This window comes from Actinopolymorpha sp. B11F2, assembly GCF_040195635.1.
Taxonomy (GTDB): domain Bacteria; phylum Actinomycetota; class Actinomycetes; order Propionibacteriales; family Actinopolymorphaceae; genus Thermasporomyces.
This window is the reverse complement of sequence record NZ_JBEFTX010000009.1, coordinates 57,439-171,301: the sequence shown is the minus strand read 5'-3', so window position 1 is coordinate 171,301 and position 113,863 is coordinate 57,439. Positions and strand designations below refer to the sequence as shown.

The window sequence follows — 113,863 nt, the reverse complement described above, 5'->3', positions numbered from 1 at the left end:
CAGGACCTGCTCGACATCCGCAACTTCGGCGCCAAGTCGATCGACGAGGTGAAGCAGAAGCTGTCCGGCATGGGCCTCGCGCTCAAGGACAGCGCGCCTGGATTCGACCCGAGTGCCGCGGTCGACAACTTCGACGAGGAAGAAGAAAGCTTCGCCGAGACCGAGCAGTACTGATACGGCCGTACGTAGGGCGGTCGTTCACGCAGGATCGCTTTCGTAGGAAGGGGCCCCTCATCCCAGCGGTTGCTACGAGGGGTCCCTTCATCGGGGAACGTCCCCACCACTGACTCCGGTACCTCATACGGCCGGTGCAGGAAGGAGAACCAGCAATGCCCAAGCCCTCCAAGGGCCCTCGCCTCGGCGCCGGCCCCGCACATGAGCGGCTGATGTTGGCCAATCTCGCGACGTCGCTGTTCCGGCACGCCCGGATCACGACGACGGAGACGAAGGCGCGCAGGCTGCGGCCGTATGCGGAGAAGCTGATCACCAAGGCGCGGCGCGGCGATCTGCACGCCCGCCGGCAGGTGCATGCGGTCATCCGTGACAAGGAGATCGTGCACACCCTGTTCGCGGAGATCGGTCCCTACTACGCCGATCGGCCGGGCGGCTACACCCGGATCACGAAGATCGGTCCGCGCAAGGGTGACAACGCGCCGATGGCCGTGATCGAGCTGGTCCAGGGCCAGGTGGGTGGCGGCGACACCGGCGGTGCCGGCGCTGGCACGGCGGCAAAGAAGGCCGCATCCGCGCCCGCTGCGGCGGAGAGTGAGTCTGCTCCGGCCGAGAGCGCGTCGGCGGAGGCTGCCGAAGCGTCCGCGACAGACGCCGGGAACGAACCGGCGGAGGCCGCGGAGGACAGTGCTGACAGCGGTGACAGCAAGGACGACAAGTCCTGACGGCTGTCCCATCCGACCACGAGCCAGAGCCCGCTGAGCCTTCCATGCAGGAGGACAGCGGGCTCTCGCGCATCCAGCCGGCGGCAGAGCTGGTGCGTCTCCGGCTGGATGTGGCGTACGACGGAACCGACTTCGCCGGCTGGGCGGCTCAGCGTGGACAGCGCACCGTCCAGGGCGAGCTGGAGCGCGCTCTCGCCACGGTCCTGCGGCTCGCCGAGCCGGCGCCGACGACGTGTGCCGGGCGTACGGACGCCGGCGTCCACGCTCGCGGCCAGGTGTGCCACGTCGACGTCCCACGTCCGGCGTACTCCGCGGTGCCCGGCCGGGATTCCACCCACCCACCCGCCGTCTCCCTCCTCCGCCGGCTCGCTGGCGCCCTGCCTGCCGACGTCCGCGTCCGGGGCGTCCGTGAGGCGCCGGCCGGGTTCGACGCGCGGTTCTCCGCGGTCTGGCGGCGCTATGCGTACCGCGTGTGCGATGACCTGGCCGCGGCGGATCCGCTCCGCCGGCGCGAGGTGCTCCTCCACGCGCGCCCGCTCGACGTGGCGGCGATGAACGCGGCGTCACACCGCCTGCTCGGCGAGCACGACTTCGCGGCGTTCTGTCGGCGGCGGGAGGGCGCGACGACGGTCCGCCGGCTGCTGGACCTTTCGTGGGAACGCGACGCCAGCGGTCTTGCGATCGCCCGGGTGGTGGCGGACGCGTTCTGCCATTCGATGGTGCGGGCACTGGTGGGCGCATTGCTGGCGGTGGGTGTGGGCCAGCGCCCCGTCGAGTGGCCGGCGGCTGTGTTGGCGGGTCGCCTGCGGGACTCGGCCGTGAACGTCGTACCACCGCGCGGCCTTACCCTCGAAGAGGTGGGCTATCCACCGGATGACGAGCTGGCCGCCCGCGCGCACGCGGCTCGGCGGCGCCGGACCGTGGAGGCAGGGGACGGAGATTCGGCGGGAGCCGCCGGTTCATGAGCGATCACTACTTTTCCGCCGAGCCGGGTTCCCGGGCAGTGCCGCGGACCGTGTCGTTCTCGGCGTACGGGCGTGCGTACACACTGACGTCCTCGAGCGGGGTGTTCGCCGGCGACCGGCTCGACCTGGGGACGTCCGTGCTGTTGCGGGAGGCGCCGCTGCCGAGCCGGCCGGGCACGTTTCTCGACCTCGGCTGCGGCTACGGCCCGATCGCCTGCGTGCTCGCGACCGGGCAACCTGGGGCGACCGTGTGGGCCGTGGACGTCAACGTGCGGGCGCTGGAGCTGACACGTGCCAACGCCGCCACGCTCGGCATCGCCGGACGGGTACGCGTCGCGCCGCCGGATGATGTGCCTGACGACGTGTCCTTCGACCAGGTCTGGTCCAACCCGCCGATCCGGATCGGGAAGCCGGCCCTGCATGCCCTCCTTGAGCGGTGGCTACCGAGGCTCACCCCCGACGGTGTGGCGTGGCTGGTCGTCGCCCGCAACCTCGGCGCCGATTCGCTGCAACGCTGGCTGAATGGCGAGGGCTGGCGTGCCGAGCGGCACGCCAGCTCCAAGGGATACCGGGTTCTCGCCGTACGCCGGAGCTAGCTCCTTGCGTCCGGCGGGCGCGGGGTGGGCTCCGGCCAGTCCGGCCAGTCCGCAGGTGTCGGCGTGGTGGTCGGTGCGGGAGTGGGTCGCGGTGGGGCGGGGGATTCGGACGGCGTCGGCGTGGGTTCGGGCCAGTCCGGCCACGGCGTGGGCGTGGCCGTCGGCGAGTCCGACGGCGTGGGCGCTGGCTCGGATGGCCGCGGGGTGCCTGGCGGGCAGGTCGGGGCCGGTGGTGGAGAAGGCTCGAGCGGTTTGGCGGTAGGCGTCGGTGCCGTCGTTGGCCTGGTGGATGGTGCGGTCGCCGCCGGTGACTTCGACGGGAGCAGGGAGGGCGTCGGCGACGGTTCGGGTGTGCAGTCCGTGGGTCGTGGCGTGGGTGGCGCGGGCCGTGGCGTCGGTGTGGAGGGCGTGCCGTCGGCGGGGACGATGCCACGCTCCAGAATCGGGAGGGCCGCGACGCTCGTCACCGTACCGACCACAGCGAAGGCGGCGCCTCCGGCGACCATCGCGCGTCGAGCGTGTTGGCGTCGCCGCGCCCGCGCGAGTGCGAGATCGGCCATACCGGGAACCGGCCGGGCATGGTGGGCAAGGTCCTCGATCGCGTACCGGATCCGACCGTCGGGATCGTCCGGCGGCAGCTGCTGGTATGAGTGGGGAGTCACGGGCGTACCTCCATCGATGTGGGCTTGCGTGCCGCCGCTGCGGCTGCGGCCAGCGGGTGGTCGGCAAGGTCTGGAGCGAGGACGCGAAGTCGAGCGAGCGCCCGGGAGGTCTGGCTGCGTACGGTGCCGACCGAGCAGCCGAGGACGGCGGCGACTTCGCGTTCGGGCAGGTCCTCGAGGAATCTCAGCACCAGGACGGCCCGCTGCCGTGGAGCGAGCTTCCGCAGCGCTTGCAGGACGTCGAGGCGCGGCCCGACCTGCTCGGCCGGATCACGGGCGGCCGGGTCGTGTACGGCGCCAGCGTTGCCGACCCCGGGGGTGGCGGCCGGGTCCTCGCGAATCCTCGCCCTTCGCCGCCAGCGGCTCACCTGGTCGTGGTAGATGGCACGCCGGACGTACGCCTCGGGTTCGTTGACCTTGTGCCACCTGGCCGCCAGCTTGGCGAGCGCGTTCTGCACGAGGTCCTCGGCGAGGTGCTGGTCGCCGGTCAGGACGTACGCCGTGCGCAGCAACGCCAGCGAGCGCGCGTCGACGAACTCCCGGAACTCGTGCTCGGACCGTGCGTCCATGCAGGCATCCTCCCGTTGACTAGTCATCCCGTAAGACGCACGGACGTCCAGTCACTATGCCTGCAGTTCGGAAGGGAACCTGCATGCGAAAAGAAGCGGAAAGGACCACGCTCGGCAGGCGCTCCAGTTGCCTGGACCATGCGACGCACGGCGCAGGCAACCGGCCGACTGCTCTTACGTGGTCCTCTCAGACGCTGACGTCGAGCGCTCGTTCAGGAAGGAGCGTCGCCGAAGTCGGGGGATCTCCAGCTGCCTACCACCTGTAGCCGGTTGCTTGACCTCGGCGAGGAAAGCGCCGCGAGAGCCCGGCGCCATGATCATGAAGAGGAATCGGCACATGCGCCCCGGAATCCTTCATGATCATGATCATGATCACGGGATACTCGCCGACCTCTGGCAGGGATGGCGTGCGGTCCCGCCAACACCGATGATGAGCATCATCGTCGACGCCGGGCTCCGGTGTCTTGCGGGTGGAGTTGCCCATGAACGTTCCTTCGATGCTGGCCCGTCAGCACCTGGTCCTGGCCTGCGTCCTCGCTGCCGCGGCGGTCGCCGCACTGATCCTCGGTGTCCGCTGGCTGGCCCCTGTGCCGACGGAGGGGGCGGCGGGCGGAATGACGGGGGGAATGGCGGAGGGAGCGACCGCCATGCGTGGGGAGTCGTACGGAGGAGTCGAGGTGCAGGTGCCGGCGAGCTGGGGATACGGCACGACGGGCTGGCCGCCCTGTCTGCAGAAGGCAAGTGACTCGCCGTACGTCGGACGGCCCGTCGGCGGGATTCCCCTCATCGCCTGCAAGGAGAAGGTCGCTCCCCTCGACAAGCGGAAGGCCTACCTGTGGTTCGACACCTATCGGGCGACGCCCGGCGTCCGGTCTCACGATGGCGGTTGGGCGGAGGAAACCCGAGTCGTCGCGGGAGTCACCCTGACCGTGTTCACCGATGATGCCGCGCTGCGTGAGCGGATGCTCGACTCCGCACGGAAGGTCCGCGAGACGGACACCTACGGGTGCCCGGTCGACCACCGGATCACCACCGGTCCGGACGTACGACCGGACCCTGGGACCGGTGGGCTGGCGACGGTCGGACAGGTCGAGTCGATCACGGTGTGCAGGTACGCCCTGGACCGCGGGCAGAACGTCGCTCCCCAGCCGGTGCTGTCCGCGAGTCGGCTCACTGGCCCCGCTACCCGGAAGCTTGTGGACGCCGTGCGCGCGGCACCCGAGGGCGGCGGACCGAACGAGCCCCAGAACTGCAGCGCAGACTGGGCCTTCGGCGAGGAGGTCATCGTGCTGCTGGTGCACGGTGAGCGGGAACAGGAGGTCTTCGTCCGCTACAGCGGCTGTGATGCCCACGGTATCGACGACGGCGCCACCCTGCGGGCACTCACCGCCGACGTCGTGCGGCCGTTGCTGCGCGGGCCGCATGCCCCGGGCGGACTCCAGGGGCAGGTCGGCCTGATGGTCTGGCCCCGGACCGGTACGAAGTAGACGCGGACCCGATGGTTCCGGCGTACGACCGTAAACCGCTCGCGCCCGCTGACGGTGGACCGGGACACTGGGCTGCATGGGCTATGTGGACGTCGCGGGGATCCGGTACGAGCTGCCGGACGGTCGGGTGCTGCTCGACGACGTGTCGTTCCGGGTGGGTGAAGGCGCCAAGGTCGCCCTCGTCGGCGCGAACGGGTCGGGCAAGACCACCCTGCTCCGGATCGTCGCCGGCGACCTGGACCCGCACGCGGGTGCCGTGAGCCGCAGTGGCGGCCTGGGCGTCATGCGGCAGTTCGTCGGGTCCGTACGCGACGACACCACGGTTGCCGGCCTGCTGCTCTCGGTCGCGCCGCCGCGCATCCGTACCGCCGCCGAGTCCGTCGAGCGGGCCGAGCTGGCCATGATGGAACGAGACGACGAACCCACGCAGCTGCGCTACGCCCAGGCTCTCGCCGACTGGGCCGACGCCGGAGGCTACGACGCCGAGGTGTTGTGGGACGTCTGCTGCACCGAGGCCATCGGCCTGCCGTACGAACGCGCGCGCTACCGGGAGGTCCGCACCCTCTCCGGCGGCGAGCAGAAGCGGCTCGCCCTCGAGGCCCTGCTCCGCGGTCCCGACGAGGTGCTGCTGCTCGACGAGCCGGACAACTTCCTCGACGTCCCCGCCAAGCAGTGGCTCGAGGAACGCCTCAACGAGTCGGACAAGACCGTGCTCTACGTCAGTCACGACCGGCAGCTCCTCGCCAACACCGCGACCCGCGTCGTCACGGTGGAGCTGGGCGCCGCCGGCAACTCGGTGTGGACGCATCCGCAGGGGTATGCGACCTATCACCAGGCCCGCCTCGACCGGTTCGCGAAGCTCGAGGAGCTCCGCCGGCGCTGGGACGAACAGCACGCGAAGCTCAAGGCGCTGGTCGCGCTGTACAAACGAAAGGCCACCAGCAACGACAAGATGGCGTCGGCCTACCACGCGGCGCAGACCCGGCTGCGGAAGTTCGAGGAGGCCGGGCCGCCGCAGGCGCTCCCACGCGAGCAGAACGTCAAGATGCGCCTGCGTGGCGGCCGCACCGGCAAGCGGGCCGTGATCTGCGAGACGCTGGAGCTCTCCGGTCTGATGCGAGCGTTCGACCTCGAGGTGTGGTACGGCGACCGGGTCGCGGTGCTGGGATCCAACGGCTCCGGCAAGTCGCACTTCCTGCGGCTGCTCGCGGCCGGAGGTTCGCTCCCCGAACCCGAGCACCGGCCGGTGGGCGACGTCCCGATCGCGCCGGTCGCGCATACCGGCCGGGCGCGGCTGGGCGCGCGGGTACGTCCCGGCTGGTTCGCGCAGACGCACGAGCATCCGGAGCTGGTCGGTCGTACGTTGCTGGAGATCCTGCATCGCGGCGACGACCATCGCGTGGGCATGCCGCAGGAGGAGGCGGCGAGGGCGCTGGACCGCTACGAGCTGGCGCAGGCAGGCGACCAGACCTTCGAGTCGCTGTCGGGTGGCCAGCAGGCGCGGCTGCAGATCCTGTTGCTGGAGCTGTCCGGTGCGACCCTGCTGCTGCTCGACGAGCCGACGGACAACCTCGACGTCACCTCCGCCGACGCGCTCGAGGAGGGCTTGGCATCGTACGAAGGAACTGTGGTGGCGGTCACCCACGACCGGTGGTTCGCGCGCGGGTTCGACAGGTACCTCGTCTTCGGCGAGGACGGCAGCGTGTACGAATCCGACACCCCGGTCTGGGACGAGGGTCGGGTGAGCCGCGCTCGCTGATGCGGCTACGCCTGAACGTGGCCGCATCAGCAAGGTCTGCTGATCAACTGCCTCCCGAACCACCGGAGCTACTGCCGCCGGACTGGCCGCCCTCGGCGCCTACGTAGTACCAGGCGCCGTCCTGCTCGAGGAACGCAAGTGTGGCCTCGCCCTCCGGCGTGCGGAGCGAAAACCCTGTCGTGCCCGGAAACCAGGTCGAATCGGTGGTCCCGACGATCTCCGCGTCCTTGGTCAGCTCGGCGAACTCACTGATGTCGGCCGCGGAGTCCGGTTGCATCTCGTTGATCTCCTCCTGGCTCAGCTCCTCCCCCATTGCCGTGAGGCAGTCTGGGTGTGCGACACAGTGCATCATCCATACCGTGTCGACATCCCCGGCCTGTACGGCCGACAAGAACGTCTGGGCCGCTGCCTCGGGGCTGCTCTGGTCCCCGTCGGTACTTTCCTGGCTGTCCCGCTCAGTTCCGGTCCCGGCGTCGCCGCTGCTCACGGCCTTGCCTGCGGTCCCATTGCCACCGGCTGTGTTGTCAGAGTCGCCGCCGCCCTGGACGAGCGCGACGGTGACCACCAGGGCAACGACGACCACCGCCGCACCGGCAGCGATGATCCAGGGCAGAGCACGCTTGTTCCCGCCGCCCGGCGGGAACTGCTGGCCGGGGGAGCCCTGCGGTGCGTAGCCCTGCTGGGGCGGGTAGCCGTGCTGCTGGTATGGCTGCTGCGGTGGGTAGCCCTGCTGCGGTGGGTAGCCCTGCTGCGGTGGGTAGCCCTGTGGCTGCTGGGGTGGGTAGCCCTGTGGCTGCTGGGGTGGGTAGCCCTGCTGCTGGTAGGGCTGCTGGGGCGGGTGGCCCTGCTGGTGTGGCTGCGGCGGCTGCTGGTGTGGGGCTTGCTGCTGGTGTGGCTGTTGCGGGTACTGCCCAGGCGGCGTTGTCATTGCTGGATCCTCCCCGTCGAGTGACCCCGGACATATAAGGACATAGAGGATGTCACAACAGAAAGCGGATCGGTGTCACAGTCAGTTCGCTGGCGCAGAACACATCGACGAGGCGGCGCGAACGACACGGCGGTGAGCACAGACCGCTCACGCCCGACCAGCTGTCCGAGATCGAGCAGCTCCTGCGAACCACACCAACCCAGTCATGGCCATCAATGGGTTCCGCCGGGCTTTCACGCATTCGCGTGCCGGACTCAGATCGACGGGATGCTCTCCACCAGCAGGTCGGAGACGCAGAAGCAGGCCGGCGAGAAGTCCTTCGTCCAGCCGAACCGGAGCAGGGTCGCGCGCAGGACCGACGGTGAGGCCCGGTAGTCGGTGGCGACCATCGACGCGAGGGGCACGACGGTGAGCTGTGGGACGCAGGCGAGCAGGGCGTCGCGGAGTCCCACGGTGACGAAGGCCAACGGGAACAGCGCCGATGTGACGGCGGTGGCGTCTGGGCCCCCGACGCAGATCCACTCCTCCTCCGGCGGTTCGTACGCCGTCAGCGTGAGGTTGTGGGCCCGTCCGAGATGGGTGAGGGTGGTCTCGGCTCCGCGCCTGCTCCACTCCGGCAGGGGGGCGTTCCATGGTGCTGTGCCTTGCCAGCGGCTGAGTACGGGATCGAGGTCCATCATCGCAGGGCATAATTCCCCGCCCTACAACGCCAAAACTGCACGAGGCGTGTCGACACGAGGTCCGCGTCACGACAAGCCCCATGACGTCGCGTGCGCCTCCCCTTGACGTTTCGGGCGCCGCCCCTTGAGGTCTCGAGCGGGACCGGATGACGTCTCGGGCGGCCGGCCATGACCATGTCGGAAAGTCGGCTATGCGCCCGAAACCTTCACGATCATGATCACCGGGCGGTCGTGGGGCTGGGGCTCCTCGGCTTGCGCAGGGTGAGCCGCAGGATCCGGTCGTCCTCGGCCACGATGTCGTTGCGGCCGTCCCGGTTGGACGTGGTGAGCCAGATGCTGCCGTCGGGCGCGTTGATCGCGTCCCGGATCCGTCCGTATCTCCCCACCAACGCGTCTATCGGTCGACCGGCGATCCCGGCCCCCGGCCGCCACCGGATGCTGGCCTCGCCGGTGCCCGCTCCCGCGATCCGTTCGCTGCTGATGTTGACCGGGCCGCCGAGGCCCACGAGGTAGATCCGCTGACCGCGCAGGCAGGTGACGATCGCGGTACGACCGAGGATGGCGATGCCGTTCGTGACGCCGATCTCCGGCCGCCACACCGCGACCGGGTTGGTCATCGCCGGCTCCGTTCCCATGCCCTGGACCTTGGGCCAGCCGTAGTTCCGGCCGGGTGTGATGAGGTTGAGCTCGTCCCAGACCGCCTCGCCGATCTCCGCGGAGTACATGCGCCCCTCGGCGTCCCAGGCCATCCCTTCGGGATTGCGATGCCCGTACGACCAGATCAGTGAGTCCTTGAACGGGTTGCCCGGCGCCGGCTTGCCGTCGGTGGTCATCCGCAGGATCTTGCCGCCGAGATTGTCCAGGCTCTGCGAGCCTCCGGCGTGGGAGGCGTCGCCGGTGCTGGCGTAGAGGTAGCCGTCGGGTCCGAACCTCAGCCGTCCGCCGTTGTGGACCCCGGCGCCCGGAATGCCGGTGACGATGGCCTCCGGCCGCGGGTGGCCGTCGAGCCGCACCCTGGCGATCCGGTTGTCCTTCTTCGTCGTGTAGTAGATGAAGATCGTCTTGTCTCGGGTGAACCTCGGTGAGACCGCGATGCCGAGCAGGCCGCCCTCGTTGTTGGCGTACACGCCCTCGATGCTGGTGAGGGGTCTGACGGTGAGCTCGCCGCTCGCGTCGCGGCCGGGGCCGACCTTGAGAATGCGGCGTTTGTGCCGTTCGGTGACAAGTGCGCCGCCGTCGGGGAGAAACGCCACTCCCCAGGGGACGTCGAGCTTGGTCACCAGCGTGCTGACCGAGACAAGATCGTCGCCTCTGGACGATCCCCTGGGGTCTTCGTGGAAGTGGAAGTCCGTGGGCGTGGGGATGTCCGTCGGCGAGGGCGCCGGATCTGTCGTACACGCCGAAACCAGGGCAAGCGCCAGTCCCACGACCAGCGCGGCGGCGCGGATGCGGCACGGGGTCGGCACATCGCACTGCAATGCTGATGACGATTTGTGACAGGTCACGTACTGACGGTATCTTCCCGGCGGTGGCGGAAACGCCAGGTCCGGTTCTTCGGATCGTCCCGTGCGCGCCGCCCGGGTCACGATCGCGGCCCCATTTTGACCCGTCTGCGCGGCCCCAGGTATCCTGAGCGGTCGTTGCGCTTGCTGGCCGTACGACTCCTGCAATATGTACGTCCACGGGCGGCGCGCGAAGCGCTCTGCCTCCCGCGGAGCCATGAGACCCCAGAACGACCATGGCCAGTGACATGGTCCACCACGATCGACTACGAAGGCCGACGACTGTGCGCACCTACAGCCCCAAGCCCGGCGACGTTCCACGCCAGTGGCACGTGATCGACGCGACCGACGTCGTCCTTGGCCGGCTTGCCAGCCAGACGGCGACGCTCCTGCGCGGCAAGCACAAGCCCACCTTTGCCCCGCACATCGACACCGGTGACTTCGTCATCATCGTCAATGCCGACAAGGTGGCACTGTCCGGCAACAAGCGTGAGACCAAGTTCGCCTACCGGCACTCGGGTTACCCGGGCGGGCTCTCCGCGGTCCCCTACGGCACCCTGCTCGACAAGAACCCCCGCAAGGCGATCGAACGCGCGGTCTGGGGAATGCTTCCCAAGAACCGTCTCAGCCGGAAGCTTCTGAAGAAGCTGAAGGTCTACTCGGGTCCTGATCACCCGCACCAGGCCCAGCACCCCGAGACCTACTCGATCCACCAGATCGCCCAGTAAGACCCAGATCAGTAACCACCAAGATTTCGCAGTTTCGACTGCGCCGAAGTGAGGAATCCCGTGGCCGAGTCCACCACCCAGCCGGTCGACACCGAGAACCCCGCTCCACAGGGCGCCGGTCAGCAGGGCGATGCCGAGAGCACCGTCGCCTACAGCTCCGAGAGCGCCCCGGTGAGTTCTCCGGCGCCGCGCCCGGCAGCGGTCGCTCCCGCGGCTGCGACCGGGCGGCGCAAGGAGGCGGTCGCGCGTGTCCGTCTGTTGCCCGGCTCGGGCGAGTGGCGGATCAACGGCAAGACGCTGGACCAGTACTTCCCCAACAAGGTGCATCAGCAGCACGTCAACGAGCCGTTGGCGCTGCTCGAGCTCGCCGGACACTACGACGTGATCGCCCGCATCGACGGTGGCGGCGTCACCGGCCAGGCGGGCGCCCTCCGGCTGGGCATCGCCCGTGCCCTCAACGAGGTCGACGTCGACGCGCACCGACCGTCGCTCAAGCGCGCGGGAATGCTCACGCGGGACGCCCGGGCGAAGGAGCGCCGCAAGGCCGGGCTCAAGAAGGCCCGCAAGGCCCCGCAGTACTCCAAGCGGTAAGTTCCTTCGGTCGTGGGCCGGCTCTTCGGCACCGACGGCGTTCGCGGGCTCGCCAACGGCGAGCTCACCGCCGAACTCGCGCTCGACCTCTCGGTCGCGGCCGCACACGTCCTCGGCGAGGTGGGAGCCTTCGAGGGACACCGACCTACAGCGGTGGTCGGGCGCGATCCCCGCGCTTCGGGCGAGTTCCTCGAAGCTGCCGTGGTCGCCGGCCTGGCGAGCGCCGGGATCGACGTCGTACGCCTGGGAATTCTTCCGACCCCCGCGGTCGCGCATCTCACGGCCAGCATGGGCGCTGATCTCGGGGTCATGCTCTCGGCCTCACACAACCCGATGCCCGACAACGGCATCAAGTTCTTCTCCCGCGGCGGGCACAAGCTCGACGACGCGATCGAGGACCTGATCGAGGCCCGGTTGCGGGAGCCGTGGCAGCGGCCGACCGGGGTCGGAGTGGGGCGCGTTCGCGACGACAGCGCCGGGTTCGAGACCTATGTCACGCACCTCGTCGACTCGGTGGTCCAGCCGCTCGACGGTCTCACCGTGGTGGTCGACTGCGCCAACGGCGCCGCCTACCGCACCGCTCCGGAGACACTGCGCCGGCTCGGCGCCACGGTCATCCCGATCCACGCCGAGCCCAACGGGATCAACATCAACGACGGCTGCGGTTCCACCCATCTCGAGACGTTGACCGCGGCGGTGGTCGGGCACGGCGCGGACGTCGGCATCGCCCATGACGGCGACGCCGACCGCTGCCTCGCCGTCGACGCGGCGGGTGAGGTCGTCGACGGCGACCACATCCTCGCGATCCTCGCGGCCGGGATGCGCGACGACGGGACTCTCCGCAACAACACCGTGGTCGTCACCGTTCTGAGCAACCTCGGCTTCGTTCTCGCGATGCAGCGCGAGGGGATCGACGTCGCGCAGACGAAGGTCGGAGACCGGTACGTCCTCGAGGCGATGAAGGCAGGCGGCTTCGCCCTCGGCGGCGAGCAGTCCGGACACGTGATCCTGCTCGACCACGCGACGACAGGTGACGGCGTACTCGCGGCCGTGCACCTGCTGTCCCGGATGGCGACGACCGGTCGCCCGCTCAGTGAGCTCGCCCGCGTGATGTCCCGACTGCCTCAGGTGCTGGTCAACGTCCGTGGTGTCGACAAGGCGCGAGCCGACTCCGACCCGGTCGTGCTCGCCGCGATCGAGGCCGCCACGGTGGAGCTCGGCGAGACGGGACGGGTCATCCTGCGGCCGTCCGGCACCGAGCCGGTGGTACGGGTGATGGTGGAGGCGCCGACGTTCGCGCAGGCCCAGCAGGTGGCCGACGAGCTGGCGACGACTGTGGAGCGGGCTCTCGCGCTCTGAGGGTTCTCGCGCTCTGAGGGTTCTCGCGCTCTGAGGGTTCTCGCGCTCTGAGGGAGCTGTGCACCCGTCCGCTAATTCCGTGGCGCGGTCGCTGGCCGGCGTGCCAGGCTCCCGGCCGTGCAGAACTCCACGTACGAGGTTGTTCGCGTCGATCCGTTCGATGACGTCGCGTTTCGTGCCTGGTTCGACGCGAGGGAAGAGGGCATGGCCGCCGGCCGGATCGCGCCGCCGCCGAGAGCGTTCGTCGAACAACTCGTCCACTACCAGACCAGCTCGCAGACCTGCACCCTGCAGCCGTTCGTGGCGGTGGAACGGGACGTCGTCGTGGGCGCGGGCAACCTCGAGCTGCCGCTGCGGGACAACCGCACGCTCGCGATGTTCGATCTGGCGGTGCCACCGCAGCGGCGGGGGCGCGGAGTTGGTGCGGCCCTCCTTGCGTACGTCCTCGATGAGGCACGGGCGGGGGCACGGACCAGCCTTCTCACCGAGGTGTTCGCGCCGCGCGGGACCGTGCTGGCGGACTGGCCGGGTGCCCGCTTCGCCGATCGGCACGGCTTCACCACCCGCATCACCGAGATCCGCCGCCAGCTCCGGTTGCCGGTCGAGCGGGAGCGGCTGGATGCGCTCGCCGCCGAGGCGGCCGAGAAAGCGTCGGACTACCAGCTGGTGGCGTGGGCGGGTCCGTGTCCGGTGGAGTACGCCGAGCAGTACGCCTACCTCAAGGGTCTGATCATGGCCGAGGCTCCGACAGGTGACCTCGACTACGAACCGGAGCGCTGGGACGTCGCTCGGCTCCGCGAGGAGGAGGACCTCGCAGTCCGCCAGGGCCGGTCGCTCTACACCTGTGTGGCACTCGCGCCGGATGGCACGTTGGCCGGGCACACCCAGATCGCGGCGTCGCGGCACCAGCCGGAGTGGGCGTTCCAGTGGGACACGCTCGTCCTGCGTACGCACCGCGGGCACCGCCTCGGCCTCGCGCTGAAGGTCGCCAACCTGCAGGCGGTGACGGCCGCCCAGCCGCAGGTCGAACGCATCACCACGTGGAACGCCGAGGAGAATGGGCCGGTGATCGCGGTCAACGAGGCGCTCGGCTTCGAGATCGTCGAGCTGCTGCAGGAACGCCAGCGCGATCTGTGAGCCGCGCGCACGTCATCGGCCGCCTGCCTGGACGCGGGCCGCTCAGCACGAAGACCCGCATGACGGGGATGGGCGCGAGGTGTTCATGATCATGAAGGAAAGAGCGGGCCATACGCCTACAAGACGTTCAAGATCACTAGGGGGTGTCTCCTAGATTTTGCGCAGGCGGACGCGGGTCACGGTGTGGTCGGGGCCCTTGTGGAGGACCAGGGTGGCGCGGCCGCGCGTGGGGGCGATGTTGTGCTCGAGGTTGGGGCCGTTGATCGTGTCCCACAGCGTCCCCGCCTGGGCGACCGCCTCGTCGTGGGTCAGGTCGGCATAGCGCCGGAAGTACGACGCGTCGTCGCGGAACGCCGTCTCGCGCAGGGCGAGGAACCTCCTGACGTACCACTCGCGTACGTCGGTCGGCGAGGCGTCGAGGTAGATCGAGAAGTCGAAGAAGTCGCTCACGGCGAGGCCGCGCCGTCCGTCGCCGCGGGTCCGCGCCGGCGCAAGGACGTTGAGTCCCTCGACCAGCAGGATGTCTGGCGCGGCGACCTCGAGTTCGCCGCCCGGCACGATGTCGTACGCGAGATGGGAGTAGACCGGCGCGCTCACGACCGGAACGCCGGACTTCACGGCGACGATGAAGCGCAGCAGCGCCCGTTGGTCGTAGGACTCGGGGAATCCCTTGCGGTCGAGCAGGCCGCGGCGTTCGAGTTCGGCGTTCGGGAGCAGGAACCCGTCCGTCGTCACCAGCGAGACGCGCGGGTGGTCGGGCCAGCGGGCGAGGAGCTCACGGAGCAGCCGGGCGACCGTGCTCTTGCCGACGGCGACCGACCCGGCGATACCGATGACGAACGGGGTACGCGCGGCGGCGGCCTCCGGCGATCCGCCGTTCGCCTCGCCGGCGAGGAACGTCTGGGTGGCCCGGTGCAACGCCGCGGTCCCGCGTACGTACAGGTTGAGCAACCGGGTCAGCGGCAGGTAGACCTCCCGGACCTCGGTGAGATCGATCTCGTCCCCGAGCCCTCGCAGCCGCTCGACCTCGGCGGCGCTGAGGGGGAGCGGGGTCTGAGCGGCGAGGCGGGCCCAGGCGGCCCGGTCGAGTTCGACGTACGGAGTGGCCGCCGCGGTGGCGGCCCGGCCCTCCTCGGTGCGCGGCATGGGGCAATTGTTCCTTGCTGTCCAAACTCCGCTGCGACTGGTGCATCTCGACTTGGCCGATCGTCGCTTGCCGTTCATGCGAGCTGGCTACGCTGTGCAGCCATGTGCGGAATTGTGGGATACGTGGGTGCCGGCAGTGCTTCGAGCACTGGAGCCGGGGGAGGACAGGGCGCGACCAGGGGGGCTGTGAGCGTCGTCGTCGACGGCCTGCGCCGGCTCGAGTACCGGGGGTACGACTCGGCCGGTGTCGCCGTGCCCGACGGCCGATCGGTCCGCGTGAGCAAGCGGGCCGGGAAGCTCGCCAACCTCCAGACCGCCCTCGCCGAGGAACCCCTGCCGGCGAGCCGCTCGGCGATGGGACACACCCGCTGGGCCACCCACGGCGCGCCGACCGACCCGAACGCGCACCCGCACATCGACTGCCACGGCAAGCTTGCCGTGGTGCACAACGGCATCATCGAGAACTTCGCCGCCCTCCGTACCGAACTCACCGAATCCGGGCACCACCTGACCTCCGAGACCGACACCGAGACGGTGGCGCACCTGCTCGAGGACGCTTGCGTTGCCTGCGGGGGCGACCTCGCCGCAGCCATGCGCCGGGTCTGTCGGCGCCTGGACGGCGCGTTCACGCTGGTCGCCATCCACGCGGACACTCCCGACCTGGTGGTCGGCGCTCGGCGGAACTCCCCACTGGTGGTGGGCCGCGGCGAGGGTGAGAACTTCCTCGCCTCCGATGTCGCGGCGTTCATCGAGCACACCCGTGAGGCGATCGAGCTCGGCCAGGACCAGGTGGTCGCGATCACCGCCTCCGACATCACCGTCACCGACTTCGACGGTGAGCCGGTCAAGACCCGCGAGTTCCACGTCGACTGGGACATCTCGGCCGCCGAGAAGGGCGGCTACGAGTACTTCATGCTCAAGGAGATCGCCGAGCAGCCCAAGGCGGTCGCCGACGCACTGCTCGGGCGGCTCGCCGAGGACGGGCGACTCCGCCTCGACGACATGCGGCTCACCGACGACGAGATCCGCGAGATCGACAAGATCATCATCATCGCGTGCGGGTCGGCGTTCTACGCGGGAATGACCGCGAAGTACGCCATCGAGCACTGGACCAGGATCCCGTGCGAGGTCGAACTGTCGAGCGAGTTCAGGTACCGGGACCCGATCGTCAGCCGGTCGACGCTCGTCGTCGCGATCTCGCAGTCCGGGGAGACGATGGACACCCTGATGGCGCTGCGGCACGCCCGCGAACAGCGGGCCCGGGTGCTCGCCATCTGCAACACCAACGGTTCGACCATCCCGCGGGAGTCCGACGCGGTGCTCTACACCCACGCCGGACCCGAGGTGGGAGTCGCGGCGACGAAGACGTTCCTGACCCAGGTCGTGGCGTGCTATCTCATGGGCCTCTACCTCGCGCAGGTGCGGGAGTCGAAGTTCGGTGACGAGGTGTCTGTCGAGGTCGACCAGCTCGACGCGATGCCGGCTGCCGTGGAGCAGGCGCTGGGCACGATGGGTCAGGTCCGGGCGCTCGCGCAGGACCTCGCGGGCGCCAAGTCGGTGCTGTTCATCGGCCGGCACGTGGGCTATCCGGTGGCGCTGGAGGGTGCGCTGAAGCTCAAGGAGCTGGCGTACATGCACGCGGAGGCGTTCGCTGCCGGTGAGCTCAAGCACGGCCCGATCGCGCTGATCGAGGACGGCCTCCCGGTCGTCGTTGTGGTACCTCCTCGCGGGCGGGACGCCTTGCACGACAAGATCGTCAGCAACATCCAGGAGATCCGCGCGCGTGGCGCCCGCACGATCGTCCTCGCCGAGGAGGGCGACCTGACCGTCGAGAAGTGGAGCGACGTACTGATCCGGTTGCCGAAGGTGCCGACGCTGCTCCAGCCGTTGGTCGCCACCGTGCCGCTGCAGATCTTCGCCTGTGAGCTCGCGATGGCGCGCGGCAACGACGTCGACCAGCCGCGCAACCTCGCCAAGAGCGTCACGGTCGAATAGCTCGCGTTCCCGCTGGTGGCCCGGCAGGGCAACCGCAAATGACCACGCTGAGCATGCCTGCGGAACCTTGCCAGGTGTCGGCGCCTGTCCCGGCTACCACAGGCATGCTCAGCGTGGTCATTTGCGGGGCGCCGCAACGTCAGATCGTGACCCCGACCAGATGGCCGACCGCGTACGTCACCGCCATGGCGAGCGCGCCACCGGTGACGGTACGCACGGCCGCACGCGGGGCGGGGGCGCCGCCGAGCCGGGCACTCAGCGTGCCGGTCAGGGCGAGTGCCAGGACGACGGCGACGAAACAGATCGGTACGCGGGCGCTGGTCGGTGGTACGCCGATCGCGAGCATCGGCAGCAGTGCGCCGACCGTGAACGCGGCGAAGGACGCGATCGCCGCCTGCCAGGGGCTGGTGAGGTCGTCGGGATCGATGCCCAACTCCGCCTCGGCGTGGGCGCGGAGGGCGTCGTGCTTGGTGAGTTCGACGGCGACCTGGCGGGCGAGGTCGGGCGAGATGCCCTTGGCTTCGTACAGTCCGGCGAGCTCGTCGAGCTCGGTGTCGGGGAGTTCGGCGAGTTCGAGGCGTTCCTTGTCCAGCAGCGCCTGCTCGCTGTCGCGCTGCGTGCTCACCGAGACGTACTCGCCGGCCGCCATCGAGAACGCACCCGCGAGCAGCCCCGCGATCCCGGCGATGAAGATCGTGCCGAGGTCGTTGGTCGCCGCCGCGACGCCGACGACGATGCCGGCGATCGACACGATGCCGTCGTTGGCGCCGAGGACGCCCGCACGCAGCCAGTTCAGGCGTCCGGCGAGATTGCCGACGTGGAGGTCAGGCTCCTCCGGATGCACTCCCTCGGCGGTGCCGTTGCGTCCGGTGTCGCTCATGGCGGCACGTTAGCCCTCGATCGCTACCTTCGGTAGCGAGGAAAGGCTTGCCGACCTCGGCATGTCGCGTCGTGTCGTGTGGTGCACGACGGCGGATGCGCGAGGATGGGCCGGTGATCGTCGGTCTGGGTATCGATGTGGTGGACATCGAACGGTTCGAGGCAACGATCCGGCGTACGCCTGGGCTGCGCTTCCGGCTGTTCACCGAAGCCGAACGCGACCGGCCCGTCGCATCGTTGGCGGCCCGGTTCGCGGCGAAGGAAGCGCTGGCCAAGGCGCTCGGTGCGCCGGTCGGCCTGCACTGGCAGGACGCCGAGGTCGTGACGGACAGCGACGGGCGGCCATGGCTGGAGGTACGTGGGTCGGTCGCCGAGCAGACGGAAAGGCTGGGAGTGACCGGCATGCACCTGTCCATGTCGCACGACGCGGGGATGGCCTCCGCCGTGGTGGTGCTGGAGCGGTGAGACCGCCAGCGACCGGCGACCCCGGCAACGAGACCCCGGCAACGAGACCCCGGCAACGAGACCCCGGCAACGAGACCGCGGCAACGAGACCCCGGCAACGAGACCGCGAGCGATGAGACCGGCGAGCGATGAGACCGGAGCGGGGATGATCGGCTGATGCGAGCGGCCCATACCGTGACGGAGGTCCGGGCCGCGGAGGCGGCTCTGATGGCGACCGTGCCCGACGGCACGCTCATGCAGCGGGCGGCGGCCGGACTCGCGACCGCGTGCGTGGACTACCTCGGTGGTACGTACGGCCGGTCGGTTGTCGTGGTGGCGGGTTCGGGGGACAACGGCGGTGATGCGTTGTACGCAGGTGCCCGGCTCGCCAGTCGCGGCGTCCGGGTCGGTGCCGTCGTGCTCGATCGGGCCAAGGTCCACCCGGGTGGGCTCGCCGCGCTCCTCGCCGCCGGTGGGCGGGTGGTCGACGGATCGGCGTACGACCGGACGATCGCCCACGCCGACCTCGTACTCGACGGCATCGTCGGTATCGGTGGCAAGCCGGGTCTGCGTCCGGCCGCCGCGGCGGTGATGGATCTCGTCGAGGCCGACGGCGTTCCCGTGGTGGCGGTCGATGTCCCCAGCGGGATCGACGTCGACACGGGGGAGGCGCCGGAGCGGCACGTGCGGGCGGCGGTGACGGTGACCTTCGGCACGCACAAGATCGGGCTCTTCGTCGACCCCGGAGCGACGGCGGCGGGGGTCGTCCACTTCGTCGACATCGGTCTCGGTCCGTACCTCCCGGATCCTGCCGTCGAGGCGCTCCAGGCGGCGGACGTCGGCGCGCTGCTGCCGGTTCCCGAGCGGGAGGCGCACAAGTACGCGCGCGGTGTCGTCGGGGTGGTCGCCGGTTCGCGGCAGTACACCGGCGCCGCCGTCCTCGCCGTGGGTGGCGCGCTCGGTGGGCCGGCCGGCATGGTGCGGTACGCGGGGCCGGCCGAGCCGGCGAGGTACGTACGGCAGCGCTGGCCGGAGGCCGTGGTCGGCGAGGGGCGCGTCCAGGCATGGGTGGTGGGCTCGGGGCTCGGCAGCGATCCGGAGCGGGCCGGGGACGTGCCGGGGATCCTTGCCGGTGGCGTGCCCGTGATCGTCGATGCCGACGGGCTTCGCTGGTTGCCCGACCGCTGCGACGGGCAGGTGCTGCTGACGCCGCACGAAGGTGAGCTGGGCCGGATGCTCGGCGTGGACCGGGTGCATGTCGCGGCCCATCGGCTCGCTTCAGCCCGGGAGGCCGCGCGCCGGTGGAACGCCACCGTCCTGCTCAAGGGCGCGTCCACGCTGGTGGCGGCGCCGGACGGTCGTGTGCGGGTCAACACGGTCGGCACGTCGTGGTTGGCTACGGCGGGCTCCGGTGACGTGCTGTCCGGTCTCTGCGGATCACTGCTGGCGGCGGGACTCGACCCGCTCGACGCGGGAAGTGTCGGGGCGTACCTCCATGCGACGGCGGGCGTCGTCGCCTCCCGTGGCGGCCCGATCGCGGCGGAGGACATCGCCCGCCACCTGCCCGAGGCGTACCGCCTCCTCCTCGGCGGTTCGTGACTCCGCACGGCCGCGGAATGATCACGCATACGTGATCATTCCCCACCACGCACGGCAAATTCGCGCCGCGAATAGTTGGAAAATGGCGCGCATCGTCCTGCGGCAGTCGGCGTGGGCTCGGGGATCGAGGGGGCGGCGTCATCGCGAGCGGTACGCCCGCGGCCTGGCGGACGGGAACCGCTCCAGGTAGGACTGCAGCTGGATCGCCGGTGTCGAGACTCCGGTCGCTGCCAGGATGGCGTCCACGATGGCCAGGGCCACCGCGTCGGCGGCGGCGGCCTGCACGGCGAGCACGCCACCGATGTCCGCAGCGGCTCCCCACGTCATGGCCTGAGCGCCGACGGTCGGCGCGATCTCGCCGGTGGCCAGGGCGAAGACGGTGTCCCCGTCGACGAGCGTGTGGACGGGACGGATGGCGCGGGCGAGTCCGTCGTGGCCCGCCGACGCCATCCGGTGGACCTGGGAATGGGTCAGCTGGGCGTTCGTGGCGACGACGGCGAGCGTGGTGTTCATCGGGTCGGACGCCTGGGGAGATCGAGCCCCGACCTGGCGGTCCCGGTAGGTGGCGACCTCGGCGGCGTCCGGGACTCGTGGCCGCAGGTCTTCGTCCTCGACGAGCTGGGCCGCCAGCAGCGCTTCCGTACCAGGCGCGCACGGCGACCCGTGTGCGTTGGCCACCGCCAGCGCACCGACGACCAGGCCACCGCCGAGGTCGATGCTCGCCGTCCCGACCCCACCCTTGAGCGCCGGAATGCCGAACGTCGTGCCCGTACCCGCGCCGACGCAGCCGGTACGTACGAGCCCGCCGGACGCCGCCGCGGCTGCCGTGTAGCCGAGGTCCGCGTCCGGACGCTTGGTGTGGTCGCCACCCTTGCCGAGGTCGAACACGATCGCCGCGGGCACGATCGGCACGATCGCTTCCGCCGTGATCGGTACGCCGCGCCGCTGCTCCTCACACCACCGCTGGACGCCGGTCGCCGCGGCGAGGCCGTACGAACTGCCACCGGCCAGCGTCACCGCGTCCACGGTGTCGACCAGCGTCCCCGGCGCGAGCGTGTCGGTCTCGTGGGTACCCGGCCCGCCGCCCCGGACGTCGACGGCCCCGATGGTCCCGCGCGGCGGCACGACGACGGTCACGCCGGTGAGCCAGCCGTCGCCGATCCGCTCCGACTGTCCGACGAGGATCCCGGCCACGTCGGTGAGCGCGCCGTACGGATTGACGTCCGACCCCTCGCCCGACCCGTCGTCCGACCCCTCGCCCGACCCGGTGTCGTTCAACTCGGCGCCGTCGTACGCGTTCTGGTTCGTGGTCACAGCGACCGAGCCTAGACAGGACGCGAACGCCGGGTAGCGCGCGGCGGTCGACAGCCAGAGCCAGATCACGCAGAAGGGGGCCCATGGGTGCCGTCCGGGCCCGACACGGGAGAAGGTCCACCTCCACCGCGCAAGTCGTGCTCACCTGGGATGATGGGGCGGTCATGGACACCGCAGCACGCGCCGAGGCGATCATCGACCTGGCCGCCATCCGAAGCAACGTCGCCGCCCTGCGGAAGCGGGCCGGCAACGCCGAGGTCATGGCCGTGGTGAAGGCGGACGGCTACGGCCACGGCCTCGTTCCGTCGGCAGCGGCCGCCGTCGCCGGTGGCGCCACCTGGATCGGCGTCGCGAACGTCGAGGAGGCCGTCGCCTTGCGCTCGGCCGGGCTCACCGGCCCGCGGATCCTGTCCTGGCTGGCCGCCCCCGGTGAGCGCTGGGCCGACGCCCTCGCCGCCGGTGTCGACGTCGCCGCGTACTCTCCCTGGCAGCTCGGGGAAATCGCCGAGGCCGCCGCGAGCAGAGGCACGGCCGCGCGGGTCCATCTCAAGGTCGACACGGGTCTCAGCCGCGGTGGCGCCCACCTCAGGGACTGGCCGGCTCTGGTCGACGTTGCCCTGTCCGCTCAGGCCGACGGGACCGTCACGGTCGTCGGGGTGTGGTCCCACCTCGCCTGTGCCGACGAACCCGGCCATCCGTCGGTCCCCCGGCAGATCGAGGCGTTCGGTGAGGCATTGGCGTTCGCTGACCGGGTGGGACTGAAGCCCGAGGTACGCCACCTCGCCAACTCCGCCGGCACCCTGGCGGTCCCCGAGTCGCACTTCGATCTCGTACGCACCGGCATTGCCGCGTTCGGTCTCTGCCCCGTGCAGGGGCTGTCCGACGCCGCGGCCGGACTCGTCCCGGCCATGACGTTGCGGGCGCGCCTCGCGCTGGTGAAGCGGGTGCCGGCCGGCGAGGGCGTGTCGTACGGCCATCGCTACGTCACGTCACGGGAGACCACGCTCGGCCTTGTGCCACTCGGCTACGCCGACGGTGTGCCGCGCGCAGCAAGTAATGTCGGTCCGGTGTGGGTGGCTGACCGGCGGCGCAGGATCGCCGGCACCGTGTGCATGGACCAGTTCGTCATCGATCTCGGCGACGACCCGAGTGCCGAGGGTGACGAGGTGGTGCTGTTCGGCCCAGGTACATCGGGCGAGCCGACGGCGCATGACTGGGCTGCGGCGACGGGCACGATCTCGTACGAGATCGTCACCCGGATCGGTTCCCGGGTGCCCCGGCGACACGTGGGTAAGGAGGCGGGATGACGCGCGGGGGACTCCAGCTCGGCCGGCGGCCGAGCCTGTTCGGTGCGGCCACCGGTGTCCTGGCGGCAGGTGCGGCCGCGGGTGCCGCGGCCGGTATCGCGGTCGAGCGGTACGTCGTCGGCCGCCGGCGCAACCGTGACGCCGATGGCGAGGAACGGCTGGGTTCTCGTCGCGGAGTGCCCGTTATCGTCAAGACCCGCGACGGCATCGAGCTCTACGCCGAGGTCGACGAACCCGCGCATGACATCGGCGCCGACCCCCTCACCGTCGTGTTCTGCCACGGCTGGGCGCTGAACCTCGACTGCTGGCACTTCCAGCGTGCGGCCGTCGCGGGCACGGCCCGGACGGTGTTCTTCGACCATCGTTCGCACGGCAGGTCCGGCCGGTCGCCCCGCGAGTTGTGCAACGTCGACCAGCTCGGCACGGATCTCGCCGAGGTTCTCGAGGCCGTGGCACCCGAGGGTCCGCTCGTTCTCATCGGCCACTCGATGGGCGGCATGGCGATCCTCGCGCTCGCCGACCAGCAGCCGGAGATCTTCGCCGAGCGGGTCGTCGGCGCCGCGCTGCTCGCCTCCAGCGCCGGCGGGCTCGACCGGGTGACGCTCGGCGTTCCCGGGCCTGTCGGCCGGCTGGTACACCGCCTCGCACCGGCGGTCGTCGCCGCGATCGCCCGCGCACCGAACCTGATCGAGCACGGCCGCAAGGCGGGGAGCGACGTGGGCTACCTGCTCACCAAGCACTACTCGTTCGGTACGAAGGTGCCGGCGGCGCGGGTCGAGTTCGTCGCGGAGATGCTGGCCGCGACGCCAATCGACGTGGTCGCCGACTTCTATCCGGGCTTCGCCGTCCACGACAAGTACGACGCCCTCGAAGCGCTGAACGGCGTCGAGACCCTGGTCATGGGCGGCCGCGACGACCTCATCACACCGGTGGAGCACAGCCGGGAGATCGCGGACCGGCATCCGGCCGCCGACTACGTAGAACTCTCCGATGCTGGCCACATGTTCATCATCGAGCACCCCGAGATCGTCAACGCCGCCCTGCGCGAACTGCTGGACCGGGCCGCCGACGCCGCCGAGGAGCGCGCCTCGTGACGATCTGCGTGACCGGCCCGGCCCGGAGCGCCCATGCGACCCGTTCGAACGAGGTGCTGTGATCGACCTGCACGTGACGGAGGCGAAGCCCTCCGACGCGCCCGCCCTGCTGCGGATCATCCATACGGCGTTCGGTGCCCGGCCCCCACTCGACCCACCGGGCACCGCCCTGCAGGAGACGCTCGGGTCGATCGAGGCCGCGGTGGAGGCGTACGGCGGCCTCCTCGCCCGTGTCGACGACCTACCCGCCGGGGCGATCCTCTTCGCCGAAGACGGCGGCTGGTTGGCTCTGCGCAGGGTTTCGGTCCACCCGCGGTTCCAACATCGCGGCGTCGCGACGGCGATGGTGGGTTGCGCCGAGGAGGTCGCCGAGACGCGCGGGATGGACGGCGTACGTCTCGTGGCCCGGGCGGAGCTCCCTTCGACGCTGGCGTTCTGGTGGCACCGGGGTTACGTCGAGCTCGCCCGGCGGGGGCCGGAGGTCGATGTGGTCAAGCGCCTCCCGGTGGAGGTGATCGCACCGTCGGCCGGCGACACCCGGGCCGTCGGGGAGCGGCTGGCGGGGCTCCTGCGAGCGGGAGATCTCGTGCTGTTGACGGGCGAGCTGGGTGCGGGCAAGACGACCTTGACGCAGGGCATCGGCGCCGGCCTGCGGGTGCGGGGAGACGTGACCTCGCCGACGTTCGTGATCGCGCGGGGACATCAGTCGCTCGCGGGCGGGCCGTCGCTGGTCCACGTCGATGCGTACCGGCTGGGTGGGGTGCCCGAACTCGACGACCTCGATCTCGACACGTCCCTCGACGAGTCGGTCACCGTCGTCGAATGGGGTGAAGGGTTGGCCGAAGGGCTCGCCGAGGACCGGCTCGACGTCGTGCTGACCCGCTCCCTCGGCGACCCGGCCGGCGGGGTTCTCGAAGGTTGGCCCGGCGGTGCGGCGGATGAGGGTGCAGGGGGTGGGACGGAGACCAGGCGGATCCGGATCGTTCCCGCGGGACGCCGATGGGTCGACGTACCCCTGCGCGCGGCCCTTGGTGCACCGCCGACCTGAGCGCGACCATGCGAGCTGGGGCATAGGCCATCGGTGGCGATGCATCGGAGCGGCCAGGTGGCAGGGAGTCAGGTGCCGGAGGCGGCGGCGAGGGCGGTGTCGTCGGCGGAGAAGTCCCGGCTCCACTCCTTCGGCGGATGGGTGAGATGCCACCGCACCGATGCCTCCAGTGCTGCCTCAGGGTCGGCGGCCTCCCAGCCCAGCGTGGACCGGATCTTGCCGGGATCCATCAGCAGGTGCTGGCTGAGCGTGCCGGTGAGCATCATGTCCGGCGGCAGCGCGGAGTCGGGAACCCGCACCAGTTCGGTACCGGCGCCCGCGTCGCCCGCGGCCGCAAGGATCTGCTCCGCGAACAGTCGGTAGGGCGCCGTCGGTCGTTCGACGACGTTGAACGCCTCACCCGCACAGTCCGGGTGGTCGAGTACGGTCGACACCGCGCTGGCGACGTCGTCCACGTGGACGCGACTGAACAGGAAACCGCCCGACCCCACCGGTATCGCCGTCCGCCCGGCCCGCAGGCGGCGCAGCACGAACTCGAACCGCCGTTGGTAGTCGTACGGCCCATAGACGCACCCGAGACGTAGCGAGACACCGCCACGGGCGAGGTAGAGCTCCTCGATCTCGAGGTTCTCGTAGTCCGAGCCGTCGACATACCGCCTCTCGCGCAGCGGCGAGGTCTCGGTGAGCGGCACCAGGTCGGTCTGCCGGTCGGTGTGCAGACCCTCGTAGGCCCGGTAGACGTCCCCGCTCGAGATCGCGACCAGCGCGATGTCGTCGGGGAGCGCGGCGAGGGCGGCCTGGGCGTCGGCGCCGTTGCCGGCGGACACGTCGACGGCGGCCTCGGGCCGGAACGCCGCGATCTCGCCGGCGGCGCCAGGCAGCGCGGAACGCTCGACGTGCAGGTGTCGTACGGAAGCGAGTTCGGCCGGCTCGGTCTTGCCACGGTGGACCACGAGGATGTCGTGTCCCTGCCGGGCAAGGTGCTGGGTGACGGCCCGACCGATGAACCAGGTACCCCCGAGCACCACGATGCGCACTGGCCGACCTCCCGTGGCCGGCGCCGCCGCCGGCCCTTCTACGTACCCGCTCGTGATGAGCGAGCGTGACGTACGACCTCACCGGGTGGGAAGGGGTTCCGCTCCTGGCAGAACCCTCGCATGGCTAGCCTGACCACGTGCTGCTCCTCGCGTTCGACACGGCCACGCCCGCCGTCACCGTCGCGCTCTCCGACGGTCGCGGGGTGCTGGCGAGCTCGCTCGTCGTCGACGCCCGCCGTCACGGCGAGCTGCTCGCACCTGGCATCGAGGCCGTCCTCCGCGAGGCTGGCGCCGATCGCCGCGACCTCACCGACATCGCCGTCGGCGTCGGCCCTGGGCCGTTCACGGGCCTGCGGGTCGGGCTCGTCACCGCTCGCACGCTCGCCCACATCCTCGAGATTCCGGTCCATGGCGTGTGCACCCTCGACGTCCTGGCGGCGGCGGCCGAGATCGACGAGCCCGCGCAGGGCGGCGCCGTCGGACCGGTCGGCCCGGACCGGTCCGTCACGGGCGCACGGTCCTTCCTGGTGGCGACCGACGCCAGGCGCAAGGAGGTCTACTGGGCGCGGTACGCCGACCGTTACACCCGAGTCGATGGTCCGCGCGTCGACCGGCCCGCCGACATCGCGACGACCGACCTGGTGATCGGCCGTGGTGCGCGGCTCTACCCCGACGCGTTTCCGCAGGCGAGCGGCCCGGATGATCCGTCGGCGGGTGACCTTGCGCTGCTCGTGGCGGCTCGCCGGGTCCCGCTGCTCGACCCCGAACCGCTCTATCTCCGCCGCCCCGACGTCGCGGAGCCGGGGGCGCGCAAGAGCGTCCTTACGCGTCCGGTCGCCTGACGCGGCTGGGTCGGCCTGCTCATGGTAGGGCTGCGGCCAGCGCGGAGGTCCGACCTCGACGCGCTGCGCGAGCTGGAGACGGCCTGCTTCGGCGTCGACGCGTGGGGTGAAGAGGCGCTTCGTGGTGAGCTGGACGGAGTACCGGAGACCCGTGAGGTCGTGGTCGCCGAGGAGTCGGGGGAGATCGTCGGCTATGCGGCGCTGCTCGCGGTGGGTGCGACCGCGGACGTCGCGCGCATCGCCGTACGCCCTGACCGTCGGCGTCAGGGCCTTGGCCGCCTCCTGCTGGACAAGGTCGTCGCGGCGGCCCGCGATCGCGGCTGCACCGAGGCCCTGCTCGAGGTGAGTGCGGCCAACGCCGCGGCCATCTCGATGTATGAAGCGGCCGGCTTCGCTCCGCTCGCCCGGCGCCGGGGCTACTACCGGGACGGCGCCGACGCGCTGGTACTCCGGCTGACGCTCGCCCCACCCCGCAGTGACGCCCTTCGCCGCACTGACTGAGCCTGCCGCACGCGCGGCGAATGACCACGGTGCCTATGCGTTCGACCAGGGTGCCTATGCGAATGACCACGGTGCCTACGCGAATGACCACGGTGCCCATGCGAATGACCAGGGTGCCTACGCGAATGACCAGGGTGCCCATGCGAATGACCACGGTGCCCATGCGTTTGGAACCCGGAACGGTGTCGACACCTGTCCCGGCGACCGCAGGCATGCTCAGCGTGGTCATTGGCCGGGAGGGTGCGCGCGGACTGAAGTTGCCGAAGTCGGACGGCGTTCCGGCAGCCATTGACACCCGCACGAGGCACCTCCAAGCTTTGGCGAGAAATCGATTGCCAACCTGTCGGCCTCGTACGAGAGACGGGTGAGCCGACCGGCACCGGCGTGGCGTGCGAGGGGCAGCCGAAAGCCACCAACCCCTCCAGCGCCCGGCGTACCCCGGTCCGGTCGCGCGCTCGCCCGCGGAGCGGGGACCGTCTGAACGGATGCGGATCATGGACAACAGAGACGGACTCAGCCGGCGGACCATGCTGCACCTGTCTGCCGTGGCAGCGGGCAGTGTGATCCTCGCGAACTGCTCGCCACAACAGACCGGCGGCACCGACAGTGGTGACAAGGGCGAGGGCCCGGTCTCTGACGCTCTGAAGGGCTCGAAGACCGAGCCGATGCCCATTCCCGCGAAGTTCAGCGAGTCACCCGAGCTGGCGAAGCTGGTCAAGTCCGGCGAGCTCCCGCCGGTTGAGGAACGCCTGCCCGACAAGCCCTATGTCATCCCGCACAACTGGGTGAAGCCAGGGAAGTACGGCGGCGTCATCAGCACCGTCACCGGAGACAGCGAGTCGGGTACGCATGCCGAGTTCATGTACGGCCATTCACTGCTGCGCTGGCTCAACGACGGGCAGGACATCGCGCCCGGTCTGGTCGAGAGCTGGGAGTCCAACGCCGACGCGACGGAGTGGACCCTGCATTTTCGTTCCGGCGTGAAATGGTCCGACGGCGAACCGTGGACGACGGCCGACATCATGTTCTGGTGGGAGGACATGGTGCTCAACGAGGACCATCCCGAGGTCCCGCCGGATGAGGCGAAGTCCGGCACGGGCACCCTGATGAAGATGACGGCGCCGGACGATCTCACCATCTCGATGTCGTTCGACGCGCCTGCACCGCTCACCGCCGACCGGCTGGCGATGTGGGTCAAGCGCGGCAACGGCCCAGGCTGGATGGAACCCAAGCACTACATGAAGCAGTTCCATCCGAAATACACCAAGGGCGTGCCGAAGGACTGGGCCACCGAGAAGGGCGAGTTCGACACGAAGCGGGTCTGGGCGCGCAACCCCGACTGCCCGGTGCTGACCGGCTGGAAGTGCGGGTCGTACGCCGAGGGCAAGAAGGTCGTCTACGAACGCAACCCCTACTACTGGTGTGTGGCCCCCGACGGTGCCCAGCTGCCGTATCTCGACAAGCTCGTCTTCAATGTGGTCGAGAATCCCGAGGTCCAGAAGCTCCAGGCGACCGAGGGGAAGATCAACTTCCTGTACGCCGGCTTCACGGCGATCTTCCTCAGCGATATCTCGACACTGAAGCAGACCGAGGACCAGACCAAGCTCCGCGTCAACCTCTGGGACGCCGGTGACGGGAGCGGTTCCCTGGTGTTCTTCAACCAGGACTACCGCGAACCCAAGATGCGCGAGCTGATCCGTAACGCGAAGTTCCGCCAGGCTCTGTCACATGCGTACAACCGCAAGGACGTGCAGAAGGCCGTCTACTTCAACACCGGTGAGCTCACGACGGGAACGATGAGCCCGAAGGGGATCGAGTTCCACGTCAACGACGAGGGCAAACAGGTGTACAAGTCCTGGCGGGACAGCTACCTCGAGTACGATCCCGAACTCGCCAAGAAGATCCTCGACGAGATCGGGGTGGTCGACAAGGACGGCGACGGCAAGCGGGAGATGCCGGACGGCACGAAGCTGCGCGTCCATCTCGACTACCACGCCGACTCCGCGCCGGAACACGTGCAGAAGAACGAACTCCTGGCGCGGGACTGGCAGGCGATCGGCATCGACGCGAAGTTGAATCCCGTCGCTCCGGACGGTTACGGCGACCAGTGGCGGTTCGGAAAGCTGATGACCAACACCAACTGGGAGACCGGCGACGGGCCCAACTGCCTGGTCTACCCGCAGTGGATGGTGCCGATCGAGTCCTCACGCTGGGCGCCGCTACAGGGCGAGTTCTACAACGTCCGGGGAACTCCTGCGGAGAAGCAGGAGAAGGACGTCGATCCGTACAAGCGGACTCCTCCCCGGATGGAGCCCGAGCCCGGCGGTCCGATCGAGCGGCTCTGGAAGCTCTACGACCAGAGCAAGATCGAGCCGGACGAGATGAAGCGGCACCAGTTGGTGTGGGAGATGGTCAAGATCCACATCACTGACGGCCCGTGGCTCCTGGGCGTCTGCGCCAACACCCCGTACATCGTGCTGGTCCACGACGACATGAAGAACGTTCCCACCAAGGAGAACCTCGCCCTGGGCGGCTTCGCCGCGCCGTGGATCCATCCCACACCGGCTGTCTATGACCCCGAGACGTGGTACTGGGAGAACCCCGACCAGCACGTCGAAGGTGGTGCCGCCTAGCGCCGGTCACCGGCGCGCCGCGACCGCCGCCTCACCCTCGTCTCACCCATCCCGTGATCATGATCGTGATGATGAAGGCTTTTCCGCCTCATACGACCGCTGTTCCTTCATGATCACGGTGGGCTGGCGATGTGAGGTCCCGGCGCCCGGACCATCGATCGCCAGGGTGGGGCGGCGGGCGAGGGCCGGCCTCGGTCGACGTGGTGTACTGCTGTCTGGTGCTGACGCGCACGCGCGACCCAGCACCAGACAGCAGCACCAGACAGCAGCACCAGACAGTCGACGGCATCCCCGCGGGAGCACACCACCATGGCCGACGAGCCGCTCGTGCTCGGCATCGAGACCTCGTGTGACGAAACGGGCGTCGGCATCGTCCGCGGTCAGACACTGCTCGCCGATGCGGTCGCCTCCAGCCTCTCCGAGCATGCGCGGTTCGGTGGTGTCGTTCCCGAGGTCGCCAGCCGGGCCCATCTGGAGGCCATGGTTCCGGCGCTGGAGCGGTCCGCTCGGGAGGCCGGCGTACGGCTGAACGACCTCGACGCGGTCGCGGTCACAAGCGGGCCGGGCCTCGCCGGAGCCCTCCTGGTGGGGGTCGCCTCGGCGAAGGCACTCGCGCTCGGGCTCGGCCGGCCGCTCTACGGCGTCAACCATCTCGCCGCGCACGTCGCCGTCGACACCCTCGAACACGGCCCTCTTCCGCAACCGTGTCTGGCGCTGCTGGTGTCGGGCGGGCATTCGTCGCTGCTGCTCGTCGAGGACGTGACGGGACGTGTCACACCGCTCGGCGCCACGATCGACGACGCGGCCGGCGAGGCGTTCGACAAGGTGGCGCGACTGCTCGGCCTCCCGTTTCCCGGCGGGCCCTACATCGACCGTGCGGCCAAGGAAGGCGACGCGGCCTTTGTGGTCTTTCCGCGCGGTCTCACCGGTCCACGGGACCTGCAGCGGCACCGGTTCGACTTCTCCTTCTCCGGACTGAAGACCGCCGTCGCCCGCTGGGTGGAGACCCGCGAGCGGGACGGGGAGCCGGTACCAGTCGCCGATGTCGCAGCCTCCTTCCAGGAGGCCGTCTGCGACGTGTTGAGCCGCAAGGCCGTCGACGCATGCCGTACGCACGGAGTTACGGATCTCCTGGTCGGCGGCGGTGTCGCCGCCAACTCCCGGTTGCGGGCCATGGTCGCCGAGCGGTGTGCCGCAGCCGGCATCCGCCTCCGCGTACCACGCCCGTCGTTGTGCACCGACAACGGCGCGATGGTGGCCGCGCTGGGCGCGGAGATGGTCGTGCGCGGGCGTACTCCGTCCCGGCTCGACCTGCCGGCCGACTCCTCGCTGCCGGTGACCTCCGTCGCGGTCTGACATCCGTCCTACGTCGATCCAAACGGTACGACGTGCAAAACCGGGTTGACGGTTATCCGTCGGCAGGAACGGAAATGTGACAACCAGCGGGTCCACGTGCGCACCGCGAGAGCGCCTCGAACAGGAGCCCTATGGCGTCCAACGCGTTCCATGCCGTGACGGAGTTCCCCGGCAGGCAAGTTCGCCGGCCGGGGAAGGCCATGGTCAGGGTGCCGGGCGGTACTTTCCAGATGGGGGCGGCGGGCTTCTATCCCGAAGAGGGTCCGGTCCGGACGGTCAGCGTCGCGGGATTCTGGATGGACGCCTATCCGGTCACGGTCGCGGCTTTCCGCCGGTTCGTCCGCGCGACAGGTCATGTCACGGATGCCGAACGGTCCGCTGTTGCCGGTGGCCGCCACGATCGGCGGATCGTCTCGCCGGGTTCCCTCGTGTTCCGCCAACCTTCGCGGCCGGTCGACCTGTCCGACAGCGGGCTGTGGTGGTCGTCGGTACCTGGGGCGTCGTGGCGGCATCCGGAGGGGCCTGACAGTTCGGTGCATGGTCGCGAGCGGCATCCCGTCACCCACGTGAGCTACGACGACGCGGTGGCCTACGCGGCCTGGGTCGGCCGCCGGCTGCCCACCGAGGCGGAGTGGGAATATGCGGCACGCGGTGGCCTCGACGGGGCGGTGTACGCATGGGGCGACACGTTCAGCCCTGGCGGACGACTCCTCGCGAACGTCTGGCAGGGCGCGTTTCCGTGGCGGATGGCGCGGTGGGACCGATTCTCCGGCACGTCGCCGGTCGGAAGCTTTCCGTCCAACGGTTATGGCCTCTACGACATGACCGGCAACGTGTGGGAGTGGACGGCCGATCCCTTCATCGCACGAAGCGCGACCTTTCGGGCGAAGGCGAGTTGCCTGCCGAACGGCGTACTCCGTCCGGCGGTGCCGCGCCCGCGCGAACCCGAGAACGCATGGCGCGGACATGAGTCGGAGGGTCCGCCGGATCACGGCGGCGGCGACCACGTCGATGCCCGGGCCGACGCCCACGTCGGCGCCGGAAACACCGTCCGGGTCCTCAAGGGAGGGTCGTTCCTGTGCGCCGACACGTACTGCCTGCGGTACCGACCCGCCGCCCGCCAGGGCGCGCCAAGTACGGTGACGGCCTGCCACCTGGGGTTCCGCTGCGTGCTCAGCGGGTAGGGCGGCGGGCCAGCCGGCGCACCGCGGCGAGCAGGCCGCGGCTGCGCCGGCGCGGGCCGGGCTCGGTGCCGGCGGCGATCGGCAGTCCGGCCGCGGCCCACGCCTTGGTGCCGCCACGCAACGACAGGGCGGTACGCCCCAACCGGACCAGGCGGTCCGCGCCATGGCGCGACCGGTTGCCCATCGAACACACCGTCAGCACCTGACCGGGCGGCAGCGTGTCGAGTTCGAACGCGAGCCGGTCGAGGGGGACGTTCAGCGCCCCGGCGATGTGGCCCCCGGCGTACTCCTGCTCCGTGCGTACGTCCACGATGGGGTCGCCGGCCGCCCACAGGGCCTGCGCGACCTGGACGTCGACCTCCTCCGCACCTGGCGGCTCCGTCATGACCCGCCTGGTGCGTCGCGGATCTCGAAGACCGGATGCCGATCCGCCTCGGCCTCGAAGTCGGCCAGTGCGGAACCCGGTCGTACGTCGAAATAGGGCCGGACGATCGGCACCGTCCTGAGGTACTCGCGCAGGACCGGCGCGGCAGCGACCGGACCCAGCTCACGCAGGTGCACGGTCTCGACCCGCCCGCCGCGTTGCAGCATCACCTGGCCGGCGGCGCGGACGTTGCGTACCCACTGGACCGGGCCGTACGGGGCGACCACGTACCGGCCGGACGTGTTCTCGACCAGGGTCACCGGCGTGGTGCGGGGTTGGCCCGTGCGGCGGCCGGCGACCGTGAGCAGGTAGGTACGTCGGTCGATCCAGCCATGCCGGGTCAGCCACGTGACGGCGCGGTTGCCGGTCCGCCGGAGTCTCGTCTGCTGAAATCGCTTGGCCACAAGGGCATTATGTACCGGCTGCGCTCCCATCGAGGGGTTGGCGGCAGCTTGGCCCGGTATCGGATGGAATGTTCGGCGAGCCCTGTCGGGCGCCGGTTGGCCGCCCATCGTTCGTTTGGCACCATGGCCCGGTGCCGGAAGCCGCGCGTCGGAAGTCGTTGGCCGTACGGGTGCTCGTGCCCGTGCTGGCGATAGCGGTGACGGCTGGCTGCGGCGCGCTGGGCTTGGGTGGAGACGCGGGCGGCCCCGGTGTTCACACACCGTCCGCCGACCGGACGTCGAAGCCCTCCCGCGGCTCGGCCAGTGGCCGCTCACCCGCACCGCCTCCGCCGAGCCTCCGCGTCCCCACACCGGGACCCACGGCGACACCAGGCAGGGAGGCGGCCGCACCCGCCGCGCTGCCGTGGGGCCCGACAAAGGCAGAGTGGGCAAGGGCCAGGCGGATCGTCGGCCACATGAGTCTCGGCGAGAAGGCCGGCCAGGTCATCGTGGCCGGCTTCGACGGTACGTCGGCACCGCTCAGCCTGCTGCGCCGCCACCATGTGGGCGGCGTCATCGTGATGGGCAACAACGTCGCCTCGACCGATCAGGTCCGTGACGTCAACCGGGCCCTGCAGGACGAGGCGCGCCGACTGGGCAGGAGCTGGCCGGTCGTCATCGGGGTGGACCAGGAGGGCGGCCGAGTCGCTCGTGTCAAGGGAGGGTTGACGGAGTTTCCGGCGTACATGACGCTCGGCGCCGCCCGTGACGCCGGCCTTGCGCGGACGGTCGCGCGGGCGAGTGGGAAGGAACTCCGCGACCTCGGATTCACGATGGTGTTCGCGCCCGACGCCGACGTGACGACCGGACCGGACGATCCCACGATCGGCAGCCGCTCCGCTGGTAGCGATCCCAGCGTGGTCGCCTCGACTGTCAAGGGCTCCTTGCGCGGCTATGCCGAGGCCGGCATAGCCGCCGTCCCCAAGCACTTCCCCGGCCACGGCAGCGTTCCGGCCGACAGTCACGTGAGCCTGCCCGTGCAGGAGGCGTCGCTGGCGGAGCTCCGCCGGCGCGACCTCGTACCTTTCAAGGCCGCCGTCGGTGCCGGGGCGCAGGCGGTGATGGTCGCGCACATCGACGTCCGCGCCGTCGATGCCGGTGCGCCGTCGTCGGTGTCGGGCCCCGTGATCGGCGGGATGCTCCGCGAGCGGCTCGGCTTCTCCGGCGTCGTCGTCACCGACGCGCTCGAGATGGCCGGCGTCGCGGAGAAGTACGGCAGTGCCGACGCGGGCGTGCGTGCCCTGCTCGCGGGTGCCGACATTCTGCTGCTGCCGGCCGATGCCCGCGCGAGCCATACGGCCGTCGTACGTGCTGTCCGTTCCGGTCGGCTGCCGCAGGCCCGCCTCGACGCGGCGGCGGCGCGGTCGGTCGCGCTGATGCTGCACCAGCGCGCGAGCGTGGGTGCCGATCCGTTGTCAACGGCCGCATTGGGTGGATCGTCCCGGGCGTCCTACACCGCGTCGTTGCGCGGACTCACCGTCGCGTCAGGTCCTTGTCGTGGCCGGCTCGTCGGTTCGCAGGTGCAGGTGATCGGAGGAGACCGGGAAGACCGGGAGCGGTTCGCCGCCGCCGCGCGCGACGCGGACCTCGACGTGACCCGGAGCGCGGCCGAAGGCGCCGGTGGTGCCGGCGACGTCGTACGCCTGCTCGATGCGGGATGGGAGCAGGGCTCGGGCGATGTCGTGGTCGCGCTCGACACGCCGTACGGCCTCGGCGGTAGTCGGGCAGAGAAGGCGCGGATCGCGTTGTACGGAAGGACACCGGCCGCCTTCCAGGCACTGGCCGACGTCCTCACCGGCCGGGCACGCGGCGCCGGCCGGCTCCCCGTCGATGTCGACGGCCTGCCGCCGCGCGCCGGCTGTCCCCGCTGACGTCGCTCAGGAGCGCAGGGCGGCGACGACGTCGATCTCGACCAGGATGTTCATGAGCGTGGAACCGACCGTGGTCCGGACCGGGTACGGCTTCTCGAGGAACGACTCGTACACCCGGTTGAACTCCGCGAAGTCGTCGAGGCTCGCGAGGTGCACGGTGGCCTTGACGACATCGGCGAAGGAGAGACCGCGCTCGGCCAGCACCGCCGCGACGTTGCGCATCACCTGGGCGGTCTGCTCGGCCACGCCGCCCTCGACCAGGGTGCCGGTCGCCGGATCCTGGGGGCCGAACCCCGCGGTGTAGAGAAAACCGTTCGCGACAATGCCTTGGGAGTAGGCACCCGCGGGGTTCGGTGCCTTGTCCGTACGAACTTCTTCCCGTGCCATGGGCGAGCCCTTCCGTCGTCGTCTCGACTGCCGGCCAACCTTCGAGGGTGAGGCTGGTCGAAACCCTAACGAAGTCTCTGCGTACGCCCACCGGTGAGGGGACGCCGGGGGAGCGGGCTCGAGTAGACGACGCTCGTCGTCACCGCACCGAGTCCTGCGATGCGTCCGGTGATCTCTTCGAGGTGACGCATCGAACGCGCCAGCACCTTGAGGACGAAACAGTCCTCGCCCGTGACGTGATGCGCCTCGGCGATCTCGGGCGTCGCCGCCAGCAGGTCGTGAAAGGGCTTGTAGTTGCCGGTGGGATAACGGAGCCTGACCAGCGCCATGATCGCGTATCCCAGGCGTTCGGCGTCGATCACCGCGGAGTAGCCGGCGATGACTCCGCGCTCTTCCAGTCGGCGGACGCGTTCGGTGACAGCGCTCGGTGACATCGCGACGGTCCGGGCGAGGTCGGCGAAACTGGCCCTGCCGTCGCGCTGCAGAGCGTCGATGATCCGCCAGTCGGTGTCGTCGAGGGGAGCGCCGGTGGATTCCACGGTCATGTGGGATGGATACCAGGCGATGCCTGGCAAATCCAGGCCCGCGCCGTGGATCGCTTCTTCAGCTCGGTCCCACGTGTCCGTAACGTTGCCAGACATGACGATCACGACGCCGAACCCGGTCCTCTCGGTGCCGCTGCGTACACCTGACGACGCGGTGGCGTACTTCTCCGCCAGCCTTGCGTTCCACGCTGACGTGTCCGACGTGCAAGCCGCGCTTGACAGTGGGGAGCCGGGGTTCGTCCTCGTCGACTCGCGGGGGCCCGGGGCCTGGACGCAGGCCCACGTCCCGGGCGCTGTGCACCTGCCGACCGCGCAGATCCCGACACGCGCGGGTGCCCTGCTCGATCCAGGCGTACCCGTCGTCACCTACTGCTGGGGACCGGGCTGCAACGGCGCCACCAGGGCAGCGCTCGCCCTTGCCCAGCGGGGATATCGGGTGAAGGAGATGCTCGGCGGGATCGAGTACTGGATCCGGGAGGGATTCGCCGTCGAGACACCTGAGGCCGTCACCGCACAGCAGGCCGATCCGCTGACCGCGCCGGTGCGCAGCCGGTCCTGCGACTGCTGACGTGGACGAACGGCGACGTCAGCTCAGGTGGTCGCGGCCGGCGGGCGCGTCCCAGTCCAGTACCGGCCCGGCAGGAACGATGCGGTACGGATTGAGCTTGCCGAATCCGGTGTAGTAGCCGCGTTTGATCGCCACGAAGTCGGTCGTCTCCTTGAACGCCGGCCGCTGGTACAGGTCCCGTGCGTACGCCCACAGGTGGGGGTAGTCGACCAGCCGGCGCAGGTTGACCTTGAACAGCCCGTAGTAGACGGTGTCGAACCGTGCGAGTGTCACCCAGAGCCGCACGTCGGACTCGGTGATCCGGTTGCCGAACAGGAAACGGTTGCCGGCAAGGCGGCGTTCGAGCGTGTCGAGGGTCTGGAAGAGGCGGTGCACCAGGTTGTCGTAGGTGCCCTGGTCGGGTTCGTTGCCGATCACATAGACGGCGTTGTTGATGTCGTCGTAGAGCGTTTCGTTGAGCGTGTCGATGTCGGCACGCAGCCGCGGTGGATAAAGGTCCGTCCCGTCCTCGGCCAGACCCTCGAACTGGGTGGCCAGATCGATCGTCAGGTCCGGGAAGAAGTTGCTCACGATCTTGTGCGTCTGCTTGTCCCACAGCGCCGGGACCGAGACATGCCCGGGATAGTCGGGGTGGGTCGCGTCGTAGGCCTGGCGGAGCAAGGTGAAGCCGTTCACCGGATCCGGGCCGGTGTCCTCGCGAAACGCCCAGCCGCGGCCATCCCGCTCCCCGTGGACGTAGGACGCCGAAACGAGGTCGGAGAGGCCGGCGAGCTTGCGCACGATGGCCGCACGTTGTGCCCATGGACAGCTCCAGGCGAGGTACAGGTGGTAGCGGCCTGGCTCGGCCGGATACTCGGTGGACCCGTCGGAACTCAGCCGGCCGCGGAACGGATAGAGGTCGAGTGGCCGCTCGAACCCGTCCTCGCCGAACTTGGCGCCCTTGACCGAATAGGTGCCATATGCGTCGTAATCGACCGGACTCGCGTACGCGGCGTCCTGCGATTCCTGCGTGGAGCTCATAGCGACGAAAACACCCCCGGCCGCCTCGTTAGTCCCTCCCGGTCCCGGTCGCAGGACGGGTCCGCTCTCGCGGCGGCGCCCGCTTTTGCCGGACGTGCTCTTGATACCGAGGCGTGTTGGGTGAAGGTGCCCCTCACGCGGGTGTCGGGTCGACGAGCAGGGCGAGGGTGCCCTGCTCGCTGCGGGTGACGACGACCGTGGCCGCACGGGGTCCGCGGACTCCCAGCCGTTTGCGCAGCGTCTGCGGGTCGACGTCGACTCCCCGCTTCTTCACCGTGAGGTTCCCGACCTCTCGGTTCCGGAGCTCACGCGTCAACACCTTCAGGTCGTACGGAAGGACGGCGACGATCCGGTAAGCGGACGCGAAGGGCGTCGACACCAGCTGGTCAGACGTGAGATAGGCGATCTTCGGATGCAGCAGGGATCCGTCGACCAGGGGAGCGACGCCAGTGACGAGCCCGGCGCGGATGACCGCGCCGTCGGGTTCGTAGAGGTACGCCAGCGGAGGCGAGACCGGCGCGGCTCCGGGGTCATCGGCATCGGTCATCGTCACCCGGTCGGCCCACCCGCCTGTCTGCCCCGCCCACTCGCCGGCCTCACCCGCCGGCACTCCGCCCGCCGGGAGGACGGTCGCACGGCGGCGGTCGCCGTCCCCGGTCCGCAGCCGCCCTGCCCACAGGGCGGCCTCCTTCACCTCACCGCCGACGCTGATCCACTCCGCTTCGACGCCGGCCGGGATCAGCCGGTGCGGGATGATCGGCGCGGTTTTCACGCAGGCGTCGCCCCGCAGCAGTTCCTCGACGAACGACCACGGCGGCGAATAGCCCGCAGGGTCGAAGATCCGCCCGCGAAGAGAGCGCCGGGCCGGGTCCGCCACGGCTGCGGAGTACGCCGCACGGTCCACCTCGCGCGCATCCGCCTGCTCGACCGACGCGTGCCCGGCCAGGTCCAGCTCGGCGAGGTTGGCGCGGGCGATGGCCACTGTCAGCGGGTCCGTGTCGACGCCGGTGACCTGGACGCCGGCCCGGGCGAGGGCGATCAGGTCCCCGCCGATGCCGCAGCAGAGGTCGACGATCCGGGCACCACGTTCCGGGGACGACTCAGGGCCTGGCCCTGTCGTTTCCGGAGCGATCGTCTCCGGAGGGTCCAGGCGGCAGTCGGCATCGACAATGCGCCCGGCCCGGTACGCCGCCACCGCGCCGGTCGTCGCCTGCTCCAGGCCGTCCCGGGTGAAGAACATCCTGCCCGCATCCTCGCCCCACTTGGCATGGGCACGCCGTCGAAGCGCGGCCTGCGTCATCGCCGCCGCCACCAGGTCGGGGGGATGGCGGCGCCGCAGCCGGGTCCCTAGTGCGATCGCTGTGTGTTCCTCGTACGCCGTGCACGCTTCCGCGAGGAGATCACGGCCGGCTGGCGTGAGCAGGTCCCGGAACGTCTGGAGATCCACGAGGACACTCCTTCCGCGATCCGGGACGCGACACGCCACGCCATCTGGCACTCGGGTTGACCGAGTGCTAAGAGACCGCCTAGATTCTGAGTTGGCACTCTCGACCTTAGGGTGCCAACCAACAAGCCCGCGACGAGGCGGCCGGCACCCGCGACGACGGCTCGCCACACGTCGCGCCATAGGTGAAAGCACAGCCACCCGTGACATCCCGTGAAGGGGGAGGTCAACAAGTGTCGGTCTCCATCAAGCCACTCGAGGACCGGATCGTCGTCAAGGCGCTGGACGCCGAAGAGACGACGGCGTCGGGACTCGTGATCCCCGACACCGCGAAGGAGAAGCCCCAGGAGGGTGAAGTCCTCGCGGTCGGGCCTGGTCGCATCGACGACAACGGCAAGCGCATCCCGCTCGACGTCAGCGTCGGCGACAAGGTGATCTTCAGCAAGTACGGCGGCACCGAGGTCAAGTACAGCGGCGAGGATCTCCTGATCCTCTCGGCTCGTGACGTCCTCGCTGTCGTCACCAAGTGACACCAGGTCGCGGACTCACGCGCGTGGGGTCGTCGCAACACAACCTGTCGACCCCGAAGTCAATACCAGCAACCAACCGATGACCTGACGACTGACACCGCCCCGGCGGCCTCCACATACCGGGGCGCCGGGGCGGTGTCGTGGAAGGACACACATACCCATGCCGAAGATCCTGGAGTTCGACGAGAACGCGCGGCGCGCCCTGGAGCGCGGCGTCGACGCTCTCGCGAACACCGTGAAGGTGACGCTTGGGCCACGCGGCCGCAACGTCGTCATCGACAAGAAGTGGGGCGCACCGACCATCACCAACGATGGCGTCACGGTGGCCCGTGAGGTGGAGCTCGAGGACCCGTTCGAGAACCTCGGCGCCCAGCTCGTCAAGGAAGTTGCGACGAAGACCAACGACATCGCCGGGGACGGCACCACGACGGCGACGGTGCTGGCGCAGGCGATGGTCCACGTCGGCCTCCGGGCCGTCGCCGCCGGCGCCAACCCGATGTCGCTCAAGAAGGGCATCGACGCTGCCGTCGAGGCGATCAACACCGAGCTCCTCGAGCAGGCCAAGTCCGTCGACACCAAGGACGAGATGGCCCACGTGGCCGCGATCTCGGCCCAGGACAAGACGATCGGGCAGCTCATCGCCGAGGCGTTCGACAAGGTGGGCAAGGACGGTGTGATCACCGTCGAGGAGTCCAACACTCTGGGCACCGAGCTCGAGCTCACCGAGGGCATGCAGTTCGACAAGGGGTTCATCTCCCCGAACTTCGTGACCGACGCCGAGCGCCAGGAAGCTGTCATCGAGGATCCGTACATCCTGATCAACCAGGGCAAGATCTCCTCGATGGCCGACCTCCTGCCGCTGCTGGAGAAGGTCGTCCAGGCGAGCAAGCCGCTGGTGATCATCTCCGAGGACGTCGAGGGTGAGGCGCTCGCGACGCTCGTCGTCAACAAGATCCGCGGCATCTTCAACTCGGTCGCCGTCAAGGCGCCCGGATTCGGTGACCGCCGCAAGGCGATGCTCGAGGACATCGCGACGCTCACCGGCGGCCAGCTGGTGGCGCCCGAGCTCGGCCTCAAGCTCGACCAGGTGGGGCTCGAGGTCCTGGGTACCGCCCGCCGGGTCGTCGTCACCAAGGACGACACGACGATCGTCGACGGCGGCGGTTCCGCCGACGACGTGGCGGCCCGGGTCGCGCGGATCAAGGCCGAGATCGACCAGACCGACTCCGACTGGGACCGCGAGAAGCTCCAGGAGCGGCTCGCCAAGCTCGCCGGTGGTGTCTGTGTGATCAAGGTCGGCGCCGCTACCGAGGTGGAGCTGAAGGAGAAGAAGCACCGGATCGAGGACGCGGTCTCCGCGACCCGTGCCGCGATCGAGGAGGGCATCGTCACCGGCGGTGGCGCCGCCCTCGTCCACGCGGCCGTCGCTCTCGACAAGGTGTCGGCCAACGGTGACGAGAAGATCGGTGTCGATCTCGTCCGCACCGCGGTGCTGGAGCCGCTGCGGTGGATCGCCGAGAACGCTGGTGCCCAGGGCTACGTCGTCGTGGAGAAGGTGCGCGAGGCGGGCAAGGGCAAGGGCTACAACGCCGCGACCGGCGAATACGGCGACCTGACCGCACAGGGCGTCATCGACCCGGTGAAGGTGACCCGCTCGGCGCTCGCGAACGCGGCGTCGATCGCGGCCATGCTCCTCACCACGGAGACGCTCGTCGTCGACAAGCCCGAGGAGCCTGAGCCGGCACCCGCGGGTGCGGGCCACGGCCACGGCCACTGATCGGCGAGAAGTACAGAAGGGGCCTCTCCTGCGCGGAGGGGCCCCTTCTCCGTTGACTGGATGAGGTTCAGCGCGCCGGGCGGGACTTGAGGGCGCGAACCTTCACGGTGGCGGTCGTCTCCCGGACGGGACCACCGAGAATGTCGTCGGCCTTGTCCTTGTGGAACGCAATATCGGCGTGGTACTTGATCCGGGCGATCTGGCCGGCCGCGATCTCGACCCTGCGCTCGGCGAAGCCAGGCGTTCCGAACCGCACGGTGTGCGGCCCGGCGGGCAGTGGGTACGCCCAGACCGACCAGCTGGCTCGGCGTTCGTTGCCGTCGATGGTGAGCGTCGGCGGGTCGACCCAGGTGCCCCAGTTGGGACTCTCCGCGATGAGTGTGCCGTTCTCCTCCACGGCGATCAGGCTGTCGAAGTCGAACGTGACCTCGACCGCGCCCCACCCCTGCGGCAGGTCAGGGTAGGACGACCCGCGCTTCTGGTCGACGAGGACCGCGGGCGGCGTCGGTTCGGTCGGCGGCTGCGTCATCGCGTCCCCTTCCGCTTCTGTGACCGCTTGGGTCGTTGGCTGCCCTTCCAGCCCGAATAGCCGACCCACATCCCGTAGAGACCCAGGAGTGCGCCGAGTGCGCCCACCGCCGGTACGCCTCCGTACCACGTGATGCCGACGAAGAAGACGATCCAGACCACCGAGACGACCCCGATCGCCAAGGACATCCATGCCTGGAAGGCGTGCCCAGGGGTCCTCGCTGGCGACCGTTTGCCATCCTTTTGGCGACCACGGGTCGGTTTCAGGACGGGGGAGTACTCGAACTCGGTGACCTGGCCCTCAGCGATCGTCAGCTGTGTGGTTTGGCGCGGCCGACCCTCCTGCACCTCGATCAACCGTTCTCCCGCCGGAACGACGATGAGGGCACGACCGAAGCCATGCGTCGCGGGCTTCCCGTCGACACCGATGATCGGCAGAGCGGCGTTCTGTTCCGAGCGGGGGCACCAGGCTTCGATCGCGACGGCGCCATGACCTGCCGGAAGCAGGAGTTGGTCATCGGAGTTCGGTGCCCGCACGTCGTAAGGCGTTCCCGGGTACGTGGTCAGAACGTCGTCGGGAGCGGCGCTCACGTCATTCACCACCAAGCTTGCGTTCGATGTCCTCGTCGGACTGGCGGTCGTCGCTCAACACCCAGTCGGTGACATTGTCGCCAGCTTTGGTGGTCCCGCCCGCAATGCCGCCCCAGCTGCCGGGGCTCGAGGGGCTGAAGACCCTGTTCCCGTCGGTGGCGAAGTCCCTGACGACGTCGCCGGCGCTCTTGTAGCCGGCGTACCGGCCGCCATCTCTCTTCTGGAACTTCCGGAGGGCGTTCTCCATGCCGGACTGCCTGAGCTTGTAGAGGATGTTCTTGAGCTTGAAGAGGATCTGGTTGACCTTTGCGATGAACCTTGTCGCCCGGCTGCCGGTCGACGCCGCCCGGACGGCCGTCGCTGTCCCGGCCGCTGCGGTCGAGGCGCCGAACGTGACCGGCGCAGAGGCCAGCGCCGGAATCCAGACCATGATCAGCCACTCGACGAACTCGGCGATCAGGCCGAGGACGAAGTTGTAGGCGAGCTCCATGAGCATCTTGGCGACACCCATGATCGCCTGGATCAGCTTGACGTCGTTGGCGACGCCCAGCACGCCGTCGGCGAAGTCGTTGAGCTTGGTCTTGGCGGCATTGGCGGCTTCACCCTCCCAGGTCACCAGGCCGGCGTTGGCGGCGTCGCGAACCTCGCCGGAGAGGGGCACGAGGGCGTTCTGGACGCGGGCCCACTTGGCCATGTCCGCGTCCATGCGCTCGGGGTTGCCGGTGACATAGCCGATCGCGTCCTGCAGCGGCTGAATCCAGTCGATGAGGAACCCGAGGCCCTGGCTGATCAGCCAGTTCAGCGGGTCGGCGCCGATCGCCATGACGCTGCCCGCCATGCCCGCGACCGACCCGCCGATGCTGGCGACCTCGGACCAGTTGGCGCCTGGGTCGTCGAGGAACTTGTCCCCGGACTTCCAGATGCCCACTCCCTGGCCGGCGAAGGGGATCTTGTCCACCTGGTTGTTGTCGAGCCGCCAGGTGCCAGTGTCTGCGTTGGCGCCGGTGTCGTTGGTGACGTCGCTGTCGGTGTCGTTCGTCGTCATCTCGCGCCCACTATCCTCAGAATCCTGGCATGCCGGTGTCGTCGAGCGCGCCCTCGAGTTGCGTGAGAGCCTGGGTGATGCCGTCCTCGGTGGCGCTGTATGTCTTCCCTGCGGCGTCGACGCGCAGGACGTTGTCCTGCAGCGACTCGCCCATCAACTTCAGGTGTTCGAGGGTGTCCTCACCAGCGACCTTCCAGTAAAGGAAGGCCGCCCCGGTGATCATGCCGACCAGGCCCCAGACCTTCATCTCCGGCGCTGTGTCGCTCGCCAGTTGCATGATGCCCGCGGCGTTCTTGTTGAGCCCTTCCAACTTCTGCTTGACCTTGGCGATTTCCGCGGCGCTGTATTCCGCGCCTCCGCCTCCGCCTCCGCCACTCATGCCCATTCACCGCCAGTTCTCGTCGTTCCCGCCGTCCGACGTTGCGAGTCGGCTGGTGGTCGCCTTCACTGCGTGTCGTCGTCAGGTTGGTATCGCTCGACCAGGCCGCGCATGTCCATCTGCGAACCCACGTACGCCTGCGCAATACCGGCCATTCCCAGCGCCAGGTTCGCCGTCGCCTGCTGAATGGTCGCCAGCACCATCGGCCCGACCCTGGACGGACCGTGCCGGAGGATCCTGTCGCTGATGTCGATGCGGGTCACGCCGACGCCGTTCTGCACGGTGACCTCGATCGCGCCGTCCGGGGTAGCCGCCGTCGCCGACTGGCCGGCCATCTGCTCCTGGGCATCGGCGTACGCCACCATCCCCTGCTCGGCGTCTCGTTGAAGCTTGGCGAGGCCCTCGCGGGCGGCGTGGAGTTCGTCCTCCATTCCGTGCCGACGGATGAAGTCCCACTCCTCGGGGGTGAAGTCGTCCCACCCCTCCGACTCATCGACGCCGGCCGCGAGCTCGTCGAGCCCAGGCGGATCGGGGATGGCGCTGGCCGTCGCAGCTGAGGACGGCTTGCCCAGGACGGCTGCGAGGGCGTCCTCCGCCATCGGACCCCACTCGCGCGCCGACGCGGACAGCTCGTCGTTGATGCGGGAGTGCGCGGCCGTGAGGGTCTCCACGATCAGCTCGCCAAGCTCCGCGGCGGTGTGTCTACGGGCCTGGTGCTGGAGCTCGATCGACGTCACCGTGTTGCCGGGCGCCACGGTGACCGTCACCGTGTGGTCGGTGGAGGGGTGCGTGACGCTGGCACCGGCCAGGAGTTCGGCGAGCCGGTGAGCGTCGCCGGTCGTACGTGCGGATTCGGCGGAACCATTCACGGGCAGGCAGCGTAGTGCAGGACAAGTCGGGCGAATCGCCACCTGCCCTGAGAGCTGTGGATACGTGCTCGGGACGCTGTGGATAACCCTCGTGCCGAGGGCACGCTACGGCCGACGCCTGCCCGGAGTCGTGGTCATGTGGACGGCACCCCCGTGCCCCGACTCGTGGTGCGCTCCGGGTGAGTCAGGGCGTGTGCTCGGCGGCACCCTTGGCGGCTGCCGGCTTGGTCCGGGTCGTCCGGGTCGCTTTCGGGCCGGCGCCGGGCGACCCGTTCGGCCTGGTGCCCTTCGTGCCGGCCGTAGCGGAGCCTGAGCCGCTGGCAGCGGGCCCCGACGACGCGAGATCCCCCTGGGCGCGGTCGCCGGTCGGGGCGCGGTCGGTCGGGGCAGGATCCACCGCGGCAGCAGACGCCGCGACGGACGCCTCGGCACGGCCCCAGAACGCGGCCTGCGTCGCCTTCGCCTCAGCCACCCCACGGTCGTACGCCTGACGCGCCTCCTCCGAGTCGTCCCAGGTGTCGTGGCCCTCGAACTCGGTCGGTCCCCGGCCGCCGCGCTCAGCGATCAACTGATCCCACTCGGGCGTCGGCATCTCGTCCTGACTCATCGCTGCTCCTCGTACTGCTGGGCAGGGCACGTGGTCTCCGGCCCCGCCCGTCACTCCGGGTCCCGTCAGTTCGGCGGCCGGTCGCACACCGGAGCGACGGCGGCCTTGTTGGACCGGCTGACAAAGGACATGCCCACCACAGGCGTACGCAACCCACGTGTACCGCCCGCATTGGCCAGCGGTCCGGTCCGCATGGTGGGCGCCCAACCCGAACGAGGCGGCGGATACGTCACCATTGGTCTGATGTCAGAACAGGTCACCCTCCGCTCATTCGGGCTAGGGGTGTACCTACCGTCGCTGCTCTACGGCGTCGGCCAGGGCGCCATGGCGCCGATCATCGCCCTCTCGGCACTCGACCTGGGCGCCTCGGTGGGGGTCGCGAGCCTCGTCGTCGCCCTCGCGGGAATCGGTCAGCTACTCGGCGACCTTCCGGCGGGTGCTCTCGCGGGCAGGATCGGCGAACGCAAGGCGATGCTCGCGGCGGCCGTCCTCCTCGTGTGCGCGCTGGTCGTCTGCATCGTCGCGACGTCGGTCTGGATGCTCGGTGTCGCCATCGGTTGCACCGGATTCGCGGGAGCGGTGTGGGGGCTCGCGCGACAGGCGTACCTCACCGAGGTCGTGCCGTTCCACCTGCGGGCACGTGCGCTGTCGACCCTGGGCGGCGTCCATCGGATCGGCATGTTCATCGGGCCGTTCCTCGGTGCGGGCACGGTGCACCTCGCCCACACCGACGGGCCGTATGGACTGCACATCGTCGCGGTGGCCGTGGCGGCCGTCGCGTTGATCACCCTTCCCGAGCCCGCGGGCCGGAACGGTGCACGGCCAGCGCAGACCCACCTGGGCACGGTCGGCATGGCCCGCGCCCACCTGCCCGTCCTGCGGACGCTGGGCGTCGGGACGGTACTCGTCGGCGCCGTCAGGGCGTCCCGGCAGGCCGTCATCCCGCTGTGGGCCGAGCACATCGGCCTCGACGCCGCCACCACCAGTTTGATCTTCGGTGCCGCCGGGGCGGTGGACATGCTGCTGTTCTATCCGGCGGGCAAGGTCATGGACCGGATCGGCCGGGCCTGGGTCGCCGTGCCCTCGATGGTGGTGCTCGGGATCGCTCACCTCCTGCTGCCGCTCACCACGAGCGGAGCCGCGCTGTTCGGCGTCGCGATGATCATGGGGGTCGGCAACGGCATCGGCAGCGGGATCATCATGACGCTCGGCGCCGACCTGTCGCCCTCGGTGGGGCGTACGACATTCCTTGGTACGTGGCGACTCTGTGCCGACATCGGCTCCAGCACCGGACCGCTGATGATCGGCGCGGTAAGTGCCGCCGTGTCGCTCGGCCCCGCCGTGTTGCTCGTCGGCGGCCTGGGCCTGATCGGCGCGGTGGTGATGGGGCACTGGATACCCCACTATGTGCCGTCTCCACGCCGGGTCGCCCCCTCCGGCTCGCCGCCGGGCGGTTAGCCGACCAAACCGCTGGCGGACCCCGCGAGCCTGGGGGCCTTCCTCCGCGACGGTCGACTAGCATGAAGAGACGTTCGCGACCGGAGGAAGCATGGACCTCACCCCCCGGCATGACGCCGGCGTCCCCGACCCTTTCGCCATGATCGGCCTCACCTACGACGACGTCCTGTTGCTGCCTGGCGCCTCCGACGTCATTCCCAGCGATATCGACACCACCAGCCGAATCTCCCGCCGGATCAGCGTCGCCATTCCGCTGCTCTCCAGCCCCATGGACACCGTGACCGAGGCCCGGATGGCGATCGCGATGGCGCGCCAGGGCGGGATCGGCGTCCTGCACCGCAACCTCTCGATCGAGGAACAGGCTCAGCAGGTCGATCTCGTCAAGCGGTCCGAGGCGGGCATGGTCGCCCAGCCGATCACGATCGGACCTGACGCGACGATCGGGGAGGCCGACGCGCTCTGCGGGCAGTACCGCATCTCCGGCGTACCGGTCGTCGCCCCCGACCAGCAACTCCTCGGGATCGTCACCAACCGCGACATGCGCTTCGAGACCGACAAGTCCCGCCTCGTCCGTGACGTGATGACCGCGATGCCGCTCGTGACCGGTCAGGTCGGGATCTCCGCACCAGAGGCGATGACGCTCCTGCGCCGACACAAGGTCGAGAAGCTGCCGCTCGTCGACGAGGCAGGCCGCCTGCAGGGGCTCATCACCGTCAAGGACTTCGTCAAGCGCGAGCAGTTCCCCCTCGCGACCAAGGACGACGCCGGCCGGCTCCGCGTCGGCGCCGCCGTCGGCTTCTTCGGTGACGGCTGGAAGCGCGCGATGGCACTCGTCGAGGCGGGCGTGGACCTGCTCGTCGTCGACACCGCACATGGACACACCTCCGGTGTCGTCGACATGATCCGGGCGCTGAAGGCCGAGCCGTCGGCGAGCGACGTGGACGTCATCGGCGGCAACGTCGCGACGCGCGAGGGTGCGCAGGCGATCGTCGAGGCCGGCGCTGACGGCGTACGCGTCGGCGTCGGACCCGGTTCGATCTGCACCACCCGCGTGGTGGCGGGCGTCGGCGCCCCCCAGGTCACCGCCGTCTACGAAGCGGCCGTCGTGGCCCGTCCTGCCGGCGTCCCGGTGATCGCCGACGGCGGCCTGCAGTACTCCGGCGACATCGGCAAGGCTCTCGTCGCCGGCGCCGACTCGGTGATGATCGGTTCGCTGCTGGCCGGCTGCGAGGAGAGTCCAGGCGACCTGGTGTTCATCAACGGCAAGCAGTACAAGTCGTATCGCGGCATGGGCTCGCTCGGGGCGATGAGCTCGCGCGGCAAGAACCAGTCGTACTCCAAGGACCGCTACTTCCAGGCGGACGTGGCCTCCGATGACAAGCTCGTGCCGCAGGGCATCGAGGGTCAGGTGCCGTTCCGCGGTCCGCTCTCGGCCGTCGCGCACCAGCTCGTCGGCGGGCTGCGGCACTCGATGTTCTACGTCGGCGCGAGGACGGTGCCGGAACTGCAGGAGCGTGGCCGGTTTGTCCGGATCACGTCCGCCGGTCTGAAGGAGAGCCACCCGCACGACGTGCAGATGACGGTGGAAGCACCCAACTACCCGGGACGCTGAGCCGGTCCCGGGGGAGGCGGCTCGCGCGCGGCAATGAGTCGTACGAAACAATGCCGGGGTGACAGAGATCGAGATCGGCCGTGGCAAACGCGGTCGCCGGGCGTACTCCTTCGACGACATCGCGATCGTGCCGAGCCGGCGCACGCGCGATCCTGAAGAGGTGTCGACGACCTGGCAGATCGACGCGTACCAGTTCCAGATGCCGGTCGTCGCGGCGCCGATGGACTCGGTGATGTCGCCGGCGACCGCGATCGCGCTCGGCCAGCGCGGCGGCCTCGGGGTGCTCAACCTCGAAGGGCTGTGGACACGGTACGACGATCCGCGGCCGCTGCTGGGCGAGATCGTCGCGCTCGACGCGGTGTCGGCTACCCGCCGCATGCAGGAGTTGTACGCCGAACCGATCAAGCCCGACCTCATCACCGCCCGGCTGGCCGAGATCCGCGACGCGGGGGTCACGGTGGCGGGTGCCCTCTCACCGTCGCGCACCAAGCAGCTGTGGAAGACGGTCATCGACGCGGGCGTCGACATCTTCGTGATCCGGGGGACCACCGTCTCGGCGGAGCACGTCTCGCACCAGACCGAGCCGCTCAACCTCACGCAGTTCATCTACGAGCTGGACGTCCCGGTGATCGTGGGCGGCTGTGCCACCTACAAGGCCGCGCTGTACCTCATGCGTACCGGCGCGGCCGGCGTGCTGGTCGGCTTCGGCGGCGGCGCGGCGCACACCACCCGGTCGGTGCTGGGAGTGGCGGTGCCCATGGCGTCCGCGGTCGCCGACGTCGCCGCGGCGCGGGCGGACTATCTCGACGAGTCCGGCGGCCGCTATGTGCACGTCATCGCCGACGGTTCGGTCGGGCGTTCCGGCGACATCGCGAAGGCGATCGCCTGCGGTGCGGACGCGGTGATGCTGGGGTCGCCGCTCGCGCGGGCCGAGGAGGCACCGGGCCGCGGGTTCCACTGGGGCATGGAGGCGCACCACGGCGAGCTGCCTCGCGGCGCCCGGGTCGAGGTCGGCACGATCGGGACCCTGGAGGAGATCCTCTTCGGGCCGTCCAGGATCTCCGACGGGACCATGAACCTCGTGGGTGCCCTGCGTCGCGCGATGGCGACGACCGGCTACACCGAGGTGAAGGAGTTCCAGCGGATCGAGGTCGTCGTCCAGTGACGTAGGTCGTCGGCCGTTCCTCACGTCGATCGGCGAGCCTGGCCACCTGGTGCAGCCGGGCCGGCTGGCCGGCCACCGGCTAGCCGCGCGGCTCCCGGGATGTAGCGGCCATCCTCAGATCGGCCTAGCGTCTCCTCATGCCGATGAACTGGGCGCACCGCCGCCTGTGCAGCAGTGCGAAATGGGCGAAGGCCGTCGAGGACGAACTCCTCCCGTGGGCACTCGCCGACGTCGAGCTCGGCTCGGACGTGGTCGAGATCGGCCCTGGCTACGGCGCGAACCTGCGCGTGCTCGTGGACCGGGTGCCGAACCTCACCGCGGTCGAGGTCGATGCCGACACGGCGCGACTCCTCGAGCGGGAGTACGGAGACCGGGCGCGGATCGTGCACGCTGACGGGGCCGCCATGCCACTCCCGGACGAGGCATACTCGGCGGTGGTGTGCTTCACGATGCTGCACCACGTGCCGACTGAGGCCCAGCAGGACCGGATCTTCGCCGAGGCGTTCCGGGTACTGCGTCCCGGCGGCGTCCTCGCCGGCTGCGACAGTCAGCCAAGCCTGCGCTTCCGTCTCCTGCACATCGGCGACACCATGAACACCCTGGCTCCGGACCTGCTGCCGGCCCGACTGACCGCGGCCGGATTCACCGACGTGGTCGTGGACCTCGCCCCGCGGGGAGACGGTGTGCGCTTCCGCGGTCACCGTCCCTGACCGGCGCGCCTCAGCGCTCGTCCGAGGACGGGGGCGCGGCGCTTGTCGACGGGTCGGTCGTGGGGTCGGGCTGGGTCGGTTCTGTGCGGACGAAGACCTCGACCTGGACGACGCCCAGAGGCGTGGCCACCGAACTGGTCGCCGACGCGGGCGCCGCACCGTCCGCGGGACCGCCGAGTGGGAGCTGCGCGGTCGCGGTGGGCTGGGTGGTTCCAGTCGGCGGGGGTGATCCGGTCGGCGACCTCTCCTGCGTACCCAGGGGCCATCCGGAGGGTGGAGTGTCGCCCGGGTGGATGCCGTTGCCAGCGTCCTGAGCGGTCCGAGCAGTGGCGGCGCTGTGCGCGGCGACACCGGCCGGCAACGGTTGGCCAGGCGCCTTCGTGTCCGGTCCGTGGGGAGACCCCCGTCCGGGCTCTCCCGGTCCGCTGCCTGCCGATCCGCTGCCTGCCCGGCCGCTGCCTGCCGAACCGCTTCCTGCCGAACCGCTTCCTGCCGAACCGCTCCCCGCCCGGCCGGTCGGCGCGGCGCTCGCGGGCACATCGCCGCTGTCGCCGGCCCTCGCCCGCGCCCGCCTCCGGCGAGCCTCGCGGCGCAGTGCCCGGCGCTCCTTGTAGCCCTCCACCATCGTGTAGAGCGTGGGCACCAGGACCAGGGTGAGCAGCGTCGAGCTGATCAACCCGCCGATCACCACGAGCGCGAGCGGTCGGGAGATGAACACCCCGCCGCCGGTCAGCCCGAGCGACATCGGGACCAGCGCGCAGATGGTCGCCAGCGCCGTCATCAGGATCGGGCGCAGCCTCCGTCGGCCGCCCTCGATCACGGCGTCGCGCACGCTCATGCCGGGCTGGGGTTCCCCGCCCTCGGGTGCCGGCCTCGGGTTCCGGTACTGGTTGATGAGGTCGATCAGCACGATCGCGTTGGTGACCACGATCCCCACCAGCATGAGCAGGCCGATGAGGGCGGGTACGCCGAGGGCGGTGTCGGTCAGCAGCAGTGCACCCAGGGCGCCGGTCGCCGCGAACGGTACCGACACCAGCAGGATCAGCGGCTGCACGATGCTGCGGAACGTCGCCACCATGACCATGAACACGATCGCGATCGCCGCCAGGAGTGCGATTCCCAGCTGCGCGAAAGCCTCGCCCTGGTCGGCGCTGACCCCGCCGAGCCGGTACGACGCACCGGCGGGAAGGTCCAGCTTGTCCAACGCCGCCTGCAGGTCGGTGGTGACCTTGCCGACGTCGGACCCGGTGGGCGTGGCGCTCACGGTGGCGCTGCGTTCGCCATCGATCCGGGTGAGCTGCGCCGGGCGGTCCACCTCAGAGACGGTGGCCACGTCGTCCAGTCGTACGGACGAACCCATCGGCGTCTGGACCCGCAGCGCCCGCAGTTCGCGCAGCGTCTCAGGCTCGGCCCCGGTGTAGAGCAGCACGTCGTGGGAGGTGGAGTCCAGCAGGACCGTCCCGGCCCGCTGTCCCTCGAACGCCTGGCGGACGGCCTGCCCGACCTGAGCGTCGGACAACCCGAGGGCGGCGGCCTCTTCGCGGTCGACGTCGACCTGGACGGTGGGGACGTCGACGCCGAGATTGTTCGTGGCGTCCGTGGTCCCGGGGACCTCCTGGACGGCCCGCTGGATCTGTGCCGCAGCCGACTCCAGCACCGCACTGTTCGGCGCGGTGACGATCACCTCGATGTCGGTTGCCCCGAAACCACCGGACTGCTGCTCCTGAAGCGTGATCGTGCCCGCACCCTCGACGCGCGCGAGCTTGCGGCGGATCTCGTCGCCGAGGGCCGCCTGGTCGAAGCTGCCGTCCGTGGCGAGCCAGAACGTCGCCTCGTTCGTCCCGCCGCCTGCTGAGAATCCGGCGAACTCGGCCGATCCGATCGTCGCTTGGTAGGACTCGATGCCGTCGATGTCGGCAAGGACGTCCTCGACCTTCTCCGCTGCCTCGTCGGTACGCGCCAACGACGTCGACACCGGCATGACCTGCGTCACCGTCATCGTGTTGTCGCCGCTGTCGTCGAGAAAGTTGGTCTTGAGCAGCGGGGTCGCGGCGATCGTGCCCGCGAAGATGGCGATACCGGCGATGACCGTGGTGATGCGGTGCCGGGTCGTCCAGCTGATGATGGGCACGTAGACGCGTTGCAGCGGGTTGCGGCGTTCCTTGGCGACCGCCTCGGCGCGGACGCGTTCCTCGTCGCCGGGGCTTACGACCGGGCGGCGCAGGAACCAGTACGCCAGCACCGGGATGATCGTCAGCGACACGAGCAGCGACGCCAGCAGGGCGATGGTGACGGTCATGCCGAACGGCCGGAACAGCTCGCCGACCTGTCCACCCACGAACGCGATCGGCAGGAAGACCCCGACGGTCGTGAGCGTCGACGCCGTGACCGCGCCGGCCACCTCGCGGACGCCGTTCATGATCGCCTGCTGCTTGCGTTCGCCGTACGCCAGGTGTCGCTTGATGTTCTCCAGCACGACGATCGAGTCGTCGACGACGCGTCCGACGGCGACGGTGAGCGCGCCGAGGGTGAGGATGTTGAGGGAGTAGCCGCCGATGTACAGCCCGATCATCGCGACCAGCACCGAGAACGGGATCGAGACCGCGGTGACGAGGGTCGAACGCAACGACAGGAGGAACACGAGGATCACCAGGACGGCGAAGAACAGTCCGGCCGCGCCCTCGGTCGTGAGGCCCTCCACGGACTCCTCGATGAACGGCGCCTGGTCGAAGACGACCGTCAGCTCGGCGTCGTCGCCCACCTGGTCGCGGAGGTCGTCGAGCTTGTCCTGGACGGCGTGGGAGACCGTCACGGTGTTGCCGTCGGCGACCTTGGTGACCGAGATGCCAAGCGTCGCCCGGCCGTTCGTCCGCGTGATCGAGCTTGTCTCGGCCAGCTCCTCCTCGACGTCGGCGACGTCGGCGAGGGTGACGGGCTCCGGTGGCGCGGGTGGGGCCGCCTGAGCGGCTGCACCACTCTGAGCCGACGCGCCCGCCCCGGGGGCGGCTCCGGCCCCCTGGCCAGTTCCGCCGGGCGCGCCTGCCGCACCCGCACTCTCGCCAGAGCCGGCGCCAGCCCCAGAACCAGCCCCAGAACCTGCACCGGAACCCGCACCGGTGGGAACGATCGGAACGTCGCCGAGATCCTCGACCGAGGTGAACGGCGCGCCGACCTCGATCGTCAGCGACCTGTCGCCGGTGGCCATCTCCCCACCGGGAACGCTGACGCCGTTGGCCTGCAGCGCGCTGAGAACGCCCTGGACACTCACCCCTGCATCGGCGAGCTTCTCGTCGTCGAGGGTGATCGCCACCTGCTCCTCGCGGACGCCGGTGACCTCGACGTCACGGACTTCGGGGATGTTCTCCAGCTCCGGGAGCACCCGCTCCTCCAGCCGGTCGGCGAGGACCTGCACGCCCTCGCTCGAACTGACGGCGAGCATGACGACGGGGAAGTCGTCGAAGCCGCCGGCCTGCACGGCCGGGTCCACGTCGTCCGGCAGTTGGCTCGACAGCCGGTTGATCGACTGCTGGACGTCCTGGACGGCCGCGTCGATGTCCGTGCCGTAGGTGAACTCCGCCTGCACCATCGAGAAGCCGTTGCTCGACGTCGAGGTGGTCTTGTCCAGGCCGTCCGTGCCCGCGATGGCGGTCTCGATCGGCTTGGTCACCTCGCGTTCGACGATCTCCGGCGAGGCGCCCGGATAGGTGGTGGCGATGAACGCACCCGGGATCTCGAGGGAGGGGATCAGCTCCTGTTTGAGCGAAGTGGTCGAGATGACCCCGAACCCGAGGATCGCGATCGAGATGAGGGCGATGAGGCTCCGGTTGGCGAGACTCAGCCTGGCCAGTCTGGACATGCGGGGTGCCCTTCCACTTCCAGCGTCGGTCGTCGCAGACAATACTTTGCGTCGTACGGATTATCGCCATCAGGCGGCACTTCTCAGGGTATTTCCCGGGCGGATCCTCCGCAGGGAGGAAAGGCGAGGGGCCAGCATGGGCGGCAGGGATGAGTCGATCGACCCGAGCGTCGGCAGGGACGAGCTGATTGCGCGGATCGAGCGGGCTGACGAGGATTTCCGCCGGAGCATCGTCAGGGAGGGCGCGACGGGACTCTTCTCCGTCGACCTCACCATGCAGCAGCTGCGGGTGCTCTTCATCCTCGCCGCCGCGGGTGCCCTCTCCGCGCACGAACTCGCCGAGTCGCTGGGCGTCGGGCCGACCACTCTCACCGGGATCGTCGACCGGCTGGAGATCCGCGACCTCGTGTGCCGGCTTCCCGACGGCCGAGACCGCCGCGTACGCCGCATCGACCTCACCGACGCGGGCCGCCGGCTCCTGCGTGACCTGAACGAGGTGCGGCAGGAACACTTCCGGCGGCTGCTCGGCCGGCTCGACGACGAGGTCCTCACCAGCCTCGCCACCGCGATCGAGGCCCTGGCCCGGGCATGTGAGGAGGAACGCCGAGAGGACGCGGCCTCCGTGGATCGGGCCGACGTCTCGTCGGGGCGCGGATGAGCCACTCCCTTCACCGGCGCCCTTGTGGCCCGAGTCGTCTGGGCAGGTGGCCTGTCGCGCCAGCCTGGCCACCGCGGTCGAGAACAGGCCCGGCGGCCACGATCGGGAATACCCTGAACGCATGACTGCGCCGACGCAGGACCGAGCCGAACACGCTCTGGCCCCTGAGCGGGTCCGAACCCTCACCGCCCGGGTGGCCGCGACGTCGGGTGAGACCGTGAGATCGGTCACCCCGCTGAACGGCGGAACCCTGGCAGAGGTACCGGTTTCGAGCAATGCCGACATTGCGACCGCATTCGCCCGGGCCCGCGAGGCCCAGGTGGCGTGGGCGCGGGTCCCGGTCCGGGAGCGTGCCGCGCTGCTCCTCCGCCTGCACGACCTGGTGTTCCAGCGGCAGAACGACATCCTCGACATCGTCCAGTGGGAGTCGGGCAAGGCGCGGCGGCACGCGTTCGAGGAAGTGTGCGACGTCGCGATGAACGCCCGCTACTACGGCCGGATGGCCCCGCGCCTGCTCCACCCGGCGCGCCGGGCGGGCCTCTTCCCGTTGCTGACCCGGACCGTCGAACTGCACCATCCCAAAGGCGTCGTCGGTGTCATCGCACCGTGGAACTACCCCCTCACCATGGCGATCTCCGACGCCCTGCCCGCGCTGGTCGCCGGCAACGCGGTGATCACCAAGCCGGCGACCCAGACCACGCTCTGCGCGCTGGTCGGTGCCGAACTCCTGGCCGAGGCGGGCCTGCCCGCCGACCTGTGGCAGGTGGTCATCGGTGAGGGTTCCCGGGTCGGCGCCGCACTGATCGAAGAGGCTGACTTCGTCTGCTTCACCGGTTCGACGCAGACCGGGCGGGCGGTCGCCCGCCGCTGCGGCGAACGCCTGATCGGCGCGACGATGGAACTCGGCGGCAAGAACCCGTTGCTCGTCCTCGACGATGCCGATCTCGACAAGGCCGCCGAGGGCGCGGTGCGCGGTTGCTTCTCCAACGCCGGCCAACTGTGCATCTCGATGGAACGCCTCTATGTCGCCGCACCTGTCTTCGACGCGTTCTGCGAGCGTTTCGTCGCTCGGGTCCGCGACATGGTGGTCAAGGCGTCGTTCGACTTCACCGCCGACATGGGGTCGCTGATCTCCGCACAACAGTTGGCGACGGTCAGCGAGCACGTCGACGACGCGGTGAGCAAGGGCGCGGAGATCCTCGCGGGAGGCAAGGCGCGCCCCGACCTCGGTCCGTACTTCTTCGCGCCGACGGTTCTCACCGGTGTCACGCCGGACATGGCGTGCTATCGCGAGGAGACCTTCGGCCCGGTCGTCTCGGTCTACCGGGTCGGGGACGACAGGGCCGCGGTCGCCGCCGCCAACGACTCTGCGTACGGTCTCAACGCCGCCGTCTACAGCCGCGACACGCGGCGGGCGCGCGCGGTCGCCGCTCGGCTGCGGGCCGGCACGGTCAACATCAACGAGGCGTACGCGGCGGCGTGGGGCAGCATCGATGCCCCGATGGGTGGCATGGGCGACTCCGGCATGGGCCGCAGGCATGGGATCGACGGACTGCTGAAGTACACCGAACCGCAGACCATCGCCGTCCAACGGCTGCCGGTCGCTCCGCCGGGAGGCATGTCGTACGACCGGTTCGCGCGCACGATCGCCACTGGCCTTCGCACCCTGCACCGGCTCGGCCGCAGATGAGGTACCGATGAGCGGGGCCGACCGGGTGAGCGGCGCTGGCGGACTGCACGGCGCTGACCGGGTGAACGGGGCTGACCGGTACGACGTCCTCGTCATCGGCTCGGGCTTCGGCGGCAGCGTGACGGCCCTGCGGCTGACCGAGAAGGGCTACCGGGTCGGCGTACTGGAGGCCGGCGCACGGTTCCACGAACCCGACGCCGCCGGTGGCCCGGCCGCACCACTGCCGCGGACGTCGTGGGAGCTGCGGCGGTTTCTGTTCGCGCCACGGCTCGGCTGTCTCGGCATCCAGCGGATCACCTTGCTGCGCGACGTGCTCGTCCTCTCCGGTGCGGGCGTCGGCGGGGGATCGCTCGTCTACGCCAACACGCTCTACGAACCGCTCGCCGAGTTCTACGACGACCCGCAGTGGCGCGACCTCACCGACTGGCGGAGCGAGCTCGCGCCCCACTACGACCAGGCGAAGCGGATGCTCGGCGTCACGACCAATCCCACGACCACGCCGTCGGACGTCGCGATGCGCGCGGTGGCTGACGAGATGGGGGTCGGAGAGACGTTCCGGCCGACGCCGGTCGGTGTGTTTTTCGGCGCTCCCGGCACCCCGCCGGGCACCGAGGTCGACGACCCGTACTTCGGTGGCGCCGGGCCGCGCCGGCGGTCCTGCCTGGAGTGCGGTGAGTGCATGACCGGCTGCCGGCACAACGCGAAGAACACCCTGACCCGCAACTACCTCTACCTCGCCGAACGCGCCGGTGCCGTCGTCCACCCGCTGACGACCGTGACCGCCGTCCGCCCGCTCGCCGCGAGTGGCTACGCCGTCGACACCGAACGCACGGGGTCCCGCGCCGGCAGGGAACGTCGTACGTTCACCGCGGACCAGGTGGTGTTCGCGGCGGGGGCACTCGGCACCCAGGAACTCCTGCACCAGATGAAGGCCGACGGCTGGTTGCCGAATCTGTCAACCAGGCTTGGCGTCCTGACGCGCACGAACTCCGAGTCGATCGTCGGGGCGGTGGCACACCACCACGACGTCGACTACTCGCGTGGCGTCGCGATCACCTCGTCTTTCCATCCCGATGCCCACACCCACGTCGAACCCGTGCGCTACGGCAAGGGCAGCAACGCCATGGGGATGCTGCAGACCGTGCTCACCGACGGCGGTGGGCGCCGGCCGCGCTGGGCGACCTGGCTGGGCACGGTGGCGCGGAATCCCGTCGCCTGGCTGCGGACGTTCAACCTGCGCCACTGGTCCGAACGCACGATCATCGCGCTGGTGATGCAGTCCTACGACAACTCGCTGACCGTCAGCCTGCGACGTGGACCGCTGGGTCGTGGATCACGCCTCACGTCGCGGCAGGGCCACGGCCGGCCCAATCCCACCTGGCTCCCGGCCGCCAACGACGTCGTACGCCGGCTCGCCACCCGCATCGGCGGCACCCCCGGCGGCACGGTCGGGGAGGTCGCCAACATCCCGCTGACGGCGCACATCATCGGCGGCTGCGTCATCGGTGACTCGTCCGCGACAGGGGTCGTCGACGGCTACCACCGGGTGTTCGGCCATCCGGGCCTGCACGTGGTCGACGGTGCGTCGGTGTCGGCGAACCTGGGCGTCAATCCGTCCTTGACGATCACCGCGCAGGCGGAGCGGGCGATGGCGTTGTGGCCCAACCGCGGTGATGCCGACCCCCGCCCGCCGCTCGGTTCTTCATACGTGCGCATCGAACCGGTGGCTCCCCGGCAGCCGGTGGTCCCGGCGGCCGCGCCGGGCGCTCTCCGCCGGACCGGTCCGATCGCCCCGCACCTGGTCGACTGACTGCCTGCGTGTCTGCGGCTTGTCCGCCCTCGTTCGACTGACCGCCACCACCAGCGCGATGGCGCACGACGCCAACATCGGCGAGCGTTCGCCTCAGCTGTGCAGCTCCGTCCGCAGCTCGTGGGCTCCGTCGCGGCGGCGGGCCTCGTAGTAGAGCCGGTGACCGCCGCCCGGCAGCGCGAGGATCTCCAGATAACGCACGTCGGCGAACGGGCCGCCGTCGAGCGCCCGCAACTGCGCGCCAGCGCCGGTGGGGACCGCGAGGCCCGTACGTTCGAGCCAGTTCTCCGCAGGCGTCGCCCGTCCGTCGTAACAGGCGCGCCCGTCCGGCAGCACGGTGGTCAGCCGGGCGCCGCGCGCGTCCCACTCGCCAGGGCGGGCGGCCAGGACCGTGCCGTGGTTCCGCCAGCTGATGCCGTCGTCGGACGTGGCGTAGATCGTCGACATCCGGTCTTCGGCACCCGGGATGTCGAGCGGGTGGCGGCAGACCCACGCCTGCCAGTCGCTTCCGTTGTGTCGGACGATCGGATCCTTGAATGCCTCCAGTGGACCTTCCATCTCGAGGCGGCGCAGACTCGCGGTGGCCAAGCCCGCCAGGTCGCGGGATTCCTGCAGCCCGATCCACCAGGCTTTGGTGCCCGGCTCGGCACAGGAGTGGTAGAGCCGCCATCCGGTCGCGGTCCGCACCAGAGCCGCCCGCTCGACCATGGCCACACCCAGAGCCTTTGACGTCATCTCGGTCAGGGTTTCGAATCGGACCCCGTCGTCGGAGCGGGCCAGGACGACGCGGTCGCCGGCGGCGTCCCGGACCCGGTAGGTGAGCAGCGTCGCGCCGTCGGAGCCCAGCATCGCCGTCGGCGCACCTGCCCAGCGCTGTGTCCCTTCGGCCGGGGCGGGTACGGCGACCTCGCTGGAGGTCAGACCTGGTATCGGAAATGCGGTGATGTCGTTCATGGCGCCCAGTGTCGGGCCGCGTGGGCGGCGCGGGACACTGGCTGGAATGCCGAGGGTCCGGAACATTCGGCCAACCGCAAACGTCCTGGGTGTACGGAAGATGCACGGCAGCCACGTGACCTGCTCGAGTGTGCGGAAACTGTAGGTTCTGCGGCGGAGAACCTACAGTTTGCGCACACTCGGTGAGGCGGAGCGTGATGGCGAAGGGTCGGAAGGTTCGCGTGGAATCCGTCGCCGCGTTGGTCGGCTCGCGTATCGCGGGATTCGAGCTCGGCATCCTCTGTCAGGTCTTCGGCCTCGACCGGTCCGACGACGGACTGCCGGGCTACGACTTCGCCGTCTGCGGCCCGCGCCCGGGGCTGGTCCCCACGACCTCAGGCTTCGCTGTCGAGGTGTCCCACGACCTGAGCCGGGTCGCCGAGGCCGACCTCGTCGCCGTCCCGGCGTGGCCGGACCTCGACGCTCCGCTGGACCCGGCCATCGCGACCGCGCTGCAGGACGCGTACGCCCGAGGTGCCGTCCTGCTCTCCGTCTGCAGCGGCGCGTTCGCCCTCGCCGGCGCGGGCCTGCTCGACGGTCGCAGGGCGACGACGCACTGGCAGTTCGCCGACCGGTTGGTACGTCGGTTTCCGCGCGTACGCATCGAAAGGGACGTGCTCTACGTGACCGACGGTCCGGTCCTGACCAGCGCGGGTGCGGCGGCGGGGATCGACGCGTGCCTGCACCTCGTCAGGCGAGTGCACGGATCAGGGACGGCGAACGCCCTCGCCCGTCGGATGGTGGTGCCCGCGCACCGTGAGGGCGGCCAGGCGCAGTACGTCGAGATGCCGCTGCCGGCGGTGCCCACGGGTGAGGGAATGGCGGAGGTCCTCGACTGGGCCGCGGAGCACCTGGACCGTGACCTGCCGGTCGCGACCCTCGCCCACCGGGCGGGGATGTCGGTCCGCAACTTCGCACGCCGATTCCGTACGACCACGGGGACGACACCCCACCGCTGGCTGTTGGAGCAGCGCCTCCAACGCGCCGAACTTCTGCTCGAGACCTCCGACCTCACGGTCGACGTCGTGGCCGAACGGTCAGGCTTCGGCAGCGCCGACACGCTACGACACCACTTCGCCCGTCGCCGGGGTACGACTCCCCACGCGCACCGGCACGCGTTCCACGTGTAGGGGTCGCTGCCGGGCGGAGGTCAGTTGCCGGGCGGAGGTCAGCTGCCGGGCGGAGGTCAGCTGCAGGCGGAGCCCGCTCCGGTGTCCTTACCGGCGCGGACGGCGGCGGCGGCGGACAGGATGTCGTTCATCACGGAGAACAGTTCGCGATAGTGCTGGTCCAGCTCGCCGAGGTCGGACGACTGGACCTGCTGGTCGCCGACGACCAGGAACAGTTGGAGCTCGTCGGGCGTCGCGGTCGCCCACTTCTTGCCGTCGCGGCTGCGTGCCTTGGGCGCGGGAGACTCGCTGGCCTGCTGGGCGGCCGCGTCGAGCCGCTGCTTGGTCTTGGGGTTGACCGTGCAGGTCATCGGTTCCTTGCCCCGGCTCGTCAGGGTCACCGTGCCGTCAGGCTCGACGGTGAGTTTGTCGTCGAAGCCGGCGATGCCGCCGGTGCGGTGCAGGACGAGGGTGGAGGGCGACATCGCGGGTCCCGACTCGGTGGCGCTGGTGGTGGCGGTTGGCTGCCCGGCGTCCGGTGATGTCCCCTGCTCGGTCCCGCATGCCGCCAGTGCGACGACGAGGACCCCCGTGACCGCGGCGCAGGGTAGGCCGCGTCGCAGAACCGAAAGCATCATGGTCCTGCGACGTTCCGTGTACTGGTGTGGTTCCGTAGGTCGAAGATCGGCATCTTCCCTGGTCAGCGGCCGATCCGGGCGAACCGGACCGGCGGGGCGGGCAACAGGTTGCCTCCCCGGGAGGTCGTCGCTCGGCGAGGCAGGCACGACGGGCGATCACCACGCCGGGGGTGGGTGGTCACGCGGGGTGGGGCGGTCACGCGGGGTGGGGCAGGCAGAGGCATGTGCAGGGCCCGGCTCCAGCAGGCGAGGAGCCGGGCCCTGACTAGGTCGTACGAGGCACCGCGAGGCCGCGAGCGGTTGCCGTCGTACGGACGGAAACGGGCCGGACAGGCCGACCTATGCCCCGTCGCCCTCCCAACGACTGAACCGACTGTCGAGTTACGACCCTCCCGAACAATTGTTCACCGCTTTTCCGAAGGCATCCGGTTGGACGCCATCTGAGGCGTGCTGGCGGGCTTGCGCTGGCGGCTGTTCGGATGAGGGCGCCCCTGCGCCAGTGGCTGTTCGGATGAGGGCGCCCCTGCGCCAATAGGTTCGCGTGCGGGGACCCCTCATCCCGTCGCAACCTCTGGATGAGGGGCCCCCTCACACAAGGCAGTGCTGGTCGTCCGGACAGATCGTGAGGGTGCTGCTAGGCCAGCCAGTAGCTCTCGGCGTACTGCCGAAGGCCGAGGCGCCGGGTCACCGCCTGCGAGCTGAGATTGTCGTACGACGTGCTGTAGAGCGGCACCCGCCCCGAACCCTCGATCGCGAGGCGCCAGGCGTTGACGACGGCCGCTCCGAGGCCCTGCCCCCGGTGGTCGACGTGCGTGTTGACCCCCGCTTCGGCCTCCCGCTCGGTCGTGCGCGAGCTGAACCCGGCGGCCACGATCCTGCCGTCACGGACGACCGCGAAGAGCGGGCGATGGTGGTCGAGATCGGTCCGGAAGTCCTCGAACGGATGGCCGACGAACAGGTCGCGTTCTTCCCGGATCTCCACGACGTCGGGGTGCGGCTCCAGAGCGGGACCGTCGAAGGCGTACGCCGGTCCGTGCCACCGGTTCGTGATCGGCCCGTCCTCCTCGACGGCGGACCTGAGCGCGGCGTAGATCTCCGGATCTGGGGTCGGATCCGACAACGGTGGAAGGTCGCGAGCGCGTCGGCGCAACTCAGCGGCGAGCGCCGGATGGAGGTCGTGGCGAGGGTGGCAGAGGGTGCCGGCTCTGCTTCGGGCGACGAAGACCCTGGGTGCTTTCGCGGGCGGCGTCTCGTTGGTCTCGGCGAGGAGGCCGTCGCCGGTGGTACGGAAGAGCGCCCGCACATGGGCCTCGGCGAGCTGGACCGGGGACAGGCTCGCGGCCATGGCAATTCCTCCCGGATCGGGCGGACAGGGGCGTACTCGGCTGCTCCGCCGCGCCGGACGGTTCGGGCGACTCGGCTGGTCCGCCGCGCCGGACGGTTCGGGCAGCCGCAGGATGAGATATGTGCCCGACTAAACTCGGAGCGGTCAGATCCGGGCCAGTAAAGCAGGCCGGCACACCCACTCGCACACCCAATTGGGCACGGCCATTTCCGAAGGGTCATCGTGACCGACCACGATCTCGTTCTCGTCGTCGACTACGGCGCGCAGTACGCCCAGCTCATCGCTCGCCGGGTCCGTGAGGCCCGCGTCTATTCCGAGATCGTCCCGCACACCACGCCAGTCGCGCAGCTCCTCGCCAGGCGCCCGAAGGCGATCATCCTCTCCGGCGGGCCGCAGTCGGTCTACGCCGAGGGCGCGCCACAGGTGGACCCGAAGCTGTTCGCGGCGGGCGTACCCGCGTTCGGCATCTGCTACGGCTTCATGGCCATGGCGCAGGCGTTGGGCGGCGAGGTGGCGAAGACCGGGCGGTCGGAGTTCGGGCGTACCCTCGTCACCGCCCACGAACCCCGGAGCGGCGCCCTGCTCGCCGGCGTGCCCGCACAGTTCCGGGCATGGATGTCCCACGGCGACGAGGTCGTACGCCCGCCCGCCGGCTTCACCCTCGCGGCATCCTCGGACGGTGCGCGGGTCGCGGCGTTCGAAGACTCCGAGCGCAGGCTGGCCGGCGTGCAGTGGCATCCGGAGGTGCTGCACTCCGAGCACGGCCAGCAGGTGCTGCAGCGGTTCCTCTACGACATCGCGGGATGCCGTCCCACCTGGACGATGGTCAACATCGTCGAGGAGACCGTCGACGCCGTACGCGCCCAGATCGGCGACAAGCGAGCCATCTGCGCGATGTCGGGCGGCGTCGACTCCTCGGTCGCCGCGGCGCTGGTGCAGCGGGCCATCGGCGACCGGCTCACCTGCGTGTTCGTCGACCTCGGGCTGCTGCGCAAGGGCGAGGCCGAGCAGGTCGAGAGCGACTTCGTCGCGGCCACGGGGGTGAAGCTCAAGGTGGTCGACGCCGCCGAGCAGTTCCTCGGCGCGCTCGCCGGTGTCGACGACCCCGAAGACAAACGCAAGATCATCGGCCGTGAGTACATCCGGGTCTTCGAACAGGCCGCACGCGAGGTCGTCGCCGACGCCGGTGCCCACGGCGAGGCTGTCGACTTCCTCGTGCAGGGGACGCTCTACCCCGACGTCGTGGAGTCCGGCGGCGGCGAGGGCGCGGCGACCATCAAGTCCCACCACAACGTCGGCGGGCTCCCAGACGACCTGGAGTTCTCGCTCGTGGAGCCGTTCCGGGCGTTGTTCAAGGACGAGGTACGCCAGGTCGGCGAGCAGCTGGGCCTGCCGGCGGAGATCGTGTGGCGGCAGCCGTTCCCGGGGCCTGGCCTCGCGATCCGGGTGGTCGGCGCCGTGACGAAGGAACGACTGGAGATCCTGCGGGCGGCAGACGCGATCGCCCGCGAGGAGCTGACGGCGGCCGGGCTCGACCGCGACATCTGGCAGTTCCCGGTGGTGCTGCTGGCCGACGTCCGATCGGTGGGTGTCCAGGGTGACCAGCGGACCTACGGTCACCCCATCGTGCTGCGCCCCGTGACCAGCGAGGACGCCATGACCGCCGACTGGGCGCGTCTGCCGTACGACCTGCTCGAACGGATTTCCACCCGGATCACGAACGAGGTACGCGAGGTGAACCGCGTCGTCCTCGACATCACCAGCAAGCCGCCCGGCACCATCGAATGGGAATGACGCGGCACGGTGGGGCGTGCATCGTGCGAGATTGCGCCATGCATGGATGACCCTCATGGCGAACCTTGGTGGCGGGCAGGCCGAGGATGAGGGTGGTCTGGTACGACGAGTTCGGCGCGAGTCCTGAGGTTCGCGAGGTCCCCGACCCGACTCCCGGGCCTGACGACGCGGTGATCCAGGTGGCGGCGACCGGTGTGTGCCGCAGCGACTGGCACGCTTGGCAGGGGCATGACCCGGACGTCGCACTGCCGCACGTCGGTGGCCACGAACTGGCCGGGACGGTGGCTGCGGTGGGTGCGTCCGTACGCCGGTGGCGGGTCGGCCAGCGGGTGACGGTTCCGTTCGTCTGCGCGTGCGGGACCTGCGCGGAGTGTGCGGCGGGGAACCAGCAGGTGTGCCGACATCAGAGCCAGCCCGGGTTCACCCACTGGGGTTCGTTCGCCGATCTGGTGCGCATCGAGCATGCCGACGTCAATCTCGTCGCGCTCCCGGATTCGCTGGCGTTGGCGGTCGGTGCCTGCCTTGGCTGCCGGTTCGGCACGGCGTTCCGAGCTGTGCTTCGCCAGGGTCGGGTGACGGGCGGGGACTGGGTTGCCGTGCACGGTTGCGGCGGCGCCGGGTTGTCGGCCGTGATGATCGCTGTCGCCGCTGGCGCCCGGGTAGTAGCGGTGGACGTGTCACCGGCGGCGTTGGCTCTTGCTCGCGAACTCGGTGCGGTGGCCACCGTAGATGCCGCGAGGGACGCCGTGACGGAGGAGGGCGTGGCGAGGGGGGACGTGGCGAGGGAGGGCGTGGTCGAGGAGGACGTGGCGGCCGCGGTCCGGGAGGCGACGGAGGGTGGCGCGGACGTCTCGCTCGACTGCCTCGGGATCCGCGAGGCCTGTACCGCGTCGATACTCGGCCTGCGTCGCCGCGGACGCCACGTGCAGGTGGGTCTCATGCCGCTCGGACCGGCGGGGATACCCATGGACCGGGTGATCGCGTACGAGCTCGAGATCCTCGGCAGTCACGGGCTTCCTGCCTACGACTATCCCGCGATGCTCGCCCTCATCGAGGCCGGTCAGGTACGGCCCGAGCGTCTCATCGGCCGGCGGATCGACCTGGCCGGGATACCGTCGGCGCTGGCCGCCATGGGTTCGGGAGCCCCTCAGACGCCAGGCATCACCGTCGCCCAGCTGCTGCCTTGACGCCGGCCGCGCCGCCCTCAGCCGGCCCACCACTGCCACTGCCTCGGCCCCGTGATCATGATCGTGATCATGTAGGAAAACGGGGTCTATGCGCCGCAAGACCTTCATGATCATGAAGCCTGGATCGACACCGAGGGCCCGCCCTCTCGATCATGAAGAGAAATGGAGCTGTGCGTACGCAGATCCTTCATGGTCACGATCATGATCACGGGGAAGGGTGCGCAACACTGGACGCATGGCGGAATCCCAGGCACCACGGCAGGGCGCGAACCCGACCGCACCCGTGAACTCGACCGCACCCGTGAATGACTCCGCACCAGTGAATGACTCCGTACCCGTGAACGAGTCCAGGCCCGCGACGGCGGCGCAGTTGCCGAAGGAGACCGGGAAACGCGGCGAGTTCGTACGCCAGGCCAACCGGTTCACCGACCGGGTCACCGCCGATGCCTCGTCAGGATGGCCCGCCGAGCCGGACCGCTACCGCCTGGTCTGGTCCCGGGCCTGCCCGTGGGCGCACCGCGCGGTCATCGTGCGCCAGCTGCTCGGCCTTGACGACGCCCTCTCGCTCGCGACCGTCGATCCGATCCGCGACGAGCGCGGCTGGCGGTTCACACTTGACGCGGGCGGCCGGGACCCGGTGCTCGACATCGCGTTCCTGGCGGAGGCGTACCACCGGACGGACCCCACGTTCGAGGGACGGGTCACTGTTCCCTGCCTGATCGACGTACCCTCCGGCACCGTCGTGACCAACGACTTCCCGCAGATCACCCTGGACTTCTCCACGCAGTGGAAGGACTTCCACCGGCCGGGGGCCCCCGACCTCTATCCGGAGGACCTGCGCGAGGAGATCGACCAGGTGGTCGCCGCCATCTATGACGACGTCAACAACGGCGTCTACAAATGCGGCTTCGCCAGTTCACAGCAGGCGTACGAAAGAGCCTTCGACACGCTCTTCGCCCGGCTCGACTGGCTCGAGGACCGGCTACGCAACCAGCGCTACCTCTGTGGCGACGGCAGCCGGTTGACCGAGGCGGACATCCGGCTCTTCACGACGCTGGTGCGTTTCGACGCCGTGTACCACAACCACTTCAAGTGCAACCGGAACAAGCTGACCGAGCAACCGGTGTTGTGGGCGTACGCCCGGGATCTGTACCAGACCCCGGGCATCGGTGAGACGGTCGACTTCGACCAGATCAAGCGGCATTACTACCTCACCCATCACCAGATCAACCCGACCGGTGTGGTGCCCAAGGGACCCGACCCCACGGGGTGGACGCTCCCGCACGGACGCGGATAGGAGCGACGGCTGGTCGTTGCCGGCACCAGCCGTACCTCCGGCCGATGCCTCCAGCCGAAATCTCCGACCGATGCCTCCGACCGAAACCTCCAGCCGGTCTCCCATCCGACGTCCGTCCGAGAGCCCGTCGTCGTGGATCGGTCCTGCGTGAGCACTGCCATGGTTCTGACCACCGCCGGTACGGCGTGACCGGTCAGGCGCCTTCCTCGGGGATGATGATCCAGCCGGCCAGGTAGAGCAGCAGCCCCGCGCCACCGAAGATCACCAGCGCGACCATCCCGAGCCGGACCAGCACCGGGTCGATGCCGGCGTACTTCGCCAGGCCGCCGCAGACACCGGCGACCATGCGTTCGTCCTTCGTACGAACGAGCTTCTTGAGTGGGGGAAAGGACTCTTTTCGCAACGGAGTGGTTTCGTTCATGGCTCAAGCCTCCTCGATCTGAGCGTGAACGGCTATCCGGAAGTGTCCTGATCACGCCCTACGGTTGTCCCCGAAGCGTGTCGGGGGGTGTCGTGAGGGTTGGCGACGGTTGCGCTGCAGCGACATGGCGACGCCGACGCCCCCGGCGCCGATCAGGACGACAGGGAGCAGCCAGCCCAGGTCGGCGACGCGGAGCGCGCCACTGTGGAGCAGCAACCAACCCAGCGCGAGGCCGCAGCACACCAGGCCGGCGACGAGGGCGGCGATGTTGGCCGGATGCCTCCCGGCCGGAGGCTTACTCCCCACGATGCACCCCCACATGGCCCATACCGACGTCGATGTTCAGCACGAGTTCACCACCTCCGGGTCCGTCGTCGCCTCGATCGATGATCTCCCGGGAGACACCGAACCCCTCCGACGTACCCGCGTCGAACTCCCTTGTGACTCCTTCAGCCGCGTCGCCCTGCTCACTGGCCGCGTCACGTTCTCCTGGAGCCGCAGGTGCGCGCGGTGGCCGAGGCGGCACGGGCTCGGGTGGGAGGGCGCGGCCGAACAGCGAGATCTCACCGAGCCCGACGTCGCCCTTGAAGATCACGTCGACATCCGGGGGTACGACGATGAGGACGTCGCCGACGCCGACGTCGATGGAGGACTCGACGTGCTGCCCATCGCGGAAGGGCACCGCACTGAGATCGATGACCAGCTCACCGACGCCGTAGTCGTAGCTGCCCTGAATCGCACTGACAGACGTCGGATGCACGGTCAGGTCCACCGCCTCGCCAGGCCACCGGTCGGCCAGGCTGGCCGCAGGCAGCGCCAGGGCGAGGACGACACCGGAGGCGATCAACGCTCTGGTCCGGCCGAACCACGCGCCCAGGATCAAGCCGAGACCGACCACACCGAGCGGACCGGCGATGTAGGCACCGAGCGGGACGTCCTCCTGCAGGTCGGCGAGCGCGAGCACCATCACCAGCAGGAGCGCGGCCGCCATCGTCCCGGCGAAGAGCCACGACCGCTTCCGCTCGCCGTCGCTGCGGATCGCCGTGGACCTGACCTGGCGCGGGGGAGTCGCGGGCGGGGGAGTCCAGTTCTCCGGTGGTTGGGCCAGTTCGACGTCCTGGATCTCCAGGCCCAGGGGGTCCGGCTGATTCCAGAAGGACGCGGGAGCGGGTTCGGCCGTACGCCAGGAACCAGTCGGAGCGTCGGCCGCACTCGTGGGCACCCAGGAGCCCGGGTCGGCGACGTCCAGCGGCCTGGTGTGGTCCCACGTCGAGCGAGTCGGTTCGGTGGCCGCAGGAGGAGAGGTGATGTCACCCGTGCCGCCGGACGCACCCGAGGTGCCGGCGCCGGCTGCGGTTCCGGGTGGGAACGTCCCGCCGGAGCCGCCAGGTTCTCCCGGCCGGTCTGACGGAGCGGCGCCGCCGCCGTCCTGTTCGGCGTTGCGGCGGATCAGGGCGTACAGGCCGAGCACACTCAACACGAGCAGAACCGGGACGTGCCACGGAAATCCCCACCAGGGAACGCTGAAGATCACGAGGCCCAGGATGACCAGACCACCGACGACGATCGCGTTGTCCGGTGCGCCGTTGCGGCGCCGGCCGAGCTGTTGTTCGAGGATCGACAGGTCCTCGCCGTCGTCCGGCACGAGCAGCCAACCCGCCGCGTACAGCAGGACGCCGACACCACCGAAAAGCGCCAGGATGACGCCGACCACCCGGAGGACGACCGGGTCGATCTGGAGTCGAGGACCGAGGCCCGCGCAGACGCCCGCGAGGAGCCGGCCGTCGCGCGCGCGGCGAAGTGAGCGGAGCTCTGCCCGGAGCTGGTCCTGCCCCCTTCCGGTGCCTGTCCCTGACCCCGCGGGAGCACCCGTGTCGGCGCCTGACTCAGCGCCCGTGTCGGTGCCTGACTTGTTGCCTGTCTCCGCGCCTGTCTCGTTGCCCGTCCTGGCGCCAGCGCCTGTCTCGGCGCCAGCGCTGGGCGAGGGGGACTGATCGTCGGGCCATCCGGATCCCGCGGGCGGCGTGGTGGCAGGCATACCCCGATCCTCCGGGCCGTTGGGGCGGCGGCGCCATCCGGGATGACCCTGGGCTTTACCCCCGGGCCGCCTGGGGTGAAGCGGGGGGCCTGTCCCGGTGGCTCAGCAGCGCTTCTCGTGTGACCATCAAGGAGGACAGCCGGGCGCGTTGCCGCTCGCTCGGCGTCCACCGGCGCCGCCCGACGATACCCGGGCAAGTCGGCCCGTACGCCCCAGGAGGCCACGATCTTCACCGACGCACGAGGCGCACCAGTTGGTACGCCACCGGTCGCCGCGGCGCGGAGCACCGCTCCCCGCTGCTACCGGCGTGCCGACGGGAAGGTTCTGGGCGGAGTTGCCGCCGGGCTGGCCGATCACCTGGGACTTCAGCTCCTGCACGTACGCCTGGGCCTGGTCGCGCTGACCGCGGTCGGCGGCTTCGGCCTGTTGCTGTACGCCGCGCTCTGGGTCGTACTCCCTCAGGAGCCCGCGGTCGAGGAGGCCACGCAGCCGGCCGGTGTCGCGGCGGCCACCCGCAAGGGGCTCCGTCGCGAGCGTGCACCTGGCAAGAGACGCCAGGACACCGGTCAGTTGGTGTCGATCGCCGTCCTGGCGATCGGCATCATCGCGATCTACCCGCACCTCGGCGGGGTCTCGGCCCAGGTGTTCTGGCCGCTCATCCTGGGCGGTGTCGGCCTCGCGCTGCTGTGGCGGCAGGCCGACGAGTCCCAGCGTGCCCGGTGGACCGCGTCCGCCCCGCCGCGCTGGAAGTGGATGTGGCCGCTCGTCAGTACCCGCGGCTGGGTCATGGTTCTCCGTACCGTCGTCGGGCTCGCCCTCGTCATCGCCGCTTTGTCATGGGGACTCGCCTCCGTCGGCGGCATGAACGAGGTCAACGCGGCTCTGCTTGCCGTCCTCGGCGCCGGTATCGGGGTCGGCCTGATCGTCGGCCCGTGGGTGTGGCGGCTGGCTGGAGACCTGTCCGAGGAGCGGAGGGTACGCATCCGTTCGCAGGAACGCGCCGACATGGCCGCGCACCTGCACGACTCGGTCCTGCAGACGCTCGCGTTGATCCAGAAGCAGGCCCATGACCAGCGTGCCGTCGTTCGCCTGGCGCGGGCCCAGGAGCGCGACCTTCGGCAGTGGCTCTACGGCGAACAGGAGGACGCCGACGCGACCCTGCGCAGCGAGCTGCGCCGGGCGGGAGCCGAGGTCGAGGACCACCACGAGATCCCGGTCGAGGTGGTCATGGTCGGCGACGCCCCGATGAACCCGACGCTGACGGCCGTTGTCCGCGCTGCCCGGGAGGCGATGGTCAACGCCGCCAAGCACTCGGGCGCGCCGCGGATCGACGTCTACGCCGAGGTGGAGCCGGCGCGGGTGGAGGTCTTCGTCCGCGACCGCGGGGTCGGGTTCGATCCGGAGCATGTGGGTGCGGACCGACTCGGTGTCCGTCGCAGCATCTACGAACGCATGGAACGCCACGGTGGCAAGGCCGACATCAGGAGCACACCCGGTGAGGGAACCGAGGTGCACCTCCTGGTCGACCAGGCCGCCGCCAACTCTGGCTCGAGCTCTGGTTCTGGTTCTGGCTCTGGCTCGGGTTCTGGTCCTGGTGCCGGGTAGAGCGGCCACCGTGAACAACCATGATCCTGTTCAGGCTTTGAAAGGATGACCTCGTGACGACCAACCCTGACAACCGGCGCCGGATCGTGCTCGTCGACGACCACGCGATGTTCCGCACGGGCGTACGCACCGAGATCGGTGCCGCGGTCGACATCGTGGGGGAGGCCGGCGACGTCGACGCGGCGGTCAAGGTAATCCTCGCGACGAAGCCGGAGGTGGTCCTGCTCGACGTCCACCTTCCCGGCGGCGGTGGGGCCGAGGTCTGCCGGCAGGTGCTGGCGGCCGAGCCTGACGTCCGGTTCCTCGCGCTGAGCGTGTCCGACGCCCCGGAGGACGTGATCGGGGTGATCCGGGCGGGCGCGCGCGGTTACGTCACCAAGACCATCACCGGGGATGAGATCATCGATGGCGTACGCCGGATCGCCGACGGCGATGCTGTCTTCTCACCGCGGCTGGCGGGATTCGTGCTCGACGCGTTCGCCGGCGCGGTCGACCCGGGCAGCATCGACGAGGAACTCGACCGGCTGACCCAGCGCGAACGCGAGGTGCTGCGCCTGATCGCGCGCGGCTATGCGTACAAGGAAGTCGCGAAGGAACTCTTCATCTCGGTGAAGACCGTGGAGACACACGTCTCGTCCGTGCTGCGGAAGCTGCAGCTGTCCAACCGTTACGAGCTGACCCGCTGGGCGACCGACCGCCGCCTGGTGTGAAGGCGGCGCTGAACGCCTGGCTCCCGTGAGCTGATCCCGCTTGGCCACCGACCGCCGCCTGGTGTGAGGCCGCAGGGGCTGAACGTCTGGACCGGTGGGCGCCGGTCCCCTGATAGGTGAGGGGTAGCGGCACGGGGACCCCTCGTCCAGAAGATGGCTGCCCTCGCTATGATCGACGGGCGTACGTACTACCAGACGTAGTAGTGCGAGCATGGCGGGTCTGACGAGAGGCAGGGGTGCAGTTCCATGGAGATCCTGCGCCAGGTGCTGGTGTTCATCCACTTCGTGGGTCTGGCGAGTCTGCTGGGCGGGTTGCTGGTCCAGATGAAGGGGCCAGAACGCCGGATCCTTGCCGCGATCCTGCACGGCGCGCTGACGCAGTTGGTGTCCGGCCTGCTTCTGGTCGGCGTACTCGAGGGACTCGACGACCCGGCTCACCCGGTCGACAACGCCAAGATCGGCGTCAAGCTGCTCGTCGTCCTCGTCATCACGGTTCTGGCCTGGCTCAACCGCAAGAAGCCCACAATCTCCAACGGGCTGTTCTTCGCTCTCACCGCACTCACGCTCGTCAACGTCGCCGTCGCAGTCTTCTGGACCTGACGCCGCCGACGTGACGTCCTGAACGTGACGCCCTGACCCGGCTCCCAAAACCTGGCAGCGCTGAACCTGGCCCGGCGAGCCGGTAGTCAGCCGGTCGAGACGACGAAGAAGTCCTCGGCGAGGCGACCCTCGGGAAGCCCGGCGCGCACCGCGTTGGCGCCAAGCCACTCGCGCACCCGAGTGGGCAACGCGTCCGGGTCGGGATGCTGGCTCTTGTGGGCGAGCAGTGCGGCGATCTTCCGGTCGACCGTGTCTGTCACATCCACCACATGGTTGCTCTCGGGATGGCCGGACAGCCACACCTCGCGGACTGTCCACGGCTCGAGCCCTTCCTCGGCGAGGTCGGGGAAGGAGAACGGATTCCGTGCGGCTGGGTACACCGCCCGGATGGCCGCCTCTCCGGCGGCGAGGTGATCGGGATGGCTGCGCGGCAGGATCGCCCAGTCGCGCTCGGGGCTGGGGCACATCACTCGCTGCGGCTGGAGTTCGCGGATGAGGCGGGTGAGTGACCGGACGAGTTCGCGGTCTGCCTCGAGCTCGCCGTCGACGAAACCGAGAAAGCGTACGTCGGTCACCCCCACGGCGGCGGCGGCCGCCTCCTGCTCGCCACGGCGGATCGCGCCCATCTCAGCGCGCGGGATGTCGAGGTCGAAGCCGCCGCTCTGGCCGTCGGTGCACACGCAGTAGACGACCTCGTGACCGGCGTCGGTCCAGTGTGCGACGGTCCCGGCCGCGCCGAAGTCGACGTCGTCGGGGTGTGCGACGACAACGAGGACCCGGGAGACCTCATGGTCGGGCAGTAGATCAGCCATCACGGCAGGAACCTACCTGACCCGCCAAATTTCGCCCAGGACGGGCCAGCTGCACGGGACGTTCCGAATAGTTTCCAGCGAACGCAGAAAGGGCGAAATCCCACTCCCGAAATCGATTTGCCATTCGTCGCAATTCCTTGGACCAGACGTTTTCCGACGTCTGCGCGACGGGAGATATCTCTTGGCGCCCAATGTGGGGGAGTGATGGGGCATGTCGCCACTACGAATTCCGTCGATCGTACGAGGCCTGCTCATCCTTCTCCTTGGCATACTCCTTGGCTTTTTTGCGGCGAACTGCGCGAACTCGGACGCTCGCGAAGGCGCCACGTCGACGCCGACCGCCACGCGTGCGCCGTCGGTGCGGCCCAGCGCCCTACCTGGTCGCACCGCGGTGGCGAGGGCGACGCTCACCCCCGTGGCCACGCCATCCAGTACGACGCCATCCACCACGGCAACCCCCAGCGCGACGGCGCCCAACGCCACACAGCTGCCCACCAGCAGCGCTTCGCCCAACGCGACTGGCTCCCCCGGCACCTCGCCTTCACCAACCACGTCCGCGTCACCGAGTGTCTCGCCGACACCAGGAACCGCCAGTCCGACCCCGAAGCCGGGACCGGTCGCCCAGCGGGTCGATCGGATCGAGGACACCAGCGCCAAAATCATGTTCCTCACCTTTGATGACGGACCGAGTGTGAAATACACACCGCAGATTCTGCGGATCCTGGCGAAGTACAAGGCGCCTGCCACCTTTTTCGCACTCGGCGATGCCAGTAACGCCAATCCGGACATCGTGAAGCAGATCCGGGCCGCGGGTCACACGATCGGAAATCACACGCACGACCACAAGTCGCTGCCAAGCCTTTCCGACGAGGACGCCCGCGAGGAATTACAAAAGGGACCCGCCTCGCGATGCTTCCGCCCGCCCTACGGCGCCATCAACGACGACGTACGCGCCATCGCTGCCGATCTGCGCCAGGAAGTCGTGCTCTGGCACGTGGACCCGAAGGACTGGGACCGCCCTGGGGCCGACAAGATCGAGGAACGCGTCCTCAAGGGCGTGGCTCCGGGGGCCATCGTGCTGTTCCACGACGGCGGCGGCGACCGGTCGCAGACCGTCACCGCGCTGGAACGGCTGCTGCCCCAACTCATCGAGAAGGGCTACGCGTTCGAGGCCATGCCCTGCTGACATGACCCAGGCGAGCCGGCCCGGCTGGCGCCAGCCGACCTCCCGGACATGGCCACTAGTGGCCATCTTCGGAACAGCGGCTGATCCACGCCACGAGTGCGTACGCCCGCTTTCCCCCGGCCGAAGCCTTCCGAAGCTGGCCGTCCCCAACGCCGCGAGGACCTTGCTGGTCGTGCAAAGCTCGGACGACAGCTCCGAATGTCAGCATTGCTCTCTCGAGGAGAAACCAACCAATGGCGCACAGTAACGGCATTGACCGGCGGGGGTTCCTTTACGGCTCGGCGATCGCCGCTGGCTCGATCATGCTCGCCAGCTGTTCGGACTCGGGGTCCGGCGGCGGCTCCGGCGAGGCGCCAGCTGCTGGGCCCGCGTCGAAGGCGAAGGGTTCGGAGACCAAACCGCTCGCGCCCCCCTCGTCGTTCAAGGAAGCGCCCACGCTCGCTGCCCGCGTCAAGGCGGGCGACCTGCCGTCGATCGATGAACGGCTTCCGGAGGCGCCGTACGTCATTCCCCACCGCTGGGTGGCGTCGGGCAACTACGGCGGACGGCTCCGGATGATCATGGCCGAGAGCTACAGCTCCGCGATCAAGGAGTACATGTACGGGCGGTCGTTCCTGCGCTTCCTCAACGATGGCCTGGACATCGGTCCCGGGCTGGTCGAGAGCTGGGAGTCCAACGAAGACGCGACCGAGTGGGTCTTCCACTTCCGCAAGGGACTGAAGTGGTCGGACGGCGAGCCATGGACCACCGCGGACATCATGTACTGGTGGGACGACATGGTGAACAACGACGACTACACCGGGGTCGACCCACCCGACGACGTCCGCTCGGGCAAGGGGACCGTGGCGAAGGTCGCCGCGCCTGACGAGACGACCCTCACCCTGACGTTCGACGCTCCTGCCCCGATCACGCCGGAACGCCTGGCGGCATGGGTAAACAGCCCGGCCCAGGAGGGTTCCATCGGGCCCCTGTGGATGCAGCCGAAGCACTACCTTCAGCAGTTCCATCCGACGTACAACAAGGAGATCACGAAGAAGGACTGGTACCTCGAGCACGAGGCCAAGGGCAACTTCGGCACCAACCCCGACTGCCCCACGATGACCGGGTGGATGCTGAAGAGCTACCAGGACGGGCGGAGCGTCCTCTTCGAACGCAACCCCTACTACTGGTGTGTCGACAAGGAGGGCAAGCAGCTCCCCTACATCGACGAGGTGCAGTTCAGCGTCGTCATCGACGACGAGGTGCAGAAGCTGCAGATGTCCGAGGGCAAGGTCGACTACGTGCACGGCGGTCACCACGGGCTGGTTCTGGAGGACATCTCCGGGTTCAAGCAGACCGAGGACCGCACCGGCATCCGCGTCAACCTGTGGGACAGCGGCTCCGGCACCGGTTCCATCGTGTTCTTCAACTACGACTACCCGGACAAGGAGATGCGGGAGCTGATCCGCAACCCGAAGTTCCGGCAAGCGCTGTCGTTCGCGATCAACCGGAAGGACATCCGCAAGTCGATCTACTTCGCCACCGGCGAGCTCACGACGGGAACGCTGAGCCCGAAGGGCGAGATGTTCACCCTCAACGACGAGGCCAAGAGCAACTACGTCAAGTGGCGCGACGCCTACGTCACGTACGACGTCGAGAAGGCGAAGTCGATGCTCGACGAGCTGGGCGTCGTCGACAAGGACGGCGACGGCAAGCGGGAGTTGCCGAGCGGTGCCAAGTTGCAGATCTCCCTCGACTATCCCGCGGATGCGACGAACGAACACATCCAGAAGAACAACCGCTACAAGCGCGACTGGGATGCCGTGGGTGTCGCCACCAAGTTGACGCCGGTGGCGCCGGAGGCGTTCGGCGAGACCTGGGGACGCGGCGAGCTGATGACCACGACCGCGTGGGAGGTCGGTGACTGCTCGCCGCTGATCTATCCGGGCTGGGTGATACCGGTCGAGACGGGGCACTGGGCGCCGTTGCACGGCCAGGCGTTCATCATGCAGACGGGTGACCCGAAGAAGCTCGAGCAGCAGGCGGACACCGATCCCTGGGAGCGGACCCCGCCGTGGATTCTGCCCGAGGAGGGTGACCCGATCGACCGGCTGTGGAAGCTCTACGCCCAGGCCAGGGTCGAGCCCGACCGGATGAAGCGGGTCGCCCTGATGTGGGAGATCCAGAAGATCCACATCGAGGACGGGCCGTTCTTCTATGGCGTGGTCGCCAACTACCCGCGCATCGTGCTGGTCCGCGACGGGCTGAAGAACGTTCCCACCCGGGAGAACCTCGCTCTCGGTGGGTGGGTCAACCCGTGGATCCTGCCGTCGCCCGCGGTCTACGACCCCGAGACGTACTTCTGGGAGAAGCCCGACGAACACGCGTAGCCCCTTGGCCGGTTCATGATCATGCGTGGGAAGGTGGGCCTTCTCGGCCCGAGAAACCCCCGTATCCCACGCATGATCATGAACGGTCGTCCCGTGTGGCCGGCGAGCGGGCATATCGACCCTTCGGGGCGTGATGTCCGGGCCTGTCCGGTGTGGACTGTCGGCGCCAGATCGTAGGCTGGGCGTCAAGATGAGTGCTCTCTCTGCAGAAGACCAGCTGGCCTTGCCCGACACCGCCGCCGCACCCGGCACCCCGTCCGACGCCGCGCATGATGACGGCGCACCGGACGCTGTCCAACGTGACGGTGGCGCGCCATCCGACAGCACATCGGACGGCACGACATCGGACGGCGCCGCTTCGGACGGCACGACAGCGGACGGCGCGACCGACGGTGGCGAGCGGCAGCCGCGCCGGCACCTGGAACCTGAGGAGATCCTCGAGGGACTCAACCCGTCGCAGCGGGCCGCCGTCCTGCACGAGAAGCACCCGCTGCTGGTGGTCGCTGGCGCGGGTTCGGGCAAGACCCGGGTGCTGACCCGCCGGATCGCCTGGCTCCTGGCCGAGCGCAACGCCCGCCCCAGCGCCATCCTCGCGATCACCTTCACCAACAAGGCGGCCGGCGAGATGCGGGAGCGGGTGGCCGCACTGGTCGGCCAGCGTGCCGCTTCGTACATGTGGGTCTCGACCTTCCACTCCGCCTGCGTCCGCATCCTGCGGCGCGAGATCAAGCGGTTCGGCCTGTCCTCGTCGTTCTCGATCTATGACGACGCCGACTCGCGGCGGCTGATGACGCTGGTCTGTCGCGACCTCGATCTCGATCCCAAGCGCTACAACCCGCGCGCAGTCCTCAACTGGGTGTCCAACCTCAAGAACGAGCTCATCGACCATGAAGAGGCGGCGCGCGGCGCGCACACCCATCTGGAGAAGACGTTCGCCGAGTGCTACGAGCTCTACCAACGCCGCCTGGGTGAGTCGAGCGCGCTGGACTTCGACGACCTGATCATGACGACCGTGCATCTGATGCAGGCGTTCCCGGAGGTGCGCGAGCACTACCGGCGGCGCTTCGCGCACGTGCTGGTCGACGAGTACCAGGACACCAACCACGCGCAGTACGCCCTCGTCCGTGAGCTGACCAGCTCCGATGGCGAGGACGACAGCCCGCACGGCGAGCTCATGGTCGTCGGCGACGCCGACCAGTCGATCTACGGATTCCGCGGAGCGACGATCCGCAACATCCTGGCGTTCGAGGAGGACTTCCCCGATGCCAAGGTGATTCTGCTCGAACAGAACTACCGCTCCACCCAGACGATCCTCTCCGCCGCGAACGCCGTCATCAGCCGCAACGCCGGCCGCAAGCCCAAGAACCTCTGGTCCGACGCCGGCGACGGTGCCCCGATCGTCGGCTACGTCGCCGAGGACGAACACGACGAGGCGCAGTTCGTCGCGGAGGAGATCGACCGGCTCGGTGACGAGAAGGCCGCCAGGCCGAGGGACGTCGCCGTCTTCTACCGGACGAACGCACAGAGCCGGGTGTTCGAGGAGATCTTCATCCGGGTCGGCCTTCCGTACAAGGTCGTCGGCGGTGTGCGGTTCTACGAACGCCGTGAGGTCCGCGACGCCCTCGCCTACCTCAGGTTGCTCGCCAATCCTGAGGACGCCGTGTCGCTGCGCCGGATCCTCAACGTCCCCAAGCGTGGGATCGGCGACCGTGCCGAGGCGGCGGTCGAGGCCTTCTCCCAGCGGAGGCGGCTCACCTTCTGGCAGGCGCTGCGCCAGGTCGACGAGATCGGCGATCTGGCGACCCGTTCGGCCAACGCCATCAAGGCGTTCGTCGGCCTCATCGACGAGTTGTCCGATGCCGTCGCCGAGGGCCAGCCACCTGCCGACGTTCTCGAGCAGATGCTCGCCAAGACCGGCTACCTCCACGAGCTGGAGGTGTCCGGCGACCCTCAGGACGAGACCCGGGTCGAGAACCTGGCCGAGCTCGTCGCGGTGGCCCGTGAGTTCTCCGAGGCCGCCGAGTCCGAGGACACGCCGGCGACCCTGGCCGACTTCCTCGAGCGGGTCTCGCTCGTCGCCGACGCCGACCAGATCCCCGACAACGCCGAAGACGAGGGGACGGACGACGGCGGGGTCGTCACGCTGATGACCCTGCACACGGCGAAGGGGCTGGAGTTCCCCGTGGTGTTCCTCACGGGCCTGGAGGACGGCGTGTTCCCTCACTCCCGGTCACAGAGTGACGCAAAGGAGTTGGAGGAGGAACGCCGGCTCGCCTACGTCGGCATCACCCGGGCCCGTCAGCGGCTCTACGTCTCCCGCGCGGTGGTGCGCAGCGCGTGGGGTGCACCGCAGCAGAACCCCGGGTCTCGCTTCCTCGACGAGGTCCCCGCAGAACTCGTCGAGTGGCGGCGTACGGAGGTCGACCACACGTCGTGGAGCTCACAGTCGGCGACCGCGCGCCGGGCGGAGAGGCAGGCGCGGCGCCCGGGCCAGAAGCCGGTCATCTCCGTGGCGGCGGGCGACCGGGTTGTGCACGATACGTTCGGCATGGGGTCGGTGGTGGCGACAGCGGGACAGGGCGACAACGCCGAGGCGACGGTCGACTTCGGATCGGGTGGGGTGAAGCGGTTCCTTCTGCGGTACGCACCACTGGAGAAGCTCTGAACCGCGGCGCTACGGCGGTTACCGCGTCCCGGAGCTGGTGCTCATGCTCCGCGGATCCCGCGGGCCGATGGTCCTGAGGCGTTGGTTCTGCGGCGTACGGACCTGAGGCTCACGGTCGTGGGGCGGTGCGGGTGTGGCCGGCACGGTAGCGGCGCATCTTCGCGCGGGCGCCGCAGCCCTTCATGCTGCACCAGCGCCGGCTGTTGTTCCTGCTCTCGTCGAGGAAGATCCAGCGGCACTCGGCGCAGCGCTTGAGCCGGTGGAGGTCGCCGGTCCTGAGGAAGTCGACGACGTACCTGCTGAGCTGCCACAGGACGAACGCAAGCTGGCGCGGCGCCCCGGGCGGCCATGTCCAGTCGTACCCGCCTGATTGTCGCCGACCTGGTGATCCGGCCCCGGCCGGCATCCGGAGACGTGCGGCACCGATCGCGTCGGCGTGGACGTCGCGGATGTGGTCGAGGGCGTCGGTCGGTGCCGATTCGTTCGCCGTGGCGGCGCGGAGCACCCGGTCGACGCTGGAACGCAGGAACCGCGCGTCGTCCAGGACACGAGCCGCATCGGCGGGCCGTGTGCTGGCGAGTGAGCGGAGGGTGTCGGCCTGGTGGGCGTCGATCAGGTGGGCGCGCTCTGTCCAGATGAGCAGGTCGTCATAGCTGTGGACGCACTCGTCGAGGGTCTGATGATCACCGCCGAGCGTGTTCACGAAGTCGACGGCCGGGTGGCCGCCGATCAGCTCGATGCGCGCGATGTCACCCACGTTACTCCCAAAATGGTCGTTTACAGGTAACGAGACGATAGTGTGACCAGTAAAACCGGCTAACACGGGTAACTGTAGGCGGATAAGGCAACGAAAGGTAGCGACTGTGAACGACGTGATGATCAACGCTCTCGCCCATGCCCGGCTCGACGACCTGCGCAGAGCCGCCGCCAGGAAGCGGCTGGCCGCCGAGGCGCGCCGCCCCGCACCGAGCGGTCTGCCGACCAGGGTCCTGGTACGCATCCCTCGCCAGCGTCGGTGGTTTGCGGGAGGTGAGAGGCGCGTACGAGGAGCCAGGGCCGGGCGAGTCGGACGGGGCACGTCGTGAAGCAGTCCACCGACCACATCCTCACCACCCACACCGGCAGCCTGCCTCGCCCGTCCACGCTGACCGACGCGCTCGAGCGGCGGTACCGCGGTGAGGCCGGAGACAGCGACGAGTTGGCCCGGGCCATCCGGGGTGGAGTGTGCGACGTCGTACGCCGGCAGGTCGGCGCCGGCGTACAGGTGGTCAACGACGGGGAGGCCAGCAAGATCGGCTACTCGACCTACGTCAAGGAGCGACTCGACGGATTCGACGGGGAGAGTACCCCGGCCGCGCCGCCTCCCGACGCCGCGGACTTCCCGGCGTACTGGGCGGAGCGTCACGGTGACCCGGGCGCTGTGCGGCCCGCCTGCACAGGGCCCCTGGCGTACCAGGCTCTCGACGCCGTACGCACCGACATCGCGAACCTCAGAGCGGCCCTCGACGGCGTGGACGTGGCCGACGCGTTCATGACGGCCGCTTCGCCCGGAGTGGTCGCGCTCGCTCTTCCTGGACAACCAGCACTACCCCAGCCATGAGGCGTACCTCTTCGCGCTCGCCGAGGCGATGAAGGCCGAGTACGACGAGATCCACCGCGCGGGGTTCGTCCTCCAACTCGACTGCCCGGACCTCGCAGCGGGACGCCACCGTGATGGCGAGTCGCTCGAGGACTTCCGTGGCCGGGTCGCCCTCCACCTCGAGGCACTCGACCACGCCACCCGCGGCATCCCGGAGAGCGACCTACGGCTGCACCTGTGTTGGGGCAACTACGAGGGACCGCACACGCGTGACGTACCCCTGGTCGACATCCTCGACCTGGTGCTCGCCGCCCGCCCTACCGGCCTGTCGTTCGAGGCGGCCAACCCACGGCACGCCCACGAATGGACGCTCTTCGCCGACGTCGGCCTGCCGGAGGGCAAGGTGCTGATTCCCGGGGTCATCGACTCCACGACCAACTACGTCGAGCATCCTGAACTCGTCGCGCAACGCATCCGCACCTACGCCGAACTCGCCGGACGGGAGAACGTCATCGCCGGTACGGACTGCGGGTTCGCGACGTTCGCCACCTCGCTGACCGTGCATCCCACGATCACCTGGGCAAAGCTGCGCGCGATGGCAGACCGTGCGGCGATCGCGTCCGAGCGGCTGTGGAACGGCGCCGGATAGCGGCTCGCGGCGGACTCAGATCGGCAGGCCGAGCCCGCGCAGCCAGGGGAGCGGGTCGATCGGGTCGCCGCCGCCCGGGCGTACCTCGAAGTGCAGGTGCGGGCCGGTGGAGTTGCCGGTGCTTCCGACGTAGCCGATGACGGTGCCCGCCGACACGTAGCCGCTGGTGTATTCGTAGTCGGACATGTGGCAGTACCACGTCTCGGTACCGTCGTCATGGCGTACGACGATCTTGTTGCCGTAAGGGCCGTCCCAGCCGGCGAAGGTGATCTCGCCAGCGCCAACCGCTCGGATCGGGGTGCCCATCGGCGCGGAGAAGTCCTGGCCGGTGTGGTCGGAACTCCACATGCTTCCGGACTGACCGAAGCCCGCGGAGGTCCGGAAACTGCGCAGCGGCAGGAACCACTGGATAGCGCGTTCGAAGACCTGCTCGCGCGTGGCGTCGGAAGCCTTGTCCACGATCAGTTCGAGCTCACGGGTGCGCTGCGCCTCCCAGGCCGCGCGTTCACGTTCGGTCTCCTGCCGAAGCTCGGCCGCGCGCTGGGCGTCGGAGTCGTCGATCCCTGGATCGACGCTGGCCGCGCCACCGCGGGAGCGATCAGCCCGACCCGCTGCGGCACTGCGTGCGTCCTGCAGCTGGCCGAGGGAGAGCGCGACACCGGTCGGAGGTTTCTGGGCGTTGTCGTCGATACCCGCCGCGGCGACCGAGTGCAGGGTGACGGCACCGGAGGCGGCAGCGACCAATGTCGCGACACTTGCGACGGCGGGAATGGTCGGGAAGGCCCGGGCCGTCGCCGTACGACGGCGGGTGCCGGGCTTCTTGCGCCTGCCCGCGAGCGCACTGCCGGTCCGGGGCGGGTTGCTGGACGTCGTGCGCAGCGTGACCCGCGGGCCAACCGGCCGGAGGCGCCCTTCGGTGAGCGCGTCCTGGCGAGTGGTCGCGGTGTCTCGACGGTCGCGGCGGCCGTCGAGCTGACTCGCGCTCGCCGAAGAGTCGTGACGGGCTCCGGGGGAGTCCTTGCGGGCGGCACCGGGCTCGCGGCGGTCGGCACCGGGCTCGCGGCGGTCGGCACCGGGCTCGCGGCGGTCGGCATCGGGCTCGCGGCGGTCGGCACTGGGCTCATGGCGAGGAGATGGGGAGGGCTGGCGGATGGTCGGGGTGTCGAGGTGTCCGACCGGGGTTGCGGCTGGTGGGCTCGCCAACCTGAGACGCCGGTCAGCCACGGCGCTCGACCGAAGTCCTATCGCGTTCGATCTGCTGGTTTGGCGGGCGTTCCGGACCGGCTGGCTGCGATCTACCTGGATGCCGCGGTCGGGCTGGATGCCGCGGTCGGGCTGGATGCCGCGGCCAAGCTGGCTGGTGCGTTCGAGGCCATTCGTAGGTGTCGGCTGGCTCGACCGGGGCGGCGGTGGGCTGTTCCAGTCACCGCGCGCCGCGCGTTTGCCTACGGCGGTACGACCAGCTTCGCTGGTGCGCCACGCTGATGTCGGTGGTCGGCCGTAGGGTGGCGCCGCCTGGTTGAGCCGGGTCGCGTCACGGCCCAGGTCCAGGCGAGTACCCCGGTCCGGTCGTGCGCTTTGCTCCTGTCGGGTGTTCTGCTCCTGTCGGGTGCTCTGCTCAGGTCGACGGGCCCGCTCTGGGCGGCTGCTCGGCGTCGTCCGGACTGCCGGGCCGGCACTACTCGACTGCGTGCGGATGCGTCGACCTGGCTGCGGGGCCGGAGGGGCGGAACCAGAGCGCCGAAAGCGGCTGGCAGGCGCAGCTCGGTGCTTCGCTGCCTCGGCCACAGGGATGAGACCTTCCTCGACGGCTGACAACTGGAGAGCAAGGTAGGAACGGCGGAGACGATAACGGATGCATCAAGCTGTGCCAAATGCCTCCGCGGCGATTATGCCGGATCTGGTCTGAGAAAGTCCCCATAAACTGGACATAGCAAGACGTGCCGCTACACAAAGTGTTCGACTGCCGCCAGTTTGTTACCCAGTGCTTTGCTGGGCGGGCGCCCGGCAGTCGGAATACCTTAGGTTCAGCACGTCGATGAGACCGCGCAGCGAAGTGCCCGGGCCGCGACGACACCTTCCGGGCGCGATCACAGAGCTCCGGGTCCACGACAGCTTCCGGGTGCGATGGAGGAGCCGGTACATGACAGGCGCCGAGACCACGAGTTCCCCCTCCGCGGCGGACGACGCGAATCCGGACGCCGAGCCGCACGACGTTCAGCCGGGCACGGCGGCGAACGACGGCCGAACCAGCCGGGCGCCGATCCGCATTGTCGTCGCCAAGCCGGGCCTCGACGGCCACGACCGCGGGGCGAAGGTGGTCGCGCGTGCCCTGCGGGATGCGGGCATGGAGGTCATCTACACCGGCCTTCACCAGACCCCCGAGCAGATCGTGGAAACCGCCCTCCAGGAGGACGCCGACGGCATCGGTCTCTCGGTCCTGTCCGGGGCACACATGACCCTCTTCCGTACGCTCATGCAACTCCTGCGCGATCGCGGCGCCGACGACATCGTGGTGTTCGGGGGCGGCATCATCCCCGAGGCGGACATCGAGGCCCTCGCCGAACTCGGGGTCGCGAGGGTCTTCACGCCCGGCACGTCGACCCACGAGATCGTCCGCTGGGTACGCGACCACGTCGCCGAGGCGACCGAGTACGCCGGTGGATCGGGCGCGACCAGCTGAGCCGCGCCGGGCGGGCCACCTCCTCGGGTCACCACTCCCGGACGAGGGCGGTCCCGAAGCCGTCGCCTATCTCCCCGCGCACCGGTCTCCTGCTTCCAGATTCGCGATCGCAGCTCGTTGTCGACGTACTGGACGCGCACGATCCCGCCGGCTCCGTCGTCCTCACCAGGTGTTCCGATGACGTAGAGCGCGCGGTACTCCCACGGGGCGTCCTCCGGGTCCTCGGCGTAGAAGAAGTCGAAGGTGGCGAGAGTGGCGCCGAAGCGGTCGCCGGGTTCGACCCGGCCGGCGGCGGGGCCTTGGCTGAGCCGCTCGCCCTCGGCCGCGATCTCCACCGACTCCGATGAGTGGGACAGGAAGGCGAAGGAGTTCACCATGCCGGCGTCCCGGACAGTCCCGATGTCCCCACCTGGGACGCCCACCAGGACCGGGTACTGCTGCTCGTCCTCGTCCTCGTAGTAGGGCAGGAAGCTGGTGATCGCCGACCCGAACCGGTCGCCGGCCCCTCCGCGGACCCGGCGAAGCCGTACGTGTTCTGAGTGACCCCGAAGTTGAGATTCTGGATGCTCTCGTAGGAGTACGAGACAGCAACCGCCATGCCCGCGTCGATCGCCTCGCCCAGGTCCTCGCCTGGGACACCGATCCAGAGGGTGCCCTCGGCGAGCCGGAAAACGGCCGCTCCGAACTCGTCGCCCGCCTCCGCTGTACCGGAATCCCCGGGCGTGTCCTGGGTCAGCAGGGCGTACCCCCCGACTCCGACCAACCACGGTGGATGACCGCGCCGGCGCGGGCCTCGTCCCCGACCGACTCGCCCACTGCGCCGGCGGCGAACTGCTCCGCGCTGGCGATCATCGGTGCACCCCACTGATCGCCAACCTCTGCCTGTCCAGGGACCCCGGGTGAGTCCTGGGTCAGCTGGACGCCCTCGATGTCGACGCCATCGCCAGCAAACGTCATGGTGAGCTCCACGACTCCTCCGGCGTCGGTGAGGGAGCCGACGTCGAGCCCGGGTGTGCCGACGTACAGGCGTTCAGTGTGCGGTTCGGCCGGGGAAAGGCCATGACCGCCGATCGCGAGGCTCTCCCCGAACCGCGCACCGGCCTGTGCCTCGCCGGGTACGCCGTCGGTGCCCTGGACGAGCGTGCGCCAGTACCGCAGACCCGTGTCGGCTCCGAGGTAGATGGCACCGCTCAGGCATCACTCAGGCCGTCGACGTCCTGTCCCGGCGCACCGACGATGAGGTCGGAGCACGTGTCGTCGTCGACGTACGCGGTGACGATCGTCGTGCCGAAGCGGTCGCCGGCGCGGTAGTCCGCCGGATGCAGGATCTGCGGTGCGCGGTCGGCGTACCTCACCTCGACCGCGCCGGCATCCGGCTGGGTTCCGAGGTCCTCACCAGGGATGCCGATCGCGAGGTCAGGCCCCTTCCGGTCGTTGTCGAAGTCGGGACTCCTTTTGTCCGTGTCCCGCAATCCGCCGAAGTGGGGGAGAGGGTGAAGGCCGACGGGTGGAGGACCCAGATCATCGCGACGAGGACAGCGAACGAGCAGATCATCGCAGCGGCGAGCACAGCGAGCGAACGAGTGGGCATAGCGCCACACCTCCGGCGGGAACCCGCCTTCGTCTGTGTCCTTTCGTATGTCAGGGACGACCCACAAGCGCTGGATGGGGTTGCCGGTGTGACGAAACAAGTCGATCATCGGTGGTGGGCCCCGGTCGGCCGCGTGCCTGGTGTCGGACAACGCAGGGCATTTCTCACTTTCCGCGGGCCGGAATTGTGCGGTCGCGCTCGCGCCCTTGGGCGGCACCCGGCGGTCACGGCGGCCCCGAGCAGGGTTAGGCTCGCGGCCGGGCCTGGGAGCAAGGGCTCCGACCACGGAGCCGGCACGGGCCAGGCGTACGCGAACCGACCAGGAAGAGCGCGCTCGTGGACCTGATGGAGTACCAAGCGAAGGAACTCTTCGCCCAGCATGGCGTTCCGGTCACCCTCGGCCGAGTCGTCGACAACCCGGACGACGCCAAGGCCGCGGCGCAGGACTTCGGTGGCCCGGTCGTCGTCAAGGCACAGGTGAAGATCGGCGGACGCGGCAAGGCCGGTGGCGTGAAACTCGCGGCAGACCCGGCCGAGGCGCAGGAGAGGGCCGACGACATCCTCGGTCTCGACATCAAGGGCCACACGGTACGCAAGGTGCTGGTGGCACCGGCCGCCGACATCGGCGAGGAGTACTACTTCTCGTTCCTCGTCGACCGCGCCAACCGTTCGTACCTCTGCATCGCCAGCGCCGAGGGCGGTGTCGAGATCGAGGAGGTCGCGCACACCAACCCCGATGCGGTTGCCAAGGTCGCGATCGACCCGCTCACCGGCGTCGACGAGGCGAAGGCCCGCGAGATCGCGACCGCGGCGAAGTTTCCCGCTGACGTCGTGGAGCCGGCCGTACCGGTGATCGTCGCGTTGTGGCAGGCGTTCATCGCCGAGGACGCCACCCTCCTCGAGGTCAATCCGCTGGTGAAGCTCGCCGATGGTGCCGTGGAGGCGCTCGACGGCAAGGTGACGTTGGACGACAACGCGCGGTTCCGGCATCCGGAGCACGCGGCGTACGAAGACAAGGCCGCCGCCGACCCGCTCGAGCAGCGTGCGGCGGAGAAGGACCTCAACTACGTCAAGCTCCACGGCGAGGTCGGCATCATCGGCAACGGCGCGGGTCTCGTGATGAGCACCCTCGACGTCGTGGCGTACGCCGGCCAGGACCTCGCGGCCGACGGCACGCGGGCCAACGGCGATCCGGTCAAGCCGGCGAACTTCCTCGACATCGGCGGCGGCGCCTCGGCCGAGGTGATGGCCGACGGCCTGGAGATCGTGCTGTCCGACCCGGACGTCCGCGCGGTCTTCGTCAACGTGTTCGGCGGCATCACGGCATGCGACGCGGTCGCGAACGGCATCGTGGCGGCGTTCGCCCTCCTGGCGGAGCGGGGTGAGGCGGTGTCGAAGCCGCTCGTCGTACGCCTGGACGGCAACAACGCCGACCTCGGCCGGCGGATCCTTGCCGACGCGAACCTGTCCGGTGTCGAACAGGTCGAGACGATGGACGGTGCCGCGCGCCGCGCGGCCGAGCTTGCCGCAACGACCAGGTGACGGCCCAGGTGACGGCCCAAGTGACGGCGCAGTAGGGAGCGACGGACCAGCGATGGCGATTTTCCTCACTGAGAACAGCAAGGTCATCGTCCAGGGGATGACCGGCTCCGAAGGACTCGTCCACACCCGGAAGATGCTGCGCGCCGGCACTCAGATCGTCGGCGGTGTGAACCCCCGTAAGGCCGGCCAGAAGGTCGAGGTGGAGGGCGCCTCACTGCCGGTGTTCGGCAGCGTGGCCGAGGCGATGAAGGAGACCGGCGCCGATGTGAGCGTCGTCTTCGTACCGGCGGCGTTCACCAAGGCCGCCGTGAACGAAGCGATCGATGCGGCCATGCCGCTCGTCATCGTCATCACCGAAGAGGTCCCGGTCCACGACACGGCGGAGTTCTTCGCCCGGGCGCAGCGGTCGGGTCACACCCGCATCATCGGGCCGAACTGTCCTGGCGTCGCGTCGCCAGGCAAGTCCTACGCCGGCATCATCCCCGCCGACATCACCGGTGCGGGCCGGATCGGCCTCGTGTCGAAGTCGGGCACGCTGACGTACCAGATGATGTACGAACTCCGCGACATCGGCTTCTCGACCTCGGTCGGTATCGGCGGCGACCCGATCATCGGGACCACGCACATCGACGCGCTGGCAGCGTTCGAGAACGACCCCGAGACCGACGTCATCGTGATGATCGGCGAGATCGGTGGCGATGCGGAGGAGCGGGCCGCGGAGTTCATCCGCGACCACGTCTCGAAGCCCGTCGTGGGTTACGTCGCCGGCTTCACCGCGCCCGAGGGCAAGACGATGGGGCACGCGGGCGCGATCGTGTCCGGCTCGTCGGGCACCGCGCAGGCGAAGCAGGAAGCGCTCGAGGCGTGTGGGGTGAAGGTGGGCAAGACGCCGAGCGAGACCGCGCGCCTCGTCCGCGAGATCGCCGAGAGCCTCGCCTGAGCGCATCGCCACCTGGGCTGTAGGAGCTTCGTCGCCTTCTATCCCGACGAACCTCCAACAACTCATGGCCGCCGTGGGATGCGGGCCACTCCGCCGGGCTCGCGTCCTGAGATTGCGATCTCGCATCCTGGTCCGGGTCTTGGTCTTGTGGCGTGGATGCCGGCGATCAGTTCGCGGATCCTTCAGTTGTCGCGGCGTACGCACGCCGCCCGCCGATCCCCGCACCGGTCCTGGACCGGCTGATCGGCCTGCTCCCGTCAACACCGCGTAACGTCCTGGACGCCGGTTGTGGGACAGGTGCGGTCGCCGCCGCGCTCGCACCTGTCGTCGACCGGGTGGACGCGGTAGACCCGTCTGCTGCCATGATCGCCGAAGGTCGACGCCGGTCGGCTGGCACCCCGAACATCGACTGGATCCACGCCACGATGGAGGATGCTGTCCTCCGGCCTCCGTACGGGCTTATCGCGTGCGCCGGCAGTCTGCACTGGATGGACCTCGCGGTGGTCCTGCCGCGCTTCGCCAGTGTGTTGGCCTCCGGCGGGACGATGGCCGTCCTGTTCCAGCGCGAGGTTGAGCAGCCGTGGACTGCCGGGCTCCGCGCACTCACGATGCGCTACTCCACCAACCGTGACGCTCACAGGTACGGCATGTTCCAGCGGCTCGCCGAAGCCGGTGACTTCGAGGTCCGGGGACAGTACGAGAGTCAGCCTGTCCCGCACGTCCAACCCGTCGACGACTACATCGAATCGATCCACTCCCGCAGCGGGTGTTCGAGGGAACGCATGTCGTCCGCGTCGCAGGCGGCGTTCGATCGGGAGGCGAGAGCGCTGCTCGAAAGGTACGTCGTCAACCGATGCCTGCCGTTGCGGATCATCGGACAGATGATGTGGGGGAGACCCGGCCGGAACAACCCGCGCGCCAGCCCACCCTCACGGTCGTGAGCGCGGCCCGCGTCGGCGGGCCCTGGTCAGCCGGCGACGCCGGTCGGTGTCGGGCGGGGCTGGGGAGCGAAGCGGTGGTGTCAGGGGGCGAGGCGGTCAGCGCTGGCTTTCAACACCGGCGCCATGGGGTCGGTGTCGTAGATGAAGTCCTGCCCGCCCTCGTGCCAGACAACCACGGACAGCAACGACCCGGTCCGGACCAGGCCGACGACCTCGATCTCGCCGGTCGAGTCACCGTTGTCGTGGCCGAACCACCACCAGCTCGCCGTACCGCCGGAGACGGTGACGTCCGTGGGTCCGTGCGGTGTACCCCAGGTACAGCTTCCGAGCCACGAGGTGTAGGTGTCGTAGGCCGCGGTGGCGTCTGCTTCTGAGGCGAAGGCTCCGACGACGTTCACACCGGTGACGGTGCCGTCCGTTCCCCAGTCGAAGTTTCGCCGGACCGCGGCTGAGGCGCCAAGGCTCGCGAGGTCGCCGGACTGGCAGACCGAGGTCGGCGTCGCACCCTCGTCCTCGCTGGTGCCAGTGGCGCTCCAGGTGTTGGACGAGTCGTTGACCTTCGGCATCTCGGTACCGACGAGCAGCCGTACGGTGAACTCCGGCGGGGTGGGACTCGCCGTCGGGGTGTCGGAGGACGTGGGCGCCGGAGTCTCGCTGGGAGAGACATCCGGAGACGTCGAGTGCTCCGGCCTCGGCGTCGGCGGAACGGCCGAACCGGGGTCTCCTGGCAGGTGCGACCTGGGTGCCGTCGGATTCGGAACGAACGGCCATCCCGACGGCGGCTCGTCCTCGGTGTCCGACGCCGACCGCGAGCGCCCGGAGGGCCCGGGCGCCTTGTCGGCATCGGACGGTGACGCGGCAAGGAAGGGGTTGGCCAGCGTGACCGGGTCACCTGGCATGCCGACGACCGCGCCGTAGCCGATCGCGCCGACACTGGCCACGACAGCGAGACCGGCGGTTGCCGTGCGTCGCAGCTGGCGCCGCGCACCGTGGGCACGCACGGCGGTTTCGTCGCGCCAGGAGACCTGGTCGACGTCACCGCGCAGGAGCGACAGGTGTTCGGTCACCTCACGCTCGAAGTCAGCGGGCATTCTGCGTCTCCTCTGCGGAGCTTTCGTACGGGCTGCCCTCTCGCAGGAGTTCGGCGAGTGCAGTGCGCCCCCGTGAAAGCCTGGCCTTGACAGTGCCGGTCGCCACGCCGGTCTCGTGTGCCACCTCCTCGACGGAGAGCCCGACGAGGTGGTGCAGCACGATCGCTCGGCGTTGTGCCTCAGGTATTTCTTTCAGCGCCGCAACCAGCGCCACGTTGTCCGGACTGGGTTCTGGCGCGTACACCGGCGGCCCGTGGCGAGCCATCGCCGCGATCCCGTTCTTGATCTTGCGCCAGCGGCTGGCCGCGATGCGCCAAGCGACAGTACGGAGCCACGCTTCGGGGTTGGCGTGGTCGCAGACACGCGCCCAGTGTTGCCAGGCACGCGCGTAAGCCTCTTGGACGCAGTCTTGGGCGTCAGCCAGGTTTCCGGTCATCGCATACATCTGGTGGAGGAGCCGTTGCCGGGTAGCGTGGTAGAAGGCATCGAACTCGTCGGCATCCGCCATGAGCCCTCCGCCACTCTGCCGACTTTCACTCCACATGACACCGCACCGCAGCCTGAGGTTGCACTGGCCTTCCTGGCACACGCTGCGAGACCGGCATGTGACCAACCGCAGCTGAGAGTATGTGCAGGTACGAACCTATCCATAACGACGCGGCACCCTCCGAGTGCCCCATCCCTTGGCGGGTGTGAATCCCGGTGGCGGAAATCTAGCTGGTTCGGGCGCCTCAGCGGCGTGTCTCGGGCCGGAGGACCTGATCCGGACTGCGAGCATGAGGCGATGGCCGGCGTCCTCACGCGTCCCTCGACGGGCGTTCCCGAGCACCCGCGGGTGGCTGATCACCCGCGGCCCGCGACCGTTGGCGCGTTGCTGGCGGCCGGCTGGGCCGCACTCGCGGGGGCGCTTCCCTGCGCCGCCGTCGCGGTCGTCGCGTGGTTCGTCACGGCCGGCGGAACTGCCCCGGACGCATTCCGGGTCGGCGTGGACGCGTGGCTGCTCGCCCACATGGTGCCGGTCGCCCTACCAGGTGGTGCCTTCAGCCTGGCGCCGCTCGGGCTGTCGCTGCTTCCCTTCGTCCTCCTCTGCCGGGCTGGCGCGTGGGTCGGTCGTACGAGCGAGGTCCGCCGGGTCACCCAGGTGTGTGCCGGTCTGCTCGCCATGGCTGCGGCGTACGGCGGACTCGCGGCCCTGATAGCGATCCTGGCCCGGACCGGCGACGCGGCCCCGGACGTGCTGCGGGCGTTCGTCCACGCCGGTGTGCTGGCGGGCGTGGCCGGTGGTGCGGGTGTCGTCCGGGTGAGTGGGCACGGTGTCCGGGCGTGGCGACGTGTGCCGGAGGAAGTCCGCGCGGCCCTCTACGGCGGTGTCGCGGGCCTCAGCTGTCTGGTCGCCGGCGGGATGCTGCTCGTCGCCTGCTCGCTGGTCGTGCACCTCGGACGGCTGAGTGACCTGGTGGCCGGACTCGCACCCGGCATCAGCGGGTTGCCGGTACTCCTGGGGATGTGCCTTGCGTACGTGCCCAATGCGGCGGTGTACGCAGGGACATACGCGCTGGGACCCGGGTTCGCGGTCGGTACGGCCACGGTGGTGGCACCGACCGGTGTCGCACTCGGCCCGCTTCCGGCGTTCCCCTTGTTGGCGGCGCTTCCGGTGACCGAGAACCCACCCGGCTGGGTGATGGGCGTTCTCGTGATCCCGATCGCGGCAGGGGTTGTCGCCGGGCTCGCCGCCATCCGCCGCTATCCGGCATACAGCATCGACGCCGCGACCCTGCGCGGCGGCCTCGCCGGGCTCGCCGGAGGGGTGATGTTCACCGCGGCCGTGGCGGTGTCGAGCGGCTCCGCCGGGCCCGGGCGCCTGGTCGAGGTCGGTCCGTCGGCACTGGAGTCCGGCGTCGTGGCGGTGAGCACCCTCGGGATCGCCGGAGCCGTCGGTGTCCTGGCGTTGCGGATGTGGGATTGGGCTCGGGCGCGGGGCTCCGCTGGTCTGCGGTGAGCGTGGGCCTGACCCGGCTGGTTGATCCCATGCGGGGGTCGGGCCCAGGGTCAGCGGGGGGTGTTCAGGGGGCCGACACGGTCGATGATGCGTTCTTCCAGACGCTGCTGGCAGGACTCGCGAGCGGTCTGGGTGTTGGCGCCGGAAAAGCACTGTTGGTACTCGACCACCTCGTCCCAGAAGACCACCGCCGTCGCGGTCAGGATGCTGGCGAACAGGGTGGCGACGACGCCCAGCACGAGGCCTGGAGTAGCCCCGGGCACAGGGACGCGGTGAAGGCGGGAAGCCCGGCGCGCGAGGGCGCCGCAGACGATCGCTGCGATCCCGAGGAGCAGACCGAGCGGGAACGCCAGCACGCTCGCCACCAGTCCGGTGAGGCCGAACAGGACGGCAAGCCGGCCACGGTTGCGGATCCGCTTCAGCTGGTCCTCGGTCGGCGGAGTCGGGGGCTGATGGTGGGGAGCGTGGGGAGCGCCGGCGCCGCCCGAGCGGTCGCCGAACTTCCCGCCAGCGCTGGCGCCGGGGGGTCCACCTGAGCTGCCGCCGGCATTGCCGCCGGTCGACTCGCTGTGGACCGGGGGCCGGTGGGTCCCGTCGCCGCCCGGAGACGCGTGCGGACCGTCGGCCGGCTTCGCGGCGCCTTGGCCGGAGGGCTGGGCCGACGCTGTGACGATCCGGGCGTACGCCGACGAGGCGGGCGGCCGGGCGAAGACTCGCTCGGCATCGGGTGGCGCCGTCGTACCCTCCGCCGGTATCGGCGCGAGCGAAAGCTCGTCCGCGACCTTGGCCTCCGGGCTGTCCGCTGCGTCAGGGCGCTCCTCGGGACTGCTCACAGGGGCTTCTCCTGTCGTCATTGTCGGCTACCGCTATCGTGACGGAACGTCCAACTCCACGTGTACGCGCCCCGGGTCACCGGGCTGTGACGTCGTTTCCGCACGCCGTTCCAGTAGGTGATCCCCAGCAGCGAGGAGCCCATTCTGACTGCCCGTCTCGTCGTCCTGCTCTCTGGCACCGGCACCCTGTTGCAGGCGCTGATCGACGCCACGCGGGAGCCGGCGTACGGCGCGACCGTGGTCGCGGTGGGCGCCGACCGTCACAGCGCCGGCGGGCTGGCCCGCGCCGAACGCGCCGGTATCCCGACCTTCACCCTTCGGGTGCGGGACTTCCCGAGCCGGGAGGAATGGGACGCCGCGCTCACCGAACGCGTGCAGGCGTACGAACCCGATCTGGTCGTCTCGGCGGGGTTCCTCAAGCTGGTTGGCAAGCAGTTCCTGGCGGCGTTCGGCGGACGCTACGTCAACAGCCACAACTCCCTGCTTCCGGCGTTCCCCGGCATGCACGGGCCGCGTGACGCGCTGGCCTATGGCGTACGCGTGGCGGGGGCGACGCTCTTCGTCGTCGACGAGGGAGTCGACGCGGGCCCGATCATCGCGCAGGTCGCCGTACCCGTCGAAGACGACGACACCGAAGAATCTCTGACCGAACGCATCAAAGGCGCCGAACGCCGGCAGCTCGTCGACACGATCGGCGCGATGGTGCGGTTGGGCTTCACCGTCCAGGGCAGAAAGGTCACCATCCCGTGAACGCCCCCCGAAACGATGCCGCCACCGAAGGGCGCCGGCCGATCCGCCGCGCGCTGGTCAGCGTCTATGACAAGGCCGGGTTGACCGAGCTCGCCCGAGGGCTCGCCGACGCGGGCGTGGAGATCGTGTCTACCGGTACGACGGCCGCGACGATCGAGTCCGCCGGTGTGAGCGTCACCCGGGTCGAGGAGCTGACCGGGTTCCCGGAGTGCCTCGACGGCCGGGTCAAGACGCTGCATCCGCGGGTGCATGCCGGTCTGCTGGCGGACACAGCCAATCCCGACCACGTACGCCAGCTGGAGGAGTTGGACGTCGCGGCGTTCGACCTGCTGGTGTCGAACCTCTATCCGTTCGCGGAGACCGTCGCGTCCGGGGCCGGCCCGGATGAGGTGATCGAGCAGATCGACATCGGCGGTCCCGCGATGACCCGCGCGGCGGCCAAGAACCACGCCTCCGTTGCCGTGGTGACCTCACCGGACCGCTACGCCGACGTCCTCGCGGCGGTGGCGGCCGGTGGATTCACGCTCGAGCAGCGCAAGCGGCTGGCGGTCGAGGCGTTCATCCACACGGCGAGCTACGACGTGGCCGTCGCGTCGTGGATGGGCAACGTGCATGCGCCGACCGACGACGGCAGCGGTTTCCCGGCATGGGTGGGTGCGACGTGGGAGCGGGAGTCGGTCCTGCGCTACGGCGAGAACCCGCACCAGCGGGCGGCGCTGTACCGTGCCGGCTCCGTCGCCGCGCACGGGCTCGCCCAGGCAGAACAGCTGCACGGCAAGGAGATGTCGTACAACAACTACGTCGACGCCGATGCCGCGCGGCGTGCCGTCTACGACTTCCAGCCCGCGGCGGTGGCGATCATCAAGCACACCAACCCGTGCGGGATCGCAATCGCGTCCAACGTCGCGGACGCGTACACGAAGGCGCACGCGTGCGACCCGGTGTCGGCCTTCGGCGGGGTGATCGCGACGAACCAGCCGGTCTCGGTGGAGATGGCGGAGAAGGTGGCCGAGGTCTTCACCGAGGTGCTCGTGGCGCCGGACTTCGAGCCGGGCGCGTTGGAGGTCCTCTCGCGCAAGAAGAACATCCGGCTGCTCCGGTGCGGACCTTCCGCCCGCGGTGGCATGGAGGTACGGCCCGTCTCAGGTGGCCTGCTGATGCAGAGCGTGGACACCGTGGAGGAGCCGGGTGACAGTCCGTCGGGGTGGCGGTTGGCGGCGGGCGAACCGGTGTCCGAGGACGTGCTGGCCGACCTCGTGTTCGCCTGGCTGGCGGTCCGGTCGGTGAAGTCCAACGCGATCCTGCTGGCTTCCGACCTTGCGGCCGTCGGGGTCGGCATGGGGCAGGTCAATCGGGTCGACTCGGCGAAGCTGGCGGTTGCCCGGGCGGGTGAGCGGGCGGCCGGGTCGGTGGCGGCCTCGGATGCGTTCTTCCCGTTCGCCGACGGGCTGCAGGTTCTGCTCGACGCGGGCGTACGGGCCGTCGTGCAGCCGGGTGGCTCCGTCCGCGACAACGAGGTGATCGCGGCGGCGCAGGCGGCCGGCGTACCGCTCTATCTCACCGGCACGCGCCACTTCTTCCACTGAGGCCGGCGGCGTATCCCGGTTGACACGTCGGGTTTGATGGCGGCGTGGGTGAGCTGGTCCAGCGCGTGGTGCGTTCCCTGCGTACCCGATTCGCGGGGTACGAATGGACGCGGGTGCACCACGGCTTCTCCGGGGCGGCGACGTACAAGCTCACCGGGACGGCCGGGACGGAGCTCCACGCCAAGGTGGCAGTCGTGCCGCAGCACCTGGGCAGTCGCTCCCATCTGGGCGTCGAGGCGGAACGGATCCGCTGGCTGTCCTCGACCGGGATCCCGGGGCCCGAACTCGTCGCCGCCGGGACCGAGACCTGTCTGTCCACCAGCCCGACGACATCCCCGGAAGCGGTCGAGGTCGGCTGGCTCGTCATGACGAGTGTGCCCGGCCGGGAGGCATCGGCACCGTGGCCAGTTCACCAGCGGGTGTCGGTGATCGATGCGCTCGCCGACGCGCTCCGGGCGCTGCATGCGCTGCCGCTGGAGGGGTGCCCGTTCGACCGCCGGCTCGACGTCCGGCTTGGTCAGGAACGTGCCGCCGTCGAGGCCGGCGTGGTCGACGAGGCGAGCGCGGCGATGGAGCCCTGGCGGTGGGCGCAGGACCGGGGCGCGCTACTCGCCGAACTGTTGCGTACGCGGCCGGCAGATGAGGATCTGGTGGTCTGCCACGGCGACTACTGCGTTCCCAACGTCCTGCTCGATCCCGAGACCCTCGAGGTCACGGGCCTGATCGATCTGGGGTGGCTGGGCGTCGCCGACCGCTACCACGACCTGGGCATCGCGACGGGGAGTATCGCGTCGGTCGAGCTCAACCCACAGTACGGGCCGGGTCATGCTGCCCGCTTCCTCGAGAGGTACGGCGGCGATCCCGACGACCCGCGCATCGACTACTACCGCAGGCTCGACGAACTCACCTGACCGGCCACGAAGCGCGTGGGCCCGCGGCCGGACCGCGATTCGCGACCCCGTGAACCATCTTCGCCAGTTCCCGCGTACGGACAGATGTAAGGACCGTCCCTCACCGGGCGAGCGGCCAGCGTCACACACCGGTTCACCGCACCGGCCCACCAGGCCGGCACGGCGTGACCACGCGGCCGTTCGCCCGCTCCGGCGCCGGGGCCACCGGCGTTCGGTGTGCAGCGTTCCGGCGTACGTCCGCATGCCGACCGTCGCGCCCAGATGCGGCGGCCGTGAAGCGACGGGCGTACGTCAGTAGGCGATGAGTCCGCGCCCTGCCACCGAACACCAGGAGAGTTGGACCGACCATGAAGCCTCGTCAGATTGTCTGTGCACCGGTCGCCGTGCTGGTCGCTGGTGTGCTCGCGCTGTCGGCGTGTGGACCGGAGATCGTCACCACGAACTCCGGCGCCGGCGGCGATCAGGAGACCACCGAGACGGCCACGCCGACGCCGACGGCTTCGACCGCCGAGCCGGCAGCCGCGGGCGACGAAGGTCCCTGGCCAGGGCCTGAGGTCCCGGTCGTCATCGAGACCACCCGCCAGGATGGGTGGACCGACTACCTGCAGGCTGCCGACGACAAGCCGATCTACCGGTTTGACAACGACTCGAACGATCCGCCGACGAGCGGGTGTGACGAGGAATGTGCCGAGGTGTGGAACCCCGTGCCGGCCGACCAGATCACCGCGGTCAAGGGCGTCGACGAGGCGCTGGTGGGTTCGTTGGACCGGCCGGACGGCACCAAGCAGCTCACCATCAAGAACTGGCCGGCGTACACCTTCGCCGGCGACACGAAGCCGGGTGACCTGACCGGCCAGGGCAAGGACGGCCGGTGGTTCGTGATGGCACCGACCGGGGCCAAGGCCTTGACGACTGAGCAGGCGGAGAAGCAGAAGTCGGGCGCGACGGTGCTGACCGACACCAAGCGGGGAGCGTTCACCGAGACGATCCTGGTGAACGGCGAAGGTCGGACGATGTACCGGTTCGAGGCGGACGAGCCCAACGCGGGCACGAGCGCCTGCGAGGGAGACCCGGAGTGCAACGAGAAGTGGCCACCGGTCCTCGCCGACAACGGTCTCGATGTGGTCGAGGACTGTGTGGATCCGGATCTCGTCAGCACCTTCACCCGCAAGGACGGTACGAAGCAGGTCGCGGTGAACGGCTGGCCGCTCTACTACTACTTCGAGGACAAGGCCCCCGGCGACATCAAGGGCCACGGGCTGGGCGATGTCTGGTTCGCGGCGACCGGTGACGGCGGCAAGGCCGAGACGGCCGGCGGCTCCTGAGTCGGGGTCCCCGGGATTCCAGGACTCCGGTCGATCGGGGTCCCCGGCATTCCAGGATTCCGGGGGACCGGGGGATCGGGGGACCGGGGGATTGGGGGATCCGGGGGATCGGGGGATCCGGGGGATCGGGGGATCCTGGGGGGTACCAAGCCCGTCCCGGTAGGTGAGCGGTGCTCACACCCGGGCCGGGCTTGGTGCGCCACAGGGTCGTCCCGTGTGGGTGGGTCCTGCCGTCATGGCCGTGGTCCGGCGGGTAACCTGCGACTCTGCAGTTCGCGTTCGTCGGCGCCAGGAGGACCCACCGATGGTCGACCAGCCGGGCTCCGGAGTGGTGCCTCAGACGGAGACCAGCGCTGGCTCCACCCGGAGCCCCAGCGCGGGCGCCGGCAGACCACCCCGGGCGCCGGGACTCCGGCAGGCGTTGTGGGGCCGGTGGAAGCGCGAGCCGGGACGTCCACTTCCTCCCATCCGTCCATGGCCGCGCCGCCAGTGGCCTCTGCTGGTCGTACTCACGGGAATCTTCGTCTCGCTGATCACCGTCATCGTGGTGGACTTCCGTCCCGGCACCCTGCTGTTGGCGCTGTCGGTCCTGCTCGCCGCCGCATTCCGGCTGGTGCTCACCACCCGCCGCGCCGGGCTGCTCGTCCTTCGCAGCCGGACGACGGACGTCGTGACCCTCACGGTGATGGGCGTGGTGGCGCTGCTGCTCGCTGTGGCCGTCCCCGACATCCGCTGACCCGCCACCGCGCGACCCCCGGCCTGTCGCCAGCGTCCCGCCTCGGCTAGGCTCCCCGGCAAGATATCTCGACACCAAGACATCTTCCGTATCGCTCGGTTTTCGGGCCCGGACCCCGCGGAGGCCGGAACATGACCATCGCGCTCACGGAGATCGTCGGGCCCGCGCCTGGCGCCGCGGTCACCGGTGCCACATCCGTGATGGTCCCTCCTGGGCCGTACGCGGTGAATGTCCGGATCGGAGCGGCCCAAAAGCTCACGCGCGGCGCCCGACGCGGGACAATGGTTCCGGAGACCCGCACGTGCGCGGCCGGTCGTCGCTGCCCTGCCCGCGGGCGTGTCGAGTCGGGTCACCGGGGTGTCCTGGCGGTGCCCGGTCGCGACGTCGTACGTAGGGTGGTCGAAACCGGGCTTTCCGAGGCCGAGCCGGCCGGATTCGAGGCGGCCAGCGGAGTCGTCCCACGACAGAGCGAAGTCCAGAATCTCTGAAGCCATACCCCCAACCACCTTTGCGGCGGAGGAGCCCCCTTGTCGAAGATCAGTGTGAAGAACCCGGTCGTCGAACTCGACGGCGACGAGATGACCCGTGTCATCTGGCAGGCGATCAAGGACCAGCTGATCCTGCCCTATCTCGACGTACCGCTCGACTACTACGACCTCGGCATCGAGCGGCGCGACGCGACCGACGACCAGGTGACCGTCGATGCCGCCAACGCGATCAAGAAGCACGGCGTGGGCGTGAAGTGCGCGACGATCACGCCAGACGAGGCGCGCGTCGAGGAGTTCGGTCTCAAGCAGATGTGGCGTTCGCCCAACGGCACCATCCGCAACATCCTCGGTGGCGTGGTGTTCCGCGAGCCGATCATTATCGACAACATCCCGCGCCTTGTCCCGGGCTGGAAGAAGCCGATCATCATCGGCCGCCACGCCCACGGTGACCAGTACCGCGCGACCGACTTCGTGGTGCCCGGGCCGGGCAAGCTCACGGTGACCTACACGCCGAACGACGGCAGCGAGCCGATGGAGTTCGAGGTCGCGAAGTACCCCGGCGGCGGTGTCGCGATGGCGATGTACAACTACGACGACTCGATCCGCGACTTCGCCCGGGCGTCGTTCAACTACGCGCTCCAGCGCGGTTTCCCCGTCTATCTCTCGACGAAGAACACGATCCTCAAGGCGTACGACGGCCGGTTCAAGGATCTGTTCGCCGAGGTGTTCGAGTCGGAGTTCAAGGGCAAGTTCGAGCAGGCCGGCATCACCTACGAACACCGGCTCATCGACGACATGGTGGCCCAGGCCCTGAAGTGGGAGGGCGGCTTCGTCTGGGCCTGCAAGAACTACGACGGTGACGTCCAGTCCGACATCGTGGCGCAGGGTTTCGGATCGCTCGGCCTGATGACGAGCGTGCTGCTCACGCCGGACGGCAAGACCGTGGAGGCGGAGGCGGCGCACGGCACCGTGACGCGGCACTTCCGGCAGTGGCAGAAGGGCGAGAAGACCTCGACCAACCCGATCGCGTCGATCTTCGCGTGGACGCGCGGGCTCGCCCACCGCGGCAAGTTGGACGGCACACCGGCGGTGTCGGAGTTCGCGCAGACGCTGGAGCAGGTGTGCGTCCAGACCGTCGAGTCCGGGAAGATGACCAAGGACCTCGCGCTGCTGGTCGGCGGCGACACCTCGTGGCTCACGACGGACGAGTTCCTCGGAGCACTCGCCGAGAACCTCGCCACCAAGCTGAAGGCGGCCCACTAAGGACATCCGTGGATCGGCCTCGCCATGCCCCGACCAGCGGGGTAGGGCGGGGCCGATTGCCGTGGGCGTGGGATTTCGCGCCCGCGGTCCCTCACGGGTGCGTAGGTGTATCGTAGGTGTATGGCTCGCACCAACATCGATCTCGACGAGGACCTCGTCCGCCGGGCGATGCGCCGCTATGGCCTGCGGACGAAGAGGGAGGCCGTCGACCTCGCTCTTCGTCGTCTTGTCGGTACGACGACCACCCCGGCGGACATCCGTTCCGTCCGAGGTATCGGCTGGGACGGTGACCTGGAGGAGATGCGCGGAAGCGGGGCCGAGGAGTGAGCGGCCGCAGGACACGGGGGATTCCTCCGCAGGTCGATCGTGAGCGGCCGCACCTGGTGGACTCGTCGGTCTGGATCGACTGGCTTCGGGACGTTCCCGGTCCGGCGACGAAGGGTCTGGACACCCTGCTGGATTCAGGGGCACAGATAGCGACGACCGAACCAGTGGTCATGGAACTTCTCGCGGGAGCACACGGAAGCCGTGCCCTCGATCAGATCGGGAAGATGCTGACAGGACTTCCGGTGCTCTCCGTCGCCACACATCTCGACTTCCATCACGCCGCTGCGCTCTACCGTGACGCACGTTCCGGAGGGCGCACCGTACGCAAGCTCATGGACTGTCTGATCGGCGCGGTCGCCTTGCGCAACGACGCGATCCTCGTCCACAAGGACGCCGACTTCGATGCGATCGCCGACCTGATGCAGGTCCGTTGGGTGAGCTACTGCTGAAGCGGCGACCTTGGATGGCAGGTCGCCCGCGAAGCATCGCCCGCGAACCTCCTACAGCGTCGACACCTGGCGTTCGGTGGTGCGCAGGAACTCCGGCAGGATCTCGACTCCCCAACCCGGAGTGGCGGGTAGGGCGACGGCACCGTCGACCACCCGCAGCATGGGTTCGTAGACCCCGTTGGTCCAGGGGACGTCCTCGATGCTCCACTCGTGGTATTGGTGGCAAGCTGGCATTGACGCAGCCACATGCAGGGTGAACAGCTGCAGCATCGACTGGTTGGCGCAGTGCGGCGTGCACGGGATGCCTGCGTCTTCTGCCATCCTGGCGACCCGGCGGGCCCGTGCGACGCCGCCGAGGTAGCCGATGTCGGGCTGCACGATGTCGACCGCCCGCATGGCGATCATCCGGCGGAACTGGACGAGTGAGTTGTCCTGCTCGCCACCGGCCACGGGGATGTCGAGTGCCGCCGCCACCTGCGCGGAGCTCTCCAGCTCGGGATAGGGACACGGTTCCTCGAAGTGGAAGTAGCCGTTGTCCTCGAGGATGCGACCGACCCGGATCGCCCGTGACACGGTGAAGCCACTGTTGGCGTCGGCGTTGATGTCGAAGTCGTCACCCATCGCCTGGCGGATGTGCGGGATGATCTTCTCGGTACGCCCGGGAGCCGCGTCACGGTCACTTGCCATGACATCGCCGATCCGGATCTTCGCGCAGCGGAAGCCCTGCTCCTCCCGCAGGCGCAACAGCCGCTCCGCCTCTGCTTCGGGAGTGATCGCCCGGCTCATGCTGGAGGCGTACATCGGGACGCTTTCGCGCACTCCGCCACCGAGCAGCTTGTAGACCGGTTGGCCGGTCACCTTTCCGAGCAGGTCCCACAACGCGGTGTCGACGCCACACAGGGCCCGGTAGAGGAACGAGCTGGGGAACTTGTACTCCTTGCGGACGCAGCGTTCGACAAGTGCTTCGAGATCCCAGGGATCCTGGCCGAGGAAGTGCGGTGCCACCATGTCGTGAAGGACGTGGACCGTGATGCCCACGCGGTAGGGCGACGTCTGCCCGATCCCTTCGGCGCCGTCGTCGGTCCTGACCCGGACGATGGCGATCTGATCAGCAAGGAATGTCTCGATGCTCGCGATCTTCATCGGTGTGCTGGCACCCTTCCATCGGCGCGTCATCTTCTGCAGCAACCAGTCCTACCGCGGACACATCCGGCTCCGCCGGCGCTGCCTGATCCGTTGCGGAGTCTTGGTCCGTCGCCGCATTCCATGCCGCGATCTGTTGCCCTGCAGGCTGGTGGTTCAGTAGCTTTCCTACTCGAAACATTTCGCATATTCGAATTGCATCCGCATATACGAATAGCCGGGCGAGCACTGGCAGCGTAGTCCGGCGTTCTGCGGAGCGGCAAGACGCGGGCCAAGACGTGGCCGGTGCCGGGCGTGACCGCCGGCCTTTCGACGACAGGCAGCGTTCGAACGTTCGACCAAGTATCGAAGGTGGTTGTGCGATGACGGAGCCGCGATTTCGGTCGGTGAAGTCGGCCGACCGGGTTCTCGTGATCCTCCAATGGCTCGCCGCCAGCGGCCGCCCTCGGACGCTCAGCGAGATCAGCCGGGAACTCGACATTCCCGTCAGCAGCCTGCACGCGATCCTGCGGACGATGCAGCGCCGGGGTTGGCTCGAGACAGACGAGACGGGAATCCGCTTCGGAATCGGTGTCGAGGCGTTGCGGGTGGGTTCGTCCTACGCCCGATCCGACGACGTCCTGGTGAGGGCCGAGCCGGTACTCGACCGGCTTGCCGAGGAGACGGGTGAGACCGTGCACTACGGGCGGCTCGACGGGGAACACATCGTCTACCTGGCCAAGCGGGACTCACATCACTCGTTGCGCATCCACTCCGCCATCGGCCGGCGGATCCCCGTCCATGCCGCGGCATTGGGCAAGGCGATCCTCGCGCGGCGCTCGGATGCGGAGGTCCGGGCGATCCTGGGTGACGCGCTGCCCGCTCTTACGAAACGCACCCGAACGAGTGTGGACCGGTTGCTTCGCGACCTGGCCAGGGCGCGCAAGCTCGGCTACGCCACCGAACGGGAGGAGAGCGACCAGGGCCTGGGCTGCGTCGCCGTCGTGGTTCCCGACCGGTCGCCGCCGCGGGACGCCATCTCGGTGGCGGTTCCGACGGCCCGCCTCAGCGCGGCACGGGTGGAGGAGTTGGCGGATCTGCTCCGCCGCAGCCAGTCGGTCCTCGCCGAGCGGCTCGCACTACCTTCACCGTCGCCGTCGTCGGAGCCGGGCTTCCTGCGAGACCTCGACTAGCGCGAGACGCGGGAGGCTGCTGGTGGCGTCGTCGCTGCGTCCGACGTGGAGCGGACACATTACCGGTGGCTCGGCAGGAATCGGCCAACGGAGAGGTGGTTGCGTAGCCTTGACCCTCTTCGCGGGCCGCGACTAGCGTTATTGACGCTCGCTTATCCGAAATGTTTTCAGGTTGACGAAATAGCCAATCCAGGGCGCGAATCCACTTCGCCCTTTCGCACTCCGTTGCAGCGGAAGGCCCTATGACATCCCGGATCGAGGCCGGACCAGTCCCGGTCGCGGGGCGCCGCGGCGCCCGCCGCGCACTGGTCGGATGGTTGTTCATCGGGCCGGTGATCTTCGGCGTCATCGCGTTCCAGTTCGTTCCGGTCATGGTCTCGCTCTACGCCTCGCTCACCGACTGGACCGGGCTCTCCTCGCCCGAGTTCACCGTCTTCGGCAACTACGGCGAGCTGTTCACCAGGGATCCGTTGTTCTGGCTCACGTTGAAGAACACGTTCGTGTTCACGGTGGGCAGTCTGGTCTTCAGCATCGCCTTCGGGCTGGTTCTCGCCCTGCTCCGCAACTTCGTCCCCAGGTCGACCTGATCTACAGCGGCCAGAGGTCGGCGGCCGAAGCCCTCGGCGAGGTGAAGGACCGAGTGGAGCAGGCGCTCGCAAGCGGCAGCGGATGAGCACGTTGCCCTGGCCGGCCACGAGTGGTGGGAGGTTCGACGCCTTCTCGAGCGTCGAACCTCCCACCACTCATAGGACAGCGGCCTGGAACCGCCAGGACCATGACGGAGTCATCTGAACGGGAGTAGAGGAGTCTATGCGGATCACGAGAGTCGAATCGATCGTCCTGCTCGGGCGCTACCACCTGGTGCGCGTCCACACCGACGAGGGGGTGACCGGCGTCGGTGAGGTCAGCCCGATGAACGCCGCGGTGACCCACACGCTGGTGGAGAAGGCACTCGCGCCGATCGTGGTCGGCGAGGACCCGGCGAACATCGAACGCCTGTGGCACGCGATGTACCACAAGCCCTACAAGCTCGGGCCGATGGGCGCGCAGCTCAACGCGATCGCCGGCATCGACATCGCGCTGTGGGACATCGCCGGCAAGGTGGCGGGAAAGCCGGTCCATGACCTGCTGGGTGGGAAGTTTCGCGAGGCACCCGAGGTCTATGCCAGCTCCATGCAACGCGGGATGACGCCCGCGGAGGAGGCCGCGCGGGCGGTGTCCTTCGCCGAGCAGGGTTATCGGGCGTACAAGATCCACTCGGCGACGCCCTGGATGTACGACGACGGTTTCGACCAGACCCTCGAGACGGTGCGGGAGATGCGGGCGGCGGTCGGGCAGGACTTCGACATCCTGGTCGACGTCAACAACTCCTACTACCCGCACACGGCGATCAAGATCGCCCGCCGGTTGGAGGACTATGGCGTGTGGCACTTCGAGGAGCCGTTGGCCGCACACGACTACGACGGCTATGCCGCGCTCGCCGCGGCGGTGGACATTCCCATCGCGGCGGGAGAGCAGGAATACACGAGGTGGCAGTTCCGCGACCTCATCCTGCGGGCACAGGTCGACATTCTGCAGCCCGACGTCATCAAGTGCGGCGGCATCACGGAGTTCGTGAAGATCGCCGCGCTCGCCCAGACGTTCAACAAGCCGATCACGGTCCACAACACCCAACCGACGATCGGCACCCTCGCCCACCTGCATCTGTGGATGAGTACGCCGAACTGCGTGTATCCACAGGAGTACAACATCGAGCCGCATCCGCTACGCGACGAGTGGCCGATCTGGACCGAGCCCGTCCTGGTCGAGAACGGCCGCATGCGGGCATCCGGGAAGCCCGGACTCGGCGTCGAACTCGACGATGATGTCGTACGCCGGCTGGCCGAAAGGGAAGGGTGAGGAAGCTGTGCGAGTCAAGGAGATCCGGGTCAGCTACGAACGGCGGCCCCACTCGGCGAGACCGATCCGGGACGCGTTACAGACGCTGAGTGGCGGCGGCAGTGTCCTGGTGGAAGTCGAGGCGGACGACGGCCTTGTCGGCGAGGCACGGACGTCGTTCGGGCGTGGCGACGGGGCGCCCCGCACCCTGGCGGTGCTGATCGAGGAGGAGTTGGCGCCGAAGGTCATCGGTGCCGACGCCGAGCAGATCGGCGCGATCATCGAAGCGCTCAAGGTCGAAACCGAGTACCACGGCAGCTCCGGGCTCACGACGTTCGGGATCAGCGTGGTCGACGTCGCGCTCTGGGACCTGCTGGGCAAGGCGCACGGCGTGCCGACCTATCGCTTGTGGGGTGCCTACCGCGACCGGGTTCCGGCGTACGCCATGGTGGGGTGGGCAAACTTCAGCCTCGACGAGCTGCGCCAGCAGTGCGTCGCCGCTGTCGGCGACGGATTTCGCGGTGTGAAGATCAAGGTGGGTGACGGGTCACTCGACCAGGACGTTCAGCGCATCGAGGCCGTCCGCGCCGAGGTGGGTCCCGACATCGCCATCATGGTCGATGCCAACCAGGTCCTGACCGTGAGCGAGGCGCTGCGCCGGGGTGAGGCGTACCAGGCGATGGGTCTGACGTGGTTCGAGGAACCCCTGCGGGCAGGGGACTTCGCGGGCTACGCCGAGCTCACCCGCCGGCTCACCATACCGATGGCGGCGGGCGAGAACCTCTATGGAGCAAGGGAGTTCCGGGACTTCTTCGAGGGGCGATGCTGCGACATCGTGCAACCGGACCTGCGCCGCGCGGGTGGCCCGACCGAGATCCGGGCGGTCGGTGCGCTGGCCGCCGCGTTCGACATTCCGTACGCCTCCCACGGCGGAGGCCCGGCCGCGCTCAGCCTGTTACTGGCTGCACCGACCGCGATCTGGCTCGAGACCGGCCTGCGGTCATCGCCCGATGCGTACCCACGACTGGAGGACGGTTGCGCGCTCGCCCCGCAAGGTGTCGGTTTCGCGTGGGAGTGAGGCTGGCTGCCCGGCGGGGCTAGGGTGTCGGGCCCCATGATCATGAAGGACTTTCGGCACATGGCCCACTTTGCGTGACCGGCGTAACCCAGCCCGCCACCACTTTTCCTTCACGATCACGATCATGATCACCGGGTGAAGGGGCGGCCGACCAGCTCCCACGAAGGGTCGAGGTCGATGCCCAGCGAGGTGAGCACCTGGGCGCACACGTCGGCCTGCTCAAGGTCGACGGGTGCGGTGGTCGGGACCGTGGGGCCGTACGCCGCCATCCAGGCGGTGCGTTCCTCGGGGGAGTCGCCGCCGTGCCCGCCCGCGGCGACGTGTCCATGGTCGGTCGCGACGATGACGGTCCAGTCCTCCTGGGCGGCCGTGGGCCGGGCGAGGATGGTGTCGAGCACCTGGCCGATCCGCGCATCACTGCGTTCGATCGCGGCCGTGTAGTCGGGACAGACACCGAACTCGTGCGCGATGCCGTCGGGGCTGCCGAAGTAGACGAACGCCGCCGTGATGTCCTCGCTGCCGAGGACCTTGACCGCGTCGGCGGCCACGGTGGTCTCCGCGACCTCCCACTCCTCGATGCCGTGGTCGGGGTGTTCGACGACGAGATCGCCGCCGCCGCGGAAGATCGGCCCACCCTGGGCCTCGCTCACCAGGGGTGGCCAGTTCGCGGCGGCGTACGTCCGCGCTCCGGGAATCTCCTGGCGTACGCGGGTGAGGAAGTCGGGATGCTCGTCCAGCCGGTGTCCGCGCATGTCGTTGTTGGCGATGTTGTTCGTCGGAGCGAGGACGCCGGTGGCCATGGTCGACCAACAGGGCCCGGAGATCGTCGGTCCGGCGGCGTTGACCTGGAGCGGCGTGAGGAACCCCTGCGCCCCGATCGCGTCGATGCGTGGTGTGTGCGCCGCCTGCAGGGTGTCATAGCGCACCCCGTCGACGCCGAACACCACGACCCTGCGGGAACGTGCGCGGGCCTGGTCGTCGGACATGTGTCACTCCTGGTTCGTGTGCGTCGGCGTACCGGCTCGACCGTCCATGCTTGCGGGCTCCGCCCCGACCGTCCAGCATCCGCCGCTGGCCCGTCGCGGCCATCTGGGCGTCCGGCGCGTGATTCCGGCGTGTGCGGGTGGCGGTGGCCGGCATGCCGGTTTGCGGTCGTGCGGGCGTGCGGGCGTCCGGGATGCCGTACGGCGGGGGTACGGGTGGCCGACAGGAGGGGTTGCGGGAATCAGGTGTTCGGCTCGGTCGCGGTTTCCAAGCCGAAGAGCGGCAAACAGGGCTCCAGCCCGTCGATCCGTACGGGCACAGCCGCTGGTCCCGACTGGAACCGTTCCCAGCCCTCACGGGTGAGATGCAGCCGTTGCTCGGTGGCTCGTACGCCGCGACGGGCGCACCGGGAAACCCCGTCGGGTGCGTACCCGAGCTTGCGTGAAACCGCGAGCGAGGCGGGGTTGTCGACGAATGCACCGGATCTCGCGTCCTCGGCGCCCAGTCCGGCGAAGCCGAGGTGGAGGACGGCGGCGCGCATCTGCGTGCCAATTCCCTGGCCGTGGTAGCGCATGCCCACCCAGGATCCGGTGTGCACCTCCCGGACGACGGCGAAGTCCCGGGCGGAGAGTCCCTGCACACCGACGACGGCGCCGTCGCGCAGGACGACGAGTTCGAGGGTCCAGGCGTCCGGTTTCCACGAGGCCCAGCTGTTCCAGTGGTACTGCAGGGTGCTGCGGGCCCGAATCGCGGGCTCGGCGTCGGTCCACGGCACGATGAAGGGCATGTCCGCCGGGTCGTGGACGCCGTCGACGGCCAGGTCCGCGAGCGCGGCGAGGTCCTCGAGCGAGGGCACCCGGAGCTCCAGGTCGGGTGTGATCAACCGGAGGTCGAAGAGGGGCCAGTGGCGCATGCCGGCGATTCTGCTGCGCCATGCCGCCGGCTGGCCACGCGTTTTCGCCCATCCCGACTGGGGGAGCCGGCCGTCGACCAGGATCTCAGCGTACGGCGTCGCGGCGCAGCACGGCATGCACGCCCCAGGTCTGGTTGGCCACCTGGGTGATGCGCAGATCGACCGTGGTGCTGGCGAGCGCGAGCGCCTCCGCCTTGCCGAGGGAGTACGCCGTACCCATCCACGCCAGCATGTCGTCCAGCGCCGAGACCATCGCCTGGTTGAGATCGGCGTGGAAGCCGAAGGTGAGCCAACTCGTCGGTGTCTCCGCGTGCACCGTCGGCAGCGGCCGATCCATGGCCAGGGTGAGTTCGACCTGCGTGGTCATGCCGCACTCGATCGCCGTACCACCGACCTCCCCGTCGCCCTGTGCCGCATGCCCGTCGCCGAGGCAGAGCAGCGCGCCGGGAACGGTGACGGGCAGGTAGAGCGTCGACCCGGCCACGAGGTCCCGGCAGTCGATGTTGCCGCCACCCGCTGGCCGCGGAGGGATCGTGGAATGCTCGCCCGGCTCGTCGGGCGGCAGGCCGATCACGCCGAGGAACGGCGCGAGAGCGACCGTGTACCCCTGATCGTTCGTAGCCAGGCACCGTTCGGCATCAAGCTCCCACAGCAGCCACGCGGGCTCGCCGTCCGCGACGCCCAACTGCCGGTTGAGCGGGGTGTCGCGCCCGCCGGCGACCGTGAAGCCCCAGTCGTCCGGTCGCAGCGAGACCAGGTGGACGCCGAGCATCATCCCGGGCGCCGCTCCGCGGACGAAGATCGGTCCGGCCAGGCAGTGGCCGCGCCGGTCGGTGTGCATCGTCGGGCGCGTTTCGCCTGGTGTGCGTTGGCGCTCCAGATGACCAGAAGCGTTGAGCGTGCGAACGACAACGGAATCCCCCGGGTCCACCGTGAGCACCGGCGAGAGTTCGCGGGAGAAGACGTCGGTAACGGTAGCCGGGCTCGGGTCGAGTCGATGCTGGGTCACAACGCTCCTTTCGGATCCACACCCGGCCTGCAGAGCGCGATCCCCTGCGAGAGCCGGGCTGCCAGCACTCTTCCATGATCATGAGAGAGAAATCGGGCACTCTCGCCTCGCCGAGTGGCCGGTTTCTCCCTCATGATCATGGAATCCGAGGCGACGCCATGCTCAGAGGGGCTCGGCGGCGCAGCGGAAGCCGAGGTTGCCGGCGGAGCTGTCCGGGGTGTTCTTCGTCCGGGCGGCGACGCGGTAGCGGTTGCAGTACGACGCATGGCACAGGTAGCTGCCGCCGCGCATGACCCGCGCGTCACCGGAGCCCGGCCCGACGGGGTCCATCCGCGTCGCAGGCGCCTCGACGGCATGCCAGTCGGTGCTCCACCAGTCGGCGCACCATTCCCACACGTTGCCAGCCACCTCGTAGAGGCCGAACCCGTTCGGTGCGTACGACTTCACCGGTGCGGTCCCGGAGAAACCGTCGTCGGCGGTGTCCACCCGTGGGAAGTTGCCCTGCCAGATGTTGCAGCGGTGCCGCCCGCGCGGGGTGAGGTCGTCGCCCCACGCGTACCTCGCTCGCGGGAGGTCACCGCGCGCGGCACATTCCCACTCCGCTTCGGTCGGCAGGCGCTTGCCGGCCCAGCGGGCATAGGCGTACGCATCGAGCCAGGACACGTGGACCACCGGGTGCTGCGGCCGCCGCGCGACGTCGCTGCCAGGGCCCTCGGGTGTCCGCCAACTCGCACCCTCGACGGCGAGCCACCACGAAGCACCAGGCACCGACGCGTCCATGACATGCCTGCGCCCCTCGGCACCGACGAAGAGATGGAAGACGAACGACCAACCGAACTTCTCCGCCTCCGTCACATAGCCGGTGGCCTTGACGAACGCCGCGAACTGCCGGTTGGTGACGGCGGTCGCGTCGAGGAGGTACGACGAGAGTCGGACGCTGCGCACCGGGCCTTCGCCGTCGTCGGGAAACGCGTCGGGGTCGTCGCCGCCCATGGCGAACGTACCGGCCGGGATTTGTACCATCCCGCGGGCGATGTCGCGCGGGTCGCGCGCTGGCACAGCGAAGGGCAACTCGACCGGACCGGTGGCCGTCGCAGGCGTCGCGGTGGTCGCGGCCGTCGCGGCAGAGTGGTCGCGACCGATGGGGGACTCTCCGTGTGCGTCGCCGGAGGAGGGGGCGCAGCAGGCCGACATGTGGACAGCCTTCAGGACAGCCGGCGGGCGCCGGGTGACGGCTCCGCGACGAACCACGCGGGCGTTGTGAACCCGGCCGCGGAGAACGCCGTCGCCACCCGCTGGGCGACGGCCTCCGCCGCGTCGGCTTCCACCAGCGCGATGACGCAGCCGCCGAAGCCGCCGCCAGTCATCCGCGCGCCGAGCGCTCCCGCGTCGAGTGCGGCCTCGACGGCGGTGTCGAGTTCGGGCACCGTCACCTCGTAGTCGTCCCGCAGCGAGGCGTGCGACGCGGTGAGCAGTGGGCCGATCTCGCGCGCGGACGAGGTGCGCAGGCGCTCGACGGTCTGGCGTACCCGGTCGTTCTCGGTGACCACGTGGCGTACCCGGCGACGTACGACCTCATCCGGCAGGCGTTCCAACGCCTCGTCGAGTGCGGTGCCGTCACGGGAGGGGTCGTCGAGGTCGCGCAGCGCGGACAGGCCCAGTGTCGCGGCAGCCTCCTCGCACGTACGCCGGCGGAGGGCGTACTCCCCGTCGACCAACCGGTGCGGTGCGCGGGTGTCGATCACCAACAGGGCAAGGCCTTCGGCGGCAAGGGAGAACGGCACCTGTGCGGTGTCGAGTGACCGGCTGTCGAGGAACAACACGTGGTCGCGGGTGCAGAGCAGCGCCGCCGACTGGTCCATGATGCCGCACGGTACGCCGACGAACGCGTTCTCGGCGTGCTGCGCGATCCTCGCGAGCGCCGCGCGTTCGACCGCGAGATCGTGCAGGTCGACGGCCGCGAGTGCGGTCGCGCATTCCAGGGCCGCCGACGACGACAGACCGGCGCCGAGCGGGACATCACCGTCGACCAGGATGTCCATGCCCGCGACGTCGTAGCCCGCGTCCCGCAGCGCCCACACCACACCGGCGACATAGGCCGCCCAGCCGTCGACCTTGCCCGGCGCCAACCCGTCGACGGGGGTCTCGACCCGGCCATCGGCCTGCTGGGATGCCAGGCGGAGCAGGCCGTCGTCGCGTTTCGCCACGGTCGCCACGACACTGTGTGGCAATGCCAACGGCAGGACGAAGCCGTCGTTGTAGTCGGTGTGCTCACCGATCAGGTTGACCCGACCGGGAGCCACCCACGCACCGTCGGGCGCGTGTCCGAACGTCTCCTCGAACCTCTCGCGCAGGTTCACCGTGCACTCCCTCCCGCCGCCGCACTTCCGCCTGCCGCCGCACTTCCGCCTGCCGCCGCACTTCCGCCTGCCGCCGCACTTCCGCCTGCCGCCGCACTTCCGCCTGCCGCCGCACTTCCGCCTGCCGCCGCACTTCCGCCTGCCGCTTCCGACTGTCCCAGCCGGAAGGCCCACGCGTCGGTCACCATCGTGTCAAGGTCGCGTTGCGGGGACCACCCGAGCTCGCTCCTCGCCCGCTCGTTCGACGCCACCAGGGCGGGCGGATCACCTGGCCGGCGTGGGTTATCGGTGACCGGGACCGGCCGCCCGGTGACCCGGCGTACGGCGTCAAGCACTTCCTGCACCGTCGAACCCGCGCCCGTGCCCAGGTTGCACACCAGGTGTCGGCCGGGCGCCGCGGCGTCGAGGGCCCGCAGGTGGGCGTCGGCGAGATCGACCACATGGAGATAGTCACGGACGGCGGTTCCGTCGCGGGTCGGGTAGTCCGTGCCGAAGACCTTCGCCTGCTCGACCTCGCCGGCCGCCACCGCGAGAAGGTTCGGGATCAGGTGCGTCTCGGGGTCGTGTCGCTCACCGAGCTGGCCATAGGCCCCCGCGACGTTGAAGTAACGGAGGCTCACCGCGGCCAGGTCGTAGGCACGGGCCTCACCTTCGAGCATCCGGTCGACGGCCAACTTCGAAGCACCGTAGGGATTCGTCGGCACCGGTGGGGTGTCCTCGGTGATCGGCATCGTCGCCGGCTCGCCATAGGTGGCCGCCGTCGAGGAGAACACGATCCGTCGAACGCCGTGTGCGCGCATCGCGTCGAGCAGCGCCAACGAACCACCGACATTGCCCCGCCAGTAGCGATCCGGGCGCCGCACGGACTCCGCGACGAGAGACTTGGCGGCGAAATGCAGGACCCCGTCGTACGACGGATCGAGCACGTCACCGGCACTGTCAACTCCACCTTGCACGAAACTCGCGCCGGCCGGTACCGCGTCGGCATGACCGGTCGAGCAGTCGTCGAGCACGGTCACGTCGTGGCCGGCCTCGAGCAGCAACGCGGTGACGATCCCGCCGATGTAGCCCGCGCCTCCGGTGACGAGCAACTTCACAGCGACTCCCGCAGCCGAGTGGCGATGTCTTCAGGTCGTACGTCGTTGATCCAGACACCCATCGCCGACTCCGAACCGGCGAGGTACTTCAGCTTGTTCGGCGCGCGGCGGATCGAGAACACCTGCAGGTGAAGGGACATGAGATCACGGCCGGCCCGCGTCGGCGCCTGGTGCCAGGCGGCGATATAGGGCAGAGGGTCTTCGGCAGTGCCTTCCTGGTGGTGCTGGTCCCCGACAGTGCTTTCCCGGGGACGACCCCGGACCCCGAAGTAGCCGTCCAGCGCACGCAGCAACTGCAGGTAGAGCGGCCCGAAGTCGTCGCGTTCGGCATCGGTGAGCGCGGGCAGGTCGGGCACCCGGCGACGCGGATGGAGCTGCACCTCGACGGGCCAGCGTGCGGCCGCCGGCACGAACGCCGTCCAGTGGTCGGTCTCGGCGACGACCCGTATCCCCTCGGCACGTTCGGCGGCCAGCAGGTCGTCGAAGAGATTCCCCGACGTCCGGGCGGCGTACGCCCGGGCCGATGCCAGCATCCGCCGCGTCCTCGGCGTGACGAAGGGATAGGCATAGATCTGCCCGTGCGGATGGTGCAGCGTGACGCCGATCTCCTCGCCGCGGTTCTCGAAGCAGAACACCTGCTCGACGCCCGGCATGGCTTTCAGCTCGGCGGTGCGGTCGGCCCAGGCCTCCATGACCGTCCGCACGCGTGTCGGCGTCAACGAACCGAACCCCGTGCCGTGCTCCGCGGTGAAGCAGACCACCTCGCACCGACCCACACCCGGCCGGCGCGCGAAGGGGTCGGGCGTCTCGGAGTCCACCTCGGGCACGCCGCCGCCCGCACCGGCCGCCGCGCTGATCACCGCGTCGGGGGGATCCAGGAGGCCGAACGACGGAAACCGGTTCTCGAACACGGCCACGTCGTAGTCGCTCGCCGGGATCTCCGTCAGCCGTCCCGGGCGCGACGGGCACAGCGGGCACTGGTCAGCCGGCGGCAGGAAGGTCCGGCCCTGCCGGTGCGCGGCGACCGCGACCCACTCGTCGAGGACCGCGTCGTAGCGAAGCTCCGATCCGCCGGCACGCTCCGGAAGGTCCCGCAGGTCGAGGGCCGACCGGTCCGCGCCGTCGGTCTCGTCGAAGTAGATCAGCTCGCGTCCGTCAGCCAGCCGGGTGGTCGTTTTCTTCATGCCTGCCCGAAATCTCCCCACCGGTCCGAGGCGCGAGGTCCTCGCGACCCTCGCGCGACATCGCGTACGACGAATCTCCCCGACGAATCCGCGCGGCTCTGCGCGACGAAACCGATCCGGTCCCGCATACGTCGGACAAACCTTAGAAGCTCCACGAGATCCCATCCTGCCGGGCCACTCCCAGAAGGGTTCGTTACCGTGCGCCGTGCGGCGCCTCATACTCTTGGGCCATGGCGAAGACCAGCGGTCCCGGCTCCCATACCGGCAGCCTGCGCCACTGAGCAGGCGGTGACCAGCACATGAACGGCGTCCTGGCCAACATCGGACTCGCGCTGATCTTCGTCCTCATCGGCGGTGTTTTCGCCGCG

The 113,863-nt window shown here is 69.5% G+C and carries 111 protein-coding genes (2 of these 111 running past the window's edge); 66 read left to right on the top strand and 45 right to left on the bottom strand.

Translation table 11 applies throughout. The annotated features are described in order from the left end of the window. From ABN034_RS18035 to ABN034_RS18020, 4 genes are all read left to right on the top strand, one after another. A protein-coding gene (locus ABN034_RS18035; RefSeq protein ID WP_349692161.1) for a DNA-directed RNA polymerase subunit alpha crosses the window boundary here: on the top strand, positions 1-174 show its end. 840 nt of this gene lie to the left of the window's left edge; the window shows 174 of its 1,014 coding nt (coding positions 841-1,014); the start codon falls outside the window, past its left edge; its stop codon occupies positions 172-174. A gap of 155 nt (positions 175-329) precedes the next feature. Continuing rightward, entirely contained in the window at positions 330-896 is a 567-nt protein-coding gene (rplQ, locus tag ABN034_RS18030) for a 50S ribosomal protein L17 (protein WP_349692160.1), read from the top strand. Positions 897-940: 44 nt separating this feature from the next. Further along, entirely contained in the window at positions 941-1,861 is a 921-nt protein-coding gene (gene truA / locus ABN034_RS18025) for a tRNA pseudouridine(38-40) synthase TruA (protein ID WP_349692159.1), read from the top strand. Next, entirely contained in the window at positions 1,858-2,457 is a 600-nt protein-coding gene (locus ABN034_RS18020; protein ID WP_349692158.1) for a class I SAM-dependent methyltransferase, read from the top strand. The genes truA and ABN034_RS18020 overlap by 4 nt, the downstream gene beginning before the upstream one ends. On the opposite strand, the gene ABN034_RS18015 is transcribed toward ABN034_RS18020, so the two are convergent. Together ABN034_RS18015 and ABN034_RS18010 are read right to left on the bottom strand one after the other, a co-directional pair. Beyond that, a complete protein-coding gene (locus ABN034_RS18015; RefSeq protein ID WP_349692157.1) occupies positions 2,454-3,119 on the bottom strand; it encodes a hypothetical protein in 666 nt (221 codons plus the stop codon). The two genes, ABN034_RS18020 and ABN034_RS18015, sit on opposite strands and share 4 nt — an antisense overlap. Beyond that, positions 3,116-3,688, bottom strand: a complete 573-nt coding sequence (locus ABN034_RS18010; RefSeq protein ID WP_349692156.1) for a SigE family RNA polymerase sigma factor — start codon at positions 3,686-3,688, stop codon at positions 3,116-3,118. Before ABN034_RS18010 ends, ABN034_RS18015 begins: the two co-directional genes overlap by 4 nt. 482 nt (positions 3,689-4,170) lie before the next feature. Here ABN034_RS18010 and ABN034_RS18005 point away from each other — a divergent pair, with 482 nt between their 5' ends. Beyond that, complete coding sequence (locus ABN034_RS18005) at positions 4,171-5,175, top strand: hypothetical protein (protein ID WP_349692155.1); 1,005 nt, start codon at positions 4,171-4,173, stop codon at positions 5,173-5,175. A 76-nt stretch (positions 5,176-5,251) separates the two neighbouring features. Continuing rightward, positions 5,252-6,934 (top strand): ABC-F family ATP-binding cassette domain-containing protein, encoded by a 1,683-nt coding sequence (locus ABN034_RS18000; RefSeq protein ID WP_349692154.1) that lies wholly within the window; start codon positions 5,252-5,254, stop codon positions 6,932-6,934. 43 nt (positions 6,935-6,977) lie between these two features. Here the strand turns inward: ABN034_RS18000 and ABN034_RS17995 are convergent, their stop codons facing one another. From ABN034_RS17995 to ABN034_RS17985, 3 genes are all read right to left on the bottom strand, one after another. Then, positions 6,978-7,862 (bottom strand): hypothetical protein, encoded by an 885-nt coding sequence (locus tag ABN034_RS17995; protein WP_349692153.1) that lies wholly within the window; start codon positions 7,860-7,862, stop codon positions 6,978-6,980. A gap of 254 nt (positions 7,863-8,116) precedes the next feature. Continuing rightward, positions 8,117-8,542, bottom strand: coding sequence for a hypothetical protein (locus ABN034_RS17990; RefSeq protein WP_349326784.1), 426 nt, complete (start codon positions 8,540-8,542; stop codon positions 8,117-8,119). A 218-nt stretch (positions 8,543-8,760) separates the two neighbouring features. Continuing rightward, on the bottom strand, positions 8,761-10,047 hold the full coding sequence (locus ABN034_RS17985; RefSeq protein WP_349692152.1) for a PQQ-dependent sugar dehydrogenase: 1,287 nt from the start codon (positions 10,045-10,047) through the stop codon (positions 8,761-8,763). Positions 10,048-10,328: 281 nt separating this feature from the next. Between ABN034_RS17985 and rplM the strand changes: the two genes are divergently transcribed. From rplM to ABN034_RS17965, 4 genes are all read left to right on the top strand, one after another. Beyond that, positions 10,329-10,772, top strand: coding sequence for a 50S ribosomal protein L13 (rplM, locus tag ABN034_RS17980; protein WP_349692243.1), 444 nt, complete (start codon positions 10,329-10,331; stop codon positions 10,770-10,772). Between the two features lie 60 nt (positions 10,773-10,832). Next, positions 10,833-11,363 (top strand): 30S ribosomal protein S9, encoded by a 531-nt coding sequence (gene rpsI, locus ABN034_RS17975; protein WP_349326786.1) that lies wholly within the window; start codon positions 10,833-10,835, stop codon positions 11,361-11,363. A gap of 12 nt (positions 11,364-11,375) precedes the next feature. Further along, complete coding sequence (gene glmM, locus ABN034_RS17970; RefSeq protein ID WP_349326787.1) at positions 11,376-12,722, top strand: phosphoglucosamine mutase; 1,347 nt, start codon at positions 11,376-11,378, stop codon at positions 12,720-12,722. 117 nt (positions 12,723-12,839) lie between these two features. Beyond that, positions 12,840-13,859, top strand: coding sequence for a GNAT family N-acetyltransferase (locus tag ABN034_RS17965; RefSeq protein ID WP_349692151.1), 1,020 nt, complete (start codon positions 12,840-12,842; stop codon positions 13,857-13,859). A gap of 150 nt (positions 13,860-14,009) precedes the next feature. Here the strand turns inward: ABN034_RS17965 and coaA are convergent, their stop codons facing one another. Beyond that, positions 14,010-15,005, bottom strand: a complete 996-nt coding sequence (gene coaA, locus ABN034_RS17960; RefSeq protein WP_349692150.1) for a type I pantothenate kinase — start codon at positions 15,003-15,005, stop codon at positions 14,010-14,012. Between the two features lie 102 nt (positions 15,006-15,107). On the opposite strand from coaA, the gene glmS reads away from it, so the two are divergent. Continuing rightward, positions 15,108-17,000, top strand: coding sequence for a glutamine--fructose-6-phosphate transaminase (isomerizing) (gene glmS, locus ABN034_RS17955; protein ID WP_349692149.1), 1,893 nt, complete (start codon positions 15,108-15,110; stop codon positions 16,998-17,000). Positions 17,001-17,139: 139 nt separating this feature from the next. Here the strand turns inward: glmS and ABN034_RS17950 are convergent, their stop codons facing one another. Beyond that, positions 17,140-17,880 (bottom strand): VIT1/CCC1 transporter family protein, encoded by a 741-nt coding sequence (locus ABN034_RS17950; RefSeq protein ID WP_349692148.1) that lies wholly within the window; start codon positions 17,878-17,880, stop codon positions 17,140-17,142. Positions 17,881-17,993: 113 nt separating this feature from the next. On the opposite strand from ABN034_RS17950, the gene ABN034_RS17945 reads away from it, so the two are divergent. Together ABN034_RS17945 and ABN034_RS17940 are read left to right on the top strand one after the other, a co-directional pair. Next, positions 17,994-18,344, top strand: coding sequence for a holo-ACP synthase (locus ABN034_RS17945; RefSeq protein WP_349692147.1), 351 nt, complete (start codon positions 17,994-17,996; stop codon positions 18,342-18,344). Between the two features lie 156 nt (positions 18,345-18,500). Next, entirely contained in the window at positions 18,501-19,922 is a 1,422-nt protein-coding gene (locus ABN034_RS17940; protein ID WP_349692146.1) for an NAD(P)H-hydrate dehydratase, read from the top strand. A 138-nt stretch (positions 19,923-20,060) separates the two neighbouring features. Here ABN034_RS17940 and ABN034_RS17935 read toward each other — a convergent pair whose 3' ends face one another. Continuing rightward, entirely contained in the window at positions 20,061-21,236 is a 1,176-nt protein-coding gene (locus ABN034_RS17935; RefSeq protein ID WP_349692145.1) for a P1 family peptidase, read from the bottom strand. Between the two features lie 164 nt (positions 21,237-21,400). On the opposite strand from ABN034_RS17935, the gene alr reads away from it, so the two are divergent. The 3 genes from alr to tsaE are packed head-to-tail and all read left to right on the top strand — an operon-like array spanning position 21,401 to position 24,685. After that, a complete protein-coding gene (alr, locus tag ABN034_RS17930) occupies positions 21,401-22,543 on the top strand; it encodes an alanine racemase (protein ID WP_349692144.1) in 1,143 nt (380 codons plus the stop codon). After that, a complete protein-coding gene (locus ABN034_RS17925) occupies positions 22,540-23,637 on the top strand; it encodes an alpha/beta fold hydrolase (RefSeq protein ID WP_349692143.1) in 1,098 nt (365 codons plus the stop codon). The genes alr and ABN034_RS17925 overlap by 4 nt, the downstream gene beginning before the upstream one ends. A 58-nt stretch (positions 23,638-23,695) precedes the next feature. Next, a complete protein-coding gene (gene tsaE / locus ABN034_RS17920; protein ID WP_349692142.1) occupies positions 23,696-24,685 on the top strand; it encodes a tRNA (adenosine(37)-N6)-threonylcarbamoyltransferase complex ATPase subunit type 1 TsaE in 990 nt (329 codons plus the stop codon). Between the two features lie 68 nt (positions 24,686-24,753). Here the strand turns inward: tsaE and ABN034_RS17915 are convergent, their stop codons facing one another. Next, positions 24,754-25,722, bottom strand: coding sequence for an NAD-dependent epimerase/dehydratase family protein (locus ABN034_RS17915; RefSeq protein ID WP_349692141.1), 969 nt, complete (start codon positions 25,720-25,722; stop codon positions 24,754-24,756). A gap of 137 nt (positions 25,723-25,859) precedes the next feature. Between ABN034_RS17915 and tsaB the strand changes: the two genes are divergently transcribed. The 5 genes from tsaB (at position 25,860) to ABN034_RS17890 (ending at position 32,238) form a co-directional block, all read left to right on the top strand. Beyond that, entirely contained in the window at positions 25,860-26,564 is a 705-nt protein-coding gene (tsaB, locus tag ABN034_RS17910) for a tRNA (adenosine(37)-N6)-threonylcarbamoyltransferase complex dimerization subunit type 1 TsaB (protein ID WP_349692140.1), read from the top strand. Between the two features lie 21 nt (positions 26,565-26,585). Then, complete coding sequence (rimI, locus tag ABN034_RS17905) at positions 26,586-27,065, top strand: ribosomal protein S18-alanine N-acetyltransferase (protein ID WP_349692139.1); 480 nt, start codon at positions 26,586-26,588, stop codon at positions 27,063-27,065. Positions 27,066-27,559: 494 nt separating this feature from the next. After that, on the top strand, positions 27,560-29,698 hold the full coding sequence (locus ABN034_RS17900; RefSeq protein ID WP_349692138.1) for an ABC transporter substrate-binding protein: 2,139 nt from the start codon (positions 27,560-27,562) through the stop codon (positions 29,696-29,698). Positions 29,699-30,007: 309 nt separating this feature from the next. Further along, positions 30,008-31,054 (top strand): tRNA (adenosine(37)-N6)-threonylcarbamoyltransferase complex transferase subunit TsaD, encoded by a 1,047-nt coding sequence (gene tsaD / locus ABN034_RS17895; RefSeq protein ID WP_349692137.1) that lies wholly within the window; start codon positions 30,008-30,010, stop codon positions 31,052-31,054. Between the two features lie 131 nt (positions 31,055-31,185). Continuing rightward, a complete protein-coding gene (locus tag ABN034_RS17890) occupies positions 31,186-32,238 on the top strand; it encodes a formylglycine-generating enzyme family protein (RefSeq protein WP_349692136.1) in 1,053 nt (350 codons plus the stop codon). Here ABN034_RS17890 and ABN034_RS17885 read toward each other — a convergent pair. After that, complete coding sequence (locus ABN034_RS17885; protein WP_349692135.1) at positions 32,228-32,623, bottom strand: rhodanese-like domain-containing protein; 396 nt, start codon at positions 32,621-32,623, stop codon at positions 32,228-32,230. The two genes, ABN034_RS17890 and ABN034_RS17885, sit on opposite strands and share 11 nt — an antisense overlap. After that, positions 32,620-33,066, bottom strand: coding sequence for a nitroreductase family deazaflavin-dependent oxidoreductase (locus tag ABN034_RS17880; RefSeq protein WP_349692134.1), 447 nt, complete (start codon positions 33,064-33,066; stop codon positions 32,620-32,622). The genes ABN034_RS17885 and ABN034_RS17880 overlap by 4 nt, the downstream gene beginning before the upstream one ends. Before the next feature lie 131 nt (positions 33,067-33,197). Between ABN034_RS17880 and ABN034_RS17875 the strand changes: the two genes are divergently transcribed. After that, positions 33,198-34,976, top strand: a complete 1,779-nt coding sequence (locus tag ABN034_RS17875) for a glycoside hydrolase family 3 protein (protein ID WP_349692133.1) — start codon at positions 33,198-33,200, stop codon at positions 34,974-34,976. Positions 34,977-34,982: 6 nt separating this feature from the next. Here ABN034_RS17875 and ABN034_RS17870 read toward each other — a convergent pair whose 3' ends face one another. Both ABN034_RS17870 and ABN034_RS17865 read right to left on the bottom strand, forming a co-directional pair. After that, a complete protein-coding gene (locus tag ABN034_RS17870) occupies positions 34,983-35,363 on the bottom strand; it encodes a Rid family detoxifying hydrolase (protein ID WP_349692132.1) in 381 nt (126 codons plus the stop codon). 65 nt (positions 35,364-35,428) lie between these two features. Beyond that, complete coding sequence (locus ABN034_RS17865) at positions 35,429-35,908, bottom strand: Lrp/AsnC family transcriptional regulator (protein WP_349326813.1); 480 nt, start codon at positions 35,906-35,908, stop codon at positions 35,429-35,431. Between the two features lie 94 nt (positions 35,909-36,002). Between ABN034_RS17865 and ABN034_RS17860 the strand changes: the two genes are divergently transcribed. After that, positions 36,003-36,476, top strand: coding sequence for a rhodanese-like domain-containing protein (locus tag ABN034_RS17860; RefSeq protein ID WP_349692131.1), 474 nt, complete (start codon positions 36,003-36,005; stop codon positions 36,474-36,476). An 18-nt stretch (positions 36,477-36,494) separates the two neighbouring features. Here the strand turns inward: ABN034_RS17860 and ABN034_RS17855 are convergent, their stop codons facing one another. Both ABN034_RS17855 and ABN034_RS17850 read right to left on the bottom strand, forming a co-directional pair. After that, positions 36,495-37,496 carry a glutathione S-transferase family protein gene (locus tag ABN034_RS17855; RefSeq protein WP_349692130.1) on the bottom strand — a complete coding sequence of 334 codons (1,002 nt, stop codon included), beginning with the start codon at positions 37,494-37,496 and terminating at the stop codon, positions 36,495-36,497. Positions 37,497-37,629: 133 nt separating this feature from the next. Then, complete coding sequence (locus ABN034_RS17850; RefSeq protein WP_349692129.1) at positions 37,630-38,943, bottom strand: class I SAM-dependent methyltransferase; 1,314 nt, start codon at positions 38,941-38,943, stop codon at positions 37,630-37,632. A 230-nt stretch (positions 38,944-39,173) separates the two neighbouring features. Between ABN034_RS17850 and groES the strand changes: the two genes are divergently transcribed. Together groES and groL are read left to right on the top strand one after the other, a co-directional pair. Next, on the top strand, positions 39,174-39,470 hold the full coding sequence (groES, locus tag ABN034_RS17845; protein WP_349326819.1) for a co-chaperone GroES: 297 nt from the start codon (positions 39,174-39,176) through the stop codon (positions 39,468-39,470). Positions 39,471-39,630: 160 nt separating this feature from the next. Next, positions 39,631-41,247, top strand: a complete 1,617-nt coding sequence (gene groL, locus ABN034_RS17840; RefSeq protein ID WP_349692128.1) for a chaperonin GroEL — start codon at positions 39,631-39,633, stop codon at positions 41,245-41,247. 67 nt (positions 41,248-41,314) lie between these two features. Here the strand turns inward: groL and ABN034_RS17835 are convergent, their stop codons facing one another. From ABN034_RS17835 to ABN034_RS17810, 6 genes are all read right to left on the bottom strand, one after another. Next, entirely contained in the window at positions 41,315-41,776 is a 462-nt protein-coding gene (locus ABN034_RS17835) for a hypothetical protein (RefSeq protein WP_349692127.1), read from the bottom strand. After that, positions 41,773-42,366, bottom strand: coding sequence for a hypothetical protein (locus ABN034_RS17830; RefSeq protein ID WP_349692126.1), 594 nt, complete (start codon positions 42,364-42,366; stop codon positions 41,773-41,775). Before ABN034_RS17830 ends, ABN034_RS17835 begins: the two co-directional genes overlap by 4 nt. A gap of 1 nt (position 42,367) precedes the next feature. Beyond that, positions 42,368-43,411 carry a hypothetical protein gene (locus ABN034_RS17825; protein ID WP_349692125.1) on the bottom strand — a complete coding sequence of 348 codons (1,044 nt, stop codon included), beginning with the start codon at positions 43,409-43,411 and terminating at the stop codon, positions 42,368-42,370. Between the two features lie 16 nt (positions 43,412-43,427). Next, positions 43,428-43,790, bottom strand: a complete 363-nt coding sequence (locus tag ABN034_RS17820) for a hypothetical protein (RefSeq protein WP_349692124.1) — start codon at positions 43,788-43,790, stop codon at positions 43,428-43,430. Positions 43,791-43,855: 65 nt separating this feature from the next. Further along, a complete protein-coding gene (locus ABN034_RS17815) occupies positions 43,856-44,659 on the bottom strand; it encodes a YbaB/EbfC family nucleoid-associated protein (RefSeq protein WP_349692123.1) in 804 nt (267 codons plus the stop codon). Between the two features lie 184 nt (positions 44,660-44,843). After that, positions 44,844-45,266, bottom strand: a complete 423-nt coding sequence (locus ABN034_RS17810; protein ID WP_349692122.1) for a hypothetical protein — start codon at positions 45,264-45,266, stop codon at positions 44,844-44,846. Positions 45,267-45,509: 243 nt separating this feature from the next. Here ABN034_RS17810 and ABN034_RS17805 point away from each other — a divergent pair, with 243 nt between their 5' ends. The 4 genes from ABN034_RS17805 to ABN034_RS17790 all read left to right on the top strand — a co-directional run bounded on the left by ABN034_RS17805 (position 45,510) and on the right by ABN034_RS17790 (position 50,211). Then, positions 45,510-46,724, top strand: a complete 1,215-nt coding sequence (locus ABN034_RS17805) for an MFS transporter (protein WP_349692121.1) — start codon at positions 45,510-45,512, stop codon at positions 46,722-46,724. Between the two features lie 91 nt (positions 46,725-46,815). Continuing rightward, a complete protein-coding gene (gene guaB / locus ABN034_RS17800; RefSeq protein ID WP_349326829.1) occupies positions 46,816-48,336 on the top strand; it encodes an IMP dehydrogenase in 1,521 nt (506 codons plus the stop codon). A 58-nt stretch (positions 48,337-48,394) separates the two neighbouring features. Next, on the top strand, positions 48,395-49,501 hold the full coding sequence (locus ABN034_RS17795) for a GuaB3 family IMP dehydrogenase-related protein (protein ID WP_349692120.1): 1,107 nt from the start codon (positions 48,395-48,397) through the stop codon (positions 49,499-49,501). Between the two features lie 137 nt (positions 49,502-49,638). Next, positions 49,639-50,211: a class I SAM-dependent methyltransferase gene (locus ABN034_RS17790; RefSeq protein ID WP_349692119.1), complete on the top strand. Its 573-nt coding sequence runs from the start codon at positions 49,639-49,641 to the stop codon at positions 50,209-50,211. A 10-nt stretch (positions 50,212-50,221) separates the two neighbouring features. Here the strand turns inward: ABN034_RS17790 and ABN034_RS17785 are convergent, their stop codons facing one another. Next, positions 50,222-54,067 (bottom strand): efflux RND transporter permease subunit, encoded by a 3,846-nt coding sequence (locus ABN034_RS17785; protein WP_349692118.1) that lies wholly within the window; start codon positions 54,065-54,067, stop codon positions 50,222-50,224. 136 nt (positions 54,068-54,203) lie between these two features. On the opposite strand from ABN034_RS17785, the gene ABN034_RS17780 reads away from it, so the two are divergent. From ABN034_RS17780 to ABN034_RS17770, 3 genes are all read left to right on the top strand, one after another. Beyond that, positions 54,204-54,725: a MarR family winged helix-turn-helix transcriptional regulator gene (locus tag ABN034_RS17780; protein WP_349692117.1), complete on the top strand. Its 522-nt coding sequence runs from the start codon at positions 54,204-54,206 to the stop codon at positions 54,723-54,725. A gap of 121 nt (positions 54,726-54,846) precedes the next feature. Continuing rightward, entirely contained in the window at positions 54,847-56,415 is a 1,569-nt protein-coding gene (locus tag ABN034_RS17775) for a succinic semialdehyde dehydrogenase (protein WP_349692116.1), read from the top strand. A 7-nt stretch (positions 56,416-56,422) separates the two neighbouring features. Further along, on the top strand, positions 56,423-58,225 hold the full coding sequence (locus ABN034_RS17770) for a GMC oxidoreductase (RefSeq protein ID WP_349692115.1): 1,803 nt from the start codon (positions 56,423-56,425) through the stop codon (positions 58,223-58,225). A gap of 93 nt (positions 58,226-58,318) precedes the next feature. On the opposite strand, the gene ABN034_RS17765 is transcribed toward ABN034_RS17770, so the two are convergent. Further along, on the bottom strand, positions 58,319-59,179 hold the full coding sequence (locus tag ABN034_RS17765; RefSeq protein ID WP_349692114.1) for a glycoside hydrolase family protein: 861 nt from the start codon (positions 59,177-59,179) through the stop codon (positions 58,319-58,321). A gap of 221 nt (positions 59,180-59,400) precedes the next feature. Here ABN034_RS17765 and ABN034_RS17760 point away from each other — a divergent pair, with 221 nt between their 5' ends. Next, positions 59,401-60,348 carry a helix-turn-helix domain-containing protein gene (locus ABN034_RS17760; RefSeq protein ID WP_349692113.1) on the top strand — a complete coding sequence of 316 codons (948 nt, stop codon included), beginning with the start codon at positions 59,401-59,403 and terminating at the stop codon, positions 60,346-60,348. Positions 60,349-60,404: 56 nt separating this feature from the next. On the opposite strand, the gene ABN034_RS17755 is transcribed toward ABN034_RS17760, so the two are convergent. Then, entirely contained in the window at positions 60,405-60,965 is a 561-nt protein-coding gene (locus ABN034_RS17755) for a hypothetical protein (protein WP_349692112.1), read from the bottom strand. A 634-nt stretch (positions 60,966-61,599) separates the two neighbouring features. Beyond that, positions 61,600-62,310, bottom strand: coding sequence for a GNAT family N-acetyltransferase (locus ABN034_RS17750; protein ID WP_349692111.1), 711 nt, complete (start codon positions 62,308-62,310; stop codon positions 61,600-61,602). On the opposite strand from ABN034_RS17750, the gene ABN034_RS17745 reads away from it, so the two are divergent. The 4 genes from ABN034_RS17745 (at position 62,309) to ABN034_RS17730 (ending at position 66,588) form a co-directional block, all read left to right on the top strand. Next, entirely contained in the window at positions 62,309-62,443 is a 135-nt protein-coding gene (locus ABN034_RS17745) for a hypothetical protein (RefSeq protein ID WP_349692110.1), read from the top strand. The two genes, ABN034_RS17750 and ABN034_RS17745, sit on opposite strands and share 2 nt — an antisense overlap. Before the next feature lie 89 nt (positions 62,444-62,532). After that, the gene (gene guaA, locus ABN034_RS17740; protein ID WP_502879059.1) at positions 62,533-64,104 is read left to right on the top strand and encodes a glutamine-hydrolyzing GMP synthase; all 1,572 of its coding nucleotides are present in this window, start codon (positions 62,533-62,535) and stop codon (positions 64,102-64,104) included. An 86-nt stretch (positions 64,105-64,190) separates the two neighbouring features. Next, positions 64,191-65,291 (top strand): zinc-dependent alcohol dehydrogenase family protein, encoded by a 1,101-nt coding sequence (locus tag ABN034_RS17735; RefSeq protein WP_349692109.1) that lies wholly within the window; start codon positions 64,191-64,193, stop codon positions 65,289-65,291. Positions 65,292-65,628: 337 nt separating this feature from the next. Beyond that, positions 65,629-66,588: a glutathione S-transferase family protein gene (locus ABN034_RS17730; protein ID WP_349692108.1), complete on the top strand. Its 960-nt coding sequence runs from the start codon at positions 65,629-65,631 to the stop codon at positions 66,586-66,588. A 193-nt stretch (positions 66,589-66,781) separates the two neighbouring features. Here ABN034_RS17730 and ABN034_RS17725 read toward each other — a convergent pair whose 3' ends face one another. From ABN034_RS17725 to ABN034_RS17715, 3 genes are read right to left on the bottom strand one after another with little or no spacing between them, the layout of a single operon-like run. Next, positions 66,782-67,009 carry a PspC domain-containing protein gene (locus ABN034_RS17725; protein ID WP_349692107.1) on the bottom strand — a complete coding sequence of 76 codons (228 nt, stop codon included), beginning with the start codon at positions 67,007-67,009 and terminating at the stop codon, positions 66,782-66,784. Positions 67,010-67,060: 51 nt separating this feature from the next. Beyond that, positions 67,061-67,315, bottom strand: coding sequence for a hypothetical protein (locus tag ABN034_RS17720; RefSeq protein ID WP_349692106.1), 255 nt, complete (start codon positions 67,313-67,315; stop codon positions 67,061-67,063). After that, positions 67,305-69,047, bottom strand: coding sequence for a PspC domain-containing protein (locus tag ABN034_RS17715; RefSeq protein ID WP_349692105.1), 1,743 nt, complete (start codon positions 69,045-69,047; stop codon positions 67,305-67,307). The genes ABN034_RS17720 and ABN034_RS17715 overlap by 11 nt, the downstream gene beginning before the upstream one ends. A gap of 225 nt (positions 69,048-69,272) precedes the next feature. Here ABN034_RS17715 and ABN034_RS17710 point away from each other — a divergent pair, with 225 nt between their 5' ends. The 3 genes from ABN034_RS17710 to ABN034_RS17700 all read left to right on the top strand — a co-directional run bounded on the left by ABN034_RS17710 (position 69,273) and on the right by ABN034_RS17700 (position 71,962). After that, positions 69,273-70,652 carry an ATP-binding protein gene (locus ABN034_RS17710; protein WP_349692241.1) on the top strand — a complete coding sequence of 460 codons (1,380 nt, stop codon included), beginning with the start codon at positions 69,273-69,275 and terminating at the stop codon, positions 70,650-70,652. 53 nt (positions 70,653-70,705) lie between these two features. Further along, entirely contained in the window at positions 70,706-71,362 is a 657-nt protein-coding gene (locus ABN034_RS17705; protein ID WP_349326852.1) for a LuxR C-terminal-related transcriptional regulator, read from the top strand. A gap of 246 nt (positions 71,363-71,608) precedes the next feature. Then, positions 71,609-71,962: a hypothetical protein gene (locus tag ABN034_RS17700; protein ID WP_349326854.1), complete on the top strand. Its 354-nt coding sequence runs from the start codon at positions 71,609-71,611 to the stop codon at positions 71,960-71,962. A gap of 86 nt (positions 71,963-72,048) precedes the next feature. Here ABN034_RS17700 and ABN034_RS17695 read toward each other — a convergent pair whose 3' ends face one another. Next, positions 72,049-72,774 (bottom strand): PIG-L deacetylase family protein, encoded by a 726-nt coding sequence (locus ABN034_RS17695; protein WP_349692104.1) that lies wholly within the window; start codon positions 72,772-72,774, stop codon positions 72,049-72,051. 211 nt (positions 72,775-72,985) lie between these two features. Here ABN034_RS17695 and ABN034_RS17690 point away from each other — a divergent pair, with 211 nt between their 5' ends. The 3 genes from ABN034_RS17690 (at position 72,986) to pcrA (ending at position 78,994) form a co-directional block, all read left to right on the top strand. Continuing rightward, positions 72,986-73,960 (top strand): polysaccharide deacetylase family protein, encoded by a 975-nt coding sequence (locus ABN034_RS17690; protein WP_349692103.1) that lies wholly within the window; start codon positions 72,986-72,988, stop codon positions 73,958-73,960. Positions 73,961-74,193: 233 nt separating this feature from the next. Then, on the top strand, positions 74,194-76,329 hold the full coding sequence (locus ABN034_RS17685) for an ABC transporter substrate-binding protein (protein ID WP_349692102.1): 2,136 nt from the start codon (positions 74,194-74,196) through the stop codon (positions 76,327-76,329). Between the two features lie 190 nt (positions 76,330-76,519). After that, positions 76,520-78,994, top strand: a complete 2,475-nt coding sequence (gene pcrA / locus ABN034_RS17680; protein WP_349692101.1) for a DNA helicase PcrA — start codon at positions 76,520-76,522, stop codon at positions 78,992-78,994. Positions 78,995-79,103: 109 nt separating this feature from the next. On the opposite strand, the gene ABN034_RS17675 is transcribed toward pcrA, so the two are convergent. Beyond that, on the bottom strand, positions 79,104-79,751 hold the full coding sequence (locus ABN034_RS17675; protein WP_349692100.1) for a CGNR zinc finger domain-containing protein: 648 nt from the start codon (positions 79,749-79,751) through the stop codon (positions 79,104-79,106). 106 nt (positions 79,752-79,857) lie between these two features. On the opposite strand from ABN034_RS17675, the gene ABN034_RS17670 reads away from it, so the two are divergent. The 3 genes from ABN034_RS17670 to ABN034_RS17660 are packed head-to-tail and all read left to right on the top strand — an operon-like array spanning position 79,858 to position 81,222. After that, positions 79,858-80,079, top strand: a complete 222-nt coding sequence (locus ABN034_RS17670) for a hypothetical protein (protein ID WP_349692099.1) — start codon at positions 79,858-79,860, stop codon at positions 80,077-80,079. Further along, entirely contained in the window at positions 80,076-80,594 is a 519-nt protein-coding gene (locus tag ABN034_RS17665) for a uroporphyrinogen decarboxylase/cobalamine-independent methonine synthase family protein (RefSeq protein WP_349692098.1), read from the top strand. The genes ABN034_RS17670 and ABN034_RS17665 overlap by 4 nt, the downstream gene beginning before the upstream one ends. Beyond that, on the top strand, positions 80,566-81,222 hold the full coding sequence (locus tag ABN034_RS17660) for a uroporphyrinogen decarboxylase/cobalamine-independent methonine synthase family protein (protein ID WP_349692240.1): 657 nt from the start codon (positions 80,566-80,568) through the stop codon (positions 81,220-81,222). Before ABN034_RS17665 ends, ABN034_RS17660 begins: the two co-directional genes overlap by 29 nt. Before the next feature lie 15 nt (positions 81,223-81,237). Here ABN034_RS17660 and ABN034_RS17655 read toward each other — a convergent pair whose 3' ends face one another. After that, positions 81,238-82,446 carry a M23 family metallopeptidase gene (locus tag ABN034_RS17655; protein WP_349692097.1) on the bottom strand — a complete coding sequence of 403 codons (1,209 nt, stop codon included), beginning with the start codon at positions 82,444-82,446 and terminating at the stop codon, positions 81,238-81,240. Between the two features lie 39 nt (positions 82,447-82,485). Here ABN034_RS17655 and ABN034_RS17650 point away from each other — a divergent pair, with 39 nt between their 5' ends. Continuing rightward, entirely contained in the window at positions 82,486-82,707 is a 222-nt protein-coding gene (locus ABN034_RS17650; RefSeq protein WP_349692096.1) for a hypothetical protein, read from the top strand. Positions 82,708-83,365: 658 nt separating this feature from the next. After that, on the top strand, positions 83,366-83,905 hold the full coding sequence (locus ABN034_RS17645) for a cobalamin B12-binding domain-containing protein (protein WP_349692095.1): 540 nt from the start codon (positions 83,366-83,368) through the stop codon (positions 83,903-83,905). A gap of 370 nt (positions 83,906-84,275) precedes the next feature. Here ABN034_RS17645 and ABN034_RS17640 read toward each other — a convergent pair whose 3' ends face one another. The 3 genes from ABN034_RS17640 to ABN034_RS17630 form a co-directional block, all read right to left on the bottom strand. Next, positions 84,276-84,668, bottom strand: coding sequence for a hypothetical protein (locus ABN034_RS17640; RefSeq protein ID WP_349692094.1), 393 nt, complete (start codon positions 84,666-84,668; stop codon positions 84,276-84,278). Next, positions 84,638-84,862 carry a hypothetical protein gene (locus tag ABN034_RS17635; RefSeq protein ID WP_349692093.1) on the bottom strand — a complete coding sequence of 75 codons (225 nt, stop codon included), beginning with the start codon at positions 84,860-84,862 and terminating at the stop codon, positions 84,638-84,640. Before ABN034_RS17635 ends, ABN034_RS17640 begins: the two co-directional genes overlap by 31 nt. Before the next feature lie 233 nt (positions 84,863-85,095). After that, positions 85,096-85,377, bottom strand: coding sequence for a hypothetical protein (locus ABN034_RS17630; RefSeq protein WP_349692092.1), 282 nt, complete (start codon positions 85,375-85,377; stop codon positions 85,096-85,098). Positions 85,378-85,832: 455 nt separating this feature from the next. Between ABN034_RS17630 and sucC the strand changes: the two genes are divergently transcribed. From sucC to ABN034_RS17615, 3 genes are all read left to right on the top strand, one after another. Next, on the top strand, positions 85,833-87,038 hold the full coding sequence (gene sucC, locus ABN034_RS17625; protein ID WP_349692091.1) for an ADP-forming succinate--CoA ligase subunit beta: 1,206 nt from the start codon (positions 85,833-85,835) through the stop codon (positions 87,036-87,038). 52 nt (positions 87,039-87,090) lie between these two features. After that, positions 87,091-87,978: a succinate--CoA ligase subunit alpha gene (gene sucD, locus ABN034_RS17620; RefSeq protein ID WP_349326869.1), complete on the top strand. Its 888-nt coding sequence runs from the start codon at positions 87,091-87,093 to the stop codon at positions 87,976-87,978. Between the two features lie 152 nt (positions 87,979-88,130). Next, entirely contained in the window at positions 88,131-88,919 is a 789-nt protein-coding gene (locus ABN034_RS17615) for a class I SAM-dependent methyltransferase (RefSeq protein ID WP_349692090.1), read from the top strand. An 80-nt stretch (positions 88,920-88,999) separates the two neighbouring features. On the opposite strand, the gene ABN034_RS17610 is transcribed toward ABN034_RS17615, so the two are convergent. Both ABN034_RS17610 and ABN034_RS17605 read right to left on the bottom strand, forming a co-directional pair. After that, positions 89,000-90,010 (bottom strand): hypothetical protein, encoded by a 1,011-nt coding sequence (locus ABN034_RS17610; protein ID WP_349692089.1) that lies wholly within the window; start codon positions 90,008-90,010, stop codon positions 89,000-89,002. Beyond that, positions 90,000-90,518 (bottom strand): SigE family RNA polymerase sigma factor, encoded by a 519-nt coding sequence (locus ABN034_RS17605; protein ID WP_349326871.1) that lies wholly within the window; start codon positions 90,516-90,518, stop codon positions 90,000-90,002. Before ABN034_RS17605 ends, ABN034_RS17610 begins: the two co-directional genes overlap by 11 nt. 276 nt (positions 90,519-90,794) lie before the next feature. On the opposite strand from ABN034_RS17605, the gene ABN034_RS17600 reads away from it, so the two are divergent. Beyond that, the gene (locus ABN034_RS17600) at positions 90,795-92,009 is read left to right on the top strand and encodes a cell division protein PerM (protein ID WP_349692088.1); all 1,215 of its coding nucleotides are present in this window, start codon (positions 90,795-90,797) and stop codon (positions 92,007-92,009) included. A gap of 50 nt (positions 92,010-92,059) precedes the next feature. Here the strand turns inward: ABN034_RS17600 and ABN034_RS17595 are convergent, their stop codons facing one another. After that, a complete protein-coding gene (locus ABN034_RS17595) occupies positions 92,060-92,842 on the bottom strand; it encodes a DUF4190 domain-containing protein (protein WP_349692087.1) in 783 nt (260 codons plus the stop codon). A gap of 144 nt (positions 92,843-92,986) precedes the next feature. Here ABN034_RS17595 and purN point away from each other — a divergent pair, with 144 nt between their 5' ends. From purN to vapC, 9 genes are all read left to right on the top strand, one after another. Next, positions 92,987-93,592, top strand: coding sequence for a phosphoribosylglycinamide formyltransferase (gene purN / locus ABN034_RS17590; protein WP_502879062.1), 606 nt, complete (start codon positions 92,987-92,989; stop codon positions 93,590-93,592). Further along, a complete protein-coding gene (purH, locus tag ABN034_RS17585) occupies positions 93,589-95,178 on the top strand; it encodes a bifunctional phosphoribosylaminoimidazolecarboxamide formyltransferase/IMP cyclohydrolase (protein WP_349692085.1) in 1,590 nt (529 codons plus the stop codon). The genes purN and purH overlap by 4 nt, the downstream gene beginning before the upstream one ends. A 53-nt stretch (positions 95,179-95,231) precedes the next feature. Continuing rightward, positions 95,232-96,089, top strand: coding sequence for an APH(3') family aminoglycoside O-phosphotransferase (locus ABN034_RS17580; RefSeq protein WP_502879061.1), 858 nt, complete (start codon positions 95,232-95,234; stop codon positions 96,087-96,089). A gap of 347 nt (positions 96,090-96,436) precedes the next feature. Continuing rightward, entirely contained in the window at positions 96,437-97,414 is a 978-nt protein-coding gene (locus ABN034_RS17575; protein ID WP_349692083.1) for a hypothetical protein, read from the top strand. Between the two features lie 304 nt (positions 97,415-97,718). After that, positions 97,719-98,150, top strand: coding sequence for a DUF3017 domain-containing protein (locus ABN034_RS17570; protein WP_349692082.1), 432 nt, complete (start codon positions 97,719-97,721; stop codon positions 98,148-98,150). Between the two features lie 131 nt (positions 98,151-98,281). Continuing rightward, positions 98,282-98,638: a hypothetical protein gene (locus tag ABN034_RS17565; protein ID WP_349692081.1), complete on the top strand. Its 357-nt coding sequence runs from the start codon at positions 98,282-98,284 to the stop codon at positions 98,636-98,638. A gap of 39 nt (positions 98,639-98,677) precedes the next feature. Continuing rightward, positions 98,678-99,901 (top strand): NADP-dependent isocitrate dehydrogenase, encoded by a 1,224-nt coding sequence (locus ABN034_RS17560; protein ID WP_349692080.1) that lies wholly within the window; start codon positions 98,678-98,680, stop codon positions 99,899-99,901. 120 nt (positions 99,902-100,021) lie between these two features. Next, a complete protein-coding gene (locus ABN034_RS17555; RefSeq protein WP_349692079.1) occupies positions 100,022-100,228 on the top strand; it encodes a type II toxin-antitoxin system VapB family antitoxin in 207 nt (68 codons plus the stop codon). 56 nt (positions 100,229-100,284) lie between these two features. Further along, complete coding sequence (gene vapC / locus ABN034_RS17550) at positions 100,285-100,677, top strand: type II toxin-antitoxin system VapC family toxin (protein ID WP_349692078.1); 393 nt, start codon at positions 100,285-100,287, stop codon at positions 100,675-100,677. A 51-nt stretch (positions 100,678-100,728) separates the two neighbouring features. On the opposite strand, the gene ABN034_RS17545 is transcribed toward vapC, so the two are convergent. Further along, positions 100,729-101,820 carry a mandelate racemase/muconate lactonizing enzyme family protein gene (locus tag ABN034_RS17545; RefSeq protein WP_349692077.1) on the bottom strand — a complete coding sequence of 364 codons (1,092 nt, stop codon included), beginning with the start codon at positions 101,818-101,820 and terminating at the stop codon, positions 100,729-100,731. Positions 101,821-102,182: 362 nt separating this feature from the next. Here ABN034_RS17545 and ABN034_RS17540 point away from each other — a divergent pair, with 362 nt between their 5' ends. The 4 genes from ABN034_RS17540 (at position 102,183) to ABN034_RS17525 (ending at position 105,948) form a co-directional block, all read left to right on the top strand. Beyond that, complete coding sequence (locus ABN034_RS17540) at positions 102,183-102,992, top strand: IclR family transcriptional regulator (protein ID WP_349692076.1); 810 nt, start codon at positions 102,183-102,185, stop codon at positions 102,990-102,992. A 242-nt stretch (positions 102,993-103,234) separates the two neighbouring features. Continuing rightward, positions 103,235-103,579, top strand: a complete 345-nt coding sequence (locus ABN034_RS17535; protein WP_349692075.1) for a carbohydrate ABC transporter permease — start codon at positions 103,235-103,237, stop codon at positions 103,577-103,579. Between the two features lie 223 nt (positions 103,580-103,802). After that, a complete protein-coding gene (locus tag ABN034_RS17530) occupies positions 103,803-104,891 on the top strand; it encodes a mandelate racemase/muconate lactonizing enzyme family protein (RefSeq protein ID WP_349692074.1) in 1,089 nt (362 codons plus the stop codon). A gap of 7 nt (positions 104,892-104,898) precedes the next feature. After that, positions 104,899-105,948 carry a mandelate racemase/muconate lactonizing enzyme family protein gene (locus tag ABN034_RS17525; RefSeq protein ID WP_349692073.1) on the top strand — a complete coding sequence of 350 codons (1,050 nt, stop codon included), beginning with the start codon at positions 104,899-104,901 and terminating at the stop codon, positions 105,946-105,948. A 128-nt stretch (positions 105,949-106,076) separates the two neighbouring features. Here ABN034_RS17525 and ABN034_RS17520 read toward each other — a convergent pair whose 3' ends face one another. The 7 genes from ABN034_RS17520 to galT form a co-directional block, all read right to left on the bottom strand. After that, positions 106,077-106,934 (bottom strand): alkaline phosphatase family protein, encoded by an 858-nt coding sequence (locus ABN034_RS17520; RefSeq protein WP_349692072.1) that lies wholly within the window; start codon positions 106,932-106,934, stop codon positions 106,077-106,079. Between the two features lie 239 nt (positions 106,935-107,173). Next, positions 107,174-107,845, bottom strand: a complete 672-nt coding sequence (locus ABN034_RS17515; RefSeq protein ID WP_349692071.1) for a GNAT family N-acetyltransferase — start codon at positions 107,843-107,845, stop codon at positions 107,174-107,176. A gap of 85 nt (positions 107,846-107,930) precedes the next feature. After that, the gene (locus tag ABN034_RS17510) at positions 107,931-108,854 is read right to left on the bottom strand and encodes an acetamidase/formamidase family protein (protein WP_349692070.1); all 924 of its coding nucleotides are present in this window, start codon (positions 108,852-108,854) and stop codon (positions 107,931-107,933) included. A 162-nt stretch (positions 108,855-109,016) separates the two neighbouring features. Beyond that, positions 109,017-110,048: a formylglycine-generating enzyme family protein gene (locus tag ABN034_RS17505; RefSeq protein WP_502879058.1), complete on the bottom strand. Its 1,032-nt coding sequence runs from the start codon at positions 110,046-110,048 to the stop codon at positions 109,017-109,019. Between the two features lie 11 nt (positions 110,049-110,059). After that, a complete protein-coding gene (galK, locus tag ABN034_RS17500; protein ID WP_349692068.1) occupies positions 110,060-111,214 on the bottom strand; it encodes a galactokinase in 1,155 nt (384 codons plus the stop codon). Continuing rightward, positions 111,211-112,311 (bottom strand): UDP-glucose 4-epimerase GalE, encoded by a 1,101-nt coding sequence (gene galE, locus ABN034_RS17495; RefSeq protein WP_349692067.1) that lies wholly within the window; start codon positions 112,309-112,311, stop codon positions 111,211-111,213. Before galE ends, galK begins: the two co-directional genes overlap by 4 nt. Beyond that, a complete protein-coding gene (gene galT / locus ABN034_RS17490) occupies positions 112,308-113,495 on the bottom strand; it encodes a galactose-1-phosphate uridylyltransferase (RefSeq protein WP_349692066.1) in 1,188 nt (395 codons plus the stop codon). Before galT ends, galE begins: the two co-directional genes overlap by 4 nt. A gap of 299 nt (positions 113,496-113,794) precedes the next feature. On the opposite strand from galT, the gene ABN034_RS17485 reads away from it, so the two are divergent. Then, positions 113,795-113,863, top strand: partial view of a hemolysin family protein gene (locus ABN034_RS17485; protein WP_349692065.1) — the start only. 1,272 nt of this gene lie beyond the right edge of the window; the window shows 69 of its 1,341 coding nt (coding positions 1-69); the start codon lies at positions 113,795-113,797; the stop codon falls past the right edge of the window.

Coding starts and splice junctions, on each gene's coding strand:
- rplQ (WP_349692160.1), top strand. CDS start 330: ATGCCCAAGCCCTCCAAGGGCCCTCGCCTCGGCGCCGGCCCCGCACAT.
- truA (WP_349692159.1), top strand. CDS start 941: ATGCAGGAGGACAGCGGGCTCTCGCGCATCCAGCCGGCGGCAGAGCTG.
- ABN034_RS18020 (WP_349692158.1), top strand. CDS start 1,858: ATGAGCGATCACTACTTTTCCGCCGAGCCGGGTTCCCGGGCAGTGCCG.
- ABN034_RS18010 (WP_349692156.1), bottom strand. CDS start 3,688: ATGGACGCACGGTCCGAGCACGAGTTCCGGGAGTTCGTCGACGCGCGC.
- ABN034_RS18005 (WP_349692155.1), top strand. CDS start 4,171: ATGAACGTTCCTTCGATGCTGGCCCGTCAGCACCTGGTCCTGGCCTGC.
- ABN034_RS18000 (WP_349692154.1), top strand. CDS start 5,252: ATGGGCTATGTGGACGTCGCGGGGATCCGGTACGAGCTGCCGGACGGT.
- ABN034_RS17995 (WP_349692153.1), bottom strand. CDS start 7,862: ATGACAACGCCGCCTGGGCAGTACCCGCAACAGCCACACCAGCAGCAA.
- ABN034_RS17990 (WP_349326784.1), bottom strand. CDS start 8,542: ATGATGGACCTCGATCCCGTACTCAGCCGCTGGCAAGGCACAGCACCA.
- coaA (WP_349692150.1), bottom strand. CDS start 15,005: ATGCCGCGCACCGAGGAGGGCCGGGCCGCCACCGCGGCGGCCACTCCG.
- glmS (WP_349692149.1), top strand. CDS start 15,108: ATGTGCGGAATTGTGGGATACGTGGGTGCCGGCAGTGCTTCGAGCACT.
- ABN034_RS17950 (WP_349692148.1), bottom strand. CDS start 17,880: ATGAGCGACACCGGACGCAACGGCACCGCCGAGGGAGTGCATCCGGAG.
- ABN034_RS17940 (WP_349692146.1), top strand. CDS start 18,501: ATGCGAGCGGCCCATACCGTGACGGAGGTCCGGGCCGCGGAGGCGGCT.
- alr (WP_349692144.1), top strand. CDS start 21,401: ATGGACACCGCAGCACGCGCCGAGGCGATCATCGACCTGGCCGCCATC.
- ABN034_RS17925 (WP_349692143.1), top strand. CDS start 22,540: ATGACGCGCGGGGGACTCCAGCTCGGCCGGCGGCCGAGCCTGTTCGGT.
- rimI (WP_349692139.1), top strand. CDS start 26,586: ATGGTAGGGCTGCGGCCAGCGCGGAGGTCCGACCTCGACGCGCTGCGC.
- ABN034_RS17900 (WP_349692138.1), top strand. CDS start 27,560: ATGGACAACAGAGACGGACTCAGCCGGCGGACCATGCTGCACCTGTCT.
- tsaD (WP_349692137.1), top strand. CDS start 30,008: ATGGCCGACGAGCCGCTCGTGCTCGGCATCGAGACCTCGTGTGACGAA.
- ABN034_RS17890 (WP_349692136.1), top strand. CDS start 31,186: ATGGCGTCCAACGCGTTCCATGCCGTGACGGAGTTCCCCGGCAGGCAA.
- ABN034_RS17885 (WP_349692135.1), bottom strand. CDS start 32,623: ATGACGGAGCCGCCAGGTGCGGAGGAGGTCGACGTCCAGGTCGCGCAG.
- ABN034_RS17870 (WP_349692132.1), bottom strand. CDS start 35,363: ATGGCACGGGAAGAAGTTCGTACGGACAAGGCACCGAACCCCGCGGGT.
- ABN034_RS17865 (WP_349326813.1), bottom strand. CDS start 35,908: ATGACCGTGGAATCCACCGGCGCTCCCCTCGACGACACCGACTGGCGG.
- ABN034_RS17860 (WP_349692131.1), top strand. CDS start 36,003: ATGACGATCACGACGCCGAACCCGGTCCTCTCGGTGCCGCTGCGTACA.
- ABN034_RS17855 (WP_349692130.1), bottom strand. CDS start 37,496: ATGAGCTCCACGCAGGAATCGCAGGACGCCGCGTACGCGAGTCCGGTC.
- groL (WP_349692128.1), top strand. CDS start 39,631: ATGCCGAAGATCCTGGAGTTCGACGAGAACGCGCGGCGCGCCCTGGAG.
- ABN034_RS17835 (WP_349692127.1), bottom strand. CDS start 41,776: ATGACGCAGCCGCCGACCGAACCGACGCCGCCCGCGGTCCTCGTCGAC.
- ABN034_RS17825 (WP_349692125.1), bottom strand. CDS start 43,411: ATGACGACGAACGACACCGACAGCGACGTCACCAACGACACCGGCGCC.
- ABN034_RS17820 (WP_349692124.1), bottom strand. CDS start 43,790: ATGAGTGGCGGAGGCGGAGGCGGAGGCGCGGAATACAGCGCCGCGGAA.
- ABN034_RS17810 (WP_349692122.1), bottom strand. CDS start 45,266: ATGAGTCAGGACGAGATGCCGACGCCCGAGTGGGATCAGTTGATCGCT.
- ABN034_RS17805 (WP_349692121.1), top strand. CDS start 45,510: ATGTCAGAACAGGTCACCCTCCGCTCATTCGGGCTAGGGGTGTACCTA.
- guaB (WP_349326829.1), top strand. CDS start 46,816: ATGGACCTCACCCCCCGGCATGACGCCGGCGTCCCCGACCCTTTCGCC.
- ABN034_RS17790 (WP_349692119.1), top strand. CDS start 49,639: ATGCCGATGAACTGGGCGCACCGCCGCCTGTGCAGCAGTGCGAAATGG.
- ABN034_RS17785 (WP_349692118.1), bottom strand. CDS start 54,067: ATGTCCAGACTGGCCAGGCTGAGTCTCGCCAACCGGAGCCTCATCGCC.
- ABN034_RS17780 (WP_349692117.1), top strand. CDS start 54,204: ATGGGCGGCAGGGATGAGTCGATCGACCCGAGCGTCGGCAGGGACGAG.
- ABN034_RS17775 (WP_349692116.1), top strand. CDS start 54,847: ATGACTGCGCCGACGCAGGACCGAGCCGAACACGCTCTGGCCCCTGAG.
- ABN034_RS17770 (WP_349692115.1), top strand. CDS start 56,423: ATGAGCGGGGCCGACCGGGTGAGCGGCGCTGGCGGACTGCACGGCGCT.
- ABN034_RS17765 (WP_349692114.1), bottom strand. CDS start 59,179: ATGAACGACATCACCGCATTTCCGATACCAGGTCTGACCTCCAGCGAG.
- ABN034_RS17755 (WP_349692112.1), bottom strand. CDS start 60,965: ATGATGCTTTCGGTTCTGCGACGCGGCCTACCCTGCGCCGCGGTCACG.
- ABN034_RS17745 (WP_349692110.1), top strand. CDS start 62,309: ATGGCAATTCCTCCCGGATCGGGCGGACAGGGGCGTACTCGGCTGCTC.
- ABN034_RS17750 (WP_349692111.1), bottom strand. CDS start 62,310: ATGGCCGCGAGCCTGTCCCCGGTCCAGCTCGCCGAGGCCCATGTGCGG.
- ABN034_RS17735 (WP_349692109.1), top strand. CDS start 64,191: ATGAGGGTGGTCTGGTACGACGAGTTCGGCGCGAGTCCTGAGGTTCGC.
- ABN034_RS17725 (WP_349692107.1), bottom strand. CDS start 67,009: ATGAACGAAACCACTCCGTTGCGAAAAGAGTCCTTTCCCCCACTCAAG.
- ABN034_RS17715 (WP_349692105.1), bottom strand. CDS start 69,047: ATGCCTGCCACCACGCCGCCCGCGGGATCCGGATGGCCCGACGATCAG.
- ABN034_RS17700 (WP_349326854.1), top strand. CDS start 71,609: ATGGAGATCCTGCGCCAGGTGCTGGTGTTCATCCACTTCGTGGGTCTG.
- ABN034_RS17695 (WP_349692104.1), bottom strand. CDS start 72,774: ATGGCTGATCTACTGCCCGACCATGAGGTCTCCCGGGTCCTCGTTGTC.
- ABN034_RS17690 (WP_349692103.1), top strand. CDS start 72,986: ATGTCGCCACTACGAATTCCGTCGATCGTACGAGGCCTGCTCATCCTT.
- ABN034_RS17685 (WP_349692102.1), top strand. CDS start 74,194: ATGGCGCACAGTAACGGCATTGACCGGCGGGGGTTCCTTTACGGCTCG.
- pcrA (WP_349692101.1), top strand. CDS start 76,520: ATGAGTGCTCTCTCTGCAGAAGACCAGCTGGCCTTGCCCGACACCGCC.
- ABN034_RS17645 (WP_349692095.1), top strand. CDS start 83,366: ATGACAGGCGCCGAGACCACGAGTTCCCCCTCCGCGGCGGACGACGCG.
- ABN034_RS17635 (WP_349692093.1), bottom strand. CDS start 84,862: ATGACGTTTGCTGGCGATGGCGTCGACATCGAGGGCGTCCAGCTGACC.
- sucD (WP_349326869.1), top strand. CDS start 87,091: ATGGCGATTTTCCTCACTGAGAACAGCAAGGTCATCGTCCAGGGGATG.
- ABN034_RS17610 (WP_349692089.1), bottom strand. CDS start 90,010: ATGCCCGCTGACTTCGAGCGTGAGGTGACCGAACACCTGTCGCTCCTG.
- ABN034_RS17605 (WP_349326871.1), bottom strand. CDS start 90,518: ATGGCGGATGCCGACGAGTTCGATGCCTTCTACCACGCTACCCGGCAA.
- ABN034_RS17600 (WP_349692088.1), top strand. CDS start 90,795: ATGGCCGGCGTCCTCACGCGTCCCTCGACGGGCGTTCCCGAGCACCCG.
- ABN034_RS17575 (WP_349692083.1), top strand. CDS start 96,437: ATGAAGCCTCGTCAGATTGTCTGTGCACCGGTCGCCGTGCTGGTCGCT.
- ABN034_RS17570 (WP_349692082.1), top strand. CDS start 97,719: ATGGTCGACCAGCCGGGCTCCGGAGTGGTGCCTCAGACGGAGACCAGC.
- ABN034_RS17565 (WP_349692081.1), top strand. CDS start 98,282: ATGACCATCGCGCTCACGGAGATCGTCGGGCCCGCGCCTGGCGCCGCG.
- ABN034_RS17555 (WP_349692079.1), top strand. CDS start 100,022: ATGGCTCGCACCAACATCGATCTCGACGAGGACCTCGTCCGCCGGGCG.
- ABN034_RS17545 (WP_349692077.1), bottom strand. CDS start 101,820: ATGAAGATCGCGAGCATCGAGACATTCCTTGCTGATCAGATCGCCATC.
- ABN034_RS17540 (WP_349692076.1), top strand. CDS start 102,183: ATGACGGAGCCGCGATTTCGGTCGGTGAAGTCGGCCGACCGGGTTCTC.
- ABN034_RS17535 (WP_349692075.1), top strand. CDS start 103,235: ATGACATCCCGGATCGAGGCCGGACCAGTCCCGGTCGCGGGGCGCCGC.
- ABN034_RS17530 (WP_349692074.1), top strand. CDS start 103,803: ATGCGGATCACGAGAGTCGAATCGATCGTCCTGCTCGGGCGCTACCAC.
- ABN034_RS17520 (WP_349692072.1), bottom strand. CDS start 106,934: ATGTCCGACGACCAGGCCCGCGCACGTTCCCGCAGGGTCGTGGTGTTC.
- ABN034_RS17515 (WP_349692071.1), bottom strand. CDS start 107,845: ATGCGCCACTGGCCCCTCTTCGACCTCCGGTTGATCACACCCGACCTG.
- ABN034_RS17505 (WP_502879058.1), bottom strand. CDS start 110,048: ATGTCGGCCTGCTGCGCCCCCTCCTCCGGCGACGCACACGGAGAGTCC.
- galT (WP_349692066.1), bottom strand. CDS start 113,495: ATGAAGAAAACGACCACCCGGCTGGCTGACGGACGCGAGCTGATCTAC.